The 115343-nt window shown below is 55.5% G+C and carries 91 protein-coding genes and 5 pseudogenes (1 of these 96 running past the window's edge); 33 read left to right on the top strand and 63 right to left on the bottom strand.

The window, feature by feature from the left end; all coding sequences use genetic code 11:
- The 6 genes from RT197_RS16290 to RT197_RS16265 form a co-directional block, all read right to left on the bottom strand.
- Nucleotides 1-226, bottom strand: the 5' end (the start) of a protein-coding gene (locus tag RT197_RS16290; protein WP_312952198.1) for a sulfate ABC transporter substrate-binding protein. The gene continues 791 nt to the left of window position 1, outside the view; 226 of the gene's 1017 nt are visible here — the first part of the coding sequence; its start codon is at nt 224-226; the stop codon falls past the left edge of the window.
- A gap of 254 nt (nt 227-480) precedes the next feature.
- Nucleotides 481-1902: a PTS N-acetylmuramic acid transporter subunit IIBC gene (gene murP / locus RT197_RS16285; RefSeq protein WP_312952197.1), complete on the bottom strand. Its 1422-nt coding sequence runs from the start codon at nt 1900-1902 to the stop codon at nt 481-483.
- A 157-nt stretch (nt 1903-2059) separates the two neighbouring features.
- Nucleotides 2060-2959: a Dyp-type peroxidase gene (locus tag RT197_RS16280; RefSeq protein ID WP_312952196.1), complete on the bottom strand. Its 900-nt coding sequence runs from the start codon at nt 2957-2959 to the stop codon at nt 2060-2062.
- A gap of 86 nt (nt 2960-3045) precedes the next feature.
- On the bottom strand, nt 3046-3621 hold the full coding sequence (locus RT197_RS16275; RefSeq protein ID WP_312952195.1) for an RpoE-regulated lipoprotein: 576 nt from the start codon (nt 3619-3621) through the stop codon (nt 3046-3048).
- A 62-nt stretch (nt 3622-3683) separates the two neighbouring features.
- A complete protein-coding gene (locus RT197_RS16270; RefSeq protein ID WP_312952194.1) occupies nt 3684-4121 on the bottom strand; it encodes a DUF2919 domain-containing protein in 438 nt (145 codons plus the stop codon).
- 193 nt (nt 4122-4314) lie between these two features.
- Nucleotides 4315-4740 carry a GNAT family acetyltransferase gene (locus RT197_RS16265; protein ID WP_312952193.1) on the bottom strand — a complete coding sequence of 142 codons (426 nt, stop codon included), beginning with the start codon at nt 4738-4740 and terminating at the stop codon, nt 4315-4317.
- A gap of 212 nt (nt 4741-4952) precedes the next feature.
- Between RT197_RS16265 and amiA the strand changes: the two genes are divergently transcribed.
- The gene (amiA, locus tag RT197_RS16260) at nt 4953-5822 is read left to right on the top strand and encodes an N-acetylmuramoyl-L-alanine amidase AmiA (protein WP_312952192.1); all 870 of its coding nucleotides are present in this window, start codon (nt 4953-4955) and stop codon (nt 5820-5822) included.
- Nucleotides 5822-6721 carry an oxygen-dependent coproporphyrinogen oxidase gene (hemF, locus tag RT197_RS16255; RefSeq protein ID WP_312952191.1) on the top strand — a complete coding sequence of 300 codons (900 nt, stop codon included), beginning with the start codon at nt 5822-5824 and terminating at the stop codon, nt 6719-6721. Before amiA ends, hemF begins: the two co-directional genes overlap by 1 nt.
- A gap of 93 nt (nt 6722-6814) precedes the next feature.
- Here the strand turns inward: hemF and RT197_RS16250 are convergent, their stop codons facing one another.
- On the bottom strand, nt 6815-8305 hold the full coding sequence (locus RT197_RS16250) for a sucrose-6-phosphate hydrolase (protein ID WP_312952190.1): 1491 nt from the start codon (nt 8303-8305) through the stop codon (nt 6815-6817).
- A 4-nt stretch (nt 8306-8309) separates the two neighbouring features.
- Nucleotides 8310-9725, bottom strand: coding sequence for a PTS transporter subunit EIIC (locus RT197_RS16245; RefSeq protein WP_312952189.1), 1416 nt, complete (start codon nt 9723-9725; stop codon nt 8310-8312).
- Between the two features lie 110 nt (nt 9726-9835).
- Between RT197_RS16245 and RT197_RS16240 the strand changes: the two are divergent.
- Nucleotides 9836-10630: pseudogene (locus RT197_RS16240) on the top strand (AraC family ligand binding domain-containing protein); the annotation flags it as partial.
- 58 nt (nt 10631-10688) lie between these two features.
- On the opposite strand, the pseudogene RT197_RS22035 reads toward RT197_RS16240, so the two are convergent.
- Nucleotides 10689-10790, bottom strand: a pseudogene (locus tag RT197_RS22035) (phosphate acetyltransferase); the annotation flags it as partial.
- A gap of 304 nt (nt 10791-11094) precedes the next feature.
- On the opposite strand from RT197_RS22035, the pseudogene RT197_RS22030 reads away from it, so the two are divergent.
- The 3 pseudogenes from RT197_RS22030 to RT197_RS16230 form a co-directional block, all read left to right on the top strand.
- Nucleotides 11095-11754 (top strand): annotated as a pseudogene (locus RT197_RS22030) (DUF6531 domain-containing protein); the annotation flags it as partial.
- A gap of 4 nt (nt 11755-11758) precedes the next feature.
- Nucleotides 11759-12943: pseudogene (locus tag RT197_RS22025) on the top strand (RHS repeat-associated core domain-containing protein); the annotation flags it as partial.
- A 427-nt stretch (nt 12944-13370) separates the two neighbouring features.
- Nucleotides 13371-14021 (top strand): annotated as a pseudogene (locus tag RT197_RS16230) (RHS repeat-associated core domain-containing protein); the annotation flags it as partial.
- A gap of 842 nt (nt 14022-14863) precedes the next feature.
- Here the strand turns inward: RT197_RS16230 and maeB are convergent.
- Nucleotides 14864-17143 carry an NADP-dependent oxaloacetate-decarboxylating malate dehydrogenase gene (maeB, locus tag RT197_RS16225; RefSeq protein WP_312952187.1) on the bottom strand — a complete coding sequence of 760 codons (2280 nt, stop codon included), beginning with the start codon at nt 17141-17143 and terminating at the stop codon, nt 14864-14866.
- 278 nt (nt 17144-17421) lie between these two features.
- Between maeB and tal the strand changes: the two genes are divergently transcribed.
- Nucleotides 17422-18372 (top strand): transaldolase, encoded by a 951-nt coding sequence (gene tal, locus RT197_RS16220; RefSeq protein ID WP_312952186.1) that lies wholly within the window; start codon nt 17422-17424, stop codon nt 18370-18372.
- A 21-nt stretch (nt 18373-18393) separates the two neighbouring features.
- Nucleotides 18394-20388, top strand: coding sequence for a transketolase (gene tkt / locus RT197_RS16215; RefSeq protein WP_312952185.1), 1995 nt, complete (start codon nt 18394-18396; stop codon nt 20386-20388).
- Here tkt and RT197_RS16210 read toward each other — a convergent pair.
- From RT197_RS16210 to aegA, 3 genes are all read right to left on the bottom strand, one after another.
- The gene (locus RT197_RS16210; RefSeq protein ID WP_312952184.1) at nt 20378-21421 is read right to left on the bottom strand and encodes a DUF1176 domain-containing protein; all 1044 of its coding nucleotides are present in this window, start codon (nt 21419-21421) and stop codon (nt 20378-20380) included. The genes tkt and RT197_RS16210 overlap by 11 nt on opposite strands.
- A gap of 80 nt (nt 21422-21501) precedes the next feature.
- Nucleotides 21502-22119, bottom strand: coding sequence for a GDP-mannose pyrophosphatase NudK (nudK, locus tag RT197_RS16205; protein ID WP_312952183.1), 618 nt, complete (start codon nt 22117-22119; stop codon nt 21502-21504).
- 58 nt (nt 22120-22177) lie between these two features.
- Nucleotides 22178-24142: a formate-dependent uric acid utilization protein AegA gene (gene aegA / locus RT197_RS16200; protein WP_312952182.1), complete on the bottom strand. Its 1965-nt coding sequence runs from the start codon at nt 24140-24142 to the stop codon at nt 22178-22180.
- 328 nt (nt 24143-24470) lie between these two features.
- Between aegA and acrD the strand changes: the two genes are divergently transcribed.
- The gene (gene acrD, locus RT197_RS16195; RefSeq protein ID WP_312952181.1) at nt 24471-27584 is read left to right on the top strand and encodes a multidrug efflux RND transporter permease AcrD; all 3114 of its coding nucleotides are present in this window, start codon (nt 24471-24473) and stop codon (nt 27582-27584) included.
- 99 nt (nt 27585-27683) lie between these two features.
- Here the strand turns inward: acrD and ypfM are convergent, their stop codons facing one another.
- The gene (gene ypfM, locus RT197_RS16190; protein ID WP_128879464.1) at nt 27684-27743 is read right to left on the bottom strand and encodes a protein YpfM; all 60 of its coding nucleotides are present in this window, start codon (nt 27741-27743) and stop codon (nt 27684-27686) included.
- 664 nt (nt 27744-28407) lie between these two features.
- Between ypfM and RT197_RS16185 the strand changes: the two genes are divergently transcribed.
- From RT197_RS16185 to RT197_RS16175, 3 genes are read left to right on the top strand one after another with little or no spacing between them, the layout of a single operon-like run.
- On the top strand, nt 28408-28764 hold the full coding sequence (locus RT197_RS16185; protein ID WP_312952180.1) for an ArsC family reductase: 357 nt from the start codon (nt 28408-28410) through the stop codon (nt 28762-28764).
- 3 nt (nt 28765-28767) lie between these two features.
- Nucleotides 28768-29895 (top strand): succinyl-diaminopimelate desuccinylase, encoded by a 1128-nt coding sequence (gene dapE / locus RT197_RS16180; protein WP_312952179.1) that lies wholly within the window; start codon nt 28768-28770, stop codon nt 29893-29895.
- A gap of 27 nt (nt 29896-29922) precedes the next feature.
- Nucleotides 29923-30111 carry a YpfN family protein gene (locus RT197_RS16175; RefSeq protein WP_103677909.1) on the top strand — a complete coding sequence of 63 codons (189 nt, stop codon included), beginning with the start codon at nt 29923-29925 and terminating at the stop codon, nt 30109-30111.
- Between the two features lie 43 nt (nt 30112-30154).
- On the opposite strand, the gene ypfH is transcribed toward RT197_RS16175, so the two are convergent.
- The 6 genes from ypfH to dapA form a co-directional block, all read right to left on the bottom strand.
- On the bottom strand, nt 30155-30853 hold the full coding sequence (ypfH, locus tag RT197_RS16170) for an esterase (RefSeq protein WP_312952178.1): 699 nt from the start codon (nt 30851-30853) through the stop codon (nt 30155-30157).
- A gap of 76 nt (nt 30854-30929) precedes the next feature.
- Nucleotides 30930-32930 carry a GNAT family N-acetyltransferase gene (locus RT197_RS16165; RefSeq protein ID WP_312952177.1) on the bottom strand — a complete coding sequence of 667 codons (2001 nt, stop codon included), beginning with the start codon at nt 32928-32930 and terminating at the stop codon, nt 30930-30932.
- A gap of 22 nt (nt 32931-32952) precedes the next feature.
- A complete protein-coding gene (locus RT197_RS16160; protein ID WP_312952176.1) occupies nt 32953-33819 on the bottom strand; it encodes a neutral zinc metallopeptidase in 867 nt (288 codons plus the stop codon).
- A 130-nt stretch (nt 33820-33949) separates the two neighbouring features.
- Nucleotides 33950-34663: a phosphoribosylaminoimidazolesuccinocarboxamide synthase gene (gene purC, locus RT197_RS16155; RefSeq protein ID WP_312952175.1), complete on the bottom strand. Its 714-nt coding sequence runs from the start codon at nt 34661-34663 to the stop codon at nt 33950-33952.
- A 107-nt stretch (nt 34664-34770) separates the two neighbouring features.
- The gene (bamC, locus tag RT197_RS16150; protein WP_312952174.1) at nt 34771-35805 is read right to left on the bottom strand and encodes an outer membrane protein assembly factor BamC; all 1035 of its coding nucleotides are present in this window, start codon (nt 35803-35805) and stop codon (nt 34771-34773) included.
- Nucleotides 35806-35821: 16 nt separating this feature from the next.
- Complete coding sequence (gene dapA / locus RT197_RS16145) at nt 35822-36700, bottom strand: 4-hydroxy-tetrahydrodipicolinate synthase (RefSeq protein WP_312952173.1); 879 nt, start codon at nt 36698-36700, stop codon at nt 35822-35824.
- Nucleotides 36701-36845: 145 nt separating this feature from the next.
- On the opposite strand from dapA, the gene RT197_RS16140 reads away from it, so the two are divergent.
- Entirely contained in the window at nt 36846-37418 is a 573-nt protein-coding gene (locus tag RT197_RS16140) for a glycine cleavage system transcriptional repressor (protein ID WP_312952172.1), read from the top strand.
- Nucleotides 37418-37888 (top strand): thioredoxin-dependent thiol peroxidase, encoded by a 471-nt coding sequence (gene bcp, locus RT197_RS16135; RefSeq protein ID WP_312952171.1) that lies wholly within the window; start codon nt 37418-37420, stop codon nt 37886-37888. Before RT197_RS16140 ends, bcp begins: the two co-directional genes overlap by 1 nt.
- A gap of 32 nt (nt 37889-37920) precedes the next feature.
- On the opposite strand, the gene RT197_RS16130 is transcribed toward bcp, so the two are convergent.
- Entirely contained in the window at nt 37921-38982 is a 1062-nt protein-coding gene (locus tag RT197_RS16130; protein WP_312952170.1) for an AI-2E family transporter, read from the bottom strand.
- A gap of 218 nt (nt 38983-39200) precedes the next feature.
- Between RT197_RS16130 and bepA the strand changes: the two genes are divergently transcribed.
- Both bepA and arsC read left to right on the top strand, forming a co-directional pair.
- Nucleotides 39201-40667 (top strand): beta-barrel assembly-enhancing protease, encoded by a 1467-nt coding sequence (gene bepA, locus RT197_RS16125; RefSeq protein WP_312952169.1) that lies wholly within the window; start codon nt 39201-39203, stop codon nt 40665-40667.
- A 9-nt stretch (nt 40668-40676) separates the two neighbouring features.
- Nucleotides 40677-41036, top strand: coding sequence for an arsenate reductase (glutaredoxin) (gene arsC / locus RT197_RS16120; protein WP_312952168.1), 360 nt, complete (start codon nt 40677-40679; stop codon nt 41034-41036).
- A gap of 5 nt (nt 41037-41041) precedes the next feature.
- Here the strand turns inward: arsC and RT197_RS16115 are convergent, their stop codons facing one another.
- The 5 genes from RT197_RS16115 to bglK form a co-directional block, all read right to left on the bottom strand.
- Nucleotides 41042-41743: a DnaA inactivator Hda gene (locus RT197_RS16115; protein WP_312952215.1), complete on the bottom strand. Its 702-nt coding sequence runs from the start codon at nt 41741-41743 to the stop codon at nt 41042-41044.
- Between the two features lie 94 nt (nt 41744-41837).
- Nucleotides 41838-43118 (bottom strand): uracil permease, encoded by a 1281-nt coding sequence (gene uraA, locus RT197_RS16110; RefSeq protein ID WP_312952167.1) that lies wholly within the window; start codon nt 43116-43118, stop codon nt 41838-41840.
- An 83-nt stretch (nt 43119-43201) separates the two neighbouring features.
- Nucleotides 43202-43828 carry a uracil phosphoribosyltransferase gene (gene upp / locus RT197_RS16105; protein WP_312952166.1) on the bottom strand — a complete coding sequence of 209 codons (627 nt, stop codon included), beginning with the start codon at nt 43826-43828 and terminating at the stop codon, nt 43202-43204.
- A 173-nt stretch (nt 43829-44001) separates the two neighbouring features.
- Nucleotides 44002-45432, bottom strand: a complete 1431-nt coding sequence (locus RT197_RS16100; RefSeq protein WP_312952165.1) for a 6-phospho-beta-glucosidase — start codon at nt 45430-45432, stop codon at nt 44002-44004.
- A gap of 10 nt (nt 45433-45442) precedes the next feature.
- A complete protein-coding gene (gene bglK / locus RT197_RS16095; protein WP_312952164.1) occupies nt 45443-46336 on the bottom strand; it encodes a beta-glucoside kinase BglK in 894 nt (297 codons plus the stop codon).
- Nucleotides 46337-46565: 229 nt separating this feature from the next.
- On the opposite strand from bglK, the gene purM reads away from it, so the two are divergent.
- The 4 genes from purM to ppx all read left to right on the top strand — a co-directional run bounded on the left by purM (nt 46566) and on the right by ppx (nt 52079).
- On the top strand, nt 46566-47603 hold the full coding sequence (purM, locus tag RT197_RS16090; RefSeq protein ID WP_312952163.1) for a phosphoribosylformylglycinamidine cyclo-ligase: 1038 nt from the start codon (nt 46566-46568) through the stop codon (nt 47601-47603).
- Nucleotides 47603-48241: a phosphoribosylglycinamide formyltransferase gene (gene purN / locus RT197_RS16085; RefSeq protein WP_312952162.1), complete on the top strand. Its 639-nt coding sequence runs from the start codon at nt 47603-47605 to the stop codon at nt 48239-48241. Before purM ends, purN begins: the two co-directional genes overlap by 1 nt.
- Before the next feature lie 247 nt (nt 48242-48488).
- The gene (gene ppk1, locus RT197_RS16080) at nt 48489-50549 is read left to right on the top strand and encodes a polyphosphate kinase 1 (protein WP_312952161.1); all 2061 of its coding nucleotides are present in this window, start codon (nt 48489-48491) and stop codon (nt 50547-50549) included.
- A gap of 3 nt (nt 50550-50552) precedes the next feature.
- Nucleotides 50553-52079, top strand: coding sequence for an exopolyphosphatase (ppx, locus tag RT197_RS16075; protein WP_312952160.1), 1527 nt, complete (start codon nt 50553-50555; stop codon nt 52077-52079).
- Here the strand turns inward: ppx and RT197_RS16070 are convergent.
- A complete protein-coding gene (locus tag RT197_RS16070) occupies nt 52055-54328 on the bottom strand; it encodes an EAL domain-containing protein (RefSeq protein WP_312952159.1) in 2274 nt (757 codons plus the stop codon). The two genes, ppx and RT197_RS16070, sit on opposite strands and share 25 nt — an antisense overlap.
- Nucleotides 54329-54689: 361 nt before the next feature.
- Here RT197_RS16070 and RT197_RS16065 point away from each other — a divergent pair, with 361 nt between their 5' ends.
- On the top strand, nt 54690-54881 hold the full coding sequence (locus RT197_RS16065; protein WP_312952158.1) for a YfgG family protein: 192 nt from the start codon (nt 54690-54692) through the stop codon (nt 54879-54881).
- Between the two features lie 192 nt (nt 54882-55073).
- Here RT197_RS16065 and guaA read toward each other — a convergent pair whose 3' ends face one another.
- Both guaA and guaB read right to left on the bottom strand, forming a co-directional pair.
- Nucleotides 55074-56651 carry a glutamine-hydrolyzing GMP synthase gene (guaA, locus tag RT197_RS16060; protein WP_312952157.1) on the bottom strand — a complete coding sequence of 526 codons (1578 nt, stop codon included), beginning with the start codon at nt 56649-56651 and terminating at the stop codon, nt 55074-55076.
- A 68-nt stretch (nt 56652-56719) separates the two neighbouring features.
- Nucleotides 56720-58186, bottom strand: a complete 1467-nt coding sequence (guaB, locus tag RT197_RS16055) for an IMP dehydrogenase (protein ID WP_312952156.1) — start codon at nt 58184-58186, stop codon at nt 56720-56722.
- 159 nt (nt 58187-58345) lie between these two features.
- Here guaB and xseA point away from each other — a divergent pair, with 159 nt between their 5' ends.
- Nucleotides 58346-59719, top strand: a complete 1374-nt coding sequence (gene xseA / locus RT197_RS16050) for an exodeoxyribonuclease VII large subunit (protein WP_312952155.1) — start codon at nt 58346-58348, stop codon at nt 59717-59719.
- Nucleotides 59720-59828: 109 nt separating this feature from the next.
- On the opposite strand, the gene RT197_RS16045 is transcribed toward xseA, so the two are convergent.
- The 15 genes from RT197_RS16045 to RT197_RS15975 form a co-directional block, all read right to left on the bottom strand.
- Entirely contained in the window at nt 59829-60041 is a 213-nt protein-coding gene (locus tag RT197_RS16045) for a zinc ribbon domain-containing protein (protein WP_312952154.1), read from the bottom strand.
- A 48-nt stretch (nt 60042-60089) separates the two neighbouring features.
- On the bottom strand, nt 60090-61565 hold the full coding sequence (gene der / locus RT197_RS16040; RefSeq protein WP_312952153.1) for a ribosome biogenesis GTPase Der: 1476 nt from the start codon (nt 61563-61565) through the stop codon (nt 60090-60092).
- A gap of 88 nt (nt 61566-61653) precedes the next feature.
- Nucleotides 61654-62832 (bottom strand): outer membrane protein assembly factor BamB, encoded by a 1179-nt coding sequence (gene bamB, locus RT197_RS16035; protein WP_312952152.1) that lies wholly within the window; start codon nt 62830-62832, stop codon nt 61654-61656.
- Between the two features lie 10 nt (nt 62833-62842).
- Nucleotides 62843-63463 carry a YfgM family protein gene (locus RT197_RS16030; protein WP_312952151.1) on the bottom strand — a complete coding sequence of 207 codons (621 nt, stop codon included), beginning with the start codon at nt 63461-63463 and terminating at the stop codon, nt 62843-62845.
- A 13-nt stretch (nt 63464-63476) separates the two neighbouring features.
- Complete coding sequence (gene hisS, locus RT197_RS16025) at nt 63477-64766, bottom strand: histidine--tRNA ligase (protein ID WP_312952150.1); 1290 nt, start codon at nt 64764-64766, stop codon at nt 63477-63479.
- A gap of 108 nt (nt 64767-64874) precedes the next feature.
- Nucleotides 64875-65993 carry a flavodoxin-dependent (E)-4-hydroxy-3-methylbut-2-enyl-diphosphate synthase gene (gene ispG / locus RT197_RS16020; protein WP_312952149.1) on the bottom strand — a complete coding sequence of 373 codons (1119 nt, stop codon included), beginning with the start codon at nt 65991-65993 and terminating at the stop codon, nt 64875-64877.
- 26 nt (nt 65994-66019) lie between these two features.
- On the bottom strand, nt 66020-67021 hold the full coding sequence (gene rodZ / locus RT197_RS16015) for a cytoskeleton protein RodZ (RefSeq protein WP_312952148.1): 1002 nt from the start codon (nt 67019-67021) through the stop codon (nt 66020-66022).
- A gap of 279 nt (nt 67022-67300) precedes the next feature.
- Nucleotides 67301-68467 (bottom strand): bifunctional tRNA (adenosine(37)-C2)-methyltransferase TrmG/ribosomal RNA large subunit methyltransferase RlmN, encoded by a 1167-nt coding sequence (locus RT197_RS16010; RefSeq protein WP_312952147.1) that lies wholly within the window; start codon nt 68465-68467, stop codon nt 67301-67303.
- 148 nt (nt 68468-68615) lie between these two features.
- The gene (ndk, locus tag RT197_RS16005) at nt 68616-69047 is read right to left on the bottom strand and encodes a nucleoside-diphosphate kinase (RefSeq protein ID WP_312952146.1); all 432 of its coding nucleotides are present in this window, start codon (nt 69045-69047) and stop codon (nt 68616-68618) included.
- A 122-nt stretch (nt 69048-69169) separates the two neighbouring features.
- Nucleotides 69170-70042, bottom strand: a complete 873-nt coding sequence (locus RT197_RS16000; protein ID WP_312952145.1) for a 4Fe-4S dicluster domain-containing protein — start codon at nt 70040-70042, stop codon at nt 69170-69172.
- Between the two features lie 2 nt (nt 70043-70044).
- On the bottom strand, nt 70045-70845 hold the full coding sequence (locus tag RT197_RS15995) for a DmsC/YnfH family molybdoenzyme membrane anchor subunit (RefSeq protein WP_312952144.1): 801 nt from the start codon (nt 70843-70845) through the stop codon (nt 70045-70047).
- Complete coding sequence (locus RT197_RS15990) at nt 70838-71467, bottom strand: DMSO/selenate family reductase complex B subunit (RefSeq protein WP_312952143.1); 630 nt, start codon at nt 71465-71467, stop codon at nt 70838-70840. The genes RT197_RS15995 and RT197_RS15990 overlap by 8 nt, the downstream gene beginning before the upstream one ends.
- Nucleotides 71464-73845, bottom strand: coding sequence for a DMSO/selenate family reductase complex A subunit (locus RT197_RS15985; RefSeq protein WP_312952142.1), 2382 nt, complete (start codon nt 73843-73845; stop codon nt 71464-71466). The genes RT197_RS15990 and RT197_RS15985 overlap by 4 nt, the downstream gene beginning before the upstream one ends.
- A 151-nt stretch (nt 73846-73996) precedes the next feature.
- Nucleotides 73997-76321 (bottom strand): peptidoglycan glycosyltransferase PbpC, encoded by a 2325-nt coding sequence (gene pbpC, locus RT197_RS15980; protein WP_312952141.1) that lies wholly within the window; start codon nt 76319-76321, stop codon nt 73997-73999.
- Nucleotide 76322: 1 nt separating this feature from the next.
- Entirely contained in the window at nt 76323-81278 is a 4956-nt protein-coding gene (locus RT197_RS15975) for an alpha-2-macroglobulin (RefSeq protein ID WP_312952140.1), read from the bottom strand.
- A gap of 278 nt (nt 81279-81556) precedes the next feature.
- Between RT197_RS15975 and RT197_RS15970 the strand changes: the two genes are divergently transcribed.
- The 4 genes from RT197_RS15970 (at nt 81557) to RT197_RS15955 (ending at nt 86174) form a co-directional block, all read left to right on the top strand.
- Nucleotides 81557-83101, top strand: coding sequence for a PTS transporter subunit EIIC (locus tag RT197_RS15970; protein ID WP_312952139.1), 1545 nt, complete (start codon nt 81557-81559; stop codon nt 83099-83101).
- Between the two features lie 13 nt (nt 83102-83114).
- A complete protein-coding gene (locus tag RT197_RS15965) occupies nt 83115-84479 on the top strand; it encodes a 6-phospho-alpha-glucosidase (RefSeq protein WP_312952138.1) in 1365 nt (454 codons plus the stop codon).
- A 76-nt stretch (nt 84480-84555) separates the two neighbouring features.
- Nucleotides 84556-85401 (top strand): 3-mercaptopyruvate sulfurtransferase, encoded by an 846-nt coding sequence (sseA, locus tag RT197_RS15960; RefSeq protein WP_312952137.1) that lies wholly within the window; start codon nt 84556-84558, stop codon nt 85399-85401.
- Nucleotides 85401-86174 (top strand): MurR/RpiR family transcriptional regulator, encoded by a 774-nt coding sequence (locus RT197_RS15955; protein ID WP_312952136.1) that lies wholly within the window; start codon nt 85401-85403, stop codon nt 86172-86174. The genes sseA and RT197_RS15955 overlap by 1 nt, the downstream gene beginning before the upstream one ends.
- A gap of 377 nt (nt 86175-86551) precedes the next feature.
- On the opposite strand, the gene sseB is transcribed toward RT197_RS15955, so the two are convergent.
- The 11 genes from sseB to trmJ form a co-directional block, all read right to left on the bottom strand.
- Nucleotides 86552-87334 carry an enhanced serine sensitivity protein SseB gene (gene sseB, locus RT197_RS15950; protein ID WP_312952135.1) on the bottom strand — a complete coding sequence of 261 codons (783 nt, stop codon included), beginning with the start codon at nt 87332-87334 and terminating at the stop codon, nt 86552-86554.
- Between the two features lie 47 nt (nt 87335-87381).
- Nucleotides 87382-88668: an aminopeptidase PepB gene (gene pepB, locus RT197_RS15945; protein ID WP_312952134.1), complete on the bottom strand. Its 1287-nt coding sequence runs from the start codon at nt 88666-88668 to the stop codon at nt 87382-87384.
- A gap of 61 nt (nt 88669-88729) precedes the next feature.
- Nucleotides 88730-88930, bottom strand: a complete 201-nt coding sequence (gene iscX / locus RT197_RS15940; protein WP_312952133.1) for a Fe-S cluster assembly protein IscX — start codon at nt 88928-88930, stop codon at nt 88730-88732.
- A gap of 2 nt (nt 88931-88932) precedes the next feature.
- Nucleotides 88933-89268 (bottom strand): ISC system 2Fe-2S type ferredoxin, encoded by a 336-nt coding sequence (gene fdx / locus RT197_RS15935; RefSeq protein ID WP_312952132.1) that lies wholly within the window; start codon nt 89266-89268, stop codon nt 88933-88935.
- Nucleotide 89269: 1 nt separating this feature from the next.
- Nucleotides 89270-91120 (bottom strand): Fe-S protein assembly chaperone HscA, encoded by a 1851-nt coding sequence (hscA, locus tag RT197_RS15930; RefSeq protein WP_312952131.1) that lies wholly within the window; start codon nt 91118-91120, stop codon nt 89270-89272.
- Between the two features lie 14 nt (nt 91121-91134).
- Nucleotides 91135-91650: a co-chaperone HscB gene (gene hscB, locus RT197_RS15925; protein WP_312952130.1), complete on the bottom strand. Its 516-nt coding sequence runs from the start codon at nt 91648-91650 to the stop codon at nt 91135-91137.
- A gap of 76 nt (nt 91651-91726) precedes the next feature.
- Nucleotides 91727-92050, bottom strand: coding sequence for an iron-sulfur cluster assembly protein IscA (gene iscA, locus RT197_RS15920; RefSeq protein ID WP_312952129.1), 324 nt, complete (start codon nt 92048-92050; stop codon nt 91727-91729).
- A gap of 12 nt (nt 92051-92062) precedes the next feature.
- On the bottom strand, nt 92063-92449 hold the full coding sequence (gene iscU, locus RT197_RS15915; protein WP_103677685.1) for a Fe-S cluster assembly scaffold IscU: 387 nt from the start codon (nt 92447-92449) through the stop codon (nt 92063-92065).
- A 27-nt stretch (nt 92450-92476) separates the two neighbouring features.
- Complete coding sequence (iscS, locus tag RT197_RS15910; RefSeq protein WP_312952128.1) at nt 92477-93691, bottom strand: cysteine desulfurase; 1215 nt, start codon at nt 93689-93691, stop codon at nt 92477-92479.
- Nucleotides 93692-93837: 146 nt separating this feature from the next.
- Complete coding sequence (gene iscR / locus RT197_RS15905) at nt 93838-94329, bottom strand: Fe-S cluster assembly transcriptional regulator IscR (RefSeq protein WP_312952127.1); 492 nt, start codon at nt 94327-94329, stop codon at nt 93838-93840.
- Between the two features lie 153 nt (nt 94330-94482).
- Complete coding sequence (trmJ, locus tag RT197_RS15900) at nt 94483-95214, bottom strand: tRNA (cytosine(32)/uridine(32)-2'-O)-methyltransferase TrmJ (RefSeq protein WP_312952126.1); 732 nt, start codon at nt 95212-95214, stop codon at nt 94483-94485.
- A gap of 120 nt (nt 95215-95334) precedes the next feature.
- On the opposite strand from trmJ, the gene suhB reads away from it, so the two are divergent.
- On the top strand, nt 95335-96138 hold the full coding sequence (gene suhB, locus RT197_RS15895) for an inositol-1-monophosphatase (RefSeq protein WP_312952125.1): 804 nt from the start codon (nt 95335-95337) through the stop codon (nt 96136-96138).
- A gap of 125 nt (nt 96139-96263) precedes the next feature.
- Here suhB and RT197_RS15890 read toward each other — a convergent pair whose 3' ends face one another.
- Nucleotides 96264-97241 carry a nickel/cobalt transporter gene (locus tag RT197_RS15890; protein WP_312952124.1) on the bottom strand — a complete coding sequence of 326 codons (978 nt, stop codon included), beginning with the start codon at nt 97239-97241 and terminating at the stop codon, nt 96264-96266.
- Nucleotides 97229-97894, bottom strand: coding sequence for a DUF1007 family protein (locus RT197_RS15885; RefSeq protein WP_312952123.1), 666 nt, complete (start codon nt 97892-97894; stop codon nt 97229-97231). The genes RT197_RS15890 and RT197_RS15885 overlap by 13 nt, the downstream gene beginning before the upstream one ends.
- 94 nt (nt 97895-97988) lie before the next feature.
- Between RT197_RS15885 and csiE the strand changes: the two genes are divergently transcribed.
- Nucleotides 97989-99266 carry a stationary phase inducible protein CsiE gene (gene csiE / locus RT197_RS15880; protein ID WP_312952122.1) on the top strand — a complete coding sequence of 426 codons (1278 nt, stop codon included), beginning with the start codon at nt 97989-97991 and terminating at the stop codon, nt 99264-99266.
- Here the strand turns inward: csiE and RT197_RS15875 are convergent.
- Both RT197_RS15875 and glyA read right to left on the bottom strand, forming a co-directional pair.
- A complete protein-coding gene (locus tag RT197_RS15875) occupies nt 99263-100402 on the bottom strand; it encodes a 3-phenylpropionate MFS transporter (protein ID WP_312952121.1) in 1140 nt (379 codons plus the stop codon). The genes csiE and RT197_RS15875 overlap by 4 nt on opposite strands.
- A gap of 429 nt (nt 100403-100831) precedes the next feature.
- The gene (gene glyA, locus RT197_RS15870; protein WP_312952120.1) at nt 100832-102085 is read right to left on the bottom strand and encodes a serine hydroxymethyltransferase; all 1254 of its coding nucleotides are present in this window, start codon (nt 102083-102085) and stop codon (nt 100832-100834) included.
- A 272-nt stretch (nt 102086-102357) separates the two neighbouring features.
- On the opposite strand from glyA, the gene hmpA reads away from it, so the two are divergent.
- The 5 genes from hmpA (at nt 102358) to RT197_RS15845 (ending at nt 110688) form a co-directional block, all read left to right on the top strand.
- Nucleotides 102358-103548: an NO-inducible flavohemoprotein gene (gene hmpA, locus RT197_RS15865; RefSeq protein ID WP_312952119.1), complete on the top strand. Its 1191-nt coding sequence runs from the start codon at nt 102358-102360 to the stop codon at nt 103546-103548.
- Between the two features lie 170 nt (nt 103549-103718).
- Nucleotides 103719-105254 carry a lysine decarboxylation/transport transcriptional activator CadC gene (cadC, locus tag RT197_RS15860; protein WP_312952118.1) on the top strand — a complete coding sequence of 512 codons (1536 nt, stop codon included), beginning with the start codon at nt 103719-103721 and terminating at the stop codon, nt 105252-105254.
- 360 nt (nt 105255-105614) lie between these two features.
- The gene (gene cadB / locus RT197_RS15855) at nt 105615-106940 is read left to right on the top strand and encodes a cadaverine/lysine antiporter (RefSeq protein ID WP_312952117.1); all 1326 of its coding nucleotides are present in this window, start codon (nt 105615-105617) and stop codon (nt 106938-106940) included.
- Nucleotides 106941-107028: 88 nt separating this feature from the next.
- The gene (gene cadA, locus RT197_RS15850; RefSeq protein ID WP_312952214.1) at nt 107029-109176 is read left to right on the top strand and encodes a lysine decarboxylase CadA; all 2148 of its coding nucleotides are present in this window, start codon (nt 107029-107031) and stop codon (nt 109174-109176) included.
- Nucleotides 109177-109236: 60 nt separating this feature from the next.
- Nucleotides 109237-110688: an oligopeptide:H+ symporter gene (locus RT197_RS15845; RefSeq protein ID WP_312952116.1), complete on the top strand. Its 1452-nt coding sequence runs from the start codon at nt 109237-109239 to the stop codon at nt 110686-110688.
- 37 nt (nt 110689-110725) lie between these two features.
- Here RT197_RS15845 and glnB read toward each other — a convergent pair whose 3' ends face one another.
- The 4 genes from glnB to qseE all read right to left on the bottom strand — a co-directional run bounded on the left by glnB (nt 110726) and on the right by qseE (nt 114650).
- Nucleotides 110726-111064 (bottom strand): nitrogen regulatory protein P-II, encoded by a 339-nt coding sequence (gene glnB, locus RT197_RS15840; protein WP_002438074.1) that lies wholly within the window; start codon nt 111062-111064, stop codon nt 110726-110728.
- A gap of 82 nt (nt 111065-111146) precedes the next feature.
- The gene (glrR, locus tag RT197_RS15835; protein ID WP_312952213.1) at nt 111147-112481 is read right to left on the bottom strand and encodes a two-component system response regulator GlrR; all 1335 of its coding nucleotides are present in this window, start codon (nt 112479-112481) and stop codon (nt 111147-111149) included.
- Entirely contained in the window at nt 112481-113218 is a 738-nt protein-coding gene (gene qseG / locus RT197_RS15830) for a two-component system QseEF-associated lipoprotein QseG (RefSeq protein ID WP_312952115.1), read from the bottom strand. Before qseG ends, glrR begins: the two co-directional genes overlap by 1 nt.
- 1 nt (nt 113219) lies before the next feature.
- Nucleotides 113220-114650, bottom strand: coding sequence for a two component system sensor histidine kinase QseE/GlrK (gene qseE, locus RT197_RS15825; RefSeq protein ID WP_312952114.1), 1431 nt, complete (start codon nt 114648-114650; stop codon nt 113220-113222).
- Nucleotides 114651-115343: the final 693 nt, after the last annotated feature.

Below are 115343 nucleotides of genomic sequence, written 5' to 3'. Positions count from 1 at the left end.
TAGCCAGCGCCTGTTTTGACGATCCGGCGTGAGACTGCTTAATCGTCAGCTTGTCGCCGCCGTTATCTTTTGCCCACTGCTGCTCAAACGGCGGATTAAGGGCGGCAAACAGTTCACGCGAGACGTCGTAAGAGCTGTTCAGCAACTCAGTCGCCTGCGTCTGCGCGGTCAGCAGCAAAGAGGCCGCCAGCAGCAGATACCTTTTTTTCAGTGATTTAACGACCATTGCGCACCCTTATAAATTTATGACTTTCCGATAGCCATAATATTTATAACGGACACCAAAGGAGTAACGGTTTTATATACCGTTTAGTGATTTGCCAGTCGAAAACAGAATAAGCGTGATGACGAATTGAGGGGCGGCGCGTGAATGTCCGCCCCTTTACTCAGGGTTGGAGGGCTACGCAAATCCAGCCGTAAGCGACGGCGAAAAGGATGAGCACCGTTTTCAGTAATAGTGTGATTCTCATCATTCACCCCTTAACTCAAATCGACATTCTTACAGCCAAACAGGGCGGTAATGATAAAACCGGCCACGTAAGAAACCAGCACGCCGCCGCCGTAGACCGCAATGGCAGGCAGGATGCCCTCGTCAGAGGTCATTAACGGCAGCGCGACCAGCCCGGACGGACCAAAGGCGCTGTTGAGGCCGACCGGCAGCCCCAGCCAGGCGATGGTGCCAATAAACAGCCCGCCTGCCGCGCCGCCAAAGCAGGCGGTAACAAACGGCTTCATGCGCTGCAGCGTAACGCCATAAATCAGCGGCTCCCCGACGCCGAGAAATCCCGGAATAATCGCCCCTCGGATTTGTGAACGCAACAGCGAGGTTTTATCCGCGCGCCAGTACAGGGCCAGCGCCGCTCCCACCTGCCCCGCGCCTGCCATTGAAAGGATCGGGAAAAGCGAGTTGAATCCCTGAGAATCCATCAGCGCCAGATAAACCGGAATAAATCCCTGATGCACGCCAAACACCACTGCAATCAGAAACACGCCTGCCAGCACCGCGCAGCCGAGCGGATTGCTGTTGAGGTGCATAAACAGCCATGACATGCCCTGGAACAGCCAGACGCCGATGGGCATAATCACCACAAACGTCAGCGCGGCGGTCACCAGCAGCGTGAGCATTGAAGTCAGGAGCATATCCAGTTCGTCAGGCACATACCGGCGGATGAATCGCTCGATTTTAGCTCCGGCCCACGCCGCCAGCAGCACGCCGATAATATTACCGCGCGGATCGATAGCAATGCCGAAAAAGTCCTGTAGCCCGGAATAGTAGCCGGTGGTGGCAGCAGGGTTATAGCCGAGAATAAACAGCGTGGCGATAATCGCTCCGTTCACCGCCGTACCGCCAAACGCTTTCTGCGCGTTATAGCCGACGAGGATCACCAGAAACGTGAACAGCCCTTTACTGAAAATTTTGAGAAAATTCAGCGCGTCCGGCAGGGTGCCCGTCGCATCCGGGGCGACGTGCAGCGCGGTGCCGATTAAAGTGGCGATCCCCAGCATCAGCCCGGAAGCGATAAAACCGGGAATCAACGGGGTAAAAATAGTGGCGAAATTAGCCAGGAATTGCTGTAAAGAGGATTGCTGTTTATTTTTAAGCTGGCTTTTATTATCCGCCGCTATCGATTTTAAATCCTTTTTGCCCAGCAGATGATTAACGCCCTCCGCCGCACGCTGCGCTTTGCCGACGCCAAATATCACCTGCACTTCGTTGCCGTTAAGAATCACACCGCTAACGCTGCCCGCCAGACGCTCGCTGATTTGCCGATCCACCTGTTCCGTATCGGCGACTTTCAGCCGCAGACGGGTCATACAATTGCCGCAGGAAACAATATTCTCTTCCCCGCCCACCAGCGAAATAATCTGGACCAGTAAGTCCTTACTGATATCTTTAGCCACTCTTTTCCTCGCTCCGTTCCATAGAAGAATGAATAAACGCATTATGCGCCTGGCAAACGGAAGCTGCATTGATTGCGGGAGGATTTTCCAGGGAAGTCACAGAACAGTAAAAAAGGCGGCACCGCAAGCACTTGCGATGCCGCCTTGATTAGCGGGTTTACAGCGCCAGCAGTCGGTCGAGTGAAGGCGCGAAATAGTAGCCGCCGGTGACCGGACGGGTAAAGCGCAGCATGGCATCGCGTTTACCGTCGGTGTCGCCAAACATGCTCAGCAACTGCTGCTCGATATTATAAAGACGCGCGCAGTAGGCGCAGAAATAGAGACCGTGCGTGCCGCTTGCCGTGCCGTAAGGCAGGCTCTGACGCACAATTTTCAGGCTCTTACCGTCTTCTTTGAGATCCACCCGGCTTAAGTGTGAGGTGACAGGACGTTCGTCGCCGTCGATCTCCTCGTTGGCCTCTTTGGTGCGCCCGATCATCATCTCCTGATCGTGAACGCCCATGCGGTTAAGCTGCTTAAGATTATGCTCCCAGCGCTGGACAAAAACGTAGCTGCCGCCAGCGTCCACGCCGTCCTTAATGACCGCGACGTCGCGACGTTTTTCATCGCCCGCCGGGTTTTCAGTGCCGTCCACAAAACCGCTCAAATCGCGATCGTCAACCCAGCGGAATCCGTGAATTTCCTCTTTCACGTCCAGCGCATCGCCAAACGCGTCCAGCGCGGCCTGGGCAAGCGAGAAGTTAACGTCGTGGCGCAGGGAAAGAATGTGGATCAGGACATCGTACTGGGTGGCGGGAGCCAGGCCTTTCCCGTAAGGGATAAAGTCTTTCAGCTCTTCGGCTCCCTCACCGCCGCTCAGGTCGCGCCATGCGTTATGCCCAAAAGCCACCACCGCACCGATGTTGGCTTCCGGGAACTGAGCCTGAAAGGTCGCCAGCTTATCGGCGAAAATTTTACTGCCCGCGCGCAGGAGATCGGTCTCTCCCTTTACATTGGCTTCGATCCAAATCGCCGCGCGACAATGTTCTGGCAAAATGCCACTCTGCACCTGGGACATTGCTTCTCCTGAAAAAATCACGCCACCGTGGCGTTAATGCGGCTATTGTACCGCTTTTTCAGGCGGGCGATTTGTCCCGGCGCAAATTACCGACGCCAGATAATTTTGCTCACGGTCCAGCTTTGCAGCGCGTCGTCGGAAGGCATCAGGTCTGCCGGGCCGCTCCAGTTTCCGGTAAACAGGTAGCTGATATGCTGGCTGCCTTCGGCTTTACACTCCACGGCACCGGCATCATCGCCGGAGGCCTGCTGACAGTTGCCATAGGCTTTGCGGTAGAGATCGCTAAATTTGTTGCCGATTTTGCCGCCGCCATCGGTTTTGATATCCGGGTCCCGCACGTCAATGCGGCTCACCGTGGCGCCGTCGCCGTTAATGACCAGCGCCACGTCATTGCCTTTCAGCGCTTCAAAATAATTCACGATGCCGCCGTTTTCGGTTTTCATCCCGCTGCGCAGACGATAATCGCCGCCCAGCGCATCGCTGATGGCGTCCTGCTTCAATGGCGTCGAACCGGTGATGCCGCTGACGCCATGCTCCGTTACGCTACCCGACGAGCCAAACCAGTTCCACGGATTCGCCGCCGACCAGTTCACCGAGGAGAGCGTTGAGCAACCAGCCAGAGCCAAAGGCATAACGCAGATAAATAAACGCAGCGATTTCATTCACACTTCCTCTATTTTAAATTCAACGCCTGTTGGAGTACGGCAGCGGCAAAAAGTGCCGTTTAATCTGTCTGCGTACTGAAACAGGCACGCAATCGTGGATGGACCAGCAAAAACCAGAGCGCGTAAGCATCCAGAATGACCAGCGCCAGCGCGGTCCCGCTTACCGCCTCACCGGAATACCACAGTAGCGGCTGCCACAGCACCAGAACGCACTGCGCCAGAATGAGCAGCCAGCGTAACGTCCCCCACAGGCGCGGCCAGCTCTGCCGCCGTCCGCTGATCAAAAAGGTGATAACCGCCGGTACGCCGGGCAATAATCCCCACCAGAAGTTATCGTGATCGGGATAGAACAAATTCAGCAGCGCATCGCCCTGATCGCGCGATGCGCCCGCCATGACAAACAATACCCAGGTCCGGGCCTGCAACAGCAGCACCACCCAGAAAAGAACGGGGAGTTTTAACGCGCCGTGACGGTCGTAATCAGAAGGAAAGTACATATGCCCACCTGAAAATAAAACGGCATTATACACAGGGTTTTTCAGGCTATCTGCTAAAGCCGATGCGGGGGAAGGTAATATCAGATCCGCCCCGGAAAAATGGCGGTTTATGTGACGCCCGGCCAGCCAGACAGAACGTTAAGCAATCCGGGCGGATCAACGCCCGGTCAGCCTGGGCACAGAAAGCACAGGCTTAGTACTCTTCATCTTCAATCAGCCGCTTGCCTAAAAGCAGCACATCTGAAGGCTCATAGCCCAACCGCTCGTACATCCCGGAAACCACGTCGTTATCGTCGCGCACCATCACCTGCACTTTCGGGCAGCCGCGCGCGATAAGCTTTTTCTCCAGCCGGTTCAGCAGCGCGTTAGCAATGCCGCGACCGCGAAATTCAGGATGCACGCCGAGGTAATATGCTGAACCCCGATGGCCGTCGTAGCCGCCCATCACGGTGCCGACCACCTCACCGTTGACTTCGGCGACCAGAAACAGACTGACGTCATGCTGGACTTTACGCTCAATATCCATTTCCGGATCGTTCCACGGGCGCAGCAGGTCACAGCGTTCCCACAGAGTGATAACTTCTTCGAAATCCTGCTGGCGAAAAACGCGTATCTCCATGGTAAAACCTGCCTTTTTGGGTTCAAAAGAGTGATTATGGCGCGAACGTGTCGATTAGCCAATATCTCGCGAAACGTGCGGCAAAAAATGGCATAATGCGCGGCATTCATTTATTGAAATGAAAAGTAAAACAATTCTCATCGCGATTGTTCGTCATGACCCTCGCGATACGATATAACATCTGTCACCATTTTCTTTACAACCCAGGCCGAATGAGCACTTTTAAACCACTAAAAACACTCGCATCGCGCCGCCAGGTTTTAAAAACCGGGCTGGCAGTCCTGACGTTGTCGGGGATGTTGAATGCGAACGCAAAAGCAGAATCCCTGAAAACCAGTAACAGCCACAGCAAACCCGCCGCCAAAAAAGCGGGGGCGCGGCGCGTGGTCGTTCTCGATCCCGGTCACGGCGGCATTGATACCGGCGCCATCGGCGGCAACGGTTCAAAAGAAAAACATGTGGTGCTGGCCATCGCTAAAATGGTGCGCGCTAATCTGCAAAGCCAGGGCATTGACGCCCGCCTGACCCGCACCGGCGACACCTTTATACCACTGTACGATCGCGTTGAAATCGCACACCAGCATGGCGCGGATCTGTTTATGTCGATCCACGCGGACGGTTTTACTAATCCGTCCGCGGCGGGCGCATCGGTGTTTGCCCTCTCCAACCGGGGGGCCAGTAGCGCGATGGCGAAGTATCTCTCCGAGCGAGAAAACGCCGCAGACGATCTCGCCGGGAAAAAAGCCAAAGATAAAGACCATCTGTTACAGCAGGTGCTGTTCGATTTAGTCCAGACGGACACCATCAAAAACAGCCTGACGCTTGGCTCGCATATACTGAAGAAAATCAAGCCGGTACACCGCCTGCACAGCCGCAGCACGGAACAGGCCGCCTTCGTGGTGCTGAAATCGCCATCCGTTCCGTCCGTGCTGGTAGAAACCTCGTTTATTACCAACCCGGCAGAAGAAAAGCTGCTCGGCACAACGGCGTTCCGGCAGAAAATTGCCAACGCAATTTCAGCCGGGGTGATCAGCTATTTCCACTGGTTCGACAATCAAAAAGCCCACGCGAAGAAACGCTAATGAAACCCGATGCCCGGCAGGTCAAAGCCTTTTTACGTCAGTTGCAGGACAGGATCTGCCAGCAGCTTTCTCATATTGACGGTACGAATTTCATCGAAGACAGCTGGCAGCGCGAGGCGGGTGGTGGTGGACGCAGCCGCATACTGCGCAACGGCGGCATCTTTGAACAGGCGGGGGTAAATTTTTCCCACGTTTACGGCGAGGCAATGCCCGCTTCCGCCACCGCTCACCGTCCAGAGTTAGCGGGGCGCAGTTTCGAGGCGATGGGCGTGTCGCTGGTGGTGCATCCGCATAATCCGCATGTGCCGACCAGCCATGCCAACGTGCGCTTTTTTATCGCTGAAAAGCCCGGTGCCGATCCCGTCTGGTGGTTCGGCGGCGGCTTTGACCTCACGCCTTTTTACGGCGTGGAAGAGGACGGCATTCACTGGCACCGCACCGCGCGCGACCTCTGCCAGCCGTTTGGCGCAGACATTTACCCGCGCTATAAAAAGTGGTGCGACGACTACTTCTTTTTAAAGCATCGCAACGAGCAGCGCGGCATCGGCGGGCTGTTTTTTGACGATCTTAACACCCCGGATTTCGACACCTGCTTCGCCTTTATGCAGGCGGTGGGCAACGGTTATACCGACGCTTACCTGCCGATTGTCGAACGCCGTAAAGACACCCCCTGGGGCGAACGCGAGCGCAATTTCCAGCTTTATCGGCGCGGGCGCTACGTGGAATTCAACCTGGTGTGGGATCGCGGCACCCTGTTCGGCCTGCAAACCGGCGGGCGCACGGAATCTATTCTGATGTCGATGCCGCCGCTGGTGCGCTGGGAATATGATTATCAGCCGGAAGAAGGCAGCCCGGAAGCCGCGTTGAGCGAGTTTATTCGGGTGCGCGACTGGGTTTAATAGCACGCTGGTTTTAGCCCGTCGGTGATTGAATGGATGCGAGCAGTGCGGAGGCGTCGCGCTGCTTATACGCGCACCTCCAGCACTGGGATATCACGCCTTCTGCATGGCGTTTAACTGCCAGCTATCCACCTCGCATGAAATAGCAGTACCGTGGTTTTCGATGATTATCCAGTTCTGATCTGCTTCAGGGAAAATCCGCGAAGAGGCCACCCACGCACCGTCGTTAATAAATATCTCCAGCGAGGTGGTATCAGAGAATATATGTACCCGGGTCTGTGCCGAAAAAGCCCATTCAGAAGAACGCCGGGTGCCGTAGTCGGTATTAATGGGCTGGCCCGCATCGGTCCGGTCGAGCACAATTTGCTGGCGGCGGGCATCCAGCGTCAGCAGGGTTTTACGCTCCCCCGTTTCACTGGCGCGCAGCGCAAGGGTAATATTTTCAGTTATCGCGCCACTGAAGGTGATCACCGTTTCGCTTACCGCACCGCTGTAAAACGCACGCCGGGTAGCCCGTTCCAGCGTAAACTCATGCCGCTGATGCTCCCCACGCAGTTGCTGAAGCCCCGCGAACGGGCGCTGGTGCAGCCTGCCTGCCGAAAGCGTCAGTTCACGGGGGATGGTCAGCGTGCCGCAGTGCCCGTAATTTTCGCTCGGATAGCCCATTTCTGAAACACCCATCCAGCCGACTAATACCCGCCTGCCGTCGGGCGCGAGCAGCGTTTGCGTGGCATAAATATCAAAACCGTGATCGAGTATCTGCGCCGGTTGATGGTCAAAAGACAGGTTTTCTTTATTGAGTTTATTCCCCAGCAGATAATGCACGTCGTAAATATTCTGCCGCGTTTTATCCACGCACAGCCCCTGTGGGCAATAAATTAAGACGCCCTGCTCATCCAGTTCGAAATAATCCGGGCACTCCAGCATATAACCCGTCTCAACATCGTTAAGATCGATTTCCCCTTTCACCTGCCACGTCAGCGCATCGGCAGAATACAGCACCACGCAGCTGCCCTGTAAGTTTGTTTTTTGCGCGCCAATGACCGCGTAATAATGCCCGTCCTGACGCCATATTTTTGGGTCGCGAAAATGATCGGTATAACCCTGCGGCTGAGCGGATAACGCCGGAGGAAGTTGCCGGGTAAAATTCCCCTGTTTATCCAGCCGGGCAATCATTTGATAAGGCGTGCGCTGCCAGGCGGCATCACGGGTATTGCCGGTATAAAAGATGATCAGTTCATCCTCAACGGCAATCGCGCTGCCGGAATAGGGTCCGTGGCTGTCATAAACCGTTTCAGGTTCAATGAGCGGCCCCTGCGCGCGCCAGTTCACCAGATCGTCCGAGACCAGATGAAACCAGCCCTGATACCATACGTCAGCACAATAGCGCAGCGGGCTCCACTGATAGCACAGGTGATACTGACCGTTAAAAAAGCTAAACCCGTTGGGATCGTTCAAAAATCCGCTTTCTGGTTCAATATGGTAATGCTGGCGATAGGGCGAACCGGCGGTTAACACCTTTGCCTGGTCCAGGATCTCCTGCGGAATATCCGCATATCGTTGATAGCGTTTAATTTTTTGCATACTTTTACTTTGCCTTCAGTACGGCAATCTTGCCAAAAATACAGGTCAGTAGCGCTCCGGCAACCAGTGCCAGAAGATGCGCAATAATATAATTCATATGGCCATTATTCGCCGGATCGACAATGGTGATCCCCGGCAGCGCCGTGGTGCCGTAGCCAACCGCAGTCAGTTTTGAAATATACACCCAGGCCGCGCCTGTTGCTCCGGCCAGGCAACCTGCCAGCAGGGGAAAACGGTATTTTAGCGTCACGCCAAATAGCGCCGGTTCGGAGATACCAAACAGAATCGAGGTGAAAGCCGAAATACAGAGCGTATAAACCTGTTTATTCTTTCTGTGCAGCAGCATATAGCCAAGTACCGCCCCGCCCTGCCCCATTAAGGCCACCGACATTAACGGGTTGAGGAAGTCGCGACCGGTGCTGGCAAGAAGCTGCCCTTCGATGGCACCAAAAGTATGATGCAGGCCGGTAATAACAATTAACTGCTGGACCGCAGCAAAAATCATATAGCCGAAAATGCCCAGATATTCAGCCATCCACAGCAGGCTACCGGTAATAACTTCTCCCAGCATCCGCCCAAACGGGCCAATAATTGTGAATAACAGCAGAGAGGAAAGCAGGATAGTCAGCATCGGGGACAGGACAAATTTAATAATGTCCGGCAGCGTGCGGTTAAAAAACTTATCAAGCCAGGCGACGGTAAAGCCAATCATCAGCGCAATAATAATGCCGCCCTGAAAACCGACCAGTTCAACGGGCAGCCCCAGCAGACTGATGGTTTCGACGGTGGCATTGCCGGAGGCCGCGCTAAAAGCATCGACCAGCCCCGGATGCACCATGATGGCACCAATCGCCAGCCCCAGCGCCGGGCGTCCACCGTAGCGACGGGTTGCCGACCAGGCCACTACCATCGGCAACAGGGCGAAGATCCCCGATGACGCAATGGAGATAATTTTATTGATACCGGATATTTGCGGGAATATCTCAACGATGGTTCTGGCACCGAAAATCCCTTTAGTGGTCAACAACGACGTTAAACCCATCAGCAGCGCAGCGGCTAAAATAGAGGGCATGATTTCCACAAAAACGTCGGAGACTGACTTCACAAACCGCTGTAATATATTTTGCCGCTGCTGACTGACGTACTCGCTATTTTCAGCCAGTTGCAGTTTATCTTTCAGCGCCTGACACACGATATTTACCCGCCCTGCACCGTAAATAATCTGGAGCTGATCGCCAACGGTAAACACGCCTTTTACATGCTCCAGATGCTCAATCACGCCGGTTTGTATTTTTACATTATCAACCAGTACCAGGCGTAAACGCGTGGCGCAGTGGGTAACATGAGTAATATTTTCTTTACCGCCGAGCGCGACAATTAGCGCATCAAGTATATCCGGGCTGGAAAAATCATTTTTCATGGCAAACTCCTGCAAAATTATGATGCCCTTACTATAACTATGCGGTAAAAACGGTAGAATGGAAAAATGTCGACAGTTAAGGGAAGTTTGTTGCGTAAGGATATTTAACAATGAATTATTTATACAACAATTCATTTGCAAATGATTCACTCTATTTCTACTCATGCGGCTTTGATGCCACGGCACCGGGGCATACTTATGGCCCGACGGTGCGCAGCGGTTATATGCTGCATTATGTTCTTTCCGGTAACGGAATATTTACCAGCGGCGGGCAGGACTGGGCGCTGCATCAGGGCGACTTTTTCTTTATCGCGCCGGGGGAGATCATCAAATATGCTGCCGACGCCACGACGCCGTGGGCCTTTTTCTGGATGGGTTTTCGTGGTTCCCTGGTGACGAACTATTTACAGCGCTGCAAACTTTCACCGTCCAATCCGGTATTTCATGAAAACCAGGCTGGGATCATCAAGAATTTATTCAGCGAAATAATAGAAGTCTCTGTATTGAATTCAAATACCGATATTTTACTGACCGCAAAAATGACCGAAATGCTGTACTTACTGTGTCATAATTTCCCTGCCGACGAACCTTATATTCCGCGAAGCCCTAAAAGAATTGCCATTCAGGCCATGCAGTACATTCGTAACCACTATGACAGAAATATCAAAATTGAAGATATCGCGCGTTATTTAAATATCGACCGGACGTATCTCCACCGGCTTTTCAGCCAGCATTTTCAGCACAGCCCAAAAGAGTATTTAACTCGCGTCAGGCTGGACAAAGCCCAGGCGCTGTTGCTGAGCACTCAGTATTCGGTTGCCACAATTGCTTTCTCTGTCGGCTATCAGGATGCACTGCTGTTTTCTAAGGTGTTCCGTAACGCAACCGGACTTTCACCTACGGATTATCGCCAGCAGAAGCAAAGAAATGCCGCCCATCAGTCACCTGGGCGGCATGAGGAGATTACAACGGCTGCGTCTGTGCCTCAACGACCGCCAGCGCCACCATATTAACGATGCGGCGCACCGAGGCGATGGGGGTTAAGACGTGAACGGGTTTCGCTAAAAAGCGTATATGTTCATTTCAGAAATCAAAAAAAATTCGAACATAAATATTGTCGGGTTTATAGCTGATAAGACGTCTATATCTTAATTATGTTCAGAGATGATTAGCGTTACGTTATTCAGACTTGCTCCGCGACGGTATGAGAAAGTAAAAATCATGCCAGCAAATAAATTTTGCCAATGCATTTTCGGTGTAAATATAAATATATTCTTAATTATCCCGGCCCGCATCTACATATCATCCTCAGTCCTTTATAACTGTTAAACCTTTTTTATGATTTTGCCTCCGGCAGAAGGATCTGAAAATGAGCGGAAAACCGGCAGCCCGGACGGGCGACATGACAAAATACGGCGGCCCCGTTATTCAGGGCTCTGCCGGGGTGCTCATTGGCGCCCCTACCGGCGTGGCCTGCTCGGTGTGCCCCGGCAGCATCACCTCCGGCAGCCCGGTCAACCCCCTCACCGGGGCGAAGGTCCTCCCCGGCGAGACCGACCTTGCCCTGCCCGGTCCCCTGCCGTTCATCCTCTCCCGCACCTACAGCAGCTGGCGCACCCCGACGCCCGCACCGGCCGGGCTGTTCGGCCCCGGCTGGAAGGCACCCTTCGATATCCGCCTGCAGGTTTGTGAGCGTGAACTGATACTCAGTGACAGCGGCGGGCGGAGCATTCACTCTGAGCCCCTGTTTCCCGGCGAAATCAGCTACAGCCGCAGCGAATCTTTCTGGCTGGCACGCGGCGGGGTGGCGGCGCAGCCCGCCCCGCAGCCCTTAAGCCCGCTCTGGCAGGCCCTGCCGGAAGTCCTGCGCTACTCGCCGCATGTTTACCTGGCCGCGAGCAGCGCGCAGGGCCCGTGGTGGGTTCTCGGCTGGCCTGAACGGGTCCCGGGGGCGAATGAGACCCTGCCCGCGCCGCTCCCCCCGTACCGGGTGCTGACGGGGCTGGCGGACCGCTTCGGGCGCACGCAGGCTTAACCGGCACCGGCTGGTCCGTTACATGCGGATACAGCACGATGAGCCACAGGTGGAAAGCCGCTATATTTACGACCCGCTGGGGCGGCGGACAGGCAAACGGGTGTGGCGGCGTGAACAGGACCTGACGGGATGGATGTCGCTGTCGCGCAGGCCGGAAGTGACGTGGTACGGCTGGGACGGGGACCGGCTGACGACGGTGCAGACGGACAGAAGCCGTGTGCAGACGATATACCTGCCGGGAAGCTTCACCCCGCTCATCCGCACCGAAACAGAAAACAGCGAACGGGAGAAAGCCCGCCACCGGCGCCTGGCGGAAGTGCTGGCGCAGGACACCGGCGTCACCCTTCCCCCGGACCTGACGGTAATGCTGGACCGGCTGGAGGCAGAGCTGCGGCAGAGCCGGGTGAGTGAGCAAAGCCGGGCGTGGCTGACACAGTGCGGCCTGACCGTGGAGCAGATGGCCGCGCAGCTGGAGCCGGAACACATCCCGGAGAGAAAAATCCACCTGTACCACTGCGACCACCGGGGCCTGCCGCTGGCGCTTGTCAGCCCGGACGGGAGCACGGCATGGCGGGCGGAGTATGATGAGTGGGGCAACCTGCTGAATGAGGATAACCCGCATAATCTGGAGCAGCTCATCCGGCTCCCGGGCCAGCAGTACGATGAGGAGTCGGGGCTGTACTACAACCGGCACCGGTATTATGACCCGTTACAGGGAAGGTACATCACCCAGGACCCGATTGGGCTGGCGGGTGGGTGGAATTGTTATGCATATCCGTTAAATCCTATAAGATTTATAGATCCGTTGGGCTTAGCTCAAGTCTGTTCAAGGCCACTCAAAGGTTCGAGAGGCTTTAGGACAAATGGTATGACAGGCCTCGACCTGGGCGTTTTCCATGCACATATATTCTTTGAAGATGGTACTAATATTGGCTATGGTGGTGATAGTGGGTTATTTAGTGAACCTAAAACTAGTGATTATACTTGTAATAAAGAGAAGTATGACGATGAGACAATGAAAAAAGCGGTGAAGGCAGTCAAAAACGAACCTGATAACCTATTATTTCCTGATGGAAGTAAACAATATGGAAATGATAATTATGGATTTATAGTAAATAATTGCCAGGACTTTGTAAGCGATGTCCTGGACGAATATAAAAGAATAAAAGGCGCGAAGCAATGAAGTTTTTTATAAAAATTGTTATTGCCGATGTGTTTATATTATTAATTCAAGCTATGCTACTGTTTCTTTGGATTTACAAACAAGAAGATTATCCAGCCCTGGGGGTATTAATCTATTTTATTTTTACGATAAAAGATAAAACTATTTTATTTTTAAACCCGCCGATATTAATTTTCACGTTATATATACATCTATTTTTAAAGCATAAAACAGGCGATTCAATATTGAAATATTCAATAGTTGGCATTTTGAATTTCATCCTTTTATATTGCATATCCTGGATTGAAATGCTCATGTTAGTGAGTTTAAAATTTAAAGTTTAAAGTTCCAATGCAGATCTCCAGGCGAAAGGGCTGTAGTGACCTGAACTAAAAACCGGAAGTGACATGGTACGGCTGGGACAGCGACAGGCTGACCACCACGCCTCGCATGGTGCGCGGAGTTTAATGTATGGGAGAATATGCTGCGGGAGGATAACCCGCATAATCTGGAGCAGCTCATCCGGCTCCCGGGCCAGCAGTACGATGAGGAGTCGGGGCTGTACTACAACCGGCACCGGTATTATGACCCGTTACAGGGAAGGTACATCACCCAGGACCCGATTGGGCTGGCGGGTAGATGGAATTTTTATCAGTACACCATTAACCCAGTGCAGCAGGTGGATCCGTTGGGGCTAGATATTTGGATTGAAAATCAAGGTCCAGGCGAACCCGCGTTACATCAAAGTGTGAATGTAGGGGCACCTGATGGTAGCTATAACTCCTACAGTTACGCTATGGGCTCTTTCCCCCACGGCGAGGTTTATAATGATGTAAAACATGGGGGGAAAATTGAAATGTACAAAAAAACCACCAAAGAGCAGGATGAAACTTTTGATAAAGCGATGAAAGCTCAATTAGGAGAACATGGCTATTACGGATATGACGATGTTTGCCGTAGTTGGAGTCGGCGTCAATTTGAATCAGCTCCAGGAAATCAGGAAAACCCACCGAAGCGTAAAAACGTCGTAGTTATAATGGGGGGATTTGATTTGTCATCAAAAGGGAGTAGTACGACAGGTAGCGGGACTTCTCGATGAGGGTATTGATATTTATTCTTGGATTGTTTTTTTCTATCATTGCATGGGTTTCTGATAATATTACTGTAGTGAATGAATGCAGTTACTACACACTATTTATTATAGCTTTGGCTGCAGTTTTTTTATCCATGCTCTCATGGCGCTATTTGTTTTTAAAACGAGGTTGGCTATGGTTTCTTTCCTTTTTATTCATATTTAATGGAGTGAGCATTATTGTAGACATATTCTATCGTTTGTATTTCATCAATAAGTGCCCTCCTTTCCTCTGAGCGAATTATTAATGGAGTGATTAAAAAACGGACCACAATCTCATGCTCTCCCTATAATACTCTTCCGGAACAAAATTACTGGAGAATATGCCTCAGGTTTAGTTTCTAAATGTACTGCAGATAATGCAGATAAAGCCTCAAATAAGGACAAAAAATGATTGATTTATTTTTTTAAAAAGAGCGTCATAATATTAATACGACGTTATTCATTACGTCATATCTTATTTTTTCTTTCACTAATTCAATCTCTGTCATTGTAATGATTAGCATGGTCAATTATTTTATTGGCGAAGAATTTTATTCAGGTGAAAAATTAACACTAAAGACATTTATAGAAATAAGCATAGCTGGCGCTTTTACTATGCTATATGCCTTTGCACACATCTACTCCAACAGGAGCAAAGTTATAAACACGATTAAAGAAGGGATCTTAAAAACCGATAAAAAATGAACATAAGTAATATCCTGGACGCAAATTTACTGTATTCACAAAATCAAAAATAATCTCCTGTGGGCCAAAATATCGTTGATAAATGCCAGACACACATTGCATCTGGCATTTCAGGACAAAACTTACAACGGCTGCGTCTGTGCCTCAACGACCGCCAGCGCCACCATATTAACGATGCGGCGCACCGAGGCGATGGGGGTTAAGACGTGAACGGGTTTCGCTACGCCCATCAGTACCGGGCCGACGGTGACGCCTTCGGAACTGGAAACGCGTAGCAGGTTGTAGCTGATGCGCGCCGCTTCCATATTCGGCATGACCAGAATATTGGCTGAGCCTTTCAGCGGGCTGTCCGGCATCAGTTCGTTGCGGATGCTTTCCACCAGCGCGGCATCGCCGTGCATTTCACCATCAATCATCAGCTCTGGATCGCGCTCGCGAACCAGCGCCAGGGTGTCACGCATTTTGGTGGCTGCCGCACAGTTTGAAGATCCAAAGCTGGAGTGCGATAGCAGCGCTACGCGCGGTTCAATACCAAAGCGGCGCACGGTTTCCGCTGCCATCAGGGTAATTTCCGCCAGTTGATCCGGGGTTGGATCCTCATTGACGTAGGTATCGGCAATAAAGGTGTTACCGCTCGGTAGCAGCAGCGCATTCATCGCCCCCGCCGCGTGGACGCCTTCACGATAGCCGAAGATCTGCTGGATCACGCTGAAGTGCTCGTGGTAGTTACCAATAGTGCCGCAAATCATCGCGTCCGCTTCACCACGCTGTACCATGATCGCACCGATTACCGTCGTGTTGCTGATCACCGCCCGCTGCGCCTGTTCCTGGGTGATGCCCCGGCGCTTCATGATGTTGTAATACTCCATCCAGTACTCTTTAAAGCGCGGGTCGGACTCGTTGTTGACGATTTCGAAGTCAACGCCGGGTTTGATTTGCAGCCCCAGCTTCTGAATGCGCATTTCAATGACGTTCGGACGCCCGACGAGGATCGGCTTCGCCAGCCCCAGCGAAATCAGCTCCTGGGTGGCGTGCAGGACGCGGTTGTCTTCCCCTTCTGCCAGCACCACCCGTTTTTGCTCACTGCGCGCCTGGGAGAAGATCGGCTTCATAAACAGATTGGTTTTGTAGACGAATTCGCTGAGCTTATCGACATAGGCATCAAAGTCGGTGATCGGACGCATCGCCACGCCGGAGTCCATCGCCGCTTTTGCCACCGCCGGGGCGATTTTAACAATCAGACGTGGATCGAAGGGTTTCGGGATCAGATATTCCGGGCCAAAACTCAAATCCTGATCGCCATAAGCCGACGCCACTACTTCACTTTGTTCGGCGTGAGCCAGTTCCGCAATAGCGTTGACCGCAGCCAGCTTCATCTCTTCATTAATAGCGGTGGCACCGACATCCAGCGCGCCACGGAAGATGAACGGGAAGCACAGCACGTTGTTCACCTGGTTCGGATAATCCGAACGGCCGGTGCAGATGATGGCATCCGGGCGGACTTCTTTCGCCAGCGGCGGCAGGATCTCCGGTTCCGGGTTCGCCAGCGCCAGGATCAGCGGCGCGCGGGCCATTTTTTTAACCATTTCCGGGGTCAATACTTTCGGGCCGGAGCAGCCGAGGAAAATATCTGCGCCTTCGATCACGTCGTCGAGGCTGCGCTTGCCGCTGTCTTCCACCGCGTAGGCAGCTTTAGTTTCCGCCATATTGGCTTCGCGGCCTTTGTAGATCACCCCTTTCGAGTCGCAAACCACAATATTGTGTTTTTGCATCCCCAGCGCCACCAGCAGGTTCATACAGGCGATGGCCGCCGCGCCCGCGCCGGAAACCACCATCCGCACGTCAGAAATCGTTTTCTCGACCACGCGCAAACCGTTCAGAATGGCAGCGGTGCTGATAATCGCGGTGCCGTGCTGATCGTCATGAAAAACCGGAATATTCATTCGCTCGCGCAGCTTCTTCTCTATATAGAAGCATTCGGGCGCTTTAATATCTTCGAGGTTGATGCCGCCGAACGTCGGCTCCAGCGCCGCCACGACGTCAATCAGCTTATCCGGGTCCAGCTCGTCCACTTCGATATCAAAAACGTCAATCCCGGCAAACTTTTTAAACAGAACGCCCTTGCCTTCCATCACCGGCTTGCCCGCCAGTGCGCCAATATTGCCCAGTCCCAGCACTGCCGTGCCGTTGGAGACGACCGCGACCAGATTGCCGCGCGCGGTGTATTTATAGGCCGCCAGCGGATCCTTTTCGATTTCCAGACAGGGAGCGGCAACGCCCGGCGAGTAAGCCAGCGCCAGATCGCGCTGGGTAGCCAGCGGTTTAGTAGGGGAAACCTGAATTTTCCCCGGAACGGGGTACTGGTGGAAATCGAGAGCGCTTTGTTTCAACTGATCATCCATCTTCTTGTTCCTTTTATGTATCGGACTAAAAGGTGATCCTGATGCTCACCTGTAGGACAGCGCCTAGTATCGCCCCAGATGACATCCTAAACTTTGAAGGCCGCCATACTCTCGCTATCTCAAAATACAAATTTTTAACAAATACAAAACGAAGTCGTTGCGTCTCTCGCCAGCAATACCCTCCCCGTCTGCTATGCTTTTTTGTTATGCACATTGTGTTTTACCAGAAGTGCGAGCCTAAGCACTCGTATAACTTATTGCTTTTTAAGGAGTATCCAATGAACCAGCTAGACGGCATAAAACAGTTCACTACCGTCGTGGCTGACAGCGGTGATATTGAATCGATTCGCCACTACCAGCCTGAAGACGCCACCACCAACCCTTCCCTGCTGCTGAAAGCGGCGGCGCTGGACCACTTCGCGCATCTGATTAAAGACGCGCTTGACTACGGTAAGCAGCGCGGCAAAACCCAGGAGCAGCAGGTGGCAGAAGCCAGCGACAAACTGGCGGTCAATTTCGGTGTGGAAATTCTGAAAAGTATTCCGGGCCGCGTCTCCACCGAAGTGGACGCCCGCATCTCTTATGACAAAGAAAAGAGCATCGCTAAAGCGCGCCACCTGGTGAAGCTGTATGAAGATCAGGGCATTGATAAATCGCGCATTCTGATCAAGCTGGCCTCGACCTGGGAAGGCATCCGCGCGGCGGAAGAGCTGGAAAAAGAAGGCATTAACTGCAACCTGACGCTGTTGTTCTCCTTTGCCCAGGCGCGTGCCTGTGCCGAAGCGGGTGTATTTTTGATTTCGCCTTTCGTCGGGCGCATTTACGACTGGTATCAGGCCCGCAAGCCGATGGACCCGTACCGCGTGGATGAAGATCCGGGCGTGAAATCGGTGCGTAATATTTACGACTATTACAAGCAGCATCGCTATACCACCATCGTCATGGGTGCCAGCTTCCGGCGCACCGAGCAAATCCTGGCGCTGGCGGGCTGCGACCGTCTGACCATCTCCCCGGATCTGCTGCAGAAATTGCAGGACAGCGAAGAGCCGGTTGAGCGCAGGCTGGTCCCCTCCTCCCTGACGTTCCATCGCCCGACCCCAATGACCGAAGCCGAGTTCCGTTGGGAGCATAACCAGGATCCGATGGCGGTTGAGAAACTGTCTGACGGTATCCGTCAGTTCGCCGTCGATCAGCGCAAACTCGAAGATTTGCTGGCCGCTAAACTGTAACTTATTGTCACGGAGTACATTATGTCCCGAAGAGAGCTTGCTAACGCCATTCGCGCCCTGAGTATGGACGCGGTACAAAAGGCGAATTCCGGTCACCCGGGTGCCCCGATGGGAATGGCGGATATCGCTGAAGTTCTGTGGAACGATTTTCTCAAACACAATCCCACCGATCCGACCTGGTACGATCGCGACCGCTTTATCCTGTCCAACGGTCACGCCTCAATGCTGCTGTACAGCCTGCTGCATCTGTCCGGCTACGATCTGCCGATTGAAGAGATCAAGAACTTCCGCCAGCTTCACTCGAAAACGCCGGGCCACCCGGAAATTGGCTATACGCCAGGTATTGAAACGACTACCGGCCCGCTGGGTCAGGGTCTGGCAAATGCGGTCGGGCTGGCGATTGCCGAACGCACGCTGGCAGCGCAGTTTAACCAGCCGGATCATGAACTGGTCGATCACTACACTTACGTGTTTATGGGCGATGGCTGCCTGATGGAAGGGATTTCCCACGAAGTCTCTTCGCTGGCGGGGACGCTGGGACTGGGCAAGCTGATTGGCTTTTACGATCACAACGGCATTTCCATTGATGGCGAAACCGAAGGCTGGTTCACCGACGATACCGCAAAACGCTTCGAGGCCTATCACTGGCACGTGGTGCATGAGATTGACGGCCACGATCCTGAAGCGGTGAAGAAAGCGATTCTGGAAGCGCAAAGCGTGAAAGATAAGCCGTCGCTGATTATCTGCCGGACGGTGATCGGCTTTGGCTCACCGAATAAAGCAGGTAAAGAAGAGTCGCACGGTTCGGCGCTCGGTGAAGAAGAAGTGGCGCTGGCTCGTAAGCAGCTTGGCTGGAATCATCCTGCCTTTGAGATCCCGAAAGAGATCTACCGGGCGTGGGACGCACGCGAGCGCGGCGAGAAATCCCAGCAGTCATGGAACGAGAAGCTGGCGGCCTATGAGAAAGCGCACCCGGAACTGGCGGCAGAATTTAAGCGTCGGATGAGCGGCGGAATGCCGGAAAACTGGCAGCAGACGGTACAGGACTACATCAACAAATTGCAGGCCGAACCTGCGAAAATCGCCAGCCGTAAAGCGTCGCAGAACTCGCTGAACGCCTACGGTCCGGTACTGCCGGAACTGCTCGGCGGTTCGGCGGATTTGGCTCCCAGCAACCTGACTATCTGGAAAGAGTCGGTTTCCCTGAAAGAAGATCCGGCGGGCAATTACATTCACTACGGCGTGCGCGAATTTGGCATGACCGCCATCGCCAACGGTATCGCACACCACGGCGGATTTATTCCCTACACCGCGACCTTCCTGATGTTTGTCGAGTACGCGCGTAACGCCGCACGTATGGCGGCGCTGATGAAAGCGCGGCAAATTATGGTCTACACCCATGACTCCATCGGACTGGGGGAAGACGGGCCGACGCACCAGGCGGTTGAACAACTCGCCAGCCTGCGTCTGACGCCTAACTTCAGCACCTGGCGTCCGTGCGATCAGGTTGAAACCGCCGTGGCGTGGAAAGCGGCCATCGAGCGCCATCACGGGCCGACTGCGCTGATCCTCTCCCGTCAGAACCTGGCGCAAATGGAGCGCACGCCGGAGCAGGTGGCGAATATTGCACGCGGCGGTTACGTGCTGAAAGATGCGGGCGGTAAACCGGATCTGATCCTGATTGCGACCGGCTCCGAGCTGGAAATTACCGTGCAGGCGGCGGAAAAACTGCGTGCAGACGGTATTGCGGTGCGCGTGGTGTCGCTGCCATCAACAGACGTGTTTGACGGTCAGGATGAAGAGTATCGTGAATCGGTGCTGCCTTCTGACGTTAGCGCACGCGTGGCGGTGGAAGCCGGGATCGCCGACTACTGGTATAAGTATGTGGGTCTGAAAGGCGCGATTGTGGGCATGACCGGCTACGGCGAATCCGCTCCGGCGGAAAAACTGTTCCCGTACTTTGGCTTTACCGTCGAGAACATTGTCGCCAAAGCGAAGAAAGTGGTTAACGGGTGATCCAAAGCGTGGGCCAGGCATCTGGCCCCTGCCAGTTATCACAGCTCGGCTCTTCGGCATATCGCACCAGGCTAAAGCGCTGGCCGTCAAAACGCCAGCGCGTCTGAATCCCGCAGTCGGCTAAGCCACGTCCTTTCGCCAGCGTCGTCAGTTCGTGGTTTTTCTCATCAAATCCGGCATTCATCAACTCCATATTGCTGTCGCCGCTGCCCGGCGTAAACGGCAGGCGCAGACGCACCTGATGCGATGAGAAGGGCTTGCGACGCGACACCAACCACGCCAGATCGACCGTATTATAGGCGCCCGCCTCGCAGCTGATGGCCATCAGCGCTTTCGTATCGGTCAGTGCCCAGATCCGCACCTCGCGCCGTCCAGGGTCCAGCGAACACTGAATGTTGCTCACTTTCCAGTTGCCGTAATCCAGCAGATCTTCGCGCTCTGTCTGACTTAATGGCGTCGGCGTCGGATTCACCGCCACGACCTCTTTCAGCGGCGGCGCTGGCGGCACACGCAGTGGGGGATTATTTCCTTTACTGATCCACGCGGTCTGGCTGCCGACGCGCTGCTGGCGATCGTCAATAAACAGCAGCGCGGCTTTGAGACCTTTCAGCGAAATGATTTGCGGCCCCGCCGTCAGGGTGATGGCATCGGCGTCCTGAATGTGGGCGAGGAAAGCGCTTACCGTCGCTCCGTCGCTGGTCATTACGCGCAGCGGTTCGCTGCGCCAGCGGGGAGAAGTGAGTTTCAGCGGTTGACCGTCGAGAAGAAAGCGGGAAGCGACCGGGAACGGCTTCGTCGAATGCGGCTCCAGCCCGCCCAGTTCAATTCGCAGGCTGGCGTCGGTGTGCGCCCCGGCGCTGCGGCTTAAGGTCATGACCAGCCCGAAATGCTGACCGGTATTACGCGCCACGCAAAAGTTTTGGTTATTACAGGTGACCTGCCAGTCGGTAAACGCCTGTTGCGCAGGCGCAGCCCACGTCGCGCAGACCGGTAGCGCTCCGATAACCCAAAACAGTAAAACGCGAAAATACATGAACGGCACAGCCCCGGCAGAATAGAGTCATTTCACACAGGGCGTAACTCTACTGGCTAAAATGTGCCGCTCAATCAGAATTATCGGATTGCGCTCATAAAAAGTTGCCGGGCTGGAAATAACGCCTGCATCAGGCCGGAGGTTTGCAAATATTGCAGCAGGATCACGGCCTTACCGTCACGAATTTCACCGCTGGCGATCATCTCCAGCGCGCTGGTGAAGGGAATTTCCAGCACTTCGATATCTTCATCTTCCACCCCGCCGCCTGCGTTGGCACGCAGAGAATCGTCATATTCGGCAATAAAGAAGTGAACGATTTCGGTGACGCCGCCGGGAGACATATACAGCTCAAATACCTTACGCACCTCGCCCACCCGGTAGCCGGTCTCTTCGATAGCCTCTTTGCGGATGCAGATTTCCGGCTCGTCGTCGTCCAGCAGACCGGCGCAGGTTTCAATCAGGCGGCCATCCGCATTGCCGTTGACCCAGGTGGCGACGCGAAACTGGCGGATCAGTACCACGGTATTTTTGCTGCGGTTGTAAAGCAGGATGGTCGCCCCGTTACCCCGGTCGTACACTTCACGCTTATGGCGGATAACCTCGCCATTTTTTCGCGTCAGATCGTAGGTAATATTGCGCAGAACAAAGTAGTTTTCGGAGAGGATTTTATCTTTTATAACAGCGATCTTAAACGACATACGGGCTCCGCGAAGTGAGAATGAGCAGCTATCTTACGCCGCAGAGCCGGGTTTGTCGTTAATGGGCGTTGAGTGGACTGACCCCAAGCCAGGCCAGAATGCCTTCGGCCGCGTGCCGCCCTTCCGCCATCGCGGTGACCACTAAATCGGCCCCGCGCACCGCATCGCCACCGGCGAAAATTTTCGGATGGGTGGTCTGATAGCGATACTGACTGTTGACGCTGGCGGCAATGCGGCCCCAACTGTCGGTCTGCACGCCCTGCGCTTCCAGCCACGGCATACGGTGAGGATGAAAACCAAAGGCCATAATGACCGCATCGGCAGGCATCACAAATTCGCTTCCGGCGACCGGCAGCGGACGGCGACGCCCTTGGGCATCCGGCTCGCCGAGTTCGGTCCGCTGAAAGCGCACGCCGCTGACGTGGCCCTGCTCATCCAGTTCGATGTTGACCGGCTGAACGTTAAACTCAAAATTCGCGCCTTCCTCACGGGCATTTTTCACCTCTTTTTTCGATCCGGGCATGTTGGCTTCATCACGGCGATAAGCGCAGGTGACGCGGTTCGCGCCGTGACGCAGCGCGGTGCGCACGCAGTCCATCGCGGTATCGCCGCCGCCAAGCACCACCACATTTTGCCCGCCCGTGTCGGTCCACGGCTCGTCCAGCCCCATCACATGTTTGGTATTGGCGATCAAAAAAGGCAGCGCGTCGTATACGCCGGGCGCGTCTTCATTGGGAAGATCGGCCTTCATTGAGCGATAGGTGCCGACGCCGACAAACACCGCGTCGTAATCCGCCAGCAGCGCGGAGAGCGGAATATCTTTGTCAATTTCACAGTTCAGTTCAAAGCGGACGCCCATCGCAGTGAAGATTTCACGGCGGCGGGCAAGGAGCGATTTATCCAGCTTGAAGGCCGGAATGCCAAACGTCAGCAGGCCGCCGATTTCCGGGTGGCGATCGAACACTACCGGCTGTACGCCCTGACGTATCAGCACGTCAGCGCAGGCCAGCCCGGCGGGACCCGCGCCGATAATCGCCACTTTTTTATCGGTCAGGGTGACGTGCCGGAGATCCGGTCGCCAGCCCTGGGCCAGCGCCTGGTCAGAGATATAGCGCTCGATGTTGCCGATGGTCACTGCGCCGTGGGCATCGCGCACGGTACACGCGCCTTCGCAGAGTCGATCCTGCGGGCAAACGCGACCGGTAATTTCCGGCAGGCAGTTAGTCTGGTGTGAAAGTTCTGCCGCCGCCGCAATATCGCCGCCTTTAACCTGCTCAATCCACTGCGGAATGTGGTTATGCAGCGGACAGGTCCATTCACAAATACTGTGATCGCCGCATTTCTGGCAGCGGGTGGCTTCATCATGCGCCTGCAACGGGCTGAAAGGCAGGTAGATTTCCGCAAACCCGCTTTTTCGCGCGGCAAGATCGAGCTTATCCGGTTCGCCGCGTGCGGTCAGCGCCTGCATCTGCGCTTTTTTGCTGATTGTCGGTGCGGACTGCGGCGCGGCCGGTCCCTGCCAGTGCGTTTCGCGGCGGGCGGTGTTCAGGCGACGATTTTTAGCCAGTCGGGTGAGCGTTTCCGGGGTGATAATTTGCAGCGCGTCCGCCGGGCAATTCTGCACGCAGGCAGGCCCGGCTTCGCGCGATGCGCACAAATCACATTTGTGGGCAGTCGCGTTGACCCGCCCCTGTCCGACGGGCGTTATCGTCATTTGCATGGTGCCGAACGGGCAGGCCACCACACAGGATTTACAGCCAATGCATCGTTCTTCCAGCACCTGCACCGCATGGTTTTCAAGGCGGATGGCGTCGTTGGGACAGCTACGGGCGCAGGGGGCATCTTCGCAGTGATGGCAGGTGACGGCGCTTTGCTGCTCGCCGCTTTTTACAACCGTGATGCGGGGGCGGAAATGCAGTTTGCTGACCACGTGCTGCTCATGATTGTGCGCCATCACGCAGGCCACTTCGCAGGCATGGCAGGCGATGCATTTCTGGCTATCGGCCATAATAAAGTGATTCATTGCCAGGTTCTCTGTTTGCTGATAAAGCCTTAATCTTTATATGCGTACTTTCTTAGCTGAGCTTCGCGCGGGCAGCAATGGACATTTGCCTGGAAAAGAGGCTTATATTCAGAGAACCTGTAATAGATCAATTTATTTCACGGGATTTGAAACTACGTTTCAGACGGTGCAACACGCTATTATGTCAGCGACATGTAGAGGTAAAAGGGTAACCGGCGAGATAATTTACATTATCTCCTTAATTTCTCCACGTTTGTTAAAGCCCTTGCCGCTACAGTGTTACAAGCAATGTTATAACAAAAAATGAGCAATAGAGGTTCTGAACGCGATGGCGAATTTCTTTATCGATCGCCCCATTTTTGCCTGGGTGCTGGCAATACTGTTATGCCTGCTGGGCACGTTATCCATAATTTCATTACCCGTTGAACAATATCCCGACCTCGCTCCGCCAAATGTGCGCGTGACCGCCAACTATCCCGGCGCTTCGGCGCAGACGCTGGAAAATACGGTGACTCAGGTCATCGAGCAGAATATGACCGGCCTCGACAACTTAATGTATATGTCGTCGCAGAGCAGCAGCACCGGCCAGGCGAGCGTAACGTTAAGTTTCGTCGCCGGGACCGATCCTGATGAAGCCATGCAGCAGGTGCAGAATCAGCTTCAGTCAGCGATGCGCAAACTTCCGCAGGCGGTGCAGAATCAGGGCGTGACGGTGCGTAAAACCGGCGACACGAATATTCTGACCATCGCTTTCGTGTCTACCGACGGCAGTATGGATAAGCAGGATATCGCCGACTACGTGGCGAGTAACATCCAGGAGCCACTGAGCCGAATTAACGGCGTCGGCGACATCGACGCCTACGGCTCACAATATTCCATGCGCATCTGGCTCGATCCGACCAAACTGAACAGCGTCCAGATGACGGCAAAGGACGTTACCGACGCCATTGAATCGCAGAACGCGCAGATTGCCGTCGGTCAGTTGGGTGGAACGCCTGCCGTTGATACTCAGGCGCTGAACGCCACCATTAATTCACAGTCGCTGCTTCAGACTCCCCAGCAATTCCGCGATATTACCCTGCGGGTGAATCAGGACGGCTCAGAAGTGACCCTGGGCGACGTGGCGAAAGTGGAGATGGGCGCGGAGAAATACGACAACCTTAGCCGCTATAACCGCCAGCCCGCGTCCGGGCTTGGCGTCAAGCTGGCATCCGGGGCCAATGAAATGGCGACGGCGGAACTGGTGCTACATCGGCTGGATGAGCTGTCGCAGTATTTCCCCCACGGGCTGGAGTATAAAGTCGCTTACGAAACCACCTCTTTCGTTAAAGCATCCATCATCGACGTGGTGAAAACGCTGCTGGAAGCGATCGCGCTGGTATTCCTCGTGATGTATCTGTTCCTGCAAAATTTCCGCGCCACGCTCATCCCCACTATCGCGGTGCCGATTGTGCTGATGGGGACGTTTGCCGTGCTCTATGCCTTCGACTACAGCATTAACACTCTCACCATGTTTGCGATGGTGCTGGCCATCGGTCTGCTGGTGGACGACGCGATTGTGGTGGTGGAAAACGTCGAGCGCATCATGAGCGAGGAAGGACTTTCCCCGCGCGAGGCCACGCGAAAATCAATGGGCCAGATTCAGGGGGCGCTGGTCGGGATTGCGATGGTGCTCTCCGCCGTGTTTGTGCCGATGGCCTTTTTCGGCGGCACGACAGGGGCTATCTATCGCCAGTTTTCGATAACCATTGTCTCGGCGATGGTGCTGTCGGTGCTGGTGGCAATGATCCTTACCCCTGCCCTGTGCGCCACAATACTTAAACCGCTGCATAAAGGTGAACATCACGGGCAGCGCGGATTTTTCGGCTGGTTCAACTGCACGTTCAACCGCAACGCCCGGCGCTATGAATCCGGCGTGGCGAAAATTCTCAATAGCAGCCTGCGCTGGATCCTGATTTATGTCCTGCTGCTCGGCGGCGTGGTATTCCTGTTTCTGCGCCTGCCGACCTCTTTTCTGCCTCAGGAAGACCGGGGCATGTTCACCACCTCGATTCAGCTTCCGAGCGGCTCCACCCAGCAGCAAACGCTGAAAGTGGTGCAGAAAATTGAAGATTATTTCTTCAACAACGAAAAGGATAACGTGACGTCCATTTTTGCCACCGTTGGCTCCGGCCCTGGCGGTAACGGTCAGAACGTGGCGCGGATGTTCGTGCGCCTGAAAGACTGGGACGATCGGGATATGAGCAGCGGCTCGTCGTTCGCCATTATTGAACGTGCGACCAAAGCGTTTCGCCATATTAATGAAGCGCGGGTGATCGCCAGCAGTCCGCCGTCGATCAGCGGCCTCGGTAGCTCTGCCGGGTTTGATATGGAGCTTCAGGACCACGGCGGAAAAGGGCATGATGCGCTGATGGCGGCCCGTGACACGCTGCTGGATCTGGCAGGAAAAGAGGACGCCCTGACCCGCGTCCGGCATAACGGTCTCGACGACAGCCCGCAGTTACAGATCGACATCGATCAGCGTAAAGCGCAGGCGCTGGGGGTGAATATTGATGATATCAATGACACCCTGCAAACCGCGTGGGGATCGAGCTACGTCAATGACTTTATGGATCGTGGCCGGGTGAAAAAAGTGTACGTGCAGGCCGCCGCGAAGTACCGGATGCTGCCGGATGACGTTAACCAGTGGTACGTGCGTAATAAAGACGGCAACATGGTTCCCTTCTCTGCTTTTGCGACATCGCGCTGGGAAACCGGCTCGCCGCGTCTGGAGCGCTATAATGGCTACTCCGCGCTGGAGATTGTCGGCGAAGCCGCGCCCGGTGTCAGTACCGGGACAGCTATGGACATTATGGAGAAGCTGGTACAGCAGTTGCCCGGCGGTTTTGGTCTGGAGTGGACGGCAATGTCGTATCAGGAACGTCTCTCCGGGGCGCAGGCTCCGGCGCTGTACGCCCTCTCCCTGCTGGTGGTCTTTCTGTGCCTGGCGGCGCTGTATGAAAGCTGGTCGGTGCCGTTCTCGGTGGTGCTGGTGGTGCCGCTGGGTCTGTTTGGCGCTCTGCTGGCGACCTGGATGCGCGGGCTGGAAAATGACGTTTATTTTCAGGTGGGCCTGCTGACGGTCATTGGTCTGGCGGCTAAAAACGCCATTCTGATCGTAGAGTTTGCCAACGAACTGAATCAGAAAGGGGAAGACCTGCTTAAAGCCACGCTGGACGCCTGCCGCCAGCGGCTGCGGCCAATCTTAATGACCTCGCTGGCGTTTATCTTTGGCGTGCTGCCGATGGCGACCAGTACCGGTGCCGGTTCAGGCGGCCAACATGCGGTGGGAACGGGGGTCATCGGTGGGATGATCTCAGCGACAATCCTGGCAATTTTGTTCGTGCCGCTGTTCTTTGTGCTAATCCGCCGCTGTTTCCCGCTGCGGCCACGGGCGAAGTGAGATATTCAACTTCCATGAACAAAAAAGCGACCGTTACGGTCGCTTTTTGCTGTATTGCTACACTGGAGCCATCACCATCACGGCTTACGGCGAGGGATTTTATTTACGCAGCATCCCTTCAATAAAATCTTTCCAGTTCCCTAGTTCACGATCAATCATAACGACCTCTCTTTATTATTATCGCTATTTTACAAAATTCTTTTTTCTGTGAAAAGAATTTTTACGCCACGGCTATACGGGTTTCCTCCTGGATTTTCCTTAACTGTTGAGCTTAATATGCGCGTCGGGCGTGGCTATTAATGTGACACATAGCAACATTTTGCAATATCTTTCATCAGAGAAGCCATAATTATAATCCACATCAATAAACAGACGCCGAAGCCCTCCACGAAGCGCCAAAAGCCTTTTCCGCCGGGCATCAGGGTCGCACATTACTTTTTCGGTTCTCGTTCCGGGGCTGCGCGGCAGATAAATTATTGACATTGATTATGTTAACCTTTGAAGTCCATATTGTTGGCATTGTTACATTTTCGGTTACGATGACGATCTTATTATGACGGTGCAGTGGCAGCTCACCCGCTAATCTCTTCCCTAAAAACGCCCCTATAACATTCTCTTTTGGCTGGCGATTTAATCATGCACTTTTACTATGGTTATAGTGATAAATTCGAGTATGGAATTAGGCGTCGGAATAATGTTCTGCTTCAGGTTATTTTCATTCACGCGATGATTACATAATATTCGATTAATTATGCGCTGATATTGAATAAGAAATCTCATTCAAATAATATGAACAAATCCACTTAACGACATGAGGGCTGTTATGATTGTCCTGTACGGCATTAAAAACTGCGATACCATCAAAAAAGCGCGCCGCTGGCTGGATGACCACGGTAAAACGTACCGCTTCCACGATTATCGCGTTGATGGCCTTGATGAATCCCTGTTACGCTCGTTTGTGAACGCGCTGGGCTGGGAAACGCTGCTGAATACGCGTGGCACGACATGGCGCAAGCTGGATGATGCGCAAAAGTCGGCGGTAAAGGATGCCGATTCCGCCATTATATTGATGCTGGAAATGCCAGCGATGATTAAACGCCCATTGCTCTGCGCGCCAGGGAAGCCTATGCTGCTGGGTTTTAATGATTCAGGTTATCAGACCTGGTTTGATGAGGTGTAGTGTATGTCTTGCCCGGTTATTGAGCTGGCACAGCAGCTTATCCGCCGCCCTTCGCTGAGTCCCGACGATGCGGGATGCCAGGCCATTATGATTGAACGTCTGCGCGCGATTGGCTTTACTGTCGAGCCTATGGACGTTGGCGATACCCGCAATTTCTGGGCGTGGCGTGGGCAGGGTGAAACGCTGGCGTTTGCCGGTCATACCGATGTGGTTCCCGCTGGCGATGCTGACCGCTGGATCAACCCGCCGTTTGAACCGACGATCCGCGACGGTATGCTTTTTGGTCGCGGCGCGGCGGATATGAAAGGTTCACTGGCGGCAATGGTCGTGGCAGCCGAACGTTTCGTGGCGCAGCACCCCAATCATCGCGGTCGGCTGGCATTTCTGATCACCTCCGATGAAGAAGCCAGCGCCAAAAACGGCACGGTCAAAGTGGTTGAAGCGCTGATGGCGCGCCATGAACGGCTGGATTATTGCCTGGTGGGTGAGCCTTCCAGCACTGAAGTAGTGGGCGACGTAGTGAAAAACGGTCGGCGCGGTTCGCTGACCTGCAACCTGACCATTCACGGCGTCCAGGGACACGTTGCTTATCCGCATCTGGCCGATAACCCGGTACACCGTGCGGCCCCGATGCTCAGCGAGCTGGTTGGCATTGAATGGGATCGCGGTAACGACTATTTCCCGCCAACCAGTATGCAGATTGCCAATATTCAGGCCGGGACCGGCAGCAATAACGTGATCCCCGGCGATCTGTTTGTTCAGTTTAATTTTCGCTTCAGCACCGAGCTGACCGATGAAATGATCAAAGCCCGGACGATCGCCCTGCTGGAAAAACATCAGTTGCGCTACACGCTGGACTGGTGGCTTTCGGGGCAGCCTTTCCTTACGGGACGCGGTAAGCTGATTGAGGCGGTGGTCAACGCAATTGAGCACTATAATGAAATTAAACCGCAACTGCTGACCACAGGCGGCACATCTGACGGACGTTTTATTGCGCGGATGGGCGCACAGGTGGTTGAACTGGGGCCGGTTAACGCAACCATTCATAAAATAAATGAATGCGTCAATGCCGCCGACCTGCAACTGCTGGCCCGTATGTATCAGCGCGTGATGGAACATCTGGTCGCCTGACGGCCGCACAATCAAGAGGATTCGCACATGGAATGGCTAACAAAATACTGGTGGATTCTGGTACTGGTGTTTCTGGTAGGCGTATTACTCAACGTGATTAAAGATCTGAAACGGGTCGATCACAAAAAATTTCTCGCCAACAAGCCGGAACTGCCCCCGCATCGTGACTTCAACGATAAATGGGACGATGAAGACGACTGGCCGAAGAAAAAGTAACGCTGGCGGCGGAAAAGGGTTGCCCTTTCCGCCGTTTTTATTTTCAGAACAGTTCAACAATCCCGTCATCATTCGGCTTGCCGCCGCTTAGCGCTTCATCGAAGTAGTGCTTCGGTACGGTATAGCGCAAATGATCGAGAGCAAACTGCATACTACGCTCGTCGATGGCGTGCCCCAGACCCTCAACGATATCCAGCGTGACATCCCCGCCCGCCTGCATAATCGCTTCCTGTGCTGCCACCGCATGTGCCAGGTCAATCACCCGGTCTTCACCGCCGTGGATCAAATGCACGGTGGTGGCAGTCGTGGCGTTTTCCGGCAGCGTGGCGTAGCGGCCGTTAAAGGCGATCACCCGTGATGCCAGACCCGGCTCGGCTTTGATGCTCTCCAGCGACATGATCGAGCCTTGCGAGAAACCGATTAACGCCGTCGCCAGCGGGCCGACGCCGCTCTGCTTCTGCCAGAAGCGCACGGTCTCAATAAATGTCGGCATAATGGCGTCCACGCGCGCCTGACGGTTAGCTTCCGTCACGTCCTGCACGGAAAACCACTGGCGTGCTGGCGGCGAGCCGCACGGCTCTGCCCCGCCGATGCTGACGATCAGCGCGTCGGGAAAAAGCGGCGCAAACCAGCTTCCCAACTGCCCCATCGCCACCGGATTGTCACCGACGCCATGAAACAGCAGCAGTAATTGTTGCGCAGGCTTGTCAGGATTCTGAACGATAAAATGATCGTGTTTCATGGCTTTCTCCTTTGTTCTGACAGGCAGTTTACGCCGTCCGGGGGTAATGACCATGCCATTTAACTGAATGAGATTGTTAAAAAAACTGCATCTCGCTAACCTGCTGACGCAGCGATTCAGTGCGTGGCGCATCGAGTGCCGCCATTGCGCGGGCGGCCTCCTGACGCATCTGCCTGAGCAACGCTTTGCGTCCGGATAAACCTGACGCGGCGCAAAGCTGGCTTTCACTCTGCCGCGCCAGCCGACCGCGCAGCGCGGGCAGCGGCAGTTCAACCTGTAATAACAGCCGATGCAGACTGCCCACAGCCGCCATCAGCGGGCGATGAGCAAAGGCAAAACTCGCCAGTTCCTGCCAGTCATTATCATTAAGCATAGCGTCATCGCTGGCAGTCAGGGGAAATGTCTCATCCAGCCACGGCGTCAGCCAGCGCAGGTCGCGAAGCAGCCGCTGATGCTCATGCGCCGCCAGCGTCTGTCCGCTGGCGGTAAGCGGACGCAGCGCCATCGCGGTATAGCAGCCGCTACTGGCTTCACGATGCGTCCCGATGCGCACCAGCGTAAAGCCACAGCGTTGCCAGAAGCGCCACAGCTCTGGCGTGTAGCCAAAGCTGACCGAAAGGTAATCGCACCCCTGCGCCGCCAGCCACGCCTGTTCAACCAGCCTTTGCCCTGTCCCCTGGCGCTGCGCCTGCGGATGTACCGCGATCCGACTGATGCGCAGCGCTTTTAGGGTGGCGGCAAACGGGCTGCCGCCGTGCGCCGCCAGCGACTGCGCCACCAGATTGCCACGCGGTCGGCGAAATCCGGCCCACACCGCCTGACTTAGCGCCGGGCTTAGTCCCCCTTCCTCAACCAGCCATAGCGCCCCGGCGGGAACGGTATCGCTGCGGGCGGCAATAAAATGCTGGCCTGGCGCATCCATCATTCGACGCAGGTCCAGCGGCGAAGTGCGATAGTGCGCACCGGAAAGAAGCTGGTACAGCGCGCCAGGCAGCGCCGGATGCGTCCGCCATGCTTGTTGTTCGACGGGCGTAAAATAAATATCGCCCTGCGGAGGAACATGAAAAGTGGCATCGGTGAATAACAGCGCCGCGTTGACGATGTGTTCCAGCGGACAGCCCTGCGCCCAGCGCTGCGGTTGCGCAAGAGTAAAAGCGCGCAACTGCGGGAAACGGGCGCAAAACTTAAGCAAAAAGCCGCGGCCGGTGCCTTCATAACCCTGTACGGTGGTAGTCAACAGCATGCGCGGAAAACGCGCCGTCAGCTGCTGCAACAACGGGCCGGGGATAGCGGCGGCTTCATCAACGATCAGCCAGTCGGCGGTTTCATCAGAGGCCAGCAGCGCATCAGGAGCCATAAACCGGTAGCCCTCGCCCGCAAAGCTGGCCAGCACGTCGGTTGCCGCTTTCGCAGGCGCGGTGACAAGAGTCTTGCCCGCAGTGCGGCGGATAAGCATCCCGGCCAGCGCCGATTTTCCCCGTCCGCGCTCCGCCGTCAGCACGGCAATCCCGGCGGGCATTTCCGCCAGTTGGGCAAGAATGCGCGCCTGTTCAGCGGCAGGCTGGCCGCAGGCCGGATGCCAGCGCGGGCGCGGCACAGTGTCCGGCACCTGCAATGGCTGGCCCTGCTGCCAGATAAGCGTGTCAGGGTGATGTTTAATATGATGGCAAAAATGCTGAATAAAATTCGGCGTGGGGATGGGGTCTGGCGTGTCGCTCCAGCGCACGGCGTCTTCGTCCGGCAGTTCAGCCCAACGGGACAGCGGCGGAGTGAGCAGTACCAACCAGCTTCCGGCGCGCAGCGTGCCGCCGAGCGCGGCAAAGGCGGCTACGTCAAAGCCCCGCCGGGCGTCAAACACCGCATGATGAAATTCCCGCCCCAGCAGGGTCATTAACGCACCGGGCGGACAGTGCGGCTCCGGCATGGCCTGCGGGCTGACGCTAAGCCAGTCTCCGGCAAGCATGGTCCGCAAATGCTCCGCCTGCGCCAGCGTCCAGCGCTCATCGCCACTGATGACCAGCAGGCGGCGAAGCCCTTCCTGCGCCATTGTTGCCGTCAGCGCCCGTAATTCATCCATGACAGCCCTTTATTATGCCCGGTTAGAGAGTTTTACCGAAGGTATTACACTGCGCCGGATCGCCGCTGTCAAAACCACGCTTAAACCAGCTGTAGCGCTGCTCGGAAGTGCCGTGGGTGAAACTGTCCGGCACCACGCGGCCCTGACTTTGCTTTTGCAGGCGGTCATCGCCGATGGCTTCCGCCGCATTCAGCGCTTCCTGCACGTCGCCCGCTTCCAGCACGCCCTGTTTTTGCATATCGTTGCCCCAGACGCCCGCGAAGCAGTCAGCCTGCAATTCCATGCGCACCGAAAGACGATTAACCTCCGCCTGAGATGCATTCTGCTGTTGCTGACGCACTTTGGCTTCAATGCCCAGCAGTTTTTGCACGTGGTGTCCGACTTCATGCGCGATCACATAGCCCTGCGCAAAGTCGCCATCCGCGCCAAGTTTGGTTTTCATATCATCGTAGAAGGAGAGATCGACATACACGGTGCTGTCTGCCGGGCAATAGAACGGTCCCATCACCGATTGCCCGGTGCCACAGCCGGTTCCGGTGTAGCCCCGGTACAACACCAGACGGGGCTGCTGATATTGACGCCCCATATCTTTAAACAATTTGTCCCAGGTTTCTTCGGTGGTTCCCAAAATCACTTTGGTGAATTTAGCCGACTCTTCATCCTGCGGGCTGACTGAGCGCTGGGTACTCTGTTGGGAGACCGGCTCGCCGGTCAGTAAACCGGTCAGATCAACGCCGTAATACCCGGCTACCACGACCACCAGCAGGATAATAATCCCGCCTTTGCCGGTGGGAATGCGAAAGCCGCGTCCGCCGCCCATCATCGGCGATCCAGAGTCGTTCCGCCTGTCCTCTACGTTGTCACTTTCCCGACGCCCTTGCCAGCGCATAACGACCTCTGCCATTTAATTATTGATGTTGATTATGATCGTAGGCGGTATAGCGCAGGATTACCACTGAAAAGCGGGTGTAAAAAGCCAGAGGATGAGGCTCATCCTCTGGTAAGTGCGGCGAAGAGGATTAATCCAGCTTCACGCCCAGGCGATGCGCAACGGCTTCATACGCCTCAATCACCCCGCCGAGGCTCTGGCGGAAACGGTCTTTGTCCATTTTATCAAGGGTTTCTTTGTCCCACAGGCGGCTGCCATCCGGGGAGAATTCATCACCCAGCACCACTTCCCCTTTGTACAGACCGAACTCCAGTTTGAAATCGACGAGGATCAGACCCGCGTCATCAAACAGTTTTTTCAGCACCTCGTTGGCTTTGTAAGTCAGCTCTTTCATTCGCGCGAGGTTTTCTTTGTTCACCCAGCCGAAGGTTTCGCAGTAGGAATCGTTGATCATCGGATCGTGCATGGCGTCATTTTTCAGGAACAGATCGAACAGCGGCGGATCCAGCTCAATGCCCTCTTCCACGCCCAGACGCTTCACCAGCGAACCGGCGGCGCGGTTACGCACCACGCATTCGACCGGCACCATTTCCAGCTTTTTGACCAGGCATTCGGTATCGGAAAGCAGCGCTTCCATCTGGGTCGGGATGCCCGCTTCTGCCAGCTTGCTCATAATGAAATAGTTGAACTTGTTGTTCACCATGCCTTTACGATCAAACTGCTCAATGCGTGCGCCGTCCCCTGCTGACGTATCATTGCGGAATTCGAGCACCAACAGATCCGGGTTTTCCGTGCTGTATACGGTTTTCGCTTTACCACGATACAACTCAGCTTGCTTTTGCATCTTTATTACTCCAGCTTTGATTTAACGTTAAAAATTGCGCTTTTCTGTCTACGCACACGTTTGCGTAGGCGGCAGAAAAAAGGGCCGGATTGCTCCAGCCCTGTTAATTACTTACTGAATGCAGCCTGGAAGACGGCAACCAGCGCATCATTCTGCGACTGGGTCAGCGTATGACCTTTCGGATCGATGAACTGCAGGCTGCTGCGGTTATCGAGGTCGCCGACCTGAAGTTTATAATCCCCGGAAACCAGACCCGGATCGCTTGCGCCCAGTTCCTGCCAGTCGCTGTCAGAAAGCGGCTTGTAAGTGACCGCGATGTTACCCTGCGAACGGGTGCTGTCGGTGACTTTCATGCCCACTTTTTCCAGCGCGGCTGGCAGACGCTGCCAGACGACGTTGAACGGTCCGCGCACCACCAGCATCGGCAGGCCGGTATCGTCAGCGGCGCTCTGCACGTCCAGCGTGGAGCTGGTACGGCTTTCGGCGGCGCTCTGCGCGTCGCTGGCGTTTTTATCCAGTCCGGCAGAAATGACGTTCAGCATCTGCGCGCTGTAGCGCTGTAAAGAAGAGGTATCGGCGACAGGTTTACCTGCCTGCTCAAGCTGAACCAGCTTAACCGACACCGCCTGCTGATAGCCCTGCGGCTTCACGCTGATTTGATAGCGGCCACGATACTGCTCGTCTTCATCCAGACGGTTCCAGTTCACCCAGTCGGTTGTCAGGGTCTGACCTGCGTCATCACGATTTGCAATGCTGTAGTTCTGCGCCTGAATCACGCTCACGACCTGCGGCCAGAGCGAGCTGGTGCGGCTGTTTTCGACCAGCAGCGTGGATGTGTCGCCCTTAAATTGCGTGCGGGCACCTGAAACCAGCGCCAGCGGCTGTGCTGGCGGGCGGATATCCAGCGCTTTACCCACTGCGCCACTGCCGTTCGTGACGGGCACGTTATAGTCGCCGTTCTGTACCGGCAGGATCAACCCCGCTGGCGCATGAAGTTCAGCAAGCGGATCGGCGTCCAGGTAGGACTCATCACCGCTTACCTGACGCTTGTAGCGCGAGTCAGAATTACAGGCGGCGAGAAGCATGACAAGTGAAACGCCCGCAACCTTCGCCAGGCGCGACTTTTGTACTGAGTAAGCCATCAAATCTCCCTAAACTTTACAGCAATCCGGCATGTTTCAGCGCTGCTCTGACGATTTCACGACCGTGGTCGGTAATCGGCGTCATCGGCAGGCGCATCGTATCGGTCGCTACAAGTCCCAATTCCTTACAGGCCCATTTCACCGGGATCGGATTGGGTTCGACAAATAATTTAGTGTGTAACGGCATCAGGCGCTGATTAATTGCGCGAGCCTCAGCAAACTGCCCTTCTGCCGCCAGTTTACACATTTCAGCCATATCACGGGCTGCAACGTTCGTAGTTACCGAAATGACGCCATGGCCACCGAGCTGCATGAAATCCAACGCCGTAGCGTCATCGCCGCTGAGCAGAACAAAGTCATCTGAAACCAGCTCTTTGATCAGGTGAACGCGGCTTAAGTTCCCCGTTGCTTCCTTAATACCGACAATATTTTTAATTTCTGCCAGTCGGCCTACGGTTTCTGGCAGCATATCGCAGCCGGTACGCGAGGGAACATTATACAGAATTTGCGGCAGGTCAGTATGTTCTGCGATCGCTTTGAAATGCTGGAACAAACCTTCCTGAGTGGGACGATTGTAATACGGGGTGACGGTCAGGCAACCGACGATACCGCTATTGTTGAAACGCTGGGTCAGGCTGATCGCCTCTGCGGTTGCATTTGCCCCCGTTCCGGCAATAACAGGGATGCGCCCGTCGGCCAGTTCAACGGTCATCATAACGACATCACCATGCTCATCATGGCTTAGCGTGGCAGACTCACCCGTAGTTCCCACTGAAACAATGGCTGACGTTCCGTTATCTACATGATAGTCAATGAGTTTTTTCAGGCTTGACCGGCAGACCTTACCTTTTTCATCCATCGGTGTGACAAGCGCGACAATACTTCCCGTGAACATGGGTCATCCTCTGTGCTGACAAGAACCTTAATGTTACGTTTGGTCCTGTAATAAAAGCAAGAGACGCAGGGCTTTGAGCCGGTTGTATGACGGTTTTTTTTATGCTTTCCTAATGATTACCTCACCTCTTAAAGGAAGAACGGGTTTGACTGGCTCATCACAACACTATCTGGTTATCACTGCGCTGGGGGCTGACCGCCCAGGAATCGTCAATACGATCACCCGTCATGTCAGTAGCTGCGGTTGTAATATCGAGGACAGCCGTCTGGCTATGCTTGGTGATGAGTTCACGTTCATCATGCTGCTTTCCGGGAGCTGGAATGCCATCACTCTGATTGAATCCACCCTGCCGTTAAAAGGCGCTGAGCTGGATTTACTGATCGTCATGAAGCGTACCACCGCGCATTTGCGCCAGCCCATGCCAGCTACGGTCTGGGTACAGGTTGACGTGCCTGACTCGCCTCATCTCATTGAGCGCTTCACTACCCTGTTTTATACTCACGACATGAATATTGCCGAACTGGTTTCACGTACCCAGCCCGGTAGCGAGACTGCTGTCCCGCAGCTATTCATCCAGATCACCGCCCACAGTCCCGCCTCGCAGGATGCGTCAATTTTTGAGCAGGCGTTTAAAGCCCTATGTACAGAATTGAATGCGCAGGGCAGTATTAATATCGTCAATTATTCACAGCATGATGAACAGAATGGAGTTTTGTAATGAATCCACTGAAAGCCGGTGATACTGCACCGAAATTTAGCTTGCCCGATCAGGACGGAGAACAAGTAAATTTGGCCGACTTCCAGGGACAGCGCGTTTTGGTCTATTTTTACCCGAAAGCAATGACCCCAGGTTGCACCGTACAAGCCTGCGGCCTGCGCGACAACATGGACGAGTTGAAGAAAGCGGGTGTGGACGTGCTGGGCATCAGCACGGATAAACCAGAAAAGCTGTCGCGTTTTGCCGAAAAAGAGCTGCTGAACTTTACGCTGCTCTCTGACGAAGATCACCAGGTTTGCGAACAGTTTGGCGTCTGGGGTGAGAAATCATTTATGGGTAAAACCTATGATGGCATCCACCGGATCAGCTTTTTGATCGACCCGGACGGTAAAATCGAACACGTTTTTGACGATTTCAAAACCAGCAATCACCATGACATCGTGTTGAACTGGATAAAAGCCAGCGCCTGATTGTTATCAGCGGCCCGTCCGGGCCGCCTCGTTTACTCTTCCAGCGTCAGGCCATCGGGCCAGGCATGAACCACCGCTTTAATCAGCGTCGCCAGCGGAATGGCGAAAAAGACGCCCCAGAATCCCCACAGTCCACCGAAAATCACCACCGATAAAATAATCACCAGGGGATGCAGGTTTACCGCCTCGGAAAACAGCACCGGCACCAGCAAGTTACCGTCCAGCCCCTGAATAATGAGATAGACCGCGAAGCAGCTCCAGAACTCAGTGCCCAGTCCAAACTGGAACAGCGCCACGCAAATCACCGGAATGGTGACCACAAATGCGCCGATATAGGGGATCAACACCGAGAATCCGACCAGCACCGCCAGCAGCAGCGAATAGTTAAGGCCAAACAGAATAAAGCCAATCCAGGTGGCCACACCGACGACGATCATTTCCAGCACTTTACCGCGAATATAATTGGTAATTTGCTGATTCATCTCCAGCCAGACCTGCCCCGCCAGCCCGCGATTGCGCGGCAGAATGCGCCGCACGGCGTTAAGCATCTGTTCTTTATCTTTCACGAGGAAGAAAACCATCAGCGGGACCAGCACCAGATAAACCGCGATAGTCAGCAGCCCTACCAGCGAGGCGAGAGAGTATTTCACGACGGAGTCACCGAGCGTCAGCATCCGCGAACGCATATTTTCCGCCATCGCATCAATGATCCCCGCGTCCATTAACGCCGGATAACGACGCGGCAGCGTGGCGGCATAATCGGAAACTTTATTCAACATGCCGGGCATATCACGGATCAGATAAATGCCCTGCTGCCAGGCAACCGGCAGAACCACCAGCGCCATCAGTAGCAGGATGCCGACGAAGAAGACCAGCACAATTGACGCCGACCAGCGCCGGGAACAGCCGATGCGTTGCAGGCGGGCCGTCGGCCACTCCAGCAGGTAGGCCAGCACAATCGCGACCAGCAGCGGGGCCAGCAGGCCACTGAAGAAAAACAGGATACAAAAGCCTGCCACCAGTATGACCAGCAGCGCAATCGCCTCCGGGTCGCTGAAGCGACGGCGATACCACTGCATTAGCATTTCAAGCATAAAACCTTCCCTGAGGGTGTTACCGGGGCGATGGGGGAATTGTATCTAACTGTCACCAAAAAGCCTTCGCTTTTTAAGCGCTGTCGGGCAAAGATTATTCATTAAACAATTATAATTTTCTTTCGATCCGCTGGCGGTTAAAATTGCCCGCACCGGGCGACGGAACATTACCCGGGATCACCGGTCAAACTGGCAAACCAAACTACAGGACTTAGGTTATGTTCGGGCAGTTGAAAAAGACGCTAATAGCGACGCTTATCGCAACGCTTACGCTGGCACAGGCGGTGCCGGCGTTTGCAGATATCTCATCGGATACGCTGCCAGATATGGGCACATCTGCCGGGAGCACGCTCTCGATTGGGCAGGAAATGCAGATGGGAGATTATTATGTTCGCCAGCTTCGCGGTAGCGCGCCGCTGATCAACGATCCTCTTCTGGTGCAATACATTAATTCGCTGGGAATGAGACTGGTAACGCATGCCAACTCTGTGCGCACGCCGTTCCACTTCTACCTCATCAAAAATGACGAAATAAACGCCTTCGCTTTCTTCGGCGGTAATGTCGTGCTGCACGCCGCGCTGTTCCGCTATGCCGATAACGAAAGCCAGTTGGCTTCGGTCATGGCGCACGAAATATCTCACGTCACCCAGCGACATCTGGCGCGGGCGATGGAGGATCAAAAAAACAGCGCGCCGCTGACCTGGGCGGGCGCGCTTGGCTCTATTCTGCTGGCAATGGCCAATCCACAGGCGGGGATGGCAGCCATGACTGGCACCCTTGCGGGTTCGCGCCAGAGCGTCATTACCTTTACCCAGCAGAATGAACAGGAAGCTGACCGCATCGGCATTCAGGTTTTACAGCGTTCCGGGTTCGACCCGCAGGCGATGCCCGGCTTTCTGGAAAAACTGCTCGATCAGGCTCGTTACGCTACCCGACCGCCGGAAATTTTATTAACTCACCCGCTGCCGGAAAGCCGTCTGTCCGACGCCCGTAACCGCGCAAACCAGATGCGTTCGGTGGTCGTCCAGTCCTCCACCGATTTCTATCTCGCCCAGGCCCGTATCCTCGGCATGTATAATTCCGGGCGCAACCAGCTTACCAACGATATGCTGGAAAGCTGGGACAAAGGCAATATTCGCGAGCAACACGCCGCGCGGTATGGTCGGGCGCTACAGGCAATGCAAACCGGCCGCTTTGCTGAAGCCAGCCAGACGCTTGCGCCGCTGCTGAAAGCCGAGCCGGATAACGCCTGGTATCTCGATTTAGCCACCGATATCGATCTGGGGCAGCAGAAAACCGCCGACGCTATCGCCCGACTGAAAAATGCGAAGGAGCTCCGTACCAATCCGGTCCTTCAGCTTAACCTTGCCAATGCCCTGGTGCAGGCAGGCCAGATGAACGAAGCCATCGCCATTCTTAACCGCTATACGTTTACCTATAAAGACGACCCTAACGGCTGGGATCTGCTGGCACAGGCTGAAGCCAACAGTAACCATCGCGACCGGGAACAGGCGGCGCGCGCTGAGGGGCTGGCTTTGCAGGGACAGCTGGATCAGGCGATCACGCTGTTGAGCAGCGCCAGTTCGCAGGTTAAGCTCGGCAGTCAGCAGCAGGCGCGGTACGATGCGCGCATCGATCAGCTGCGCCAGCTCCAGCAACGCTTCCGCCCGTATGAAAAAATGTAAGGAGTTTTGATGTCCGATACGGTAACGATTTATCACAACCCGCGCTGCTCCAAAAGCCGCGACACTTTAAGCCTGCTGAAGTCTAACGGCATCGACCCGGAAATTGTGCTGTATTTGGACACGCCGCCCGATGCGGCAAAACTGGCAGAATTGCTGAAAATGCTGGGAATGACCGATGCACGCGAGCTGATGCGTCAGAAAGAAGATCTGTACCGCACGCTGGGGCTGGCTGATGAGCATTTAAGCCAGCAGGAATTGATTCAGGCAATGGTAGATAATCCAAAGCTTATCGAGCGCCCGATTGTGGTCAGCTACGGGCAGGCGCGGATAGGCCGTCCGCCGGAACAGGTGCTGGAGATCGTCTCTTAAGCGATCTACAGCCCTAAAATATCCTTCACGAACGGAATGGTCAGCTTGCGCTGGGCGGTAATTGAGGCCCGGTCAAGCTGATCGAGGGTCATAAACAGCGTGCGCATCTCGCGATCCAGCCGTTTTAACAGGAACCGACATACGTCTTCCGGCATCTCAAAACCGCGCTGCCGGGCGCGCAGCTGGAGCGCCTGGAGTTTATCCTCATCGGACAGCGGCTGGAGTTTGTAGATTTGCCCCCAGTCGAGACGCGACGCCAGATCCGGCAGCCCCAGCTTAAGCTGGCGCGGGGGACGATCGCCGGTGATCAGCAGCCGCGTTTTGCCGGATTCCAGAATGCGATTATAAAGATTAAAAATCGCCATTTCCCATGGCTCGTCACCGGCAACGCATTCGATGTTATCAATGCACACCAGCGAAAGCTGCTCCATCCCTTCCAGCACTTCCGGTACAAACCAGGTGCGCTTATCCAGCGGCACATAGCCGACCGCATCGCCGCGCTGCGAAAGTTCGGCACAGGCCGCGTGCAGCAGATGGCTGCGCCCCGCGCCCTCGCGTGACCAGAAATAGATATAGCCGCTATGATCCTGACGCAACACGTTTTGCAGTGCGGCCAGCAGAGAAGGGTTATCGCCCGGCCAGAAACTGGCAAAGGTTTCGTCGTCGGGAAGATAGAGTGGCAGTGAGAGCTGCGCAGGTGTGTTCAGATGGACCTCAGTCTGGGCTTGCTAAAATCGCGATGAGTTTATCACAAAATCACGCGCGGAGAGAACCGGGTGGATCGCCACCCGGTCGCCAGGTTTACGCCTCGCCGTCTTTAGCATCGAGGATCGTTTCTTCCGGGCGCAGCAGGCTGATTACTTTGAAGATCAGGCTAAGTCCAACGCCAACAATGGTCGCCAGCGCCATGCCTTTCAGTTCCGCCGCCCCGATGTGAACTTTCGCCCCGCTGACCCCGATGATCAGGATCACCGACGTGAGGATCAGGTTTTGCGCTTTGCTGTAATCGACTTTCGATTCAATCAGCACGCGAATACCGGATGCGCCAATCACCCCGTACAGCAGCAGCGAAACGCCGCCCATTACCGGCACCGGGATGATCTGAATAGCCGCCGCCAGTTTGCCGACGCAGGAGAGCAGGATCGCGATAATCGCCGCCCCGCCGATAACCCAGGTACTGTAAACGCGGGTGATCGCCATTACGCCGATGTTTTCACCGTAGGTGGTATTGGGCGTGGAGCCAAAGAAGCCGGAGAAAATAGTGGACAGCCCGTTAGCAAACATCGAGCGGTGCAGGCCCGGATCGCGGATTAAATCGCGTTTTACAATGTTGGCTGTGACCACCAGATGCCCGACGTGTTCGGCGATGACCACCAGCGCCGCAGGCAGGATCGTGAAGATAGCAAACCATTCAAAACGCGGAGTGTAGAAGGTCGGCAACGCGAACCAGTGCGCGTGGGCAATGGGTGTGGTATCGACAACGCCCAGCGCAAAAGAGAGCGCGTAGCCTGCCAGCACACCAATCAGAATAGGAATGATCGCCAGGAAGCCGCGAAACAGGACTGAACCAAATACGGTCACCGCCAGCGTAACCATTGAAATCAGCACCGTGGTGGAATCGGCTGATTGCCCGTCCGCAGGCAGTAGCCCCGCCATGTTCGCCGCCACGCCCGCCAGTTCAAGACCGATGACGGCAACGATTGCCCCCATCGCCGCCGGGGGAAACATGACGTCCAGCCAGCCGGTGCCCGCTTTCTTGACGATCAGCGCCACCAGGCAGAACAAAACGCCGCACATGATGAATCCACCCAGCGCCACTTCATAACCCAACGGTAACAGCAGCAGCACCGGCGAAATGAATGCAAAACTTGAACCGAGATAGGCCGGAATTTTCCCCTTGCAGATGAAGAGATACAGCAGCGTCCCGATACCATTAAACAGCAGCACGGTGGCCGGGTTGATGTGAAACAGGATGGGCACCAGCACCGTTGCGCCAAACATGGCAAACAGATGCTGCAAACTAAGCGGGATTGTCTGTAAAAGCGGCGGTCTTTCACTCACCCCGATAGCACGGCGCGTCATAGTTATTTCCTCTGAGTGTTGTTGTGGGTTATTGCATTCAAAAAAAAGCCGACTATCAAAGTCGGCTCTTTTTATTTATTCGTTTATTTCGTACCAAAGATTTTGTCACCGGCATCGCCGAGGCCCGGAATGATGTATCCGTGCTCGTTAAGCCCCTGGTCGATGGAAGCCGTGTAAAGCTCCACGTCAGGATGCGCTTTCTCAAGCGCGGCAATGCCTTCCGGCGCGGCGACCAGCACCAGCACTTTAATGCTGCTACAACCCGCGTTTTTCAGCAGGTCGATGGTGGCGATAACTGAACCGCCGGTTGCCAGCATTGGGTCAACGATCAGCGCCATGCGCTCGTCGATATTAGAAACCAGTTTCTGGAAGTAAGGCACCGGCTCGAGAGTTTCTTCATTGCGGTACATACCGACGACGCTGATACGCGCGCTCGGCACGTTCTCCAGTACCCCTTCCATCATTCCCAGACCGGCGCGCAGAATAGGCACCACGGTGATTTTTTTACCTTTGATCTGGTCAACTTCTACCGGGCCGTTCCAGCCTTCAATAGTAACCTTTTCAGTTTCCAGCCCTGCGGTGGCTTCATAGGTCAGCAGGCTACCGACCTCCGAGGCGAGTTCACGAAAGCGTTTTGTGCTGATGTCATGCTCGCGCATCAGGCCCAGCTTGTGTTTGACGAGTGGGTGCTTCACTTCAACGATCTTCATTCTCTTTCTCCTTTGAGGGGTAGCCACAAAAAAATCGCCGGATTATACCGCTTTTTTTCTGTTGCGCCATACCCAATATATTTGACCAAAATCAACAGAACCTGTCTGAATCATTTTACCGTTTGAATATTAAGCAAAAAAAACCCCGCCGAAGCGGGGTTTACAGCCGGAACTTAAAGTTCCGCGCCGTTAGAGGAAATGACCTTCTGATACCAGGCGAAGGATTTTTTCCGGCTGCGCGCCAGGGTGCCGTTACCTTCGTTGTCTTTATCAACGTAGATAAAGCCGTAGCGTTTTTTCATCTCGCCGGTGCCAGCAGAAACCAGGTCGATACAGCCCCACGGGGTGTAGCCCATCAAATCCACGCCGTCTTCCAGCACCGCTTTTTTCATTTCAGCGATGTGGGCTGAGAGATAGTCGATGCGATACTGATCGTTGACCGTACCGTCGCTCTCCAGCACGTCAATAGCGCCAAAACCGTTTTCGACGATAAACATCGGCAGCTGGTAGTGATCCCAGAACCAGTTCAGCGCGTAGCGAATGCCCACCGGATCGATCTGCCAGCCCCAGTCGGATTTCTGCACGTGCGGGTTGGACACCAGGCTTGTCGTCTCGTTGTAATCAAGCTGCGGGTTATCCGCCGTGGCCTGAGTGGCGAACGACATATAGTAGCTAAAGCCGATGTAATCCACGCAGCCCTGCGCCAGCGCCGCCCGGTCTTCGTCGGTGATGTCGAATGTAAAGCCGCGACGGTCAAAGTAGTTCAGCAGGTGCTGCGGATATTTACCGCGCACGTGAACATCGGTAAACCAGTAACGGCGATGCATGGCGTTCATCGCCATCATCATGTCGTTCGGCGCGCAGCTGAGCGGATAAATCGGGCACATGGCGATCATGCAGCCCACCAGCAGCGACGGGTTAATTTCTTTCGCCGCTTTTACGGCCAGCGCGCTGGCGACCAGTTCATAATGCGCCGCCTGGTACATTACCGGCTCACGATCTTCACCCTCCTGATATTTCAGACCGGAGTTAGTGAACGGCGCGAAATCTTCGTGATAGTTAGCCTGGTTGTTGATTTCGTTAAAGGTCATCCAGTATTTCACTTTATGCTGGTAGCGCGTGAAAACGACCTTCGCGAAGCGGACAAAGAAATCAATAAGTTTACGGTTACGCCAGCCGCCGTATTCTTTCACCAGATGATACGGCATCTCGAAATGCGAAAGCGTAATCACCGGTTCAATGCCGTACTTCAGGCATTCATCAAACAGATCGTCATAGAACTGTAACCCGGCTTCGTTTGGTTCCTGCTCGTCGCCTTTCGGGAAGATACGCGTCCAGGCAATGGAGGTACGGAAACATTTGAAGCCCATTTCGGCAAACAGCTTAATATCGTCTTTATAGCGATGGTAAAAATCGATCGCCTCATGATTAGGGTAGTTTTTCCCTGGCAGCACGCCGTCGGTAATTTCACGCGCCACACCGTGCGCGCCAGCGGTCATTACGTCCGCGACGCTCGCGCCTTTACCGCCTTCATTCCAGCCGCCTTCCAGCTGATGCGCTGCGACCGCACCGCCCCACAGAAAACCTTCTTTAAATCCAGACATGTTCTCTCCCTCATGAATGGTCGCTGTTTTGCGACCGGTATTGCTGATTAAAATGCCAGACCGCGCCAATCAGACCGGCGTCATTGCCGCTGCTGACGGTATCAATTTGATTTTTAATGCCAAACCAGGCCATCTGGTCGCGCATAAGTTGCAGGAAACCCGGACGTTCAACGATGCCGCCGCCGAGTAAAATGACCTGCGGATCAAAGACGTTAACGAGGTTATAAAGGCCAGCGCCCAGTCCGTTGAAAAACTCACCGACCAGCCGCTGGCAGACGGCGTCGCCCGCGTCAAAGCGGTCGAAAATCTCTTCGCCGGACACCTCTTCCAGCGCTTTGCCGACGTGTTCGGCGTAGCGACAGCGCAGCACGCGCAGAGTGCAGGTTGAATTCATGGTGTAGCGGGTAACGTCGCGGGGACCGGGGCGCTCGGTAAACATATAGCCGAACTCACCGCCGCGAAAATGCGCGCCGTGCAGCAGTTGGTTATTGCAGAACACCGCGCCGCCGATACCGGTGCCGATAGTCATCACCAGAAAGTTGGTCAGCTCTGCGGCCTTACCCTGCCAGCGTTCGGCCAGAAGGACGCAATTAGCGTCGTTTTCAATGGCGACCGGCAGCCGGGTACGCGCCTCCAGCCAGGCTTTAATCGCGAAGTCATCGAATTTGTGGATCGCGCCGCCCTTTTCGATAAAGCCGGTGTGCGGATTGATATAGCCCGGCGCGCTGATCGCCACACCTTCACATTCCGGGTGAGCGGCTATCCACGTCTGCATCGCTTGCAGGATCTGGTCGCCGTCGCTGTGATTGATTGTTTCTTTGCCCTTCACCCGCAGTTCGCCTGCACTGGTGACAACGCCCATTTTTAAGGCTGTACCGCCGATATCAAATGCGGCAATGTTCATCCTCTTCGTCCCTCCCTGAAAACAGAAACCGGTTTCAGTGGCATGATGAGCACTCCTTCGGGTCGAGGCAAGCACAAGTATGTACCCGGTTTCATTTTCGTGAACGGTATCAAATTTGTCGGATCCGCGTTGATTAAACGCCAGGACTAAAGCAGGCTCGCAAACGTTTGCTTTCCCTGTTAGAATTGCGCCGATTTTATTTCTATCGCAAATGCGTGGGGACTTTGCAGTGACCGATAAAACCTCTCTTAGCTATAAAGATGCCGGTGTTGATATTGATGCGGGTAACGCTCTGGTCGACCGAATCAAGGGTGTGGTAAAGAAAACCCGTCGCCCGGAAGTGATGGGCGGTCTGGGCGGCTTTGGCGCGCTGTGTGCCCTGCCGCAGAAGTATCGTGAGCCGATTCTGGTTTCCGGCACCGACGGCGTCGGCACCAAACTGCGCCTGGCGATGGATCTCAAACGTCACGACACCATCGGTATCGATCTGGTCGCCATGTGCGTTAACGATCTGGTGGTTCAGGGTGCCGAGCCGCTGTTCTTCCTCGATTACTACGCGACCGGCAAACTAGACGTTGATACCGCTGCCAGCGTGATTAGCGGCATCGCCGAAGGCTGCCTGCAATCCGGCTGCGCGCTGGTTGGCGGCGAAACCGCCGAAATGCCGGGCATGTATCACGGTGAAGATTACGACGTGGCGGGTTTCTGCGTTGGAGTGGTAGAAAAATCAGACATCATTGACGGTAGCAAAGTGGCCGACGGCGACGTGCTGCTGGCGCTGGCGTCCAGCGGCCCGCACTCCAACGGCTACTCGCTGGTACGCAAAATTGTTGAAGTCAGCGGCTGCGATCCGCTGACCACCGATCTCGACGGCAAAACGCTTGCTGATCACCTGCTGGCCCCGACCCGTATTTACGTGAAATCGATCCTCTCGCTGATTGAGCAGGTCGACGTTCACGCCATTGCGCATCTGACCGGCGGCGGCTTCTGGGAAAACATCCCGCGCGTACTGCCGGACAACACCCAGGCCGTTATTGACGAATCGTCCTGGCAGTGGCCAGCGATTTTCGACTGGATGCAAAGCGCGGGTAACGTCAGCCGTCATGAAATGTACCGCACCTTTAACTGCGGCGTCGGTATGATCGTCGCGCTTCCGGCGGCGGAAGCGGAAAAAGCCATTTCCCTGCTCAACAAGCTGGGTGAAAACGCGTGGAAAATCGGTATGATCAAAGCCTCCGATTCCGACGAGCGCGTGGTTATTGAGTAATGAAAAATATCGTGGTGCTGATCTCCGGCAACGGCAGTAACCTGCAGGCGATTATTGATGCCTGCAATCAGAAAAAGATCGGCGGCACGCTGCGTGCAGTCTTCAGTAACAAGGCCGATGCGTTCGGCCTTGAACGTGCGCGCAACGCGGGTATTCCTGCGCATGCGCTGACTGCCAGCCAGTTTGCCAGCCGTGAGGCTTTTGACCGCGAACTGATGCTGGAAATTGACGCTTACGCGCCTGATGTAGTGGTGCTGGCGGGCTACATGCGCATCCTCAGCCCTGAATTCGTCGCTCACTATCAGGGGCGTCTGTTAAATATTCATCCTTCCCTGCTGCCGAAATATCCGGGTCTTAATACCCACCGCCAGGTGCTGGATAACGGCGATGAAGTCCACGGCACCTCCGTTCATTTTGTTACCGACGAGCTGGACGGCGGACCGGTTATTCTCCAGGCCAGCGTGCCGGTTTTCGCCGGAGACAATGAAGAAGACATCACCGCCCGCGTGCAAAGTCAGGAGCATGATATTTATCCGCTGGTCATTGGCTGGTTTATCGCGGGCCGTCTTGAGATGCGTGATAACGCCGCCTGGCTGGACGGTCGCCCTCTCCCGGCACAAGGTTACGCCGCCGACTAATCTCATCAGTAAATTAACGCTTCGTCAGGAAGCGTTAATTTTTTATTCTCCGTAATCATCAACATTCAGTGTCGCCATCGTTAATTTCTTCAATATGGTTGAATAACTGTCATACTAAAACGGCACTCTGAGGGCGCTGTCTTTCCCTGATAAACGCTAGCCAGGGTAAGAGGCTCCAGAGCGTTAATTCTTTATGTTAAGCTCCTGTAGTAGGCTGAGCCCGATAAGAAATGGAGTACAGGTGGGAATGGGTCAGGAAAAGTTATACATCGAAAAAGAGTTGAGCTGGTTATCCTTTAACGAGCGCGTGCTTCAGGAAGCGGCGGACAAAAGCAACCCGCTGATTGAGCGTATGCGGTTCCTGGGGATCTATTCGAATAACCTTGATGAATTCTACAAAGTGCGCTTTGCCGAGTTAAAACGGCGAATTATCATCAGCGAAGAACAGGGAATACCGACCAGCTCGCGGCATCTGCTGGGAAAAATCCAGTCGCGGGTCCTGAAGGCTGACCAGGAATTTGACAGCCTCTATAATGAGCTGTTGCTGGAGATGGCCCGTAACCAGATTTTCCTGATAAACGAACGCCAGCTCTCCGTGAATCAACAAAACTGGCTGCGTCACTACTTCAAACACCAGTTGCGCCAGCACGTCATTCCGACGCTCATCAACCGCGAAACCAATCTGGTTAACTTTCTGAAGGATGATTACACCTATCTGGCGGTGGAAATTATTCGCGGCGACACTATTCGCTATGCGCTGCTGGAAATCCCTTCAGATAAAGTCCCGCGCTTTGTCAATCTGCCACCGGAAGCGCCGCGCCGTCGCAAGCCGATGATCCTGCTGGATAATATTCTGCGCTACTGTCTGGATGACATTTTTCAGGGCTTTTTCGATTACGATACCCTGAACGCTTATTCCATGAAAATGACCCGTGATGCCGAGTACGATCTGGTGCACGAGATGGAATCAAGCCTGATGGAGCTGATGTCTTCCAGCCTCAAGCAGCGCCTGACCGCTGAGCCGGTGCGCTTTGTTTACCAGCGCGATATGCCGGATACCATCGTCGAAATGCTGCGTGAGAAGCTGACGATTTCCCGTTACGACTCTATCGTACCGGGCGGTCGCTATCATAACTTCAAGGATTTCATTGGTTTCCCGAATGTTGGCAAAGCCAATCTGGTCAATAAACCCATGCCGCGCCTGCGCCACTTGTGGTTTGACAAGTTCCGCAACGGTTTCGACGCCATCCGCGAGCGCGACGTGCTGCTGTATTATCCTTATCATACGTTTGAGCACGTGCTGGAACTGCTGCGCCAGGCGTCGTTCGATCCGAACGTGCTGGCGATCAAAATCAATATTTATCGCGTGGCGAAAGACTCGCGCATTATCGACTCAATGATCCACGCGGCCTACAACGGCAAAAAAGTTACTGTGGTAGTTGAGTTGCAGGCACGCTTTGACGAAGAGGCCAATATTCACTGGGCGAAACGTCTGACCGAAGCCGGAGTCCACGTGATTTTCTCCGCGCCGGGGCTGAAGATCCACGCCAAGCTGTTTCTGGTTTCGCGTAAAGAAGGTGACGAGGTGGTGCGCTATGCGCATATCGGCACCGGTAACTTTAACGAAAAAACCGCGCGTCTTTATACCGATTATTCCCTGCTGACCGCCGATGCGCGTATCACCAATGAAGTACGTCGGGTATTTAATTTCATTGAAAACCCGTACCGTCCGGTGAACTTCGACTACCTGCTGGTATCGCCGCAGAACTCGCGCCGCCTGCTGTATGACATGATCGATAAAGAGATTGCCAACGCCCAGAACGGTAAGCCTTCCGGCATTACGCTGAAGCTTAATAACCTGGTCGATAAAGGCCTGGTCGATCGCCTCTACGCCGCGTCCAGTTCGGGCGTTCCGGTGAATCTGCTGATCCGTGGGATGTGCTCGCTGATCCCGGAACTGGAAGGCATCAGCGATAATATCCGGGCGATCAGCATTGTTGATCGCTTCCTTGAGCATGACCGGATCTATATTTTCGAAAACGGCGGCAATAAAAACGTTTACCTTTCATCTGCTGACTGGATGACACGTAACATTGATTACCGCATCGAAGTGGCCGCACCGCTTCTTGACCCACGTCTTAAGCAGCGGATCCTGGACATTATTGATATTCTGTTCAGCGATACCGTCAAAGCACGCTTCGTTGATAAAGAACTGAGTAATCGCTACGTGCAGCGCGGCAATCGCCGCAAGGTGCGCGCCCAGACAGCGATATACGACTATCTCAAATCCCTTGAGCAGCCTGAATAATCTATGCCAATACACGATAATAGCCCGCGCCCGCAGGAGTTTGCGGCGGTCGATCTGGGATCAAACAGCTTTCATATGGTCATTGCCCGCGAAGTGGATGGCGCAATGCAGATTATTGGCCGCCTGAAGCAGCGGGTTCATCTGGCCGACGGGCTGGATGAGAACAGCCAGCTGAGCGAAGAGGCGATGGAGCGCGGGCTGGCCTGCCTGTCTTTATTTGCCGAACGTTTGCAGGGGTTTTCCGCCTCCAGCGTCTGCATTGTCGGCACGCATACCCTGCGCCAGGCGCTGAACGCTTCCGAATTTTTAAAGCGTGCCGAGCAGGTGATCCCCTACCCCATCGAGATCATCTCCGGGAATGAAGAAGCGCGGCTGATTTTTATGGGCGTCGAGCACACGCAGCCGGAAAAGGGACGCAAGCTGGTGATTGATATCGGCGGCGGCTCCACAGAACTGGTGATCGGAGAGAATTTTGAGCCGATCCTCGTCGAAAGCCGACGGATGGGCTGCGTCAGCTTCGCACAGACTTTTTTCCCCGGCGGTGTCATTAGCCGGGAAAACTTCCAGCGCGCCCGCATGGCGGCGATCCAGAAGCTGGAGACCCTGACCTGGCAATATCGCATTCAGGGCTGGAACGTGGCAATGGGCGCGTCCGGCAGCATTAAAGCGGCGCATGAAGTCATCGTCGAAATGGGTGAGCGGGACGGCTTCATCAACCCGGAACGTCTCCAACGGCTGGTGGAATCGGTGCTGCAATACAAAAACTTTGATGCGCTGAGCCTGCCGGGATTATCGGAAGAGCGTAAAGCAGTTTTCGTTCCGGGGCTGGCGATCCTCTGCGGCGTTTTTGATGCGCTGGGGATTAAAGAACTGCGCCTTTCCGATGGGGCGTTACGCGAAGGCGTACTGTATGAAATGGAAGGCCGCTTCCGTCATCAGGACATTCGTAGCCGCACGGCGCAAAGCCTTGCAAATCAGTACAACATCGATCGCGATCAGGCCCGGCGCGTGCTGGAAACCACCACCCACATGTTTGAGCAGTGGCAGGAGCAAAATCCGAAGCTGGAGAATCCGCACCTTGCCGCGCTGTTAAAATGGGCGGCGATGCTGCATGAGGTCGGGCTGAACATTAATCACAGCGGGTTGCATCGTCATTCCGCCTATATCCTTCAGCACAGCGATCTGCCTGGGTTTAATCAGGAGCAGCAAACGATGATGGCGACGCTGGTACGCTATCACCGTAAGGCCATCAAGCCGGACGATCTGCCCCGCTTCACGTTGTTCAAGAAAAAGCAGTTTCTGCCGCTGGTGCAGCTTTTACGCCTCGGCGTGCTGTTGAATAACCAGCGTCAGGCGACCACCACGCCGCCCACGCTGGTGCTGAAAACCGATGATAATCACTGGACGCTGCGCTTTCCACACGGCTGGTTCAGCCAGAATGCGCTGGTCCTGCTCGATCTTGAGAAAGAGCAGGAATACTGGGAAAGCGTTACCGGCTGGCAACTTCAGATAGAAGAAGAATCACTCTGACTCACTGCGCTTTGGGCATCCTTTTTGGGTGCCTTTGCCAGCAGATTATCCAGCGGCTCAGGTTTGCCGATTAAATACCCTTGCAGGTAGTCGATACCGAGTGAAACTACCGCACTGCGGACTTCCTCGGTTTCAACATATTCCGCCACTATCCGCATTTTTTTCATGCGTGCCAGATGGCAGATGGAAGCCACAATCTGGTAGTCCATGCTGTTAGACACAATATTACGGATAAAACTGCCGTCAATTTTGAGAATATCAGCGTCCACGCTTTTCAGGCGGGCATAACTGGCATAGCCGGTGCCAAAATCGTCGATCGCCACCTGGCAGCCCATCTGCTGAAGCCGCGCCAGCGTCTGGTTGGCTTGCTCCATATTGTATAGCGCATTACTTTCGGTGACTTCGAAAAACAGCTGCCAGGCTTCTACCTGATACTGAATGAGGAGCCGTTTTACCTCTGCCGGAAAGTGCGCGCGGCACACCGTTGACGGCGCAAGATTAATCGCAAAGCGGCTCGCAGGCAGTTCTTCGCGGTGCCGCGCCATAAAGCGCAGGGTATTTTCCAGCACCCATAAATCGATACGTGAAGATAATCCAAACTCATGGGCAACCGGCAAAAACTCGTCGGGGTTAATGATTTCCCCCTCATTGCCAATGAGCCTGAGTAAAATCTCATGATAAGAATCCCCACGCACACCAACAATGGGCTGAGCCATTAAACGGAACTGATCGTTTTCCAGGGCATGCTGCAGGCGATTCATTAGCGCAACTTTATCTTTTAGATTCTGCTGAAGATTTATCGCACACCGCTTTTGCAGATTTTCTGGATGATTCGTTGCCAGGGAAAGATCGGCGGTGGTGCTTAATTCACCAAGCAGCAGATAAATATGCGTTACCGGAGAACGCACATAACAATAGCTGATGCCGACCTGCGGCTGAAGCCGCATACCATCCCAGCTAAAGCGGAACTGCTTAATATGGCGATCCAATTCTTCTATGCGATCCTGATAGGCTTCGGTATTAAGCCGGAAAACAAGATCGTGGCCGGATAGTTGATAAACGCACTCATCCGGCGCAAGCCTGGCAGTGATCCAGTTCGCCAGCGTTTGCTTATACTGGATACGCATCATGATGCCATAATTACGCCCCAGTCGTTCCAGTTCGGGAATACGCAAGAAGCAAATAACTGACCACGGGAAGTTATTCAGCGAACGATTCAGCGCGCGCAAATTAGGCAGGTGCACCACCGGGTCCAGCAGCGCCAGAAGACGCGCCCGGCGGTGAACAATGCGTTGCTGGGTCGCCAGCATGGAAATAAAAATAATAATAAAGCTATAGATTAAGTAGCTGGAAGAAACGATCGCCAGTTGGGTGTCATAACCTAAAGATAACGGGATGTAGCGATGATAATAATGGATTGAGATGATCAGCAGCGGCGTCCAGATTAACGAGATAAACCGATAGCCATAGCGGATTGATCCCCACAACATCACTGGTAGCAGCAGCGACAAGGTGTAGTTAGTGCTGAAAATGGAACTGTTTTTATTCAGGGGCAAGCACAGCAGCATCATCAGCAGGCCGAATATCCCCGCCCACAGGACAATCTCTATCCTGGAAACTTTCGGATCAAACTGTAGACGAAGCTGGGAGAAATAAGAACGAAGATAAAACGGATTGCGTAACACCCGAATAAGATAGTAACACATCGGAATGCCGGTTAAATTCCCCACTAACAATGCCTGATAATTAATTAATGTATTCAGGCTAAATATATTTACTCCGGAAAAAATCTGATTGGTTTTATAAAAACCTACCAGGGTAATCATTTGATAGAGGATCAAAAATAACGTTGCCGGACAAATAACCTGCCACAGTATTCGTTGCGTCATCAAACGGGGATTGCCATGTGAGATATTTCTTCGGTGCGGGGTGAATGCGCGATACCCTCCCCATCCCAGTACGACGGGAATAAAAAAGTGGGCAATGACAACCAGCGTTTCTGCAAGCCCTACCAGAGCAAACTTTCTAATAAACAGAGCGATAATGATGCCCGGTATCGCTGCCCAGCCAAAAAAAACCATCGAACTCATTAATAATGCTAATGGCAGATAAAAGAGCGTGACGGTGCCCGAACTGATTTGCGCGTAAGTGTTCGCGAGATTTAATACGGGCAACAATATTGAAGGCAGAAAAAGGGGCAACCCCCACCACTTATCTCTGTACTTAATGTATGTATGACGTAGTTTCATAGATGCTCAGCAGAAAACCCGGCATCCTGCGGGGTATTTTCAGACAGGTATCCCACCTGGGAACAATGTTACGAGAGGTGCAAGAAGTATGCCTCCGCAACATAACGCTTAGATTTTAATTATTAACGGCAAGCAATATTTGATATACATCAATTATCGCTATCTCATTAATCATTTATTACTTTTTATTAGCGTTAGTCGCATTCATTAATTTTTAGCGTGAATGATTTATTATATTACATAACAAAAAATGATATGTCGGTTGACAGAATTTTACATCACATTCAATTGACCCTTGCCCTGCACTGTGTCTTAATGTGCTTATCGCCCCAATGTGTGGGTATACCTCAAAGGACCATTTGTGAGTCAGGTTACCAGTATGCGAAACCGACATCGATTTAACAGTCGCATGACCCGTATCGTACTGCTTATCAGTTTCTTCTTCCTTTTCGGACGCTTAGTCTATTCCTCCATCGGTGCCTGGCAGCATCATCAAGATAAAAAACAGTCTCAGCAGTCCAGCCTCACGATGAGTCCGTCCGCCAAAGAGTAAGTCCGGCAACCTGCACGCGTTATGTCCCTCAGCAGACCAGGCTTGTATCAGGTCGATCTTCTTCAGGTCATAATTTTATTATGCGCTTCACGGTTTCTTCGCCGCTGAGTATCGCCTGCATATAAAAAAACCCGCTATTACGCGGGTTTTGATATCAGGTATGAGTTATACCAATGACTGGCAGATGATAAATCATTCCCACTCAATCGTAGCCGGTGGCTTGCCGCTGATGTCATACACTACCCGCGAAATCCCGTTCACTTCGTTGATGATGCGGTTGGACACCCGGCCCAGGAAATCATACGGCAGGTGCGCCCAGTGGGCGGTCATGAAGTCGATGGTTTCGACGGCACGCAGGGACACCACCCAGTCGTACTTACGGCCATCACCCATGACGCCGACGGAACGCACTGGCAGGAAGACGGTAAACGCCTGACTTACTTTGTTGTACAGGTCTGCTTTGCGCAGTTCTTCAATGAAGATAGCGTCCGCACGACGCAGCAGGTCGCAGTACTCTTTCTTCACTTCACCCAGCACGCGCACGCCGAGGCCTGGGCCAGGGAACGGGTGACGGTAGAGCATGTCGTACGGCAGGCCCAGTTCCAGGCCGATTTTGCGCACTTCGTCTTTGAACAGTTCACGCAGCGGTTCAACCAGCCCCATTTTCATCTCTTTCGGCAGGCCGCCGACGTTGTGATGAGATTTGATGACGTGCGCTTTGCCGGTGGCGGAAGCGGCAGATTCAATCACGTCCGGGTAGATGGTGCCCTGCGCCAGCCATTTGACGTCTTCCAGCTTCAGCGCTTCTTCATCAAATACTTCAACGAAGACGCGACCGATGATTTTACGTTTTGCTTCAGGATCGTTTTCGCCCGCAAGCTGGGAAAGGAAACGCTCTTCGCCTTCAACGTGAACAATGTTCAGGCCGAAATGGTCGCCAAACATGTCCATAACCTGCTCGGCTTCGTTGAGGCGCAGCAGGCCGTTATCGACAAACACGCAGGTGAGCTGCGGGCCAATCGCGCGGTGCAGCAGCATCGCGGTGACGGAGGAATCCACGCCGCCGGAAAGACCGAGGATCACTTTATCAGAACCCACCTGCTCGCGGATGCGGGCCACGGCATCATCGATAATTTTGGCTGGCGTCCACAGTGCTTCGCACTGGCAGATGTCGCGCACAAAGCGCTCCAGCATACGCAGGCCCTGGCGGGTGTGGGTCACTTCCGGGTGGAACTGCACACCGTAGAAGCGTTTTTCTTCGTTTGCCATAATTGCAAACGGGCAGGTTTCGGTGCTGGCAACGGTGACGAAGTCAGACGGGATCGCCGTCACTTTATCGCCGTGGCTCATCCACACGTCCAGCAGCGGTTTGCCGTCGGCGGTCAGGGAGTCTTCAATCCCACGCACCAGCGCGCTGTCGGTCTGGACTTCAACTTGTGCGTAGCCAAATTCACGCTCGTTCGAGCCCTGAACGTGACCGCCCAGCTGCATGGCCATCGTCTGCATACCGTAGCAGACGCCGAGTACCGGCACGCCTGCTTCAAAGACGTACTGCGGCGCGCGCGGGCTGCTATCTTCCGTGGTGCTTTCCGGGCCGCCGGAGAGGATGATGCCGCTGGGGTTGAAGTCGCGGATTTGTGCTTCCGTGACGTCCCATGCCCACAGCTCGCAGTACACGCCCAGTTCGCGCACGCGACGTGCAACCAGTTGGGTGTACTGTGAGCCAAAGTCGAGGATAAGAATGCGATGCTTGTGAATATTGTCGGTCATTGACGAGTGTTCCGAGGCAAGTGAAACAAAAACAACGCGCCCGGCATAATGCCAGGCGCGATAAAATATCAGGAACCCATACGGTAGTTCGGGGACTCTTTGGTAATGGTCACGTCATGAACGTGGCTTTCCTGAATACCCGCACCGCTGATGCGCACGAATTCCGCTTTGGTACGCAGCAAATCGATAGTACCACAGCCGGTCAGCCCCATACAGGAACGCAGGCCGCCCATCTGCTGGTGGATAATCTCTTTCAGGTAACCTTTATAGGCCACGCGGCCTTCGATCCCTTCCGGCACCAGCTTGTCGGCGGCGTTGTCGGTCTGGAAGTAACGATCGGAAGACCCTTTGGACATCGCGCCGAGCGATCCCATCCCGCGATAGGATTTGTAAGAGCGGCCCTGATAAAGCTCGATTTCGCCAGGAGATTCTTCGGTCCCGGCGAGCATGGAACCGACCATCACGGCGCTTGCGCCAGCGGCGATGGCTTTAGCAATGTCGCCGGAGAAGCGGATGCCGCCGTCAGCGATAACCGGAATACCGGTGCCTTCCAGCGCCTCTACCGCGTCGGAAACGGCGGTGATCTGCGGCACGCCCACGCCGGTCACAATACGGGTAGTACAGATGGAGCCAGGGCCAATACCAACTTTCACCGCGCTGCAACCAGCTTCTGCCAGCGCACGAGCGCCTGCGCCAGTCGCCACGTTGCCGCCGATAATTTGCAGATCCGGGTATTTTTCCCGGGTTTCACGGATGCGTTGCAGCACGCCTTCAGAGTGACCGTGGGAGGAGTCGATCAGTAGCACATCGACGCCCGCTGCCACCAGCGCATCAACGCGCTCTTCGTTGCCTGCGCCAGCACCCACCGCAGCACCTACGCGCAGGCGGCCCTGTTCGTCTTTACAGGCGTTCGGTTTACGTTCGGCTTTCTGGAAATCTTTAACGGTGATCATGCCCAGCAGATGGAAACTGTCGTCCACCACCAGCGCTTTTTCGACGCGTTTTTCGTGCATTTTGGCAAAGACCACTTCACGCGTTTCACCTTCACGCACGGTCACCAGGCGTTCTTTCGGCGTCATGTAGACGCTGACCGGCTGGCTTAAATCAGTTACAAAGCGCACGTCACGACCGGTAATAATCCCCACCAGTTCGTTGTCTTCCGTCACCACCGGATACCCGGCGAAACCGTTACGTTCGGTCAGGGCTTTGACTTCGTGCAGCGTGGTCGTCGGCAGGACAGTTTGGGGATCGTTCACCACCCCGGATTCATGCTTCTTCACGCGACGCACTTCTTCCGCCTGACGCTCGATAGACATGTTTTTGTGGATAAAGCCAATGCCGCCTTCCTGCGCCAGCGCAATCGCCAGACGCGCTTCGGTAACGGTATCCATCGCAGCGGAAAGCATAGGGATGTTCAGACGAATGGTTTTCGTCAGCTGCGTGCTGAGGTCGGCAGTATTCGGCAAAACGGTGGAGTGAGCGGGAACGAGGAGGACGTCGTCAAACGTCAATGCTTCTTTGGCAATACGTAGCATGGGCAATATCTCTGACCTGGTGGGTTAAATATTGCCGTGGCATTATACAGAGCGTAACCGATTGCTTCTACATTTTTTTGCGAAAAATGCTTGCGATCCCGGCTGACCGGGTTACTATCGATTGAATAACCTGCTGATTTAGAATTTGATCCCGCTCACATGTTACCTGCGCAATCACCCTCAATTTATACTGTTAGCCGCCTGAATCAGACGGTCCGCCTGCTGCTTGAGCAGGAAATGGGGCAGGTCTGGATCAGCGGTGAGATCTCAAATTTCACCCAGCCCGCCTCCGGCCACTGGTATTTCACGCTCAAAGACGACACCGCCCAGGTACGCTGCGCGATGTTTCGCAACAGCAACCGCCGCGTTAATTTTCGTCCACAGCACGGGCAGCAGGTGCTGGTACGCGCCAATATTACGCTGTATGAGCCGCGCGGCGATTATCAGATTATCGTTGAGAGTATGCAGCCTGCCGGTGAAGGGCTGCTTCAGCAAAAATACGAGCAGCTAAAAACTAAGCTTCAGGCGGAAGGTTTATTCGATCAGGCGCAGAAAAAACCGTTGCCCTCCCCCGCTCACTGCGTTGGGGTGATCACCTCGAAAACCGGCGCGGCGCTGCATGACATTCTGCATGTATTAAAGCGTCGCGATCCCTCCCTGCCCGTAATCATCTATCCCACCGCCGTTCAGGGCGACGATGCCCCGGGGCAAATCGTGCGTGCTATTGCGCTGGCAAACCAGCGTCAGGAATGCGATGTCCTGATTGTGGGGCGCGGCGGCGGCTCGCTGGAAGATTTATGGAGCTTTAACGACGAGCGGGTGGCGCGGGCGATTTTTGCCAGCCGCATCCCGATTGTCAGCTCAGTCGGTCACGAAACGGACGTCACCATTGCCGATTTTGTCGCCGATTTGCGTGCGCCTACCCCTTCGGCGGCGGCGGAAATCGTCAGCCGTAATCAGCAGGAGCTATTGCGTCAGGTTCAGTCGGCGCAGCAGCGCCTTGAGATGGCGATGGATTATTATCTGGCGAACCGTAACCGGCGCTTTACCCAGCTTCATCATCGACTGCAACAGCAGCACCCGCAGCTCCGGCTGGCGCGCCAGCAGACGGCGCTGGAGAGATTGCGCCAGCGTATGAATTCAGCCGTGGAAAACCAGCTTAAGCGGACTACGCAGCGGCAGGCGTCGCTGCTTCGCCGTCTGGATCAGCAAAATCCGCAGCCGCGCATTCATCGGGCGGGTTCGCGCATTCAGCAGCTTGAATTCCGCCTGACGGAAACTGTTCGCGCCCGCCTGAGCGCCACGCGCGAACGTTTTGGTAATGCCGTCACGCATCTGGAAGCCGTCAGCCCACTGGCAACGCTGGCGCGCGGTTATAGCGTCACGGCAACGCATGATGGCGAAGTGCTGAAACAAACGAAACAGGTGAAAACCGGCGATCGGCTTAATACCCGTCTGAACGATGGCTGGGTGGAGAGTGAAGTGCTCGCCGTGACCCCGGCGAAAAAAACGCGCGCGCGTAAAGTCAAATAGCCTGAAATCCACTTTCCTCTGCGGCTTGCTTCCCCTTTTTCCCGCACGGCACATCGTTTGTGCCGCCCGGTTCGCTTTACGCGATAACCAGAAAAAACAGGGTTACCGCTTAAAGCGTAAATTCAACCCGCTTTTTAGAAATTAAACCGTGGCCATGCTGGCAGAAGTAATCGACTGCGCCACAGGCTTTCAACACTTCCAGCGGCTTATGGCAGTCGGGGCAGCAGGCGATGAGGGGGAAGTTGCGATTACAGGATGCACAGTGCGCTTCGTTGCCCGTTTGCGTAACGGGTTGCTGACATACCGGACAGTTGAGTGACATAAAACCTCCAGCTAAAACGCCCTCCGCGCGGAGGGCGTATGATGATGATTACCCTTTTTTGAGATGCTTAATCAAACGCTTACGTTTACGCAGCTGATTCGGCGTCAGGGTATTACGCTTGTTGGCGAACGGGTTCTCCCCTTCCTTGAACTGGATACGAATAGGCGTGCCCATCACGTCCAGCGATTTACGGAAGTAGTTCATCAAATAGCGCTTGTAGGAATCTGGCAGATCTTTAACCTGATTACCGTGGATCACCACGATAGGCGGGTTATAGCCACCGGCGTGGGCATATTTCAGCTTCACACGGCGTCCGCGCACCAGCGGCGGCTGATGGTCTTCAGAAGCCATGGTCATGATCCGCGTTAACATCGCGGTACTGACGCGACGGGTGGAGCTGTCGTAGGCTTCGCGGATAGATTCAAACAGATTACCGACGCCGCTACCGTGCAGTGCAGAAATAAAATGCACCCGCGCAAAGTCGATAAAGCCCAGACGATAGTCGAGCGTCTCTTTCACCTGCTCTCTGATTTCCTGGCTCAGGCCGTCCCACTTGTTGACCACGATCACCAGCGAGCGCCCGCTATTGAGGATAAAGCCCAGCAGCGAAAGATCCTGATCGGAAATACCTTCGCGAGCATCAATGACCAGCAGACAGACGTTAGCATCTTCAATCGCCTGAAGCGTTTTAATAACCGAGAATTTTTCTACGGTATCGGTGATTTTCCCGCGCTTGCGCACCCCGGCGGTATCAATGAGCACATATTCACGCTCATCACGCTCCATCGGAATATAAATACTGTCACGCGTTGTGCCGGGCATGTCGTAAACCACCACGCGCTCTTCACCGAGGATACGGTTAGTCAGCGTAGATTTACCCACGTTCGGGCGACCCACAATGGCAATTTTGATCGGCAAGTCCTGCGGATTGAAATCGTCTTCTGGCTCTTCGGCTTCTTCACCGTTTTGTTCAGCTTCAAATTTCGCCCAGTACTCGGCGTCTTCGTCCACCTCTTCTGGCGGATTCACTTCATCCACGAACGGCAGCAGGACATGTTCCAGCAGGCTGACCACACCGCGACCGTGGGAGGCAGCAATCGCGTGAATATCGCCTAAGCCGAGCGACCAGAAATCGGCCACAGCTTGATCCGGGTCGATGCCATCGGTTTTGTTGGCGACGAGGAAAGTCGGCTTTTCACGCGAACGCAGATGTTTGGCGATGCCTTCGTCCGCAGGCATAAGGCCCGCGCGGGCATCGACCATGAAAAGGACCACATCGGCTTCTTCAATGGCCAGCAGCGACTGCTCGGCCATACGGGTTTCTACGCCCTCTTCCGTACCGTCAATCCCACCGGTATCAATACAGATGAATTCACGACCTTCCACTTCTGCACGACCGTACTTACGGTCACGCGTCAGCCCCGGGAAATCCGCCACCAGCGCATCACGAGTGCGGGTTAGGCGGTTAAAAAGTGTGGATTTTCCGACGTTAGGGCGTCCGACCAGCGCGACCACAGGTATCATGTTTAAAGCCTCTTTTACTCAAATTCTATAAACAGCAAACGGCTCCTGTAGTCACAGGAGCCGTCCATTTTATAACTTCACGCGGATATTAACGCGTAATAGCGTACAGCGAACCGCCTTTCGCCTGGATCAGCAGTTTGCCATCCGCGATAACCGGTTCCGTCAGGAAGCCAGAGCTGTCCAGCTTCTGCTGCGCCACGAAGTGACCGTCATCCGGGCTAAGCCAGTGCAGGTAGCCTTCGCTATCGCCAACCACTAATGAACCATTATACAGCGCCGGAGAGGTCAGGTTACGATGCAGCAGATCGCTTTGCGTCCACTGCGTCACGCCGCCATCGGTCGTCAGCGCCAGCAAACGGTCGTCCTGATCGACGATATAAATATGATTACCGTCCACAATGAAATCGTTCACCGAGCCAAGCTCGCGTTTCCACATAATCTGGCCGCTGCGCAGATCCAGCGCGGTCAGATTACCGTTGTAAGCCAGCGCATAAACCACACCGTCAACCACTATCGGGGTCGTATCGACATCGCTCAGACGGTCGATTTCCGTCGGGCCAGTCGCCTGCGAAATACGCTGCTGCCAAATCATCTGGCCCTGCTGCATCAGCACCGCGCTGACGCGACCGTTATCACCCCCGACGATAGCCGCACCAAACGCGGTGACCGGCGCGGATTCCCCACGCAGCGACAGCGCAGGCATATCAAGGTTAACGGTCCATTTCACTGCTCCGTCGGTCTCATTGAGCGCCTGAAGCTGACCGTTACTGGTATGGATTAGCACCATGCCATCGCTGACCACCGGGCGGGACAGCGCTTCACCGGCAACACGGGTCTGCCAGGCCACCGAGCCATCGCTGGTATTCAGTGCGTAAACCTGCGCTTTTTCGCTTCCCACATAGACATGACCGCCGTTGACCGTCACGCCGCCTGAAAGCTGTGCTGCGGAGGAAGAAAACCAGCCTTTTTTCTCCGCCAGACTCACGCTCCAGACCTCTTTACCGTCGTCCGCGTTAACCGCTTTCACGGTGCCGTGACGATCTGCGGCATAGACGACGCCATCAGCAAATGCCGGATGAAGGTTGGAGTAAAATTCGCCGATTCCGCTTCCCACGGAGGTTTCCCACGCCGTATTTGGCGTGAACTGATTTTCAACCTGCGGCAACGGAGACATTTTCACAACGTCTTCTTCGCCGTTAAACAGTGAGCAACCACTTAATAACGTGGCTGAAAGCACGCAGGGCAGAAGTAATTTACGCAATTGCATCGGGTCCCTCTCAGATGGACAAATTATTCATTTTCATGCGCATCATTTCACTTAGCGCAGGCGACGAGTCGCTTTTCACACCCGCTTCCCATGCAGCGTGTGCGCCTTTTTTATCACCTTTGCTAAGCAGAATTTCGCCGCGCAAATCGGCAACAATAGCCGTCCAGCCTTCGCCTTTGATATTTTCCAGCGTTTTCAGGGCAGCGTCGGCCTGTTTCTGCTGAAGCTGCACGCGGGCGAGACGCATACTAATGACGGATTTCAGATTGTCATCAGCGGCGTCAGCAAGCCCCAGCTCCAGTTGCTTAGCGGCTTTATCCAGTTCGTTTTTGTCAACGTACTGCTGCGCCAGCTCAAGGGAGGTGAAGGCACCGTAGACGTTTTTATTGTCCGCCGCGAATTTCTCCGCCGTCGTCAACGTTTCCGGTTTATTCACATTCAGCGCCGCGACCGTATTGTCATAAGCCATCGATGAGGTTTTGGCTGAATCAGCCTGATGGCTGGTCCAGTAGCGCCAGCCTACCAGCGCGCCAATACCCAAAATAACCCCAACGGCCAGCGCCTTGCCGTTTTCAGCGAAGAAGCGCTTGAGCGCATCAACCTGATCGTGTTCGTTCTCGTAGATTTCCACGCAGTCCTACTCCTTAGCTCAGTAAAGTGCGCAAATGCGCGGCAACACTATCCTGCGCTACAGCCGTTTGCTCACCAGAGCGCAAATCCTTCACTACAACAGTACCGGCAGCCATTTCGGACTCACCCAGTACCAGTGCAACGCGGGCACCCCATTTATCGGCGCGGGCAAACTGTTTCTTAAAGTTGCCGCCACCGTGGTTTGTCATCAGTTTCACGCCGGGGATATCATCCCGCAGGCGTTCGGCCAACTTCATTGCCGCAGGCTGTGTATCCGTGCCTGAAGCGACCAGATATATATCGACAACAGGATCGGCAGTAAATTCCGGGTTAACGGCCTGAACTAATAAAACAAGTCGTTCCAGCCCCATCGCAAAGCCTACAGCCGGTGTCGACCGACCGCCAAGCTGTTCAACCAGACCATCATAACGCCCGCCTGCACACACGGTGCCCTGCGAACCCAGGCTACTGGTGACCCACTCGAAAACGGTGCGGTTGTAGTAGTCGAGACCACGGACCAGACGCTGGTTAATCGTGTAGGAAATGCCTACCGCTTCCAGCAGTTTACACAGCCCGGCGAAGTGCTCGCGCGACTCTTCGTCCAGATAATCGCCCAGCGCGGGGGCGTCGTTAAGCAGCGCCTGCACCTGCTGATTTTTTGAATCCAGCACGCGCAGCGGATTGGTATACATGCGGCGCTTACAGTCTTCGTCCAGCTTATCTTTATGCTGTTCAAGGAAGGCGACCAGCGCGGCGCGATAGTGAGCTCGGGCGTCCAGCGAACCGATCGAGTTCAGCTCAAGGCTCACATGATCAAAGATACCCAGCTCACGCCACCAGCGGGCGGTGAGCATAATCAGCTCGGCGTCGATATCCGGTCCTTGCAGACCAAAAACTTCGAGACCCATCTGATGAAACTGACGATAGCGGCCTTTTTGCGGACGCTCATGGCGGAACATTGGTCCCATGTACCACAGACGCTGTTCCTGATTATGCAGAAGACCGTGCTCAATACCGGCGCGGACGCAGCCCGCAGTGCCTTCAGGACGCATGGTTAAGGAGGTGACTTCTTCACCATCGCGCTCGCGATCGTTGAAGGTATACATCTCTTTTTCGACTACATCGGTGACTTCACCAATCGCGCGTTTAAACAGCGGCGTCTGCTCAAGAATGGGCGTGCGAATCTCGCTGTAGCCATAGGACTCAACGACGTTCTTAATGATTTTTTCAACGCGTTGCCATACTGCGGTATCTTCCGGCAAATAATCATTCATACCGCGCACAGACTGAATTTTCTTTGACACGTTTATTCTCTATTCTGAATATAAAAATGAACCCTGAGGCTTCTCCGAATCATTACGGGAGCGATAAGGGTTCAATCATACACGGGAAGCACGCCGCTTCCCATCACGTTATTTTTCAACTTGCTGCACGTCAATCCGGCGGGCTTCGTCGAGAATACTGGCTTTCGCCCGGATGCGCGCTTCGAGCTGGCTAATCATATCGATGTTATCCAGTCGGTCGGTACGCACGCCGTCTTCATACAGCCCGCTTTTCTTGTTGCCGCCGGTCACGCCGAGCGTGGAAACCAGCGCCTCACCCGGTCCGTTGACCACGCAGCCGATGATCGAAACGTCCATCGGGGTGATGATATCTTCCAGGCGCTGCTCCAGGGCGTTGACCGTACCAATGACGTCAAACTCCTGGCGAGAGCAGGTCGGGCAGGCGATAAAGTTGATCCCGCGCGCGCGAATGCGCAGCGATTTAAGGATATCAAAGCCCACTTTAATCTCTTCGACCGGGTCAGCGGCCAGCGAAACGCGCAGCGTATCGCCGATGCCTTCAGAAAGCAGCAGACCAAGACCGATCGCTGATTTAACCGCCCCGCTCCGCGCGCCGCCCGCTTCGGTGATCCCCAGATGCAGCGGCTGATCGATTTGCTTTGCCAGCAGGCGATAAGACTCTACCGCCAGAAAAACGTCGGAGGCTTTTACGCTGACTTTGAATTGATCGAAGTTAAGACGATCGAGATGATCGACATGGCGCATCGCTGATTCAAGCAGCGCCTGCGGCGTCGGTTCACCGTATTTTTCCTGAAGATCTTTTTCCAGCGATCCGCCGTTCACGCCAATACGAATAGGGATGTTTTTATCGCGCGCGCAATCAACCACGCTACGGATACGCTCTTCATTGCCGATATTGCCGGGGTTGATACGCAGGCAGTCAACGCCGTATTCCGCCACTTTCAGGGCGATACGGTAGTCGAAGTGGATATCGGCGACCAGCGGGACGTTGACCTGCTGTTTGATGAGTTTAAAGGCTTCGGCGGCGTCCATGGTCGGCACGGAAACGCGCACGATGTCGGCCCCCACGCGCTCCAGCGCTCTGATCTGGTTGACCGTGGCTTCAACATCCGTGGTCCGGGTGTTGGTCATAGATTGTACGGCGATGGGCGCGCCATCGCCGATTGGCACATTCCCCACGTAAATCCGTTTCGATTTCCTACGCTGAATTGGGGCCTGGTTATGCATGAAAACTCTCCTGCGTTACCCGTCTGTTACTGTGCTGCTGACTGGTCGGCAGTAAGGGTCAGACGCGCAACCTGATTCGATCTTATAAAGCGGTTCAGATCAACCGATTTTCCCTGGAACTGAATCTGAACAGCAGCCGGTTTGCCTATTTTAAGCTTATAAGGCAGTTCGCCGCTTAGATTTAAATGCCCACCCTTGGGCTGGATGCCGCTGAACAACTTTTTACCCGCTGCGTCGAAAATTTCCAGCCAGCAGTCGTCGTTGAAATCCATCACCAGCGCGTTAGCATCCGCTGGCGGAGTAACATCGGCCTGGGTGGTGGGCAGTGCTGCGGCAGCGTTAGCGTCAACCGGAGCTTGCGACGGTGCCACTACCGTACCGGACTGCGCGTTAGTCGCCGGAGCGGTCGCGGCAGGCGCAGTAGAAGGTGCGGTCGTCGTTGATGGTGCGGTATTCACGCTGGATGGCGTATTCTGGGGAGCGGTGCTGCCGGGATCGGTATCCGGCGGAGTGCCGGTATCGAGCTGCACATTATTATTGTTGTCGCTGTTGTCGTTAGCGTTCAGCTCGGCGGAAGATTGCGCTTCCATGGTATTAATTTCTTCCTGCTGCGCCTTGTGATTCTGCCACCACCACAAGCCGGTAAAGCTGAGTACGACGAAGAAGATAATCCAGGTGATAAAGCCCATTAACCAGCCGCTGCGTTTTTTACGCTGTTTGCCGAGAGCGAAAGTCTGCATCGGCGCGACTTTGGCGGCTCTTACCGGGGCCTGCTTTTCCATCATCGGCAGCAGTTCTTCTTCCGGGATATGCACCAGGCGGGCATAAGAGCGGATATAACCACGCAGGAATGTTGAAGCCAGCTCTGCCGGAGCCTTATCTTCTTCAATATCGCGAACCGTGGAAACCTTCAGGCATAAGCGTTCTGCAACCGCTTGCTGGCTGAGTCCGAGTTGCTCACGGGCGTTGCGCAGACGCAAGCCGGTGGTTTGTGCTTCATGTTGGTCTTGGGTGGCTTCAGTATTCATTCGCTACAACTGGCTGGTACGTGAAATTAAAATTCTGGTGCCGGTGTAACACCCGCACCGCGAAATAATGTCTGGTCAACGGCAGACAGTATAAGACTGTCAGGTTGACTATCACAGAGCAACTTTAGCAGTCGTTGCTAAGCTGTTGTTGGATCGCTACATACTGCCTTAAAGTCGATAAAAACGCACCGTAATTATTAACCGTATGCGTAATTCCCGAATAATCATTCATCAAATTGATACACTACGCGGATTTCTGCCCGCGTAGTGTCCAGCAAATCAGACAGCCTTGACGGCAATCGGTTCACCCTGCATACGCTTACGCATTGTACGCTTCGTGCGATCGATAACATCCCCTGCCAGCTGTCCGCAGGCCGCGTCGATATCATCACCGCGCGTTTTGCGCACGATGGTGGTAAAACCGTAGCTCATCAGCACCTTAGAGAAGCGATCGATACGGCTGTTGGAACTGCGTCCATACGGCGCACCGGGGAACGGGTTCCACGGGATCAGGTTGATCTTACACGGCGTATCTTTCAGCAGTTCAGCCAGCTGATGCGCGTGCTCGGTGCCGTCGTTGACGTGGTCAAGCATGACGTATTCGATGGTCACACGGCCCTGATTGGCGTTGGATTTATCCAGATAGCGGCGTACCGCGCTAAGGAACGTCTCGATATTGTACTTTTTGTTAATCGGCACAATTTCGTCACGAATTTCATCGTTCGGCGCGTGCAGGGAAATCGCCAGCGCGACGTCGATCATATCGCCCAGTTTATCCAGCGCAGGCACCACGCCAGAAGTGGACAGCGTGACGCGGCGTTTGGAAAGACCAAAGCCGAAATCGTCGAGCATGATTTCCATCGCCGGAACGACGTTGGTCAGGTTGAGCAGCGGCTCGCCCATGCCCATCATTACCACGTTGGTGATCGGACGCGTACCGGTGACTTTCGCCGCCCCGACAATCTTCGCCGCGCGCCATACCTGACCGATAATCTCGGATACCCGCAGGTTACGGTTAAAGCCCTGCTGTGCGGTGGAGCAGAATTTACACTCTAGCGCGCAGCCGACCTGGGAAGAAACGCACAGCGTGGCGCGATCGTCTTCAGGAATATAGACCGTTTCAACGCGCTGATCGCCCACGGCAATCGCCCATTTGATGGTGCCATCAGAAGAACGCTGTTCTTCAACGACTTCCGGCGCGCGGATCTCCGCGACTTCTTTGAGCTTGTTGCGCAGCACTTTGTTGATATCGGTCATATCATCAAAGTCGTCGCTGCAATAGTGATACATCCACTTCATCACCTGATCGGCGCGGAAGGGTTTCTCGCCTAAGTTTTTAAAAAACTCGCGCATCTGCTGACGGTTGAGATCCAGCAGGTTAATTTTTCCATCTTTATTGGCAACCGCCGGGATGGCGATCTCAGGCGTGACATTGAGTTCTGACATAATTGATTCCGGCCTCGTTATTACACGTTATGGCCCCTGGAGGGTTGAAAAAGAAACGCCCCACAAAATGGGGGCGTTGCATTGTACAAATTATGCTGCACGGATGCCACGATTACCCGCGACATTGGCGTAATAAAGTGTAAAGAGATTAACGGGTGCGCGGGCACACTTCGCCTTCAGCGAAGAAGTAGGCAATTTCACGCTCGGCAGATTCCACAGAATCCGAGCCGTGAGTGCCGTTTTCGGTCAGGCTGTCAGCGTAATCGGCACGCAGCGTACCGGCCAGCGCGTTCGCCGGGTTGGTCGCACCGAGGATTTCGCGGTGGCGACGCACGGCATCTTCACCTTCCAGCACGGTCACAACAATCGGACCGGAGGTCATGAAAGAAACCAGGCCGTCAAAGAAAGGTTTGCCCTGATGTTCTGCATAGAAGCCACCCGCTTTCTCTGAAGAAAGATGCAGCATTTTGGTACCGACGATTTTCAGCCCTGCTGTTTCAAAACGAGCAAAGATGCTGCCAATAACGTTTTTTGCCACCGCATTAGGCTTGATGATGGAAAAAGTACGTTCAATAGCCATGATAACCTCTGTGTGTTGTTCTGCCGTTGCGCATTGCGCGGGATTCGAGTGCGCGAATTATAATGAGCAACCCGGGCGTTGCCTATGGATGAAGATAACATTTTTTTAAAATAAAGTGAGTTTCAGCAACAATTGTTGCGCATCCCATGCCGATGCTGGCGGCAGGTCGGACAGACAGCACTATGGTTTTCCCATGCGGCAAACGGGCGCTGGCAGGACTGGCAGCGTAATTTCACCAGCGGTAGTGCTCCCGGCGGCTCATGGCGCGGCCCCTCTTCCAGCGTCAGCGCCTGATACTGGCAAACCGCCTCGCAGTTTCCGCAGTGGGTACAGCGTGCGGAATCAATGATAAACACGTTTTCTTCAATGCGCAGGGCGCTCTCCGGGCAGACCCGGCTACAGGCTCCGCAGAGTTCACACTGCGGGATATGAATGACCGGGATCGTCTCGCTGATTTGAGGATAAAGCTCACGCAGCACCCGCCGTCCTGACGGCACGCGGGCGCTTTGGGCGGTACCGGCATGAAGCAGCGCGCGCCTGGCATTGTCCACGTCCCCACGCACAGGAGGCACCAGCCGCCAGCCGGGTTCCTGCCAGCCGCGCAGCACCAGATTCAGCCGCGCCACCGCCAGCGCCCAGCCGGGATGCTTTTCGGCATCGCAGGCCACAGCACGGATATGATAAAGCCGGTGCCAGATCAGCAGTTCACGGGTATTCGGCGCGAGAGGTGAAAACGGGGCGACCAGCGTGTCGCCCTGATAACGGCGCGAGGGAGCGTCGATTCCGGCGATCGCCGCGGTCGGGCAGGCAAAAAGGCATTCACCGCAGCGCAGACAGGCATCGGCATTGAGGGTGATTTTGCCATCGCTAAGCGCGATCGCCTGCACCGGACAACTCTCGACGCAGGCGCGGCAGGAAGAATGGCGCAGAAGCTGGCGCACGCAGCGGGCACCGATCGCCGGTGCCCGCTCTTTTTCAGTCAGCGAAAAACGCACGCTTAACCGATACTAAAAAAGATAAAGCGCAGGACCACTTCCGCAGCCAACAGCAGTACGGCTCCCAGCATCAGCATACCTGTGGCTTTACGCAGGCTGCCGACGACAAAACCGAGCATCCCCAGCACTGAAATCACCCAGCCTGCGAGATACAGACCGTGCAACTGCTGTAGCCGTTCTAACGGCGCGTGCGGGAAAGTGACCACCTGCTGACTGGTTTCGAGAATGGCGCTGAACCACAGCGGCTGCACCAGCAGTCGTGACAAGACCATCACCGCCACCACGGCAGAGGCAATCTTCACCAGCTGGGGTAAAAAGCTCCAGCGCCCTTTCAGCGCCAGCAGCGCGACCAGCACCGATCCGACGATCCCTGACGTACCGAAGAACAGGAACAGGGTATTCACATGCTGCCAGGTGATCACCGAAGCGTGCATGTAAATCTGCGCCATGCAGAAGACGTCAATCACCCCCAGCAGCGCCGCCAGCGGCAGCAGTAAACCGCTGCCCGGTTTGCGAACGATCATGAGCAGCCCGCTTAACCCCAGCGCTGCCAGATACAGCGAGGCAAATACCACTTCGCGGCTCAGCCACGAGCTTGCCACATGGCGCAGCGCGTTAAGGGCATTCAGCGGATAGCCCATATGCAGCATTGAGGCCAGCAGCCCGATGCAGGCCATCCCGAAGGCAATGATAACGCCGGGCAGCACCGAGCCTGCGCGCCGACGCAGCAGCGCCAGCCACAGCGTCACCCCGACCGACCCCTGAAGCAGGAACGTAAAGAGCAGTAACGGTAACTCATGCATGGCGATGCTCCTCTTTTTCCGCGCCCTGATGCGGTTTAATCACCAGATTAGGATGGGTAATGCTGGCTTCCGGTAAGCCTTTCACACTGTTCACGCTGCCGTATTGCGCGCGCAGTTCATCGATGGGACCAAACTTAATTGCCCCCAGCGGACAGGTTGCCACGCACACCGGCTGTTCCCCTTTCGCCTGCAAATCAACGCAGAAATCGCATTTCGACATCTGCCCGGTTTGCTCGTTAAGCTGCGGCGCGCCGTAAGGACACGACCACGCGCAGTAGCCGCAGCCGACGCATTTATCGGTGTTGACGCGCACGATACCGTCGCCCTCCCGCTTGTGCATGGCGGTCGTCGGACAGTTTTTGGTGCAGATGGGGTCGGCACAGTGGTTGCAGGAAATTGACAGCGTGTAGGCGAACACGTTGTTTTGCATTCCGCCCTGCCCGGTCGGCACAAATCCGCCGCCGGTCACTTCATAGACGCGGCGAAAACGGCGTCCCACTTCCAGATTGTTTTTATCTTTACAGGCGACCTGACAGGCTTTGCAGCCGGAGCAGCGCGAAGAATCGATAAAAAAGCCCAGCTGTTTGTCGCTCACTGGCGGATAGTCTTTAAACTGACTCATGCTTTAGCTACCTCCACGAGCATGGTTTGATGCGAATTGCCCTTTGCCAGCGCGGTGATCCGCGCTGAACTTAATACGTTGGCGCAGCCGCCGCGATCGATACCCTGCGCGTCCGGTTGCCACCAGGCCCCCGCCTGCATCGCCACCACACCGGGGATAATGCGCGGCGTGACTTCCGCCGGTACAATACTGACGCCGCGATCGTTCTCAATGCGCACCTCGTCGCCCTGCTTAATGCCCCGGCTTTGCGCATCCTGCGGGTTAATCCACAGTTTCTGCGTCTGCACCTCCTGCAACCACGGGTTAGCGTACTGCGTGGAGTTGGCGCGGTTTTTCCCTTTCCAGGTAATCAGTTGCAACGGGTATTTTGCGGTCAGAACATCTTCCGGCCCTTCATGCGCGGGAACGTAATGTGACAGCGCCGGGATCTCCGGGTGCTGCATGTCGTACAGCCGCTTTGAGAAAATCTCAATTTTGCCGGACGGCGTCGGGAAAGGATGATTTTCCGGGTCACGAATGTTATCGGCGAAAGCCACATACGGCTCGCTTTTGAACAGATGCCGACGCGTTTTTTGCAGGGTGGCGAAATCCGGCAGGTTTTCATCCGGCATCGCCAGCCGGGTTTGCTCCCAGATATGCTCGATCCACTGCCGCTCGTCGCGCCCCTGGCTGAATTCTTTTTCGATGCCCAGTTTTCCGGCAACGTCGCGCAGCCATTCGTAGTCCGAACGCCGCTCAAATTCCGGCTCGACCAGCTTTTCCGACAGCACCAGATAGCTGCCCGTCCCCCAGGTTTCACCGATGTTCCAGCGCTCCATAAAGCTGGTTTCCGGCAGCAGCAGGTCGGCGTATTTGGCGCTTGGCGTCATGTAGAGATCGCTTGCGACGATGAATTCAATTTTGGATTCATCTTCCAGCAGTCGTGCGGCCTGGTGCAGATCCGGGTTCTGATTAGTGAGATAATTACCGGCCAGCGAAAACAGCAGGCGAATATTGCTGTCGAGTTTTTCCGCCCCTTTCAGCCCGTCCTGCGGCGTGACTTTAGCGGCGTCGTCCGCCGCCTGCATCCAGTTCATCACCGAGATTTGTGCTTTTACCGGGTTATCCGGCATGTCAGGGCCGACGCAGAATTTTCGGTTAGCGCTGCCGCCATAGCCCGCCGCCCAGCCGCCCATCACGCCGACGTTGCCTGTGATGGTCGCCAGCAGCGTGGAGCCGCGCGCGGTACGTTCCCCGCAGTTATGACGCTGCGGTCCCCAGCCCTGAATTAAGGCAGCGGGTTTGGTATTCGCATAATCACGCGCCAGCTGACGGATAGTTTGCGCCGGAACGTGGGTGATTTTCTCCGCCCATTCCGGGGTCTTGCGCACGCCGTCTTTGGCACCGGTTAAATAGGCCACCAGCGATTCGTTTTCCGGCACCCCTTCCGGCATGGACGCCTCATCAAAGCCCAGCGTATGGCGACGGATAAACGCTTCGTCATGCAGCTTTTCAGTGATGATGACGTACATCATCGCGTCCATCAGCGCGTTGTCAGTGGTCGGCAGCAGCGGGATCCACTGATCCGCCAGCGACGCCACGGTATCGGAATAGCGCGGATCGACAATGATAAAGCGCGTGCCGTTTTGCTTCATCTGCTGGAAATAATGATTGGTATGCCCAAAGATGGTTTCAGTGGGGTTATGGCCCCAGAGGATCACCAGTTTTGTGTCGCGCAGGGTATCCAGCGAGCTGCCGCTGGCAGCCGTACCGTAGGTATAAGGCGTTGCCGCCGCCGTGTTCCCCATGCTGACCGAGTGATAGCTTGCCAGATAGCCGCCGGTTAAATTCAGCAGCCGCTGCGCCATTGCATTGCCGGAAAAGGTGCCGCCGGAGGTAGCGGTGCCGACGTGCATATAGCGCGAGGACGGGCCGTATTTGGCGGTAATACTTTTCAGCTTGTCGGCGATCAGGGTGGTCGCTTCGTCCCAGGAAATGCGCGCAAACTTACCTTCTCCGCGTTTGCCCACGCGCTTCATCGGATATTTCAGCCGATCCGGGTGGTAAACAAATTTGCGGTAGCTGCGGCCGCGCACGCAGGCGCGCATGATCGGCATTTGCGGGTCGAGAGCATCGTCCGGGCGGGTAGAGATACGGGTGACAACGCCTTCTTTTACGTGCGCACGGATGTCGCATTTGCCGCCGCAGTCGAAGGTGCTACAGGTGTGAACGACGCGCTCGTTATCCACTGCTTCCGCCACAGGTTGCGCAGGCTTTTCCCCGGCGTGACTTACAGAAGAAAAAAATGGCAGGGTAATCAGCGCGGAACTGGCCTGTAAAAAATGGCGTCGCGAAACGGGAGGAATGAGATCCTCGCCGGGGTTATTTTTTGTACTCATCAGTCTTATCCCTAAATAAAACTGATTTTCACGTCTTTAGCGCGGATGACTTTTGACTTTTGTCAACTAACCCGGAGGTAGTAAAGCCATTGATTATTAATGGAAATAGTTATTATTTAACTTGCGCAGAATAACCGCATTTTGCCGTTTATTAACGCAGTTCGAAACTTACTGTTACCATTTGCCCGGACTCGTCCATCCCGACCAACTGATAGGCTCCCGCCTTCTCAAGCTGTAGCGTAACAGAATTTCCCGCTTCGCTTAGCGCCTCACCGTTCAAAAACCACCAGCGTCGGCCTTCCCCGCCGGTAGTTTGTACAGGCAAAGAAACGCTCGCCTGCCCCGGCAGATGACGGATCACCGCCCCTTCACGCACGCCGGACAGCACCAGCGGCAGCAGATTTTGCTGCTGCCGCGGCGGGCACTCTTTTGCGGCCACGGGCAGCCGCGCCGTCCGTCGCTCTCCCGCAGGCAGCCACGGCTCCAGCGGCAGCGGCCAGACCTGGAGTTCTTTCTCGGTGGCGTCAGGACAATCCGCCGCTACCCGCTGCCCGGCACGGTTCAGCCAGACCGGGAAGCGGATGCCCCGGATGCCTTCCTGACCCGGCAGCAGCAGCGTGGGCGGCTGGCTGTTATCAAGCAGCCAGGTTGCCAGCCGCCGACGGCAGTTGCTGTCACCGGCGGGAAGCGACTGGCCGCCCGGCCAGCAAATGGTCGCCGCGCTGACCGACGACGGACGCGGATCGACCGGCGTGCGCTCCCCGGACAATGCCGGGCGCGATTGCAGGATATTATTAAGCTGGTTGAGGATCGGCACCGCGCTGGCAAAGCCGAACTGCCCTGCCACCGGCGTGCCGTCCGGGCGACCGGTCCAGATGCCGAGGATATAACGCGCGTTGAGGCCAATCGCCCACGCATCGCGGTAGCCGTAGCTGGTGCCGGTTTTCCACGCCAGCGGAGCCACGCGCGGCAGAGATCCATCAGGCAGGGGCTGATCTTCCCCGCCGAGAATACGGCGAATGATCCACGCCGATCCGGGCGAAAGCAGCGGACGCTCGACCAGCGGATCGCCCGGCAGCAGCCGCAGCCTTCCGGCTTTGCCGTGACGCGCAAACGCACTATAGGCAGCGGTAATATCCGCCAGCCGCGCCCCGGCTCCGCCGAGGATCAGCGCCAGATTCGGCTGGGCGTTGGCGGGCAGGATCAGCGGCAGCCCGGCATTACGCAGGCGGGCGGCAAACTGCTTCGGCCCGTAGGCTTCCAGCACCTGAACGGCAGGCAGGTTAAGCGAGCGCACCAGGGCGTCACTCATACTGACCGGGCCGTGAAAACCGCTGTCAAAGTTGCCGGGACGGTAATCCCCCACCCGGCGCGGCACGTCCTGTAACAGCGAAGCGGGATGGATTAAACCTTCGTCCATGGCCATCCCGTAAACGAAGGGTTTCAGCACCGATCCCGGCGATCGGACCGCCGCCACCATATCCACATGACCGAAGCGGATGTCATCGTTGATGTCCGCCGACCCAACCCAGCCGCGCACTTTCATATTGGTGTGATCGACGACGATCATCGCCAGCGAACTGCGCGGCGGCAGGCGGGATTTCCAGTTCATCGCCAGCTCTTCCATCTGCCGCTGTAGCGTGGCGTCCAGCGTGGTGATGATTTTATCGTCTTTACTTTTACTCAGTACGCGGCGGGAAAAGAGCGGGGCCAGCTGCGGCATCTGGCGCGGGAACAGCCAGACCGGCTCCTGCTGCGCCTCTTTCACCTGCGCGGCGCTCCACACGCCCTGGGTGAGCATCCGGTTGAGCACTTTATCGCGCGCCACCTGCGCCCGATCCGGCCAGCGGTCCGGGCGCAAACGGCTGGGAGCCTGTGGCAATACCGCCAGCAGCGCCGCTTCCGAATAGCTCAGCTGTGCCGGAGATTTCCCCAGATAGGCCCAGCTTGCCGTCCCCACGCCCTGAAGCGTTCCGCCAAACGGCGCGCGGTTGAGATAGAGGGTGAGAATGTCGCGTTTTGAGAGGTGCCATTCGAGCTGAATTGCCCGCCAGACCTGGCGAACTTTACCACCAAAGGTGCGCGAGTGCGGATCGAGCAGCCGCGCCACCTGCATGGTCAGCGTGCTGCCGCCGGAAACGATTTGCCCGGAGGTGAGATCCTGCCAGGCTGCGCGGGCAATCGCCAGCGGATTAATCCCCGGATGTTTCCAGAACCAGCGATCCTCGTACTGGAGCAGCGCCTGAATATAGCGTGGCGACACCTCTTCCGGCGTCACCGGATAGCGCCAGATCCCCTCAGCGTCGGCAAAACGCCATAGCGGAGTGCCATCTTCCGCCACCACCACCCGGGCAGGGGCGACCTCCTGCAACGGCAGCGGCCACAGGCGATCGGCAGCCAGCGCCGCCAGCCACACTAATAACGGAAAACCCGCCAGCCAAAGCCAGCGGGTTTTTATTTTACCGAATACGCGCATCTTACGGCGTGACGATCACAGGTCCAGTCGTCAAACCGGTCGCGCGCCACTGCGGAACATACATCGATTCAACCTGCGGAGCAGGCAACTGGTAAGTCCCCGGCGTCACCGCACGCGCCAGATAAACCAGCGTCACCGGCTGCCCTTCGTTAACCGCCACGGCGGCGACGAAACGGTCATCGCGGAATTCGATATGCTGAATATCCGCCTGCTGCATTTGCGTAATCAGCGCCTGCACTTCGGTGGCGTTATCTTCAAGGCTGGCGCTGCTGTTACCCAGATTCTGGTTTTCCAGCTCCAGTCCGGCAGGCAGCAGATCCACGACCAGCGCATCCGGTACATTCTGGCTGGCGGAGACTTCGAGCTGCACCAGCACCAGATCGCCACTACGCAGAGAAGAAAGGGACTTCGTCCGGCCCTGGGTATCGTAGATATGACGTTCAATTTTCAGCACGTTGCTGGAAGGATTAGGTGCATATTCCGGGTAGCCAGTGCTGTCCAGACGCAGCCACAACGGCTGGCTGCCGGTGTTGGTGACCTGCAGCGTGGAAAGCCAATCGCCAGCGACGTTACGCACCTGCGCTTTGTCCGCGCTAAGCGGCTGCGCGTCCAGCGAAGTCTGCGCCTGCCAGTTACCCGGCAGATCCTGCAACCCTCTGGCGGCGAGGAATAGCGCGTTGGTTTCCTGGGTAGAGAGCCAGCGTTGACCAAACGCCTCTTCCGACAGCGTAATCAGCAGCTGATTTTGCGCGTCCGGCAGCAGGTTGTTCTCTTTGAGCAGCGTCAGCATCATCGCGTCATCGCGCAGTACGCTGCCGTAATCGCCAACCCAGTTGTGATTATTGGCTCGCGGCGTTTTCAGCGCCAGCTGGAGCGCCTCCTCGCTACGCGGCGCATCGCCCATCGCTTTGAGAGCAAGGCTCAGTTGCAGCAGCGGCAAACCGGACGTCGCCTGCTGATGGCGTTCCCAAATCTCACGCAGCGCGCCCAGCGGCGCTTTTTGCTGACGCGCCAGCACCAGCGCAGCATACGCCTGCGCGGCGAAGCGGCTCGCTTCGGTGTTATCGGTGTAGCGAATGGTCATCAGGCCCGGCTCCTGCAAATAGCGCAACAGGCGGTTGTTGCCTTTGGTCATCGCGTCAGCCGGTACGCTGTAGCCCTGCTCGCTGGCGCGAACGAGGAAATCCATCACGTAAGCGGTAAGCCAGTATTCTTCCTGGCCGTCCCGATCCCACAGCGCAAAGCCGCCGTCCATACGCTGCATTTGCAGCAGGCGGGAAATGCCAAGATCGATAGCCGCGCGACGGTTTTCGTCGCTGTCGCCCTTAATGCCTAATGCTTTAAGCTGCGCGGCGCTGGTATACAGCGACGGGAACAGCCCGCTGGTCGTCTGCTCAAGGCAGCCATACGGATACGCCTTCAGCTCGCGAATATAGCGCGCCAGATTTAACGGCGGCTTGCCGCTTAGCGTCAACTGGCCTTCCAGCGTGACCGGCGAGAAGTTCTGCACCACGTTCTGCGGCATCTGCCAGCTTTCGCCCGGCTGGAGTACCGAACCCAGGTTCACCGTCTGCGCCGGGAAAGCCGGACGCACACCGAGCTTCCACTGTTTTTGCAGCGCGGGCAGATTTTCACCCGGCAGGTTGACGCCGCTCACCGTGGCATCCACCTGGCCATCGCCAAATCCTTCTCCGGCGCTCACCGGCACAAACAACGTGCTGCGCGCGCCGGGCGCGAGCGTCAGCGGATTCGGCTGCGCGCCCTGTAGCGACAGCAGGCCGCTGGTTTTGAGTTCGACGTTCAGGGTCTGCGGTTTGTCGGTCAGGTTAGTGATATCAAGCGTCAGGCGCGAGGTGTCACCGCTGGCGATAAAGCGCGGCATATTCAGCTCGGCAATCACCGGCGCGGCGACGATCACTTTGTCCTCGCTGCTGCCGAAATCTTCCGCCGTCCACGCCTGCGCCATGACCCGCAGTTCGCCGTTGAAGTCGCCAATCGGCAGCGTCACCGTACCTTCACCTTTATCATCCAGCACCACCGGCTGCGCCTGCTGGGCGATGATATTGACGTGGTTGACCGGCGGTTTGCCGCCGCGATTAAGCTCGTCGCCGTCACCACCAAAACGCAGGCTGGCAAGACGTCCCTGCCCTTCAATCACCTGGCCGTAGATATCATAGATATCCGCGCCGTAGCGTTTCTGACCGAAGAACGCTTTCCACGGGTCCGGCGTGACGTAATCGGTAATATTGAGCACCCCGCTGTCCACGGCGGAGAGCAATACGTTGACCTGTTTCGGCAGCGCGCCGTCTTTCACGCTGGCTTTGACCTTGACCGTCAGCGGCTGATTCGGACGCATTTTTTCCGGCCCATCCAGGGTGATATTCAGGCGACGGTTTTCATCGCCCATCGGCAGATGAAGAATACCGACCGCGCGTTTCGGCGTTGCCGAGCGGGATTTATCACCGGGGCGCACCACCAGCGTGCTCAGATAGAGATCGTGACGATTCCAGCTTTTATCGATGGGAATCGAAAGATCCATACCGGTGGCCGGCACGTCGATTTCCTGCCACCACAGCGGCCCATCGCTGGATTCGACCATCGCGTAGCCTTTCCCGGCGGCGGGCGCGGCGACGTGCAGCTTGATAGTTTCGCCCGGTTTATAGAAGGATTTATCCAGCTTCAGGGTCACGCGGTCAGGGCGTGCTGCGCCGGTGCCGTCGCTGTTATCCTGCCAGCTGTAACCGGCCCAGAAGCGCACGCTGCTCACTGTCTCGTTGGGCGCTTTCACTTCCAGGCGATAAGAACCCCACTCAACCGGGAAACTGACCTTGCCGGTGGCATCCGCCGCCAGATCGAGAGACTGCTCGCCTTCAACCAGATCTTTTTGATCGAACTGCGATTCCCAGCCTTCGCTTTCCGACCAGTTCCAGAAGTAATCGCGGCGTTCGCGGATCAGACGCACCTGCAAGCCGGAAACGGCTTTCTTTTGCCCTTCGGCGTTGGCGTAAACGATATCAAACGCGGCGGTGCTGTTCTCTTCGACCACCGGCTGATTGACGGTGGCATCGGTGCGGTAATCATAAACGGCTTTACTGGCAAACTGCGGACGAATGCCCGGCAGGGTATCCGCAGGCCAGATCGCCTGTTCCGCACGTCGGGTCACCGGACGACCACCTGACTCCAACAGACTGCCCTGCAGCAGGACCTGAAGCGGGGAATGCGCTTCCTGCCACTGGCTTTCGGTGCTCACCTGCCCGCGTCCTTTTTCATCCAGCTTCATGTTGACTTCATCCAGCGTGCGGGAAAGGTTTTCCTCGCGCACATCGCCGAACTGGAATCCGGGCAGCGCGTCCACCGCTTCGCGCAGCGGACGCAGGAACAGCTTGCCCTGTAACGTGTTACCGGCAGCCGGTGCGCCGTACAGATAGTAGCCGACGACATTAAAATCAACCGTATCGCCCGGTGCCAGCGGCGTTTTCTGCGCGGTCAGATTCAGCGCCATCCGTTCCGGCATAAAGTCTTCGACGTTGAAATCCCACAGGCGCGGCTGGTTATCGCCGGTGTTGGCGCGAACGTGCCACATTCCGGTGGCGGCGCTGCTTTCCAGCGGGAAGTTAAAGCGATACAGACCGTTTTCCGGCTTGCTCACCACCGTGCGGATCACCTGACCATCGGGCTTGATGACCTCCAGCTTGACTGGCTGTTCCGCCAGCGCTTTGCCGTCGCTGTCGCGCAGCAGGCCGTTAAGGATCACCGTTTCGCCGGGGCGATAGAGATCGCGCGGGCCGAACATAAAGAACTGTTTGCTATAGCCGGGATCGCCCGCCACTTTAAACTCGGCCAGATCGAGGGCCGGAAGGTTAAGATCCAGTAAGGTGGTCTGGCCTTCTTTGCGAGCCAGCAGCAGCGCGCCCTGCTTTTCGCTTTGCAGCGTCGCGCGACCGTTATTGTCGCTGGTGGCCTGCGCCAGCGTCTGCCCTTTCTCATTAAGCAGAGTAACGTCCACGCCGGACTGAAGCGCGCCGTTTTCGAGGCTCTGGGTGAAAACTTCCAGCCGGTTGTGATAACGGTGAGTCGACAGGCCGATGTCGCTTAAGGTGAACAGCGTGGCGGCATTGCTGTACGTGTAATGCCCGGCCTGATTCATCACCGCAATATAAACCCCGGCCTGCTGGAGTGGTTTAATGTCGCTTAGCGGCAACAGCAGTTTTTCCTGGGTATTTTTTGCCGGATTGAGATCAAAGCGCCCGGTATACACCAGATCAGCCATTTTCAGCAGTTCGTCTGATTCCCAGTTGGACAGCGAGCTGCGGTATTCCCACTGGCTGACGAAGGACGCCAGCGATTCCGGCTTGATGCGGAAAAAGTTAACGTCGATGTTATCGACATTCAGCGCCATCACCGGCAGCCCTTCCACCACTTTACCCGGCAGCAGCGATCCACGGCTGGCAAAGCCGATGCTCGGCTGAATATTGCGGGTAGTAATGGCTTTCTCGAAAGATTGCCCGAAGGTGGCTTTGTTGAGGGCGGTCACGCCCGCATCCACGGTCAGCACCAGGTTACGGTTCGGCTCAAGGTGGCGCAGCCGCAGCTCTTTCAGATTGGGAGCCAGCTCCCACGCGCCGTCAACCTTGCCCTCTTTTTTATCGACCAGATGAACGGTACGCGAAAAATCCTGCTCCGGGTCGAGCGGAATGGAGAACGTCAGCACCAGCGTCGCCGCGCCGTCGAGCTGAACTTCGGAGGCATCCAGCAGTTTTAATTCTTTCCCCTGGCTTTGCTCGGCCAGCTTTTTGAGCTGTTCGCCATCGGGCTTAGCCGGGGCCGCTTTTTGCGGCGCGGCAGCAGCCGATGCGGCTGGCGCGGCGGCCTGGGGTTTATCGTTGTCATCACACCCGGAAAGGGCGAAGGCGGTCATCAACGCAAAGGTTACTGCGGCAAGACGAAACTGTTTCATCCGTTAATCCCTGGCCGAAAAGCCAACAAATATGGTTGCTCAATATTATGCGCGAGTTTGGGAAATACTAAAGGCTGAAAGCGTATTTTAACGCAACCGGGTAAAAATCGCGGCTTCCGGCCGGATGTTACCTCACTCACACTCTGCAAAGTAACATGTTACATCGGGCGTCATTTGTTTTTAAAACAATCAGATAGATAGCTTTCAAACGGTCTTCACTGCTAACGTTAAACTGAAAGACGCCATCTTGTGCGCGGTTCAATAACAGAGGGAAAAGTATGAAACGAGCCGTTAACGCCCTACAAAACTTTGGCAAGTCGCTGTATGGCCCGGTACTGATTTTACCGATCGTCGGTTTATTTATCGCGTTTGGTAACGTGCTGGGCAACGGTAATCTTGCCGAATACCTGCCCTTTCTCGGGCATCCGCTGATCCAGAGTATCGGTCAACTGATTGCCAAATCTGCGGTTTCCGTGCTGGTCAATCTGGCGCTGGTCTTTGCCGTGGGCATTCCGATTGGCCTTGCCGCGCGTGATAAAGGCTATGCGGCGCTGATCGGGCTGGTGACGTTCGTGGTGTTCATCAACGCGATGAACGTGACGCTCCAGTTGCAGGGCGCGCTGGCCCCGGCCGAACACATGCGTGCCGCCGGGCAAAGCATGGTGCTCGGCGTGCAGGTGCTGGAGATGGGCGTTTTTGCCGGTATCCTGACCGGTGCGCTTTCCGGCTATCTCTATAACCGTTACTCCGGCGTCCAGTTTTCCGGGGCGATGGCGATCTACTCCGGCCACTGCTTTGTCGCCATTATTATGCTGCCGGTGTCGATTATTCTCGGCGTGGTGATGAGCGAACTGTGGCCGTTTGCCCAGCAGGGCATCAGCGCGCTGGCCTTGCTGATTAAAGGCTCCGGGGCGTTTGGCGTCGCCGTGTACGGTTTCCTTGAGCGCATTCTGGTGCCGACGGGGCTGCATCATCTGGTCTACACGCCGTTTTTGTATACCGAACTGGGTGGCACCTCGGACGTATGCGGCCAGGTTTACCAGGGCGCGCGCAATATCTATTTCGCCGAAATGGCCTGCCCGGACGTGAAACAGCTCAGCAGTACTGTGGTGTGGGATGCGCGCGGTATCAGCAAAATGTTTGGTCTGCCCGCCGCCGCGCTGGCGATGTATATGACCGCCAAACCGGAGCGCAAAGCCGCCGCGAAAGCGATTTTGATCCCCGCCGCGCTGACGTCAATGCTGGTCGGCGTGACCGAACCCATTGAATTCTCCTTCCTGTTTGTCGCTCCGCTGCTGTTTGTGGTTCACGCGGTGCTGACCGGCATCGGCATGATGCTGTTTTACCTGCTCGACGTTCACGCCATCGGCGCGAACGGCATCATTGATTTCGTGCTCTACAACCTGCCGCTCGGCACGGAGAAGTCCAACTGGCCGATGTACATCGTCGTCGGGCTGATTATGTTCGTCCTCTATTTCGTGGTGTTCCGTTTCCTGATCCGCCATTTCGATATGAAAACGCCGGGCCGTGAAGAAGAAGATCAGGAAACGCGCCTGTACAGCAAACAGGAGTATCAGGCGAAAGGCCAGAATGACGGGCTTGGCGAGGCGATTATCGAAGGGCTGGGCGGGCGCGGCAATATCGACGTGGTCGATAACTGCTACACCCGCCTGCGCGTTACGGTGAAAGACGTGACCATTATTGACGAGCCGCGCCTGAAGGCGACCGGCGCGAAAGGCATTATCAAACAAGGTAATAACGTTCAGGTAGTCTACGGGCTGCATGTTAAAAAAATGCGAGAGGCCGTAGAGACGGTGCTCTGAAGGAGGCATAAAGATGTTGAAATCCCCATTTATTTTATCCATTGCGGGCGGCGGCAGTACCTACACTCCCGGCATCGTGAAAAGCCTGATGCTGCGACTGGAAGATTTTCCGCTGGCTGAAATTCGTCTCTACGACATTGACGAAGCCCGGCAGAACACCATTGCGCCGGTCGTGGAAAAAGTGATTCGCGATCACAGTCAGCAGATTAAATTCACCGTCACCAGCGATCCGCAAACGGCATTCAGCGGCGCGCACTTTGTTTTCGCCCAGATGCGCGTCGGCCAGTACAAAATGCGCGAGCAGGATGAAAAAATTCCGCTGCGCCATGGCGTCGTGGGTCAGGAAACCTGCGGTCCCGGCGGGCTGGCTTACGGGCTGCGCACCATTCTGCCAATGGTCGAACTGATCGATATGGCAGAGCGCTACGCCGATAAAAAAGCGTGGATTGTGAACTACTCCAACCCGGCGGCTATCGTTGCCGAAGGCGTGCGCCGCCTGCGTCCGCATGCGCGGGTGCTGAATATTTGCGATATGCCGGTGGCGGCGATGCGCAATATGGGCGCGATCCTCGGCGTCGATCGGCATAAACTGGAGGTGGATTATTTTGGCCTCAACCACTTCGGCTGGTTCACCCGCGTACTGGTTGATGGCGAAGATCGCCTGCCGGAACTGCGTCGTCACATCGCGCAGTTCGGCCTGTTAACCGAAGATGCCGCCCAGACCGACCCGCAGCACGCCGATCCCTCGTGGGTAAAAACCTGGCGCAATATCAAGCCGATTATGGATCACTTCCCGGACTATTTGCCGAATCCGTATCTGCAATATTATTTAATGCCTAACGATATCGTCGAGCATCAGGATCCGAACTATACCCGCGCCAATGAAGTGATGAACGGGCGCGAGAAAAAGCTGTTTGCCGCCGCTGAAGAATACAAGCGCAGCGGGATCCTGCCGGATGCCTTCCACGTCGGCGTTCACGGGGCGTTTATCGTTGACGTCGCCTGCTCGCTGGCATTCGACCTGCGCCAGCGCCATCTGGTGATCGTCGAGAACAAAGGCGCGATTGCCAACCTGCCTTACGATGCCATGGTCGAAGTGCCTGCCTATATCACCAGCGAAGGACCAGAGCCTGTGCGGATGGGCGCGGTGCCGCTGTTCCACCAGACCCTGCTGATGCAGCAACTGGCTTCGGAGCAACTGCTGGTCGAAGCCACTATTGAAGGCAGCTATGAGAAAGCGCTTCAGGCATTTACCCTCAACCGCACGGTGCCGACCATGCAACATGCGAAAGCGATCCTTGACGATATGATCGAAGCCAACCGCGAATACTGGCCGCAGCTACAGCAAGCCTGGAAAAATGGGGAGGCGGTCAAATAATTTCGCCGTGGACTTGCTTGTCGATGCGGGAAAAAACACCGACAATTCAGGAATGATGAAAAAAACGGAGGCAAGCATGTCCACTTCATTTTTTGTGGCAGCCGACTGGCTGACTGAACACGCTGCGGATCCTGAGATCCAGATTATTGATGCGCGCATGGCTCCACCGGGTGCTGACGACCGCGACATCACAGAAGAGTACCGCGCCGGGCACATTCCCGGCGCAATTTTATTTGATATTGAAGCGCTCTCCGAGCACACCAGTCCCCTGCCCCACATGATGCCGCGTGCCGAAGCCTTTGCCGTGGCAATGCGCGAACTGGGTGTCAGTCAGGATAAGCATCTGGTCATTTACGATGACGGCAATCTTTTCTCCGCCCCGCGCGCCTGGTGGATGTTGCGCACGTTTGGCGCACAGAACGTTTCTATTCTTGCAGGCGGACTCATTGGCTGGCTGCGCGACGGTCTGCCGCTGGAATCGAACGTCGCCGATCTGCCGGAAGGCGAGTTTGACGCGGAACTGGACAGCAACGTAGTGCAGCGCCTGACCGACGTCATGCTGATCAGCCATGAAAAAACGGCGCAGCTGGTGGATGCCCGCCCCGCCGCCCGCTTTAACGCCCAGGCCGACGAACCGCGTCCTGGCCTGCGGCGGGGGCATATCCCCGGTGCGCTTAACGTGCCGTGGACCGATCTGGTCGTCAACGGAGAACTGAAGACGACCGATGAACTCAGCGAAATCTTTGCCCGCCAGGGCGTGGATCTGCGTCAGCCGATTGTCGCCAGCTGCGGCTCCGGCGTTACCGCCGCCGTCGTGGTGCTGGCGTTAACCACGCTTGGCGTTTCTGACGTGAAGCTCTACGACGGCTCGTGGAGTGAATGGGGCGCGCGCGACGATCTGCCCGTTGAACCCGCCTCATAATGGATAACCGCCTCGCTCCTCTTCTCTCGCGCGGGGAAACGCTTTCCCGCGCGGAGTACCGCGCGCTGGCGCACCTGACGGAGCACCCTCTGCTGGTGGGGCATATTACGGTGCGCGAACTGGCAAAGCAGACCTTTGTCTCTACCGCCACCATCGTGCGGCTGTGCCAGAAGCTGGGCTTTAGCGGCTACAGTGAATTTATCTGGCACTGTAAACAGCTTCTCTCCGGCACGCCGCACATCAGTGAACAGCCGTTCGGCGCCCAGGACGATCTGCCCATTTTATTCGAGCGCTTTGTCGCTAATTATCAGCAAACCTTTCGTTGGATCAGTGCGGAAAAGCGCCGCCATTTCACTTCCCTGCTGCGCGATAAAGAAAGTTTCTTTTTATATGGCGCGGGATTTTCTTATCTCTTTGCCGAATATCTGACTAAAAAATTACAGGTGCTGGGCAAAGCCGCGTTTATTTCCGGTCCCGGCGACAGCCGCAATATTTTTCTGAGCAACGCTGCGCGCTATCAGGTATTTATTGCCGTATCGCGCAGCGGCGAAACGGAGCAGGTGCTGGACAAAGCGCGAATCGCCAAAAATGTCGGCATGACGGTGGTCGCCTTTACCCGCGCCTCCGCCAACAGCCTGGCCGGGCTGGCCGATCTTCACTTCGCGCTGTATGACGAAGCGGTGCATTTTGCCGCCGAAGCCGCAGGCATCACCTCGTTCGAATCAAATCTGGTGCTGCTGATTGATTTACTGCTGCTGGAGGCCACGGGGTAATTAACGCCGCAATTTAAATATATTCTTAATTATGCTTTTAGCGTCTTTATTTTATTTATAACCTTTTAGATTGTCTTTTTTGCTTTATAAAAGCAGGGCGAAAATAGAATATTCGCTACATAAATTAATGGACATCGTTAAAACGGCCAGCCTCAATAAAACGCCAAATCCCCTACCGGCAGAAAATGTTTGCCTCTCTGCTCAACAGAATTGACGAGCAAGGCGGAGACAAAACCAGTCACGACGCCAGACTGTTCCCTCTCCCGGGGGAGAGGGCCAGGGAGAGGGCGGAAAATCGGCATTACTCATAAAACAAGCATTTTTTATGCTGGCCCATTTCGCGGCTTTTCCAGCGGTCTGTGTTGCCAAAGCAACTTTTAAATAATTCGGTTCTGCTTAAAGTCGCGCAGGAAACTGCCCCAGCGCTTTTCATAGAACGGCGTGATATGCGCCAGCATAAAGTGGCTGATGCCCTTTTCGCCTTCCGTGACCTGGCACAAATCAACCGGCTCATCGCCGGGTAAGGTATCGCTCGCCACGCTGCCTGCGGCGTGAATAATCTCTTCGATATCCCCTTCCGCTTCGATGCCAATCAGCAGATTTGGCTGCTCGTCGGCGTTTTCTTTTATCGAGCAGACAAACGCGCGCTTCACGGTTTTCAGAGTTTTAAACAGCGTGGTCAGAGAGTCAATCATCTGCGCGGGCGGCTCGGCCACTTCTGATAACAACAGCGAAGTGCCGCCTTCCAGCACCTGCTGGGTGCTGAGCGGGTTGCCCTCTTCGCCGATCAGATGGCTGATTTCACGCGGGGTAAACTCTTTGCCGGTGGCGAGCTTAGCGTTAAGGAACAGCGTCTCGCCGATAGTCATTTCAAACAGCGTGCGTACCGGCATGACGACAAATGCCTGCTCTTGCTCCTCCGCCACCGCCTGCTGTAGCGCCTGTAAGGAGGTGAAAAACGGGATCACGGAGGTTCCATCGTCTTTTTCCCAGTGCTGGAGATCCAGCGCGCTGTCCGCAACTACCGCTTCGCCTTCGGCTGCGGTGCCCGGCACCCAGACGGTTGACTCCAGCAAAGTGCGGAAAAAAGCCGGACGGTGCGCCGGTTCCGTCGCCGCCTGCTCCAGCAGGGTTTCTAATTCATTTTTTGTATCGGACATAGTGATCTCAGGTGGCATCCCCTCCCCCACAGGAGGAGGGAACAACATTACTCAGCGGTTAACAGATTGGCAATGGTACGCACACCGAGGCCGGTTGCGCCTGCCGACCACTGCTCAACGGCACCTTTGCGATAGGTCGCCGAGCAGTCAATATGCAGCCAGCCCTGACGATAGTTCTCGACGAAGTGCGACAGGAAACCAGCGGCGGTACTTGCGCCAGCCGGATAGGCCGCGCTGCCGGTGTTGTTCAGTTCGGCAAAGTTAGACGGCAGCTGGCTGCGGTGGAACTCCGCCAGCGGCAGACGCCAGAACGGTTCGTTCTCCGCCTTAGCGCTTGCCAGCAGACGATTCGCAAGCTGGTCGTCAAAGCTGAACAGCGCATGGTAATCATTACCCAGCGCCGTTTTCGCCGCCCCGGTCAGGGTTGCGGCATCAATGATCAGCTCCGGCTTTTGCGCTGAGGCGTCAATCAGACCGTCCGCCAGCACCAGGCGCCCCTCGGCGTCGGTGTTCATCACTTCCACCGTTTTGCCGTTGCGGTAATGAATAATGTCACCCAGTTTGAAAGCGTTGCCGCTAATCATGTTATCCGCGCAGCACAGGAACAGCTTCACGCGCTTGTTCAGCCCACGCTGGATCGCAAATGCCAGCGCGCCAGAAACCAGCGCCGCGCCGCCCATATCAGATTTCATTGAATCCATAAATGCGCTTTGCTTAATGCTGTAGCCGCCGGAATCAAAGGTAATACCTTTACCGACCAGGCAAGCGTACACCGGCGCGTTTTTATCGCCCGTCGGGTTATAGTCGAGCGCCAGCAGCACCGGCTGACGGTCAGAGCCGCGTCCCACGGTGTGCAGGCCAAGATAGTTCTGCTCGCGCAGATCTTCACCTTTCGTGATGCGATAGCTCGCCCGCTCGCCCGCCACGCCGCACAGCAAATCGACCGCGCGCTGCGCAAGCTGTTCCGGCCCTAACTCTTCTGCCGGAGCGTTGATAATATCGCGCACCCAGTCGATGATCTTCAGGCGGTTCTCCAGCTCCTGCTGCTGGGCGTCATCCAGCGCCGCCCATTCTACTTTGCGGCTACCCTTCGGTCCTTTATAGCCCTGCCAGAAGGCCCAGCTACGATCCGCATCCCAGCCTTCGCCTGCAAGCTCGACGTGTTTGATGCCCAGGCCGTCAATTTTACGTGCGGCACGCTGGATCAGACCTAAATCGTCGTTACCGTTCAGATGCAGGGAAATGCCGTCATGATTAATACTGTAAGGCGCTTTTTCGCCCCAGCGCGCATCGGCAGGCTGGTTGCTGAGCGTGATTTTCATAGCTTCAGTCATTATATTTATTCCTTATAGCGCATTCGTGAAAACGGGCCGCCCGAAGGCAGCCCGTCAATTTTTACTCTGCTTCATCTAACCAGACTAGCAGAATCGCCTCGAGAATTTTTTCACTGGATGCGCTGGGATCGTCATCAAACTCGTCCAGTTCGCAAATCCACTGATGCATATCGGTGAAGCGCACCGTTTTCGGATCGAGATCCGGGCGGCTGTCATACAACGCTTCGCCGATCTCGCGGCTGTCGGTCCATTTCAGTCCCATGATCAATGCTCCCGCGCGTGGTTGATGGTGTAGCGCGGGATTTCGACCACCAGATCTTCATCGGTGACGCGCGCCTGGCAACCTAAACGGCTTTCCGGCTCCAGACCCCAGGCTTTATCCAGCATGTCGTCTTCGTCTTCGGTGCTTTCTGCGAGGGAGTCAAAACCTTCACGCACGATGCAGTGGCAGGTGGTGCAGGCACAGGATTTTTCGCAGGCGTGTTCGACCTCGATACCGTTGCGCAGGGCAACGTCGAGGATCGTTTCGCCAGTCTCAGCTTCCAGAACTGCGCCATCGGGACAGAGATCCTGATGAGGCAGAAAAACAATCTTTGGCATATTAAACCTCGTCCACGGAGTGACCTTTCAGCGCGCTACGGACCGACTGGTCCATGCGGCGAGCGGCGAACTCCTGGGTTTGCTTATCAACATTTTTAATGGCTTGTTCTATTGCGTCGGTATCATTGCCTTCGGCGGTTATCCGCAGGTGAGCGGCCGCCTCTTCAATGCTCTGACGCTCTGCGGCGCTTAGCAGCGCGGCATCGGCAGCGAGCGCACCGGTCAGACTCTCCAGCACACGCGCGGCTTCGACTTTTTGCTCAGCCAGCATTCGCGCCTGAACATCCTGCGCGGCATGGCTCATGGAGTCCTGGATCATGGTGGCGATCTCACCATCCGTCAGCCCGTAGGACGGTTTGACCTGAATAGAGGATTCGACGCCGGTCGATTTTTCCATCGCCGTGACGCTCAGCAGGCCGTCGGCATCGACCTGGAAGGTGACGCGAATATGCGCCCCGCCCGCGGGTAACGCCGGAATACCGCGCAGCGCAAAACGCGCCAGCGAACGGCAGTCCTGCACCAGCTCGCGCTCACCCTGCATCACGTGGATGGACATCGCGGTCTGGCCGTCTTTAAAGGTGGTGAATTCCTGCGCGCGCGCCACCGGAATGGTGGTATTACGCGGAATGACTTTCTCCACCAGACCGCCCATGGTTTCAAGGCCCAGCGACAGCGGGATCACGTCCAGCAGCAGCATTTCGCTATCCGGCTTGTTGCCGACCAGAATATCCGCCTGAATTGCCGCGCCGATGGCAACGACTTTATCCGGGTCGATAGCGGTCAGCGGGGTGCGTGCGAAGAACTCGCCGACGCGCTCGCGCACCAGCGGCACGCGGGTCGAACCGCCTACCATCACCACTTCGCGTACTTCCTGCGCCTCAACGCCCGCATCTTTCAGCGCGCGACGGCAGGAAAGCAGCGTGCGTTTGACCAGCGCGGCGATCAGTTCATTGAACTGCGCGCGGGTAACTTCGCCCTGCCAGCCCGCCACGTTGACGGTAGTCACGTCCGCATCGCTGAGCGCGATTTTAGCGGCGATGGCGGCGTCAAGCAGCTGACGCTGCACGCGGTCGTCGCTGCGATCGGCAATCCCTGCCTGCTCGCGCAGAAAATCCGCCAGCAGGTGATCGAAATCATCGCCGCCGAGCGCGGAGTCGCCGCCGGTCGCCAGCACTTCAAACACCCCACGGCTTAAGCGCAGGATCGAAATATCAAAGGTGCCGCCGCCCAGATCGTAAACGGCAATCACCCCTTCCTGACCGGAATCCAGCCCGTAGGCAATCGCAGCGGCGGTGGGTTCATTCAGCAGGCGCAGGACGTGCAGGCCCGCCAGACGCGCGGCGTCTTTGGTGCCCTGACGCTGGGCATCGTCGAAATAGGCCGGAACGGTGATGACTACGCCGTCCAGTTCGCCTTCAAGGGATTCGGTTGCCCGCTCTGCCAGCGCTTTCAGGATATCGGCAGAAATGCGGATCGGGTTGAGTACGCCCGCGTGAGTGGCGATCATCGGCAGGCCGTTTTCGCTGGCCTGGAACTGGTAAGGCAAATGCGGATAGCGCGCCTGAATATCCGCCAGCGAGCGCCCCATCATGCGTTTAACGGAACTGACGGTATTCGCCGGATCCCGCGCCGCCTGCTCACGCGCGGCATAACCCACGCGATGGCTCTGCGACTGATAATGCACGACGGACGGCAGCAGGTGGCGTCCTTCATGGTCAGGGAGCGTTTCTGCCTGACCGCTGCGCACGGTGGCGACCAGCGAGTTGGTGGTGCCAAGGTCGATGCCCACCGCCAGACGACGCTGGTGCGGCGCGGCGCTCAGACCCGGCTCACTAATTTGTAATAAGGCCATATTCGCTTCCAGAATTAAAAATCGAGCAGCTTTTCTTCGAGTTGTTCTGCTGAACTGCGCAGTTTATCGAGAAAACGCAGTTTACGCACGGTATCCGCCGCCGTTTCCCACGCCTCGTTTTCGAATTGTTCAATCATTTGCTGCTGGCGCGCGTCGTACATTTTTCCCACGCGGGTCATGAACGTCGCCAGCCGATCGCTGTCTTTAGCCTGGCCGATCTCTTCCAGCTCTTCACGCAGTTCCAGCTGTTCCATCAGAAACGCGGTGTCGCGCACGGTGTGCTGCTCGCTGGCGAGATCGAAGCCGTGCAGTGAGAGCAGATATTCGGCGCGGCTCAGCGGATGGCGCAGCGTCTGCCATGCCTGATTAATGGTGGCTGATTTTTGCACCGCCGCCAGTTGTTCCGCCGGGCTACCGCTGGCGAATTTGTCGGGATGAAACTGACGTTGCAGATCCTGAAAACGCGCTGACAGCGCCTCTTTATCCAGCGGATAGCGGGCAGGTAAACCAAAAAGAGTGAAATAATCCATAACAATCTTAGGGTTGGCCGGTTAAAACAAACCCCACGCGCAAAGCATTGCGGTGGGGTTTATTATTGATGCACGATTAAACGTGGAAGCTTTCGCCGCAGCCGCACTCGTCTTTAACGTTCGGGTTGGTGAATTTAAACCCTTCGTTCAAACCCTCTTTGACGAAATCCAGCTGCGTGCCGTCCAGAAATTGCAGGCTCTTGCCATCGACCACGACTTTCACGCCTTTATCTTCGAATACGGTGTCTTCTGCCGCCGGTTCGTCAACAAATTCCAGCACATAGGCCATTCCAGAACAGCCGGAGGTTCTCACCCCCAGACGCAGGCCGAATCCTTTACCACGGTTGGTCAGAAAAGCATTTACTCGCGCGGCAGCACTGTCGCTCAGGGTAATCGACATAGAGACCTCTGCTTATTTCACTTCACGTTTGCTTTTATAATCTGCAATTGCCGCTTTGATGGCGTCTTCTGCCAGGATCGAACAGTGAATTTTCACTGGCGGCAGTTCAAGCTCGTCGGCAATATCGGTATTTTTGATCGCCTGCGCTTCGTCAAGGGATTTCCCCTTCACCCATTCAGTCACCAGCGAGCTGGAGGCAATCGCCGAACCGCAGCCGTAGGTTTTGAAACGCGCGTCTTCAATGATACCGTCGTTGTTTACTTTGATCTGTAATTTCATTACGTCACCGCAGGCCGGTGCGCCGACCATACCGCTGCCAACGTTTTCGTCGCTGTTGTCGAAAGAGCCGACGTTGCGTGGGTTCTCGTAATGATCAATAACTTTTTCGCTGTATGCCATGATAGTTTTCCTCTGGTCCTGAACCGATTAGTGATGCGCCCATTCGATGCTGTTGATATCCACGCCCTGTTTGAACATTTCCCACAGCGGAGAAAGGTCGCGCAGACGGCCAATGGAGTTACGTACCAGTTCGATGGTGTAGTCGATCTCTTCTTCGGTAGTAAAACGACCTAAAGAGAAACGGATGGAGCTGTGCGCCAGCTCATCATTCATGCCCAGCGCGCGCAGCACGTAGGACGGTTCAAGGCTTGCAGAGGTGCAGGCAGACCCGGAGGAAACCGCCAGATCTTTCAGCGCCATAATCAGCGATTCACCTTCAACATAGTTGAAGCTGACGTTAAGAATGTTCGGTGCGCCCTGCTCGAGATCGCCGTTAAGGTAGACCTCTTCCATATCTTTCACGCCGTCCCACAGACGGTTACGCAGACCGCGCAGACGCGCCATCTCGGTTTCCATTTCTTCTTTGGCAATGCGGTAAGCTTCACCCATGCCTACGATCTGGTGGACAGGCAGCGTACCGGAACGCATACCGCGTTCGTGACCGCCGCCGTGCATCTGTGCTTCGATGCGGATACGCGGTTTACGACGCACGTACAGCGCGCCGATACCTTTCGGACCATAAATTTTATGGCCGGAGAAGGACATCAGATCCACTTTCAGCTGGCTTAAGTCGACAGGCAGTTTGCCCACGCTCTGGGTGGCGTCAACGTGGTAGATGATCCCGCGCGCACGGCACATTTCGCCGATAGTCGCGATATCCTGCACCACGCCGATTTCGTTATTCACGTGCATGATGGAAACGAGGATGGTGTCGTCACGCATCGCCGCTTCAAGTTCGTTGAGGTCAATAATGCCGTTGCGCTGCGGAGCGAGATACGTTACCTCAAACCCTTCGCGCTCAAGCTGGCGACAGGTGTCCAGCACGGCCTTGTGTTCGGTTTTGCTGGTGATGATGTGCTTGCCTTTTTTCTGATAAAAGTTGGCTGCACCTTTGATCGCCAGGTTATCGGATTCGGTCGCGCCGGAGGTGAAAACAATTTCACGCGGATCGGCACCCACCAGCTCGGCAATTTGATTACGGGCGATATCAACCGCCTCTTCCGCCTGCCAGCCAAAACGGTGTGAACGCGAGGCTGGGTTACCAAAAGTTCCGTCTAAGGTCAGGCACTGCATCATTTTCTCGGCAACACGCGGGTCCACCGGCGTGGTTGCGGAGTAGTCGAGATAAATCGGTAATTTCATTGCTCTTAAACTCCGTACATCGCTCATCAATGCAAAGGATCGGGCAATCGGCGGATGTTCAACCGTATTCGCGAGGGACATATACCCCGGCCCGATCCAGAATACTTTTATCGCTCTGCCGCTTAGGGCGCAGCAGGCGAATTTTATTAGGCGCGTAACTTAACGTTGATCTGGTCCTGCGCACGCGGGGTGCGCGTGGTTTCCTGGCTGTGCTGACGGTCAGACACATCCAGAATTTCCTGGTTATTCACCAGTTCACCGAGGGTAATATTGTTCAGGAAGCCGGTCAGACGGTCGCTAAGATCGCGCCACAGCGCGTGGGTCAGGCACTTGTCGCCGCCCTGGCAGCCGCCTTTACCCTGGCAGCGCGTGGCATCGACGGATTCGTCAACGGCGCTGATCACTGCGCCAACCGCGATGCTGCTTGCATCTTTACCCAGCAGATAGCCACCGCCCGGTCCGCGCACGCTGGAAACCAGCCCATTTTTGCGCAAACGCGAGAAAAGTTGTTCCAGATAAGAAAGGGAGATCCCCTGACGTTCAGAAATATCAGCCAATGGCACCGGGCCGGATTCGGAGTTGAGCGCAACGTCCAGCATTGCGGTCACGGCATAACGCCCTTTAGATGTCAGTCTCATATCTTACTTAACCTCAAACCTGGCCCTGCCTGGGCTTTTATTAAAATGGGGGTGTACTGCATAGCAGGGCCAAGTCTGACATTCCTGACTAAAATGGTCAACTATTTACTTGACTGTTTTAGTCAGGTATTTAACCTTCCGTGCCGTTTGGCTTTATTGCTCTTTTTGCTTCTGCTCAATCGACGCCAGAATGCCCCGCAGGATGTTCAGTTCCTGGCTTTCCGGGCGGGCACGGGTGAACAGGCGGCGCAGTTTGTTCATCACCTGCCCCGGATGACTTTCGCGAATAAACCCGGTGGTCAGCAGCGTTTGCTCCAGATGACCGTAAAAACGCTCCAGGTCGTCCACCAGCGGATACGGGGTTTCCACCGGCTCCGTCACTTCGCCCTTTTCCTGCGCGGCAAGCCAGGCCATCCGCACTTCGTAGGAGATGACCTGTACCGCCATCGCCAGATTCAGCGAACTGTATTCCGGGTTCGCTGCAATGGCGACGTGGTAGTGGCACTTTTGTAACTCGTCGTTGGTCAGCCCAACGCGCTCACGACCAAAGACCAGCGCGACCGGCGCATGTTCAGCTTCCGCCACGCTTTTCAGACCGCACTCGCGCGGGTCGAGCATCGGCCACGGCAGCGTGCGCGAACGGGCGCTGGTGCCGACAACCAGGCTGCAGCCTGCCAGCGCTTCATCCAGCGTATCCACAATGTGGGCGTGCCCGATGACGTCGCTGGCCCCGGCAGCCAGCGCGATGGCCTGCGAGTCCGGTTTTACCAGCGGGTTGACCAGCCACAGGTTGGTCAGGCCCATCGTTTTCATGGCGCGGGCAACAGAACCCATATTGCCGGTGTGAGAGGTCTCTACCAGCACAATTCGAATATTTTGCAGCATAGTTTTCTTAAGGCTAAAGAATATTCAGGCATATTAACATAAAGCGGAGACATAATCCGAATTCACTGTTATCATATGCGCCGTTTTTCCCCGTTCTTTAACATCCAGTGAGAGTAACCGATGCATCCGATGCTGAACATCGCCGTGCGCGCAGCGCGCAAGGCGGGTAACCTGATTGCCAAGCACTACGAAACGCCTGATTCTGTGGAAACCAGCCAGAAAGGCAGTAACGATTTCGTAACCAACGTCGATAAAGCCGCTGAAGCGCTGATTATCGAAACCATTCGCAAATCTTACCCGCAACACACCATTATCACCGAAGAAAGCGGTGAGCACGCAGGCGAAGATCAGGATGTACAATGGGTTATTGATCCACTGGATGGCACTACCAACTTCATCAAACGTCTGCCGCACTTCGCGGTTTCCATCGCCGTACGCATTAAAGGCCGTACCGAAGTGGCGGTGGTTTACGATCCGATGCGTAACGAGCTGTTCACCTCCACCCGTGGTCAGGGCGCACAGCTAAACGGCTACCGTCTGCGCGGCAGCAACGCACGCGATCTGGACGGCACCATTCTGGCGACTGGCTTCCCGTTCAAAGCCAAACAGCACGCGCCTGCTTATATGAAGATCCTCGGCAAACTGTACACTGAATGTGCTGACTTCCGTCGCACCGGCTCTGCCGCGCTGGACCTGGCTTATGTCGCCGCGGGTCGCGTAGACGGCTTCTTTGAAATCGGCCTTAAGCCGTGGGATTTCGCTGCGGGTGAACTGCTGGCGCGTGAAGCGGGCGCGCTGGTGTGCGATTTCACCGGCGGTCATAACTACATGACGACGGGTAACATCGTGGCGGGTAATCCGCGCGTCGTAAAAGCCATGCTGGCGAATATGCGTGACGAACTGAGCGAAGCGCTGAAGCGTTAATCGCCCTGACGGCCCCCGGTTTGCGGGGGCCGTTTAACTTCTGTAACGGTAATTATTATTCTCTGCGTCACCCTTCACGTCTTTTATTCCTTTCTGTGGCTTCCGGCCCGATATTTTCTAAAAACCTAAAATCCTAAAAACCGTCCCGGCGGCTGGGCGCTGAGCCACATAATCAGCGCGGCGACAATCAGTACCGCGCCGCCCGCCAGCGCCAGCGTTACCCAGCCCACCTGCCGCCACAGCACCGGTGCGCGGTTGCCGCTAAGTTTTACCGCCAGCGAGCGGAAGCTGTGAACCAGCAGTGCCAGTGAGGAAATGGTGATCGAGGTGCCCGCCGCCATCGCCAGCGCCGACATCACGCCCCAGCTAAACACGCCCACCACCTTACTGAATAACAGCACCATGATTGCCCCGGAGCACGGGCGCATCCCCATTGAGGCGATAATCATCAGCCGGGCGCGCCAGTCGTCGGTATTCTCCAGTTGCCCCGGCGTCGGCATATGCTGATGCCCACAGCCACAGTTTGCATGATGGTGATGGTGCGGCGCAAAGGCGGTAAAAACCGGCTTACGCAGCAACGCCCGCAGTTTTTTCAGCGCCCGCCAGCACAGAAAAATGCCCAGCACGCCCACCAGCGCATAGCTGCCTTTCTCCAGCCAGTAGCTGCTGAGGTGCAACATTCTGGCCGGGAGTTGCAACAGGGTCAGCACCACGACCACCAGGATAATGGCAACCAGCCCCTGAAGCAGCGACGCCGCCAGCGTCAGCCCGATACTGGAGCGCAGTTTTGACGGATGAGTCGCAAGCCATGTGGTAATAACGATTTTGCCGTGGCCCGGCCCCAGCGCGTGCAGCACGCCATACATAAAGCTAAACAGCAGCAGCGACATCCCGGCGCGTGACGGATTAAGCGACACCGCCTGCAACAGGCCGCTCAGCTGCTGATTCATCCCGCGCTGCCAGCTAATACTTTTCAGCATCACCTGCGGCCAGGCCTGCCAGAGCCACACGCCCCCCGCCAGTGCCAGCAGAATAAAAAGCGCCAGCGGCCACAGATCGGTCCAGCGACGGCTGCGGCGAGCGGAATTCATCACGAGGGACATTGTAAAACCACCTTTTGTGCGAACTGTTTGCCCAGATCCATATCCTCCGGCGGCGCGTCGGCCTTATCCAGCGACAGGGCATAGGCTGTCATTTTGTCATCCGGCTTTGGAGTATGCAGCACAAGCTTACATGACGCGGCACCGCTGACGGAAATATCGCTTTGCTGGTCATAGTGCATATCCACAAAATAGGTCGGATCAAACGTGGAGACGGTATAGGTCTGCCCGGATAACGGCTGCGGCTCTGCCAGCGGCACGACGAAGGTCAATACTGCCTTATGCCCCTCCCGCGCCAGCGCATATTCCGTCGGCCGGTTTTTAAATTTCACCTTCTGCTGATTGTGCCAGACCTCGGTAAAATAATGCTGGCCCAGCACGTTAGCCATCACTTCGGCCGCCAGCCTCTTCCAGACTTCATCGCCCGGCTTCGCGTTACCCGCATCGTACAGGAGATCGGCGGAGGTAATTTCATCCATCGTCCAGCGCATTTTCAGCGCCGTAAAATGCCCGTCGGCGGTGATGACATCGCTGCGCATACTGATAAAGCTGTGCGGATGCGCCGCCGCTGTCTGCGATAAAAATGCGAAAACCAGCCCCCACGCGCAGGGTTTAACTCTGTATTTGCCGTTCTTACGTGAAAAATTCTGTGACATTCCCCAGCATTCCTTATGGAAAGACGTCTGTTGGCGCTTTCGAATGGCGCTCCTTTGGCTATTCTTATCGAAAACCCTGTCTGGAACTATGCAGATGATGACTATCAGTAATCCGCCATCTGTGCTTTCCAGTCCACAGCGCCGCTGCCAGGTGCTTTTGATGTTGTATCTGCCGGGGGAAAATATTACCCCTGAATTCATAAGCAGAGTGAATAACGTAGACGGTGCCATTGCCCGGCAAGATATAGCTGAGGCGAACCATGAAATCCAGCGTTATCATCGCCTCACCATCATATCGCAGCCGGACGGTAGCTATCGGATTGAAGGCACGACTCTCGACCAGCGCCTGTGCCTGCTGCACTGGCTTCGCCGGGCGCTGCGTCTGTGTCCGCAGTTTATCGAACAGCATTTTACTCCCACGCTGAAATCCCAGTTGAAGCTTCAGGGCATTGCCCGCACGCTGTATGACGAAACCAATTTGCAGGCGCTGATAAACCTCTGCGCCCGGCGTCTGAAAAGGCAGTTCGAGTGCCGCGATCGCCACTTTCTGCGGTTGTATTTGCAGTACTGCCTGCTCCAGCATCAGCTTGGCCTGTCGCCGGACTTCGATGCGGCACAGCAGATGTGGACCGAGGCGCGGGCGGAATATCACGCCACCGCCGATGTTATTCGCCACTGGCAGCGCCGGATCAGGCAGGCACTCCACGTCAATGAACATTTGTTTCTCGGCCTGCTGTTTATGGTGTTGCGCACCCCGGACCCGACGCACGACAGCCATCAGCAGGACATCCGCCTGCGGCTGGTGGTTGGGCAGTTGATCGTCCGTTTTCAGCAGCTGGCTGGCCGCCGTTTTAGCGACGAACAGGGGCTAAGCAGGCAGCTTTATATTCATCTGGCGCAGGCGCTGGATCGCAGCGTTTTCGGCATCGGCATCGATAACAGCCTGCCGGAAGAGGTCAGCCACCTTTACCCACGTTTGCTGCGCACCACCCGTGAAGCCCTGCATTGCCTGGAAGATGACTACGCTATCCGCTTTACCGATAATGAACTGGGATTAATTGCGGTGATCTTCGGTGCATGGCTGATGCAGGAGCAGGATCTGCATGAGAAACAGGTGCTGTTGTTGATCGGGGACGATCCGGGACTGGAGCAGGAGCTTGAGCAGCAACTCCGCGAACTGACGCTTCTGCCGCTCAATATCAAATACCTGACGCTGCATGCGTTCCAGAAACAGGGCGCGCCAAAAGAAGTGACCCTGGTGGTGACGCCTTACGTCACGCCCCTGCCCCTCTTCTCGCCACCGCTGATCCACGCCGAGCAACCGCTGAGCGTGAATCAGCGTGAACATATTCAGCAGATGCTGGAATCTTAACGCTGCGCCGCCACGCCGGGGCGCAGCAGCATAGCAGGCAGCGTCAGAAGCGCCATCACCCAGAACACGCCGTGCTGAAGGTGCTGATAGAGGAAGCCTGCAAACATCGTCATGATCGCAATGCTGCCACCCATCGCCACCGCCGAATACATCGCCTGTAAACGAATCACATCCCCACCCTGGCGCGCGGAAATGTAGCGCATCGCCGCCAGATGGCAGACGGTAAAGGTGCCGCAGTGCAGGATCTGCGCAACGATGAGCCACGGCAGCGCCGTGGACGCGCCCAGGATGCCCCAGCGCAGCAGGCCGCAGAATGCCGAAAGCAGAAGCAGATCGCGGGCGCTGAAGCGGCGAAACACTTTTTTGCTTAGCGCAAACGTGACCACTTCCGCGACCACGCCCAGCGACCACAAATAGCCCACGGCGGAGGCTGAGTAGCCTGCGCCCTGCCAGTAGATCGCGCTGAAACCATAGTAGGCCGCGTGCGCGCCCTGTAATAAAGAGACGCAGGCCAGAAAGCGCCAGTTCTGCACGATCAACGCGCGCCAGGCATCCCAGCCCGCGCCTTCCTGCTGACGCGATGCGCCCTGCGGCATGACCGACGGACGCAGCAGCATCCCCAGCAGCATTGACGCCACGCCAAGACTGAGCAGCGCGAGGATCGCCCGGTAATCATACAGGCTGACCAGCTTGCCGGTCAGGGCGGAGCCAATCACGAAGGCGATCGATCCCCACAGCCGCACCCGGCCATAATCCATGGTGATTTGTTTTTGCCAGGTGCCCGCCAGCGCATCGGTCAGCGGGACCAGCGGCGAGAAAAAGAGGTTGAAACCCACCATAACCACCATCAGCCACGCAACGTGGGTGCCGAACCAGAACGCCAGCGCGAAGACCAGCGTCAGCAAGGCCAGCACTCGCAGGGCCATAATCAGACGCCCCGGATCGCTGACGCGCGGGGCAATGATCAGGCTGCCAAGAAAACGGGCAACCAGCCCTGCGCCAAGCAGTAAGCCGATGGTTTCCGGCGTTAATCCACTGCCTTTGAGCCAGACGCTCCAGAAAGGAAGAAAAATACCGTAGCTAAAAAAGTAGGTGAAATAACTGAGCGCCAGCCAGCGCGTGGACTGCAAGACCATGATTCCCTCCCGTTGGATGGCGATAGTCTGGCGAGAAAGTCATGATTAAGCAAGTCCATAGCGCGCTATCAATTAACTTTTATTTAACATACCGACGTTCTTCTGCTTTTTAGTCTCCACGCGGGTAAGCACAAATAATCCCGACTGCCGCAGCAAACTCCGTCATTCTGTGGCAGCGCAGGTAAACCATGGAGAGAAAAAATGCCCTGTTTTAAGATAGTCCTGACCGTGTTTTTATTATCAGGATGCGCCGCCCAAACGGCTAATCCTCCGCCCTCTCAGTCGCCAATGGACGAATGCAGGCAGGCGCAACAAAGCGGTGATTCTGTCGCCAGCGCAACAAAGTGCAGCGCCATCATGCGCGACCAGTAGGACTCAAAATAATAAAGCCCACGCGAAGTGGGCTTTAGCGACGAGAGACGATAACGCTTATGCGTAAACCGGGAAACGGGCGCAGATATCCAGCACTTTCGCTTTGGTGCGCTCAATAACGGCTTCGTCGTTGATGCTGTCCAGCACGTCACACATCCAGCCAGCCAGTTCTTTCACTTCGGCTTCTTTGAAGCCGCGACGGGTTACCGCAGGTGTACCCACGCGGATACCGGAAGTGACAAACGGGCTTTTCGGATCGTTCGGCACGCTGTTTTTGTTGACGGTGATGTTGGCGCGGCCCAGCGCGGCGTCAGCTTCTTTACCGGTCAGGTTTTTATCAACCAGATCCAGCAGGAACAGATGGTTTTCCGTGCCGCCAGAAACCACTTTATAACCACGGTTCAGGAACACCTCAACCATCGCTTTGGCGTTCTTCGCCACCTGCTGCTGATAGGTTTTGAACTCCGGCTCCATCGCTTCTTTCAGCGCCACCGCTTTACCGGCGATCACGTGCATCAGAGGACCGCCCTGGCCGCCAGGGAATACGGCAGAGTTCAGTTTTTTGTACAGCTCTTCGCTGCCGCCTTTCGCGAGGATCAGGCCGCCACGCGGACCTGCCAGGGTTTTATGGGTAGTGGTGGTGACAACGTGCGCATGTTGTACCGGGTTCGGGTAGACGCCTGCGGCAATCAGACCGGCCACGTGAGCCATATCAACGAACAGGTACGCGCCGATGCTGTCGGCGATTTCGCGCATTTTCGCCCAGTCGACCACGCCGGAATAAGCAGAGAAGCCGCCGATAATCATTTTCGGCTTGTGGGTCTGCGCCTGTTTTTCCAAATCGGCGTAGTCAATTTTACCGCTCTCATCAATGCCGTAAGGCACGATGTTGTACAGCTTGCCGGAGAAGTTAACCGGGGAGCCGTGAGTCAGGTGACCGCCGTGCGCCAGGTTCATACCCAGCACGGTGTCGCCCGGCTCCAGCAGCGAGGTGTAAACCGCGAAATTCGCCTGCGAGCCGGAGTGCGGCTGCACGTTCGCATAGTCTGCGCCAAACAGCTCTTTCGCGCGGTCGATAGCCAGTTGTTCAACGATATCCACATATTCGCAGCCGCCGTAGTAGCGTTTGCCCGGATAGCCTTCGGCATATTTGTTGGTCAGCTGAGAACCCTGCGCCTGCATAACGCGCGGGCTGGTGTAGTTCTCGGAGGCGATCAGTTCAATGTGCTCTTCCTGACGTACTTTTTCTTGCTCCATCGCCTGCCATAACTCGGCATCATAATCGGCAATGTTCATTTCACGCTTTAACATCCGCATCTCCTGACTCAGCTAACAAGTAAATTTTAAGCAACGGCCCCCAGTATAACCGATTGCCATCGTGATAACAGGTCTTGACAAGTGATTTTACGCAAACGATTGGCTTGGCGCTATACAAGGGTTTTAAAGATAAATCCCCCGGAAATTTCAATGGAATTCTTTTCAGGTTAACGATGCGGATTTTTCACGTAGCAAAGCGCCATTTACAGCATAAGGTTATTTTTATAAGATGCATTTGAAATACATCTTATAAAAAGGAAATCGCTATGCTCGACGCTCAGACCATTGCTACGGTGAAAGCCACCATTCCCCTGCTGCTGGAAACCGGCCCCAAATTGACCGCGCACTTTTACGATCGCATGTTTGACCACAATCCAGAGCTGAAAGACATTTTCAATATGAGCAACCAGCGTAACGGCGATCAGCGTGAAGCGCTGTTTAACGCCATTGCTGCCTACGCCAGCAACATCGACAACCTGCCTGCCCTGCTGCCAGCAGTGGAAAAAATCGCCCAGAAGCACACCAGCTTTCAAATCAAACCGGAGCAGTACGATATTGTTGGCACCCACCTGCTGGCGACGCTGGATGAAATGCTCAGCCCCGGTCAGGAGATACTGGACGCGTGGGGCAAAGCCTACGGCGTGCTGGCGGGGGTCTTCATCAATCGTGAAGCGCAGCTTTATCAGGAGAACGCCCGTAAAACCGGCGGCTGGGAAGGCACCCGCGCCTTTCGTATTGTCGATAAAACCCCGCGCAGCAGCCTGGTGACCAGCTTTGAATTTGAGCCGCTGGATGGCGGGCCGGTAGCAGATTACCAGCCGGGGCAGTATCTCGGCGTCTGGCTGAAGCCAAAGGATTTTCCGTATCAGGAGATCCGCCAGTATTCACTGACCCGCAAGGCTGACGGCAAACGCTATCGCATTGCGGTTAAGCGTGAAGCAGGCGGTCAGGTGTCAACATGGCTACACAACACTGCGAACGTCGGCGACGTAGTGTATCTGGCTGCGCCAGCGGGCGATTTCTTTATGCAGGTTGCGCCGCAAACGCCGGTCACGCTCATTTCGGCAGGCGTCGGGCAGACGCCAATGCTGGCGATGCTTGATACACTGGCCCACGCGCAGCATCCTGCCACCGTTAACTGGTATCACGCGGCGGAAAACGGCGACGTTCACGCCTTTACCGATGAAGTGATGGCGCTGGGCAATGCCCTTCCCCGTTTTAACGCCCACATCTGGTATCGCCTGCCAACCGAAGCGGATCGGCAGGCGGGGCGTTTTCACAGCGAAGGGCTGATGAGTTTACGCCAGTTGCAGGGCGCGCTAAGCGATGCCGCCAGCGAGTATTATCTGTGTGGCCCGGTGGCGTTTATGCAGTTTGCCGCCCGGCAACTCATTGAATTTGGCGTGGCTAAAGACCGCATTCACTACGAATGTTTTGGCCCGCATAAAGTGCTGTAACCGCGACTCTCTCTTCTTTAATAGCGGATATCAGGGCGATACTGATATCCGTCCCCGGACTAATTCCTCACGCATTGATTTACGTGCGCTATGCGAGACTTTCGAAAGAAATATGTGCCTGTAAACCGTGTTATTATTAGAGCTTCCACTGCTTCGTTAGAGCATATGTTATGCAACATTCTGTTGTCCGCGTCGGGGAATGGCTGGTGACGCCTTCGGTGAATCAAATCAGTCGTCAGGGGCGTGAGATCACCCTTGAGCCGCGTTTGATTGACCTTTTGATGTATTTTGCGCAGCACCCGAATGAAGTGCTTAGCCGCGATAATATTATTGATCACGTATGGATGCGGACCATTGTCACTAACCACGTAGTGACCCAGAGTATTTCTGAACTGCGCAAATCGTTAAGAGACGGCGATGAGCGTAATCCTGAATATATCGTCACCGTGCCCAAACGCGGCTATAAGCTCACCGCGCCGGTGGTCTGGCCTGCGGAGTCAGAGTCAGACTCTGAGTCAGACGCCAGCGCAACCGTCGCCGCCCCGGTTATCGCCGCGCCCGCAGCGTTGCCCTCTGCACCTGCGCAGCCCGTGGCAGAAACCGTGCCGGACAGCACGTCGCACTCTGCCCCGGCAAAATCCGGCTTCGGCACCTGGCTGGGATTTTTGCTGTCATTAAGCCTGTTAGTCGCGCTGATCGTGATGACCCTGATTCACCACCAGCCCACGGTGACGAAAAGCCGACTGCTGCTCAATCCGCGAGACATTGATATTCGCTTTGACGGCGATGATTCCTGCACTAACTGGATATCCAAAAAGTCATACGCGATTGGGCTTGGCGCGCTGATCACCACTTCGCTCAACACTTTTTCCACCTTTATGGTTCACGACAAAACGAACTACAGCGTGAATGAACCCAGCAGTTCCGGTAAAACGCTGACCATTCGTTTTGTTAATCAGCGCCACTACCGCGCCCAGCAGTGCTTTATGTCGGTGCTGCTCATCGATAATGCCGACAGCTCCACCATGCTGGATAAACGCTATTTCATCACCGACACCAATCAGCTCGCAATTCAGGACGATCTGTTCAGCAGCCTGTCTGCGGTGCTGACGCAGCCCTGGCCGGAGCGGATGCAGGCCCAGCTTGCGCAGTTTCGCATCCCACAAACCATGTCACTGACCGAATTTTACGAGGCCCGCCAGCTTATATTTTCCGGTGATGTTCAGTCGCTCGGTAAAGCCAGCGGCATTCTGGATAAAATCATGAAAGAATCGCCTGATTTTATCTATGCGTATGAAGATAAAATTCTGGTTGATGCCCTGCGTCAGTCCCAGCAATCCTTAGATCAACAGCAAACTACCGCCTTAAACGAAGAGTTAGTTAAATTAACCCGCATTCCGGGAATTCAGCAGACCTCCGTTTATTACAAGATCCAGACCATTGATATGTTGGGTAAAGGCAATATCAGTGGCGCTTACGAGGCCATCAATAAAAGCATCGAGCTGGAAATGTCATGGCTGAATTATGTGTTGCTGGGTAAGGTCTACGAAATGAAGGGCGAGAATCGACTGGCGGCCGATGCCTACATTACCGCCTTCAATTTACGCCCTGGCGAAAACACGTTGTACTGGATTGAAAATGGCATTTTCCAGACCTCGCTGGAAAAAATCGTGCCCTATCTTAATGGGTTTCTCGCCGAGGAATAAAATCCGGCGTTAATATGCTAAATCCAGTTAAATAAAACATTAATAAACTCACAACTCAATGTAAAAACAATGTTGCCAAAAATAGCTAATGTTATTTTTGGCAACATAAAACCCGACTTTTATGCCAGACGTAACCAACTGAATTTAAACACTCTTTATAGTTTCCTGATATCTTCCCTGATATTTTTGTGTTACTCGAAAAATGTCCACCTGTTATTTATGCAATGTTTGTATTTATTTCACTTTTCCTTTAGGACTTTTCCGAGGCAGATCGGTAATCTCGTCGCCAGTTGGACGGGTCAATGAACATTTATGACGCACTGATCCGGTTCTTAAAAATACCGTTCAGGAGAAGTAAACATGAGTTCTGCCAAAAAGATCGGGCTATTTGCCTGTACCGGCGTTGTTGCCGGTAATATGATGGGGAGTGGGATTGCCTTATTACCTGCGAACCTCGCCAGCATCGGTGGCATTGCCATTTGGGGCTGGGTCATCTCTATTATTGGTGCAATGTCTCTGGCTTATGTTTATGCCCGACTGGCTACCAAAAACCCGCAGCAGGGCGGCCCTATTGCTTATGCGGGAGAATTATCTCCGGCATTTGGTTTCCAGACCGGCGTACTTTATTATCATGCCAACTGGATTGGTAACCTCGCGATCGGCATTACCGCCGTTTCTTATCTTTCTACCTATTTCCCGATTTTAAATAACCCGATCCCGGCAGGTATAGCCTGTATCGCGATTGTCTGGGCGTTCACCTTTATTAATATGCTGGGTGGCACCTGGGTTAGCCGTCTGACCACCATCGGCCTGTTCCTGGTGCTGATTCCGGTTGTGCTGACTGCGGTTGTCGGCTGGCACTGGTTTGATATCGCCACTTACCATGCGAACTGGAACACCTCGACCACCACCGATCCTCACGCGGTGATCAAAAGCATCCTGCTGTGCCTGTGGGCGTTCGTCGGCGTGGAATCCGCCGCTGTCAGTACCGGGATGGTAAAAAACCCGAAACGTACCGTACCGATGGCAACCATGCTGGGTACGGCGCTGGCAGGGATCGTTTATGTTGCCGCCACCCAGGTTATTGCGGGTATGTACCCGGCTTCCGTAATGGCTGCTTCCGGTGCGCCGTTCGCAGTTAGCGCGTCGACCATTCTGGGCGGCTGGGCGGCACCGCTGGTGTCTGCATTTACAGCCTTCGCATGTCTGACCTCGCTGGGTTCCTGGATGATGCTGGTAGGCCAGGCCGGTGTGCGTGCTGCCGATGACGGCAACTTCCCGAAAGTGTATGGCGAGCTGGATAAAAACGGCATTCCGAAGAAAGGTCTGCTGCTGGCAGCGGTGAAAATGACCGGCCTGATGATCATCATCACCATCATGAACTCCAGCGGCGGTAAAGCCTCTGATCTGTTCGGTGAACTGACCGGTATCGCGGTACTGCTGACCATGCTGCCTTACTTCTACTCCTGCGTTGACCTGATCCGCTTTGAAGGCATCAACGTGCGCAACTTTGTTAGCCTGATTTGTTCCGTTCTCGGCTGTGCGTTCTGCTTCATCGCGCTGATGGGCGCCAGCTCCTTCGAACTGTCCGGCACCTTTATCGTCAGCCTGATTATCCTGATGTTCTACGGCCGCAAAATGCACCAGCGCCAGAACAACGACAACGAGACTGCCGAAGCGCTTTAATCGCCTCTCCCCTATCCCAAAGGCTCCTTCCTGCACCTGTCATGCCGTGACGGGAGGGGCCTTCTTTATCTGGAATATGATTATGTCTATGAATGTTATTGCCATCATGAATCACATGGGCGTTTACTTCAAAGAAGAGCCTATTCGTGAGCTGCATCGCGCGCTGGAAGGTCTGAACTTCCGCATTGTTTACCCGAACGACCGTGAAGACCTGCTGAAACTGATCGAAAATAATGCCCGCCTGTGCGGGGTAATTTTCGACTGGGACAAATACAACCTTGAGCTGTGCGAAGAGATCAGCAGCCTGAATGAATACATGCCGCTGTACGCGTTTGCTAACGCTTACTCGACGCTGGACGTGAGCCTGAACGATCTGCGGATGCAGGTTCGCTTCTTCGAATACGCGCTGGGCGCGGCAGCCGACATCGCGGCAAAAATCCGTCAGAACACCGACGAATACATCGATACCATTCTGCCGCCGCTGACCAAAGCACTGTTCAAGTATGTTCGAGAAGGTAAATATACCTTCTGTACGCCGGGTCATATGGGCGGCACCGCGTTCCAGAAAAGCCCGGTCGGCAGCATTTTTTATGACTTCTTCGGCCCGAACACCATGAAATCAGACGTGTCGATCTCCGTGTCTGAACTGGGCTCCCTGCTGGATCACACCGGTCCGCATAAAGAAGCCGAAGAATACATCGCCCGCGTATTTAACGCAGAGCGTAGCTACATGGTGACTAACGGCACCTCTACGGCGAACAAAATCGTCGGCATGTACTCTGCGCCTGCGGGCAGCACGGTGCTGATTGACCGTAACTGCCACAAATCGCTGACTCATCTGATGATGATGAGCGACATTACGCCGATTTATTTCCGTCCGACCCGTAATGCCTACGGCATTCTCGGCGGTATTCCGCAGAGCGAATTCCAGCGCGACACCATCGCCCAGCGCGTGAAAGAAACCCCGCGCGCCAGCTGGCCGGTCCACGCGGTGATCACGAACTCGACTTACGACGGTCTGCTGTACAACACCGACTACATCAAAAAGACGCTGGATGTGAAATCCATCCACTTTGACTCCGCGTGGGTGCCTTACACCAACTTCTCGCCAATCTATGCCGGTAAATGCGGTATGAGCGGTGGTCGCGTCGAAGGGAAAGTGATCTACGAAACCCAGTCCACGCACAAACTGCTGGCGGCGTTTTCACAGGCATCGATGATCCACGTTAAAGGGGATATCAACGAAGAGACGTTTAACGAAGCGTTCATGATGCACACCACCACCTCTCCGCACTACGGTATCGTGGCCTCCACTGAAACCGCTGCGGCGATGATGAAAGGCAACGCCGGTAAGCGTCTCATCAACGGGTCGATTGAGCGTGCGATCAAGTTCCGTAAAGAGATCAAACGTCTGAAAAACGAATGCGACGGCTGGTTCTATGACGTGTGGCAGCCGGAACATATCGATGGCCCGGAATGCTGGCCGCTGCGCTCTGACAGCGCCTGGCACGGCTTCAAGAACATCGATAACGAGCACATGTATCTCGACCCGATCAAAGTGACCCTTCTGATGCCGGGTATGAAGAAAGACGGCACGATGGATGACTTTGGTATTCCGGCAAGTCTGGTCGCCAAGTACCTCGACGAGCGCGGCATTATCGTCGAGAAGACCGGTCCGTATAACCTGCTGTTCCTGTTCAGCATCGGTATCGATAAAACCAAAGCGCTGAGCCTGTTGCGCGCGCTGACCGAATTCAAACGCGCGTTTGATCTCAACCTGAGGGTGAAAAACATCCTGCCTTCGCTGTACCAGGAAGCGCCGGAATTTTACGACAATATGCGCATCCAGGATCTGGCGCAGAACATCCATAAACTGATTGCGCATCACGATCTGCCGGACCTGATGTACCGTGCGTTTGAAGTGCTGCCGTCAATGGAAATGACCCCCTACGCCGCTTTCCAGAAAGAGCTGCACGGTGAAACAGAAGAGGTTTACCTCGAAGAAATGGTAGGTCGCGTTAACGCCAACATGATCCTGCCGTACCCTCCGGGAGTGCCGCTGGTGATGCCGGGTGAGATGATCACCGAGCAGAGCCGTCCGGTACTGGAGTTCCTGCAAATGCTGTGTGAAATCGGCGCTCACTATCCGGGCTTCGAAACCGATATTCACGGCGCATACCGTCAGGCGGATGGTCGTTACACCGTAAAAGTGCTGAAAGAAGAGAACACAAAATAAGTCAAATACCCAAAGGGAAGCGGCCTGCCGCTTCCCTGTTTCACGCCGCAAGGAGTCGACATGAAAACACCCTCACAACCGCGCGCGATTTATTACATCGTGGCGATTCAAATCTGGGAATACTTCAGCTTTTACGGCATGCGTGCCCTGCTCATTCTGTATCTTACTCACCAGCTTGGTTTTAATGACGGCCACGCTATCGATCTCTTCAGCGCCTACGCTTCTCTGGTTTACGTTACCCCTATTCTCGGCGGCTGGCTTGCCGACCGCCTGCTCGGCAACCGCACGGCGGTGATCGCGGGTGCGGTGCTGATGACCCTCGGCCACATTGTGCTGGGGCTGGAGTCCGATTCAACGCTAAGTCTGTATCTCGCGCTGGCGATTATTATCTGCGGCTACGGCCTGTTTAAATCGAATATCAGTTGCCTGCTGGGCGAGCTTTACGCGCCGGACGATCGCCGACGCGACGGCGGTTTTTCGCTGCTTTACGCGGCGGGTAACATCGGCTCTATCGCCGCCCCCATCGCCTGCGGGCTGGCGGCCCAGTGGTACGGCTGGCACGTGGGTTTTGCACTGGCGGGGATCGGCATGTTTCTCGGCCTGCTGATTTTTTTAAGCGGCCACCGTTATTTTCAGCATACGCAAAGCGTGAACAAACCGGCGCTGCGGACGGTGAAATTTGCCCTCCCGACCTGGTGCTGGCTGCTGGTGATGCTCTGTCTGGCCCCGGTATTCTTTACGCTGCTGCTGAAATATAACGCTGCTGGCTACCTGCTGGCGCTGGTCTGCGTCATCGCGGCGTGGATCGTGGCGCGCGTTATGCTGACATTCCCGCAACACCGCCGCGCCCTGTGGCAAATCGTTTTGCTGATGCTGACCGGGACGCTGTTCTGGGTGCTGGCGCAGCAGGGCGGCAGTTCTGTCAGCCTGTTTATCGATCGCTTCGTCAACCGTCACTGGCTGAATATCGAAGTGCCAACGGCGCTGTTCCAGTCGGTCAACGCGGTGGCGGTGATGACCGCAGGCGTGGTGCTGGCCTGGCTGGTTGGTCCGCAAGGCGGGATAAGCTCCACGCTGCGCGTCTGGCTGAAATTTGCCGTCGGGCTGGTACTGATGGGCGGCGGTTTTCTGCTGCTGGCGCTGAATGCGCACAGCGCGCACCTGCACGGGCAGGCGTCGATGGGAATGATGATCGGCGGGCTGGCGCTGATGGGATTTGCTGAGCTGTTTATCGATCCGGTGGCGATGGCGCAAATTACCCGGCTGAATCTGCCCGGCGTGACCGGCGTACTGACCGGGATCTATATGCTCGCCACCGGCGCGGTCGCTAACTGGCTGGCGGGCGTGGTGGCACAGCAGACTGTCGAATCACAAATCAGCGACGCGGCGGTTGCCGCCTACGGGCGCTTTTTCTCGCAAATGGGAGAGTGGACGCTCAGCTGCGTGGCGCTGATTGCAGTGCTGGTGTGCCTCAGAGAAGCATGGACCCGCGCGGCGCTGGTGCGCGAGTAATTCAACATTGCTGCCCGTCCGTTGACGGGCAGCAGGATCAGATTGCCGCGTCGTCTTCCTCGCCGGTACGAATACGCACAACCCGCGCCACGTCAAAGACGAAAATTTTACCGTCGCCGATTTTACCGGTCTGCGCGGTGCGGATGATGGTATCAACGCAGGTATCCACGATGTCGTCCGTCACCACGATTTCAATTTTTACCTTCGGCAGAAAATCCACCATATATTCCGCGCCACGGTACAGCTCGGTATGGCCTTTCTGACGGCCAAAGCCTTTGACTTCGGTGACGGTCATGCCGGTGATGCCGACTTCGGCCAGCGCTTCACGCACGTCGTCGAGCTTGAAGGGTTTGATTATCGCATCGATCTTTTTCATGGTGTTCCCTGGAAACATGGTCTGTTTGATTCGCGTAAACGGTTGCTCACCGTATCATAACTTATCGCAAAAGTAGCGGAAATTACTCTTTGAAATCGTTGGCATCCAGCTCATGGCGCGAGAGTAGCTTATAAAACTCCGTGCGGTTGCGCCCCGCCATTCGCGCGGCATGGGTGACGTTGCCTTTGGTGATTTGCAGCAGCTTGCGCAGGTAGTTCAGCTCAAACTGGTTTCGCGCCTCGGCAAACGTCGGCAGCGCGGTGTTTTCCCCCTCCAGCGCCTGCTCCACCAGCGCATCGCTGATCACCGGCGATGAGGTCAGCGCCACGCACTGTTCAATAACGTTTACCAACTGGCGCACGTTGCCCGGCCAGCTTGCGGTCATCAGACGTTTCATGGCGTCGGTGGAAAATGCCCGCACGAAGGGTTTGTGGCGGTCGGCAGAGAGGCGCAGCAAATGATTCGCCAGCAGCGGAATATCTTCGGTGCGCGCCGCCAGCGGCGGGATCTTCAGGTTCACCACGTTCAGACGGTAAAACAGATCTTCACGGAATTCGCCGCGCGCCATCGCTTTTGGCAGATCGCGGTGGGTCGCAGAAACGATCCGCACGTTGATGTCGAGATCGCGGTTGCTGCCCAGAGGACGCACTTTTCGCTCCTGCAGGACGCGCAGGAGCTTGACCTGAAGCGGGATCGGCATGTCGCCAATCTCATCCAGAAACAGCGTGCCGCCTTCCGCCGCCTGAAACAGCCCTTCCCGGTTGCTGACCGCGCCGGTAAATGCCCCGCGCGCGTGGCCGAAGAGTTCAGACTCCAGCAATTGTTCCGGCAACGCCCCGCAGTTAATGGCGATAAAGGGTTTGCTGCTGCGCGGGCTGGCGTTATGGATGGCCTGGGCGAACACCTCTTTCCCGGTGCCGCTTTGGCCGTTAATCAGCACGCTGACGTCGGACTGCGCTACCATTCGCGCCTGCTCCAGCAGGCGCAGCATCACCGGGCTGCGGGTGACGATCGATTCACGCCAGCGCTCGTCCGTGGTGGGAGCCGAGTGTTCGAGCGCGTCGTCAATGGCTTTATACAGCGCGTCTTTATCCACCGGTTTGGTCAAAAAGCTGAACACCCCCTGGCGGGTGGCGGAAACGGCATCCGGGATCGAGCCGTGCGCGGTCAGAATGATGACCGGCATCCCCGGCTGAAGTTTCTGGATCTCGCTGAACAACTGCATCCCGTCCATCTCGTCCATTCGCAGATCGCTTATCACCAGATCGACCTTTTCACGCCGAAGGACGCGCAACCCTTCCTGCCCGCTTTCGGCGGTGACCACGCTGTAGCCTTCGCTGGTGAGGCGCATTCCCAACAGCTTGAGCAGGCCGGGATCGTCATCGACCAATAAGAGATGCGCGGTTTTACGGCTTATCATGGTTTATCCTCACTCTCTTTTGGCGCGGCGGGTTTTTCTCCCTGATGGCCCGCATCGGGGCTTAACGAGCCTGCGGGCTTGCGGGAAGAAAGCTGGCGCTCGATATCGGTCAGATTCTCCAGCTTGCGGGAAGTGAGATCGAGCTGGTTTTGCAGGTATTGCTGCTGCTGGCGCAGGGTGTCGAGTTCGCCATCGGTGGACTGCTGGAGCTTACTGTAGCGGTAGCGCTCCTCCGAAAGCTGGAGCTGTAACGCCTGGCTATCGCGCCAGAGCTGATACAGCGGACGCACCTGGGCCGGTATTTGTGGGCTGAGGGCATCCAGTTGGGCGACGCTGGTGCGTCGTTCCACGGGAGTGATTTTGGCGTTTGCCAGCAGGATGCCGCGCTTAAAGGCGTCCTGCCAGACATCATCGGCGTAGGCACGCGCTTCAGTCCGCGCCTGCTGGGGCGAAAGCCGTTCCGCGCAGTCAATGCCGCGCAGCCAGTACAACGGGTTTTTATCACTTTCATTTCCGCCCGAAAGCCAGATATTGGCACAATCGGTCGATAAAAAATCTGCCATTTGATGCTGCGGAATTTTCTCTTCGGGCTTATCCGGCGTCAGACGCGGCAAATGGGATGAGCAGCCCGCCAGCAGCAGACTGGCGAGCGGCAATGACCAGAAACGGCGAGCAGAAGCAGCGGAATAAAAGCGAGCCAGTACGTGTGACATATTCACCAGATTTATATTCATTTTAGTTTGATTCCGGTCCCGGAAGGGGAAGCTCAATGCGAAAACAGACGTTCCCCGTGCTTTCATCGACAAGGTGAAGTTCGCCCTGCATGCGGCGGATACAGTCGCGGGCAATGCTAAGCCCCAGTCCGCTGCCTTTTACTGCGCCTTTGCGCTGGTGGCTACCCTGATAGAAAGGCTCAAAAATCATCGACTTTTCAGCATCGGGGATCGGCGTGCCGGTATTACTCACTTCAATGCGTACCCGGTTATCATGCCGTTGGCTACGAATATAAATGTTACCGGATTCATCGCCATAGTGCACCGCATTCGAATAAAGATTATCCATAACGCTCATCAATAACATCGGCTCCGCCAGGCACACGGGTGCGCTCAGCGTGACGCTGGTCTGCATCATTTTAGCCCGCGCCGGGAGGCTGTGGGCTGAAACCACCATCTCGACCAGCGGGCCGATCTCCACGTTTTCCAGTTCGATGGCGCTGTCGACCAGCTTACGGTTGTAATCGAGCAGTTGCTCAATCAGCTTTTGCAGATTGCGGCTGCTGGCATCGAGGATATTCACCACCTCTTCCTGTTCAGCGGTCAGCGGCCCGACGACCTGATCGGCCAGCAGCTCTGTGCCTTCGCGCATACTGGCAAGCGGCGTTTTCAGTTCATGAGAGAGATGGCGCAGGAACTGGTGACGCTGCGCTTCCAGCCAGGCCAGCCGTTCGCTCAGCCAGATAATGCGCTGGCCCACGGAGCGCAGTTCTCGCGGGCCGCGAAATACCACGGTGTTGCCCAGCGAGCGCCCTTCTCCCAGCCGGTTGATCATCCGCTCAATGCCCTTCACCGGTCCAATAATCATCCGGGTGAATAGCAGCACCATCACCAGACTGACCAGAAACAGGATCAGCGCCTGCCAGCCAAAGAACTGACCGCGCTCGGCGATCTCCTGTTGCAACTGCTGACCACGGGAAAAAACCACCGCGCGGGTGGCCTGCACCATTTCGGTATTAGCGCTGGCAAAGGCTTCGAGCTGAATAGCAGATTGCTGCGTCGGCCCGCTGTTGAGGCACTGAAGCTGGGAAAGGTTGTTCAGATCCTGACGCAGGGTTTGATAGAGTTTGTCGTCCGGCAACACGCCCGCATGGGCATCGAGCATATCAATATAGCGCTTGCGCTGGCTCTGATATACCCGCGCGAGGGTGGCGTCGTCCAGCACGCAATACTGGCGATAGCTACGTTCCATTTCCAGCGCCGCATTGGTCATGGCCTCGCTGCGCCGGGCATCAATCAGCGTGGTACGGTTGGTCTGCGCCGCCTGGGCGCTAAGCGCGTTCAGGCTCTGCCACGCCTGCCACGCCAGCACCAGCAGCGGCAGCAATATCAGCAGAAACGCCAGCATAACCAGTTGTCGTAGCGAACGGGGGAAAATGGACCAGCGCTTCAAGATGTTACTCTCATCAAACCTGAATAACGCGATGCTAACTGAGGCGAGAGATGGATACAATAAAGCCGGGGATTAACCCGGCTTTATTATTAAATTAGGCGGTGCCTAACTCGACGTTTCGCCCTGGGGTTGATATAGCAACGCTGATATCAGATGTTGGACGGCAGGCACCTTGTTGTGCGTCATTCGAAGTTTATGTAGCGCGTCCCGAAGGGGCTGACATAAGAAGGTGAATGAGCCACTGGTAAGTATTATGCAGTATGCGTGCCAGTTTTAAAAACTATTTGTTATGTTTATGTTTTAGCGGGTATTTATTGATGATATGAAACCAAACGGTTCAGGATGCTTTTCAGTCAGACTGTCGTTAAAAAACAACACCGAAAGATGAATATCTTATAATCCCATAAAATCAATAATTTAAATGTCGCCGATTAGCGACATTCCCTAAGCGCAATGTCGGGCATTGCCGACACCTTTTGCCTCGCGGGGTCACAAAAAAAGCCGGATGCGTTTATCTGATGCTGGTCAGTTAAGGAAACCGGGCCTGATAAGTCGGGTCTCAAAGAAGATAAAACGGGCTGAAAGTCTGATGCCGGTTTTCCGCCCTCTCCCTGGCCCTCTCCCCCGGGAGAGGGAATGGTCCGGCGTCGTGACTGGATTTGTCATCTTTACTCAGGCTAAGGGGTCCACCAA

The sequence above is a fragment of the Superficieibacter sp. genome, from assembly GCF_032071645.1.
In the GTDB taxonomy this organism is placed as follows: domain Bacteria; phylum Pseudomonadota; class Gammaproteobacteria; order Enterobacterales; family Enterobacteriaceae; genus Superficieibacter.
The sequence above is the reverse complement of the archived record's forward strand: the minus strand, read 5'-3'. Positions and strand labels throughout refer to the sequence as shown.

Excerpts from the sequence above, each read along its gene's own strand:
- bglK (WP_312952164.1), bottom strand. The coding sequence starts at position 46,336 with ATGAACATTGCCGCATTTGATATCGGCGGTACAGCCTTAAAAATGGGC.
- qseG (WP_312952115.1), bottom strand. The coding sequence starts at position 113,218 with ATGAATATAAATCTGGTGAATATGTCACACGTACTGGCTCGCTTTTAT.
- hmpA (WP_312952119.1), top strand. The coding sequence starts at position 102,358 with ATGCTCGACGCTCAGACCATTGCTACGGTGAAAGCCACCATTCCCCTG.
- guaB (WP_312952156.1), bottom strand. The coding sequence starts at position 58,186 with ATGCTACGTATTGCCAAAGAAGCATTGACGTTTGACGACGTCCTCCTC.
- pepB (WP_312952134.1), bottom strand. The coding sequence starts at position 88,668 with ATGACTGAAGCTATGAAAATCACGCTCAGCAACCAGCCTGCCGATGCG.
- iscA (WP_312952129.1), bottom strand. The coding sequence starts at position 92,050 with ATGTCGATTACCCTGAGCGACAGTGCTGCCGCGCGAGTAAATGCTTTT.
- aegA (WP_312952182.1), bottom strand. The coding sequence starts at position 24,142 with ATGAATCACTTTATTATGGCCGATAGCCAGAAATGCATCGCCTGCCAT.
- cadB (WP_312952117.1), top strand. The coding sequence starts at position 105,615 with ATGAGTTCTGCCAAAAAGATCGGGCTATTTGCCTGTACCGGCGTTGTT.
- ispG (WP_312952149.1), bottom strand. The coding sequence starts at position 65,993 with ATGCATAACCAGGCCCCAATTCAGCGTAGGAAATCGAAACGGATTTAC.
- suhB (WP_312952125.1), top strand. The coding sequence starts at position 95,335 with ATGCATCCGATGCTGAACATCGCCGTGCGCGCAGCGCGCAAGGCGGGT.
- RT197_RS16270 (WP_312952194.1), bottom strand. The coding sequence starts at position 4,121 with ATGTACTTTCCTTCTGATTACGACCGTCACGGCGCGTTAAAACTCCCC.
- ppk1 (WP_312952161.1), top strand. The coding sequence starts at position 48,489 with ATGGGTCAGGAAAAGTTATACATCGAAAAAGAGTTGAGCTGGTTATCC.
- RT197_RS16250 (WP_312952190.1), bottom strand. The coding sequence starts at position 8,305 with ATGCAAAAAATTAAACGCTATCAACGATATGCGGATATTCCGCAGGAG.
- RT197_RS16165 (WP_312952177.1), bottom strand. The coding sequence starts at position 32,930 with ATGGATGAATTACGGGCGCTGACGGCAACAATGGCGCAGGAAGGGCTT.
- hscA (WP_312952131.1), bottom strand. The coding sequence starts at position 91,120 with ATGGCCTTATTACAAATTAGTGAGCCGGGTCTGAGCGCCGCGCCGCAC.
- RT197_RS15875 (WP_312952121.1), bottom strand. The coding sequence starts at position 100,402 with ATGGTCTTGCAGTCCACGCGCTGGCTGGCGCTCAGTTATTTCACCTAC.
- RT197_RS15890 (WP_312952124.1), bottom strand. The coding sequence starts at position 97,241 with ATGTCCCTCGTGATGAATTCCGCTCGCCGCAGCCGTCGCTGGACCGAT.
- iscS (WP_312952128.1), bottom strand. The coding sequence starts at position 93,691 with ATGAAATTACCGATTTATCTCGACTACTCCGCAACCACGCCGGTGGAC.
- tal (WP_312952186.1), top strand. The coding sequence starts at position 17,422 with ATGAACCAGCTAGACGGCATAAAACAGTTCACTACCGTCGTGGCTGAC.
- ppx (WP_312952160.1), top strand. The coding sequence starts at position 50,553 with ATGCCAATACACGATAATAGCCCGCGCCCGCAGGAGTTTGCGGCGGTC.
- RT197_RS16130 (WP_312952170.1), bottom strand. The coding sequence starts at position 38,982 with ATGCTTGAAATGCTAATGCAGTGGTATCGCCGTCGCTTCAGCGACCCG.
- iscR (WP_312952127.1), bottom strand. The coding sequence starts at position 94,329 with ATGAGACTGACATCTAAAGGGCGTTATGCCGTGACCGCAATGCTGGAC.
- RT197_RS16210 (WP_312952184.1), bottom strand. The coding sequence starts at position 21,421 with ATGTATTTTCGCGTTTTACTGTTTTGGGTTATCGGAGCGCTACCGGTC.
- dapE (WP_312952179.1), top strand. The coding sequence starts at position 28,768 with ATGTCTTGCCCGGTTATTGAGCTGGCACAGCAGCTTATCCGCCGCCCT.
- purC (WP_312952175.1), bottom strand. The coding sequence starts at position 34,663 with ATGCAAAAGCAAGCTGAGTTGTATCGTGGTAAAGCGAAAACCGTATAC.
- cadA (WP_312952214.1), top strand. The coding sequence starts at position 107,029 with ATGAATGTTATTGCCATCATGAATCACATGGGCGTTTACTTCAAAGAA.
- RT197_RS15990 (WP_312952143.1), bottom strand. The coding sequence starts at position 71,467 with ATGAGTCAGTTTAAAGACTATCCGCCAGTGAGCGACAAACAGCTGGGC.
- RT197_RS16045 (WP_312952154.1), bottom strand. The coding sequence starts at position 60,041 with ATGTCACTCAACTGTCCGGTATGTCAGCAACCCGTTACGCAAACGGGC.
- RT197_RS16280 (WP_312952196.1), bottom strand. The coding sequence starts at position 2,959 with ATGTCCCAGGTGCAGAGTGGCATTTTGCCAGAACATTGTCGCGCGGCG.
- RT197_RS16275 (WP_312952195.1), bottom strand. The coding sequence starts at position 3,621 with ATGAAATCGCTGCGTTTATTTATCTGCGTTATGCCTTTGGCTCTGGCT.
- fdx (WP_312952132.1), bottom strand. The coding sequence starts at position 89,268 with ATGCCAAAGATTGTTTTTCTGCCTCATCAGGATCTCTGTCCCGATGGC.
- RT197_RS15885 (WP_312952123.1), bottom strand. The coding sequence starts at position 97,894 with ATGTCACAGAATTTTTCACGTAAGAACGGCAAATACAGAGTTAAACCC.
- RT197_RS16100 (WP_312952165.1), bottom strand. The coding sequence starts at position 45,432 with ATGTCTGGATTTAAAGAAGGTTTTCTGTGGGGCGGTGCGGTCGCAGCG.
- RT197_RS16265 (WP_312952193.1), bottom strand. The coding sequence starts at position 4,740 with ATGGAGATACGCGTTTTTCGCCAGCAGGATTTCGAAGAAGTTATCACT.
- bamC (WP_312952174.1), bottom strand. The coding sequence starts at position 35,805 with ATGGCTTACTCAGTACAAAAGTCGCGCCTGGCGAAGGTTGCGGGCGTT.
- dapA (WP_312952173.1), bottom strand. The coding sequence starts at position 36,700 with ATGTTCACGGGAAGTATTGTCGCGCTTGTCACACCGATGGATGAAAAA.
- purN (WP_312952162.1), top strand. The coding sequence starts at position 47,603 with ATGAAAAATATCGTGGTGCTGATCTCCGGCAACGGCAGTAACCTGCAG.
- hscB (WP_312952130.1), bottom strand. The coding sequence starts at position 91,650 with ATGGATTATTTCACTCTTTTTGGTTTACCTGCCCGCTATCCGCTGGAT.
- guaA (WP_312952157.1), bottom strand. The coding sequence starts at position 56,651 with ATGACCGACAATATTCACAAGCATCGCATTCTTATCCTCGACTTTGGC.
- nudK (WP_312952183.1), bottom strand. The coding sequence starts at position 22,119 with ATGTCGTTTAAGATCGCTGTTATAAAAGATAAAATCCTCTCCGAAAAC.
- bepA (WP_312952169.1), top strand. The coding sequence starts at position 39,201 with ATGTTCGGGCAGTTGAAAAAGACGCTAATAGCGACGCTTATCGCAACG.
- RT197_RS16160 (WP_312952176.1), bottom strand. The coding sequence starts at position 33,819 with ATGCGCTGGCAAGGGCGTCGGGAAAGTGACAACGTAGAGGACAGGCGG.
- RT197_RS15985 (WP_312952142.1), bottom strand. The coding sequence starts at position 73,845 with ATGAGTACAAAAAATAACCCCGGCGAGGATCTCATTCCTCCCGTTTCG.
- cadC (WP_312952118.1), top strand. The coding sequence starts at position 103,719 with ATGCAACATTCTGTTGTCCGCGTCGGGGAATGGCTGGTGACGCCTTCG.
- sseB (WP_312952135.1), bottom strand. The coding sequence starts at position 87,334 with ATGTCCGATACAAAAAATGAATTAGAAACCCTGCTGGAGCAGGCGGCG.
- pbpC (WP_312952141.1), bottom strand. The coding sequence starts at position 76,321 with ATGCGCGTATTCGGTAAAATAAAAACCCGCTGGCTTTGGCTGGCGGGT.
- RT197_RS15975 (WP_312952140.1), bottom strand. The coding sequence starts at position 81,278 with ATGAAACAGTTTCGTCTTGCCGCAGTAACCTTTGCGTTGATGACCGCC.
- RT197_RS15845 (WP_312952116.1), top strand. The coding sequence starts at position 109,237 with ATGAAAACACCCTCACAACCGCGCGCGATTTATTACATCGTGGCGATT.
- xseA (WP_312952155.1), top strand. The coding sequence starts at position 58,346 with ATGTTACCTGCGCAATCACCCTCAATTTATACTGTTAGCCGCCTGAAT.
- csiE (WP_312952122.1), top strand. The coding sequence starts at position 97,989 with ATGATGACTATCAGTAATCCGCCATCTGTGCTTTCCAGTCCACAGCGC.
- arsC (WP_312952168.1), top strand. The coding sequence starts at position 40,677 with ATGTCCGATACGGTAACGATTTATCACAACCCGCGCTGCTCCAAAAGC.
- bcp (WP_312952171.1), top strand. The coding sequence starts at position 37,418 with ATGAATCCACTGAAAGCCGGTGATACTGCACCGAAATTTAGCTTGCCC.
- glnB (WP_002438074.1), bottom strand. The coding sequence starts at position 111,064 with ATGAAAAAGATCGATGCGATAATCAAACCCTTCAAGCTCGACGACGTG.
- ypfH (WP_312952178.1), bottom strand. The coding sequence starts at position 30,853 with ATGAAACACGATCATTTTATCGTTCAGAATCCTGACAAGCCTGCGCAA.
- RT197_RS15955 (WP_312952136.1), top strand. The coding sequence starts at position 85,401 with ATGGATAACCGCCTCGCTCCTCTTCTCTCGCGCGGGGAAACGCTTTCC.
- trmJ (WP_312952126.1), bottom strand. The coding sequence starts at position 95,214 with ATGCTGCAAAATATTCGAATTGTGCTGGTAGAGACCTCTCACACCGGC.
- RT197_RS16175 (WP_103677909.1), top strand. The coding sequence starts at position 29,923 with ATGGAATGGCTAACAAAATACTGGTGGATTCTGGTACTGGTGTTTCTG.
- RT197_RS15965 (WP_312952138.1), top strand. The coding sequence starts at position 83,115 with ATGTTGAAATCCCCATTTATTTTATCCATTGCGGGCGGCGGCAGTACC.
- RT197_RS15970 (WP_312952139.1), top strand. The coding sequence starts at position 81,557 with ATGAAACGAGCCGTTAACGCCCTACAAAACTTTGGCAAGTCGCTGTAT.
- sseA (WP_312952137.1), top strand. The coding sequence starts at position 84,556 with ATGTCCACTTCATTTTTTGTGGCAGCCGACTGGCTGACTGAACACGCT.
- maeB (WP_312952187.1), bottom strand. The coding sequence starts at position 17,143 with ATGGATGATCAGTTGAAACAAAGCGCTCTCGATTTCCACCAGTACCCC.
- der (WP_312952153.1), bottom strand. The coding sequence starts at position 61,565 with ATGATACCTGTGGTCGCGCTGGTCGGACGCCCTAACGTCGGAAAATCC.
- RT197_RS15995 (WP_312952144.1), bottom strand. The coding sequence starts at position 70,845 with ATGCATGAGTTACCGTTACTGCTCTTTACGTTCCTGCTTCAGGGGTCG.
- amiA (WP_312952192.1), top strand. The coding sequence starts at position 4,953 with ATGAGCACTTTTAAACCACTAAAAACACTCGCATCGCGCCGCCAGGTT.
- rodZ (WP_312952148.1), bottom strand. The coding sequence starts at position 67,021 with ATGAATACTGAAGCCACCCAAGACCAACATGAAGCACAAACCACCGGC.
- tkt (WP_312952185.1), top strand. The coding sequence starts at position 18,394 with ATGTCCCGAAGAGAGCTTGCTAACGCCATTCGCGCCCTGAGTATGGAC.
- glyA (WP_312952120.1), bottom strand. The coding sequence starts at position 102,085 with ATGTTAAAGCGTGAAATGAACATTGCCGATTATGATGCCGAGTTATGG.
- upp (WP_312952166.1), bottom strand. The coding sequence starts at position 43,828 with ATGAAGATCGTTGAAGTGAAGCACCCACTCGTCAAACACAAGCTGGGC.
- RT197_RS16010 (WP_312952147.1), bottom strand. The coding sequence starts at position 68,467 with ATGTCAGAACTCAATGTCACGCCTGAGATCGCCATCCCGGCGGTTGCC.
- iscX (WP_312952133.1), bottom strand. The coding sequence starts at position 88,930 with ATGGGACTGAAATGGACCGACAGCCGCGAGATCGGCGAAGCGTTGTAT.
- uraA (WP_312952167.1), bottom strand. The coding sequence starts at position 43,118 with ATGACGCGCCGTGCTATCGGGGTGAGTGAAAGACCGCCGCTTTTACAG.
- RT197_RS16245 (WP_312952189.1), bottom strand. The coding sequence starts at position 9,725 with ATGAAAAATGATTTTTCCAGCCCGGATATACTTGATGCGCTAATTGTC.
- ndk (WP_312952146.1), bottom strand. The coding sequence starts at position 69,047 with ATGGCTATTGAACGTACTTTTTCCATCATCAAGCCTAATGCGGTGGCA.
- hemF (WP_312952191.1), top strand. The coding sequence starts at position 5,822 with ATGAAACCCGATGCCCGGCAGGTCAAAGCCTTTTTACGTCAGTTGCAG.
- acrD (WP_312952181.1), top strand. The coding sequence starts at position 24,471 with ATGGCGAATTTCTTTATCGATCGCCCCATTTTTGCCTGGGTGCTGGCA.
- RT197_RS16070 (WP_312952159.1), bottom strand. The coding sequence starts at position 54,328 with ATGAAACTACGTCATACATACATTAAGTACAGAGATAAGTGGTGGGGG.
- RT197_RS16185 (WP_312952180.1), top strand. The coding sequence starts at position 28,408 with ATGATTGTCCTGTACGGCATTAAAAACTGCGATACCATCAAAAAAGCG.
- bamB (WP_312952152.1), bottom strand. The coding sequence starts at position 62,832 with ATGCAATTGCGTAAATTACTTCTGCCCTGCGTGCTTTCAGCCACGTTA.
- iscU (WP_103677685.1), bottom strand. The coding sequence starts at position 92,449 with ATGGCATACAGCGAAAAAGTTATTGATCATTACGAGAACCCACGCAAC.